Origin of the sequence: Herbiconiux gentiana, assembly GCF_024978135.1 — a bacterium.
GTDB lineage: Bacteria > Actinomycetota > Actinomycetes > Actinomycetales > Microbacteriaceae > Herbiconiux > Herbiconiux gentiana.
Map to the genome: position 1 here is coordinate 456,309 of NZ_JANTEZ010000001.1, position 113,606 is coordinate 569,914.

The window sequence follows — 113,606 nt, forward strand, 5'->3', positions numbered from 1 at the left end:
CGCGCTCACCCTCGGGCTCCGTGACGAGGCACGCGAGCTGGCGGAGGAGTGCAGCGCCCTCGCGGCGGCCGAGCGCAACCCGGGGGTGCTGGCGCGGCTGTCGACCTTCCTCGGCACCGACGCCCTGCTGCACCGCGAGGTCGACGAGGCGGTGCGCCTGCTCGCCCTGGCCGAGGCCGGTTCGACGCAGATCGAGAACCCCGCCCTGGTGCGCCATTCGGCCAATCTCGTCGAGGCCTACGTGCTCGCCGACCGGCGCGCTGAGGCCCGGTCGGTGCTGCAGCGGATGCTCGCCCAGCAGCAGGAGCGACCGAGCGAGTGGCTCGAACTCGCGGTCTGCCGCTCCGCCGCCGTGCTCGCGCCCGACGACGAGGCGCCCGCGCAGCTGGCCGCCGCCGTCGCCCTGCACGAGGAGCGCGCGTGCGACTACGAGCTCGGCCGCACGCTCCTCCTGCAGGGCGAGCGGCTTTCGCGGCTCGGCCTCGGGAGCGAGTCGCAGTCGGCCCTCGCGATGGCCGCCGCCACCTTCGAGCGGGCGGGCGCGACCCTCTGGGCCCGGCGCGCCTCGGCCGGTGAGCCCGTCGAGGTGCGCGACGCCGACAGCATCCTGGCACTGCTGAAGACGGAGGAGCGCGTGATCGCCGAGCTCGTCCGCCGCGGTCTGCGCAACCGCGAGATCGCCGGTGAGCTGTTCATCTCGCTGCGCACGGTCGAGCTCCGGCTGACCCACATCTATCGCAAGGTGGGCGCGCGGTCGCGCTCGCACCTGGCGTCGCTGCTGAACTGACCGATCAGGCGCTCAGCCCGGGGTCGGGCTGAGCGGTCTCCGTGACGGGCTCGTCCACTGCCCCGTCGAGCGCCGGGACCCGGCCTTGTACAGCGCCACCAGGCAGAGCAGCGCGTCCACCACCCGCAGCACCGGGAAGACGAGACCGTAGACGAGATAGGAGACCCGGCGGGACACGACGGCGGCGAGCAGGGTGAGGAGGTAGTCGGGCACGATCACACCGAGCACCAGCGCGAGCGGGGGCAGGGCATCCGGCACCGCGTCGAGGGGCGCACCGGCAGGCAGGCCGAGCTCGCCCGCCAACGCGAGCGACGTCGACACCGCGACGGCCGGCAGCACGAGCACGAGCACCACGCTCGAGACGAGCAGCTCCACGATGAAGAGGGACAGCGCGAGCCAGAACGTGCTGAACCGGAAGCGGTGCCTGAGCACCGTCTGCCAGAAGCCGAGGTTCCAGCGCTCGACCTGCTTGACGTAGTCGACGAGCTCGTCCGGGTCCTGCGTGTGCGCGATCGCGCTGTGCGGGTGGAAGGCGATGCGGCCGAGGCGCTTGGCGTGCACCTCGAAGGTCATGTTGTAGTCCTCGATCTTGAGCCCCGGCGCCGCGATGTCGATGTCGGCGAGGATGCGCGTGCGGTACATGCTGGCGAAGCCCGGCACGATCGGCACCGCGTTCGCGAACCGCCCGGCCTGACCGAACTTGAACAGGTACTGCATCGCGACGTACACCCGCTCCCGGTAGGCCACGAGGACGCGCCCGGTGACGGTGGGCGAGCGCGGTGTGAGGAGCGTCGTGGCGCGGCCGGCCACGGCCACCACTCCGGGGTCGTCGAAGGCGCGCAGCCCCGTCTCGAAGTAGTCGGGGGCGAGCCGGGTGTCGGCGTCGAGCAGCATCACCACGTCGAACCGCTCGGCGAGCTCGAAGTGACGGATGGCCTCCACCAGCGCACCGGCCTTGCCCCGGTTCGGCGTGAGCTCGAGCACGGATGCGCCGTGCTCGCGGGCGATCCGCGCGGTGGCGTCGGTCGAGCCGTCGCTGACCAGGAACAGCTGCACGCCCGCCTCGAGCTCCTGGAGCGCGGCCAGGGTGGCGCCGATCACCGGCTCCTCGTCGTGCGCCGCCATCAGCACCGCCACGCGGTCGCGCTCGGGCCGGCCTCCGGCGAGCGCCGATGCCCTGGGCGCCGATCCCCTGGGCGCCGATGCCCTGGGCGCCGATGCCCTGGGCGCCGAACCCCTCAGCGCCGATCCTGGACGCGGGGCGAGCCGGGCGGCGACGAGACGGATGAGGCCGGCCGACGTCCAGATGAGGGTGCTCAGGCCGAACACGAGCAGCAGGGTGATCAGGAACGTCGTCATCGAGGGCTCCCTCCCGCCTCGCGCGGGGAACGGCCTCCTCGCGTCCTTCCACGGTAGGGGCGTGCCGGCCGCCGGGGCGGGTCGATGCCCCGCCGTCCTGGTGCGGGAAGCCGCAAAGCCTGCCGCGTCGACCGCAAGGCCACGCCAACCCCGCGGGGGAATCCGCACTCCTCACCGATCGCGTTGACGACCGACGGGGCCGACGCCGATGGTGATGTCCGGGGGCCAGAGCCGGACGTTCCGCTCATCCGCCCACCGGGACGATCGCAGCCGCTGCGAGCCCGTCCGCCACCAGGGACAGCGAGGGGAATGACGATGACGACGTTCGAGAGCATCAGCCGGCCGAGTGATGAGAAGGAGTGGCTGACCACCCTGGCACCACCCCTGGCGCCGCACCTTGCGCCACCGGCGGTGTCCCCGACGGACTCGCCGACCGTGTCGCCGGCGCGCCCCGAGTTCGACTTCGACGTCGCCATCGTGGGGCTCGGCTACGTGGGGCTGCCGACGGCGCTCGCCTATCACGCGGCGCACAGCCGGGTGCTCGCGCTCGACGTCTCGTCCCGCCGGATCGACGTCATCCGGGCTCAGGCCGCCGACCTGCTCGACAGCGACCGTCTGCGCCTGGCCGAGGCGCTCGACCGTCCCGACTTCGTGCTGACCAGCGATCCGGAACAGCTCCGCCGGGCGGCCGCCGTGATCGTCTGCGTGCCCACCCCGATCGACGGGCATCTCGTGCCCGATCTGTCGATCCTGCGGGCGGCGTGCGCGACCATCCTCTCGACGGTCACCCCGGGGCAGACGCTGATGCTGACCTCGACCACCTACGTCGGCTGCACCGACGACCTCCTGGTCGCACCGCTCACCGAGCAGGGCCTCGTCGTGGGGACCGACGTGTTCGTGGCCTTCAGCGCCGAGCGCATCGACCCGGGGAACGCCGCCTTCGGTCACGACGAGGTGCCCCGCGTGGTCGGCGGCGCGACGCCGCAGTGCGAGGAGGAGGCGACGCGGCTGCTGCTGCGCTACGTCACGACGGTGCACCGGGTGCGCTCGCTCGCCGCCGCCGAGATGACCAAGCTCCTGGAGAACACGTTTCGCGCCGTCAACATCGCGCTGGCCAACGAGTTCGCCGACATCTGCAGCACCCTCGACATCGACGTCGCCGATGTGATCGACGCGGCCTCGACGAAGCCCTACGGGTTCATGCCCTTCCTGCCGGGCCCGGGCGTCGGCGGGCACTGCATCCCGTGCGACCCGCACTACCTGCTCTGGCAGCTGAAGCGCTCCCGGGTGTCGGCCCCGATGATCACCCAGGCGATGACCGAGATCTCGGCGCGACCGCACCGCGTCGTCGACCGGGTGCAGACCGTGCTCTCCGAGCGCGGCCGGGGCATGACCGGTGCCCGGGTGCTCGTGGTGGGCATCGCCTACAAGGCCGACGTGGAGGATCTGCGGGAGTCGCCGGCCCTCGAGATCCTCGACGAGCTGATGCGCCGCGGGGCCAGGGCCGGGTACCTCGATCCGCACTTCGACAGCGTCGCGCTGGCCGGGGGCGGCTCCCTGGCGGGCATCGCCGACCCGGCCGCCTTCGACGCCGACCTCGTGCTGCTGCACACCCGCCATCGCGACACCGACCTGAGCTGGATCGACGAGGACCAGATCGTGCTCGACACCACCTACCGCGGGGTCGACGTCGCCCACCGCGTGAACCTCTGACCCCGCCGCACCGGCAGAAAGAGACGTGACCTGATGCGTACCATCGTGACCGGAGGCGCCGGCTTCATCGGCAGCCACCTCGTCGACCACCTGCTGCGCGCCGGGGACGAGGTCGTCGTGCTCGACGACATGTCCACCGGCTCCCCGCGCAACCTCCTCGACTCCCTGGTCGATCCGCGGCTCACCATCGTGCACGGCTCCGTGCTCGACCGCCGGCTGCTGCTCGAGACGATCCGCGGCGCCGACCGGGTGTTCCACCTCGCGGCGGCTGTCGGCGTCAAGCTGATCGTCGACCATCCGCTGACGAGCCTCCGGGTCAACATCCACGGCACCGAGAACGTGCTCGACGCCTGCGGCGAGACCGGGGCCGCCCTGCTGCTCGTGTCGACCAGCGAGATCTACGGCAAGAACACCTCCGACCGGCTGCACGAGAACTCCGACCGGGTGCTCGGCTCCCCGCTCCGCTCCCGCTGGACCTACGCCGCCGCCAAGGGGATCGACGAGGCCTTCGCCCACGCCTACTGGAGCGAGCACGGGCTCGACGTCACCATCGTGCGGCCCTTCAACACGGTGGGCCCGCGCCAGACCGGGCGCTACGGGATGGTCGTGCCGAACCTGGTGGGGCAGGCCCTCCGGGGTGAGCCCCTCACGGTCTACGGCGACGGCGACCAGACCCGCTGCTTCTCCTACGTCGGCGACGTCGTCCCCGCGATGGTGCGGCTGCTCGAGGAGCCGAGCGCGACGGGCGACGCCTTCAACCTGGGCGGCGCCGAGGAGGTCTCGATCAACTCCCTCGCCCGTCGGGTGATCCGGGTCACCGGCAGCTCGAGCGACGTCGTGCACGTCGACTACGCCGACGCCTACGCGGCCGGGTTCGAGGACATGCGCCGTCGCGTGCCCGACTACAGCAAGGCCGCGGCCCTCGTGGGCTTCGACCCCGCGACCCACCTCGACGAGATCATCCGGCGGGTGGCCGACGATCTCCGCAGCGACCGGTCCCGCGACGGAGCCGGGCTCCCCGCCACGGTCGGACGCCCCGCCGCGGTCGGACACCCCGCGCCGGTCGGACACCCCTGATGTGCGGCATCGTGGCGGCCCGCACGGCGGAGCCGGTCGCACCCATCCTGCTCGGCGCGCTGAAGCTGCTCGAGTATCGCGGCTACGACTCGGCCGGCGTGAGCATCCGCACGAGCGGTGGGGAGTCCTCGACCACCCGTACGGTCGACCGGGTCGAGTCGCTCCGGACCCGGGTCGCCGCCTGGCCCGGGGCGGAGCTGCCCGGCTCCGGTGTCGGCCACACCCGCTGGGCGACGCACGGGGCCGTGACCGAGCAGAACGCGCATCCGCACCAGGACTGCTCAGGGAACCTCAGCGTCGTGCACAACGGCATCGTCGAGAACGCGGTCGCCCTGCGGCGCGAGCTCGAGCAGCGGGGACACGTCTTCGCCTCCGAGGTCGACAGCGAGGTCATCGGCCACCTGATCGAGGAGGGCCTCGGGACCTCCGACGACCTGGCCGGCGCCGTCACCGCCGCCGTGGCGCGGCTCGAGGGCTCGTGGGCCGTCGTGGTGCTCGACGGGCGCACCGACCGGCTCGTCGCCGCCGCACACCGCTCACCGCTGCTCGTGGCGCGCTCCCCCCGCGGGGTCTTCGCCGCCAGCGACATCACGGCGATCGGCGAGTGGGTCGAGCACTTCCAGGCCATGCGCGACGGCGACGTCGTCGAGCTCGCCGACGAGCTCCGCTGGAGCCGGGACGGACACCCGGTGCCGGAGCCGCCGATGGCCGATTCCGTGTGGACGGGTGCGTCGATCGGCGTCGACGGGCATCCTGACTTCATGAGCAAGGAGATCGCCGAGCAGCCCGACGTCGCAGCCCGCATCGTCGACCGCCTCGTGCCGCACGTCGTCGACGGCTCGCTCTGGGCCGACCTCGCCCTGCCCCGCTTCGACCGGGTGACGGTCGTGGGCTGCGGCACCTCCCTGAACGCGGGGCGGATGATCGGCGGCGCCCTCTCGTCGCTCGGCCGGCTGCCCGTGCGCACCCTGGTCGCGAGCGAGGCTGCCGACGCGGTGATGGAGCCGCGCACGCTGGTGCTCGCGCTCAGCCAGTCGGGCGAGACTGCCGACCTGCTGAACGCCATCGAGCACCTCGACCTCTCCCGCTCGTCACTCGTCGCCATCACCAACAACGAGCACTCGACCCTCGCCAGGCGGGCCGACTCCGTGCTCACCTGCGACGCCGGCCCCGAGATCGGGGTGGCGGCCACGAAGACCTTCGTCGCGCAGGTGATCACCGGCGTGGCGGCCGCCCTGTCGGCCCTGGTGGCGAGCGAGCGGATGCTCCGCTCCGACGCCGTGCGCCTGTGCGACGAACTCCGGCTGATGCCCGAACTGCTGGCCCACGCCATCGCCGAGTCGCACGCGGTGCTGCCGCCGATCGTCGCCGACGTGATCGACGAACCCGGCTTCCTCTTCCTCGGACAGGGCACGGGAGTGGTGCTGGCTGCCGAGGGGGCCCTGAAACTGAAGGAGCTGAGCTACCGGTGGGCCGAGCACCAGCCTGCCGGTGAGCTCAAGCACGGTCCGCTCGCCCTGGTCGACAGGGGCACCCCGGTGCTCGTGATCGACTCCGGCGACCCGAGGATCGACCGCAGCATCGCCGAGGTGGGCGCCCGCGGCGGGCGGATCGTGCGCATCGGCGGCTCGGGCAGCACCGTGCCGGTGGTCGGTCTCGGCCGCCCGGCCGACGCCGCCGGCGGAGCCCGGCGGTGGGGGCCCTTGGAGGCCGTCGTGCCGCTGCAGATCTTCGCCCGTGACCTCGCCCTCGCGCTCGGTCGCGACGTCGACAAGCCCCGCAACCTGGCCAAGTCGGTCACGGTCGAATGAGCGATCCGTGAGCGCCTCCCCCGAACCGCGGTGCCGGGCGGTGATCGATCGTCCCGGGCCCCCCACCGGACGACGCGTCGCCCGGTACCGCCTTCCCGTCGCCGCCGCCCTCGTGGCGGCCGTGGCCCTCCCCCTCGGCGGCTGCAGCCTGCTGCCGGGCGTCGGCTCCGTCGGCGGGTACCCGCTGCACACCGACATCGTCGCGACCACGTTCTGGGTGGGCGAGGTGTTCGACCCGACGGCCTCCGACGGGAGCCAGGTGTACTCCACCTACGACTCGCTCTGGATGGAGAGCTACGGCGGCTGCGACGGCACCGAGGTCGATGGCGTCTGCCAGACCGAGGCCCGCAGCGCAGCCGACGACTGGTTCCCCACCGAGACCGTGCCGCTCGAGAACCCGTTCTACCTCGACCTGCCGTTCGACGACGTGAACGACCCCGGAGCCTTCGCCCGTCGCGACGAGGTCGTGCCGTGGGCCGACCAGGAGCCGTACCGATCGCACCGGGGGGACCCGCTGTTCAGCTACCTCAAGAACCGGTGGGTGGAGCTCTCCTACGCCGGCGCGACCTGCTACGCCCAGATCGAGGACGCCGGGCCCGGCGAGTACGACGACGCGGAGTACGTGTTCGGCGACGACGACCGCAGACCGCTGAACGACCGCTACGGGGGCGCAGGGATGGACGTCTCGCCGGCGGTGGTCGGCTGTCTCGGCTTCGACGAGCTGAACGGCGAGCAGGGGGGCGTCTCGTGGCGCTTCGTCGACGACGCCGACGTTCCGGACGGCCCGTGGCTGAGGATCGTCACCACCAGTCAGGTGCGCTGAGGCGCCGACCGCACGGCCCCCAGGAACGACGAAAACCCCCGGTCTCTCGACCGGGGGTTTCTCGTTTCGGTGGACCCGAGGGGATTCGAACCCCTGACCCCCTGCATGCCATGCAGGTGCGCTACCAGCTGCGCCACGGGCCCATTCTCATGGGCGCTGTTCCCGCCTTCCGGCTGAAACAACTTGTCTAGGTTACTACATGTTCAGAGCCGCTGTGACCACATCACGCCTCGGGGGCGGTGACCGCCAGCGGCACGACCGGGCAGTCCTTCCACAGGCGCTCGAGCGAGTAGTACATGCGGTCCTCCTCGTGGAAGACGTGCACGACGAGGTCGCCGAAGTCGAGCAGGATCCAGCGACCCTCCGCCATGCCCTCGCGACGCAGCACCTTGCTGCCGCTCGCGCCCAGCCTGTCCTGGATCTCCTCGGCGATGGCGACGACGTTGCGCTCGTTGCGGCCGGAGGCCAGCAGGAAGACGTCGGCGAGGGGCAGGGGGCCTGAGACGTCGAGCGCGACGAGGTTCTCGGCCTGCTTGGAGTCGGCGGCCTCGGCGGCCAGCTGAGCGAGTTCGATGGATGCGGTGGAGGCGGTCACGAAGACTTTCTGATGAGGGGTGGAGCGGCGGGTCTAGAAGACCTGGAAGACGAACACGGCGAGCAGCAGCCCGACCACGCCGACGGCGAGCACACCCGCCGTGATGGCGAGCACCACGGGCGCGTTCGCCCGGGCCCGCTTGGGAGGGGCGATCAGCGACGTCGAGGAGGTGTTCGTGCTGATGGCACGGCTCGCGCTGACCGGAGCGACGTCGGAGCCGCTCTGCTCGATCTCGGAGCGCTCGAGGAGCGAGTCGAGGTCGGTGGACTCGAGGCCCGACGCGGGCGCGCCGAGCGAGCCGAAGCTCTTGGGAAGGTCGATCGACCCGGTGATGATGACCTCGCCGGTCTCGTCGAGCGCGGTGCCGACGTCGCCCGAGCCGGGCACGGTGGGCAGCACCAGGGCGCTCGTGGTGGAGATCGAGTTGGTCGCCGCCGTGTTGCGCAGCGAGATGAGGTCGTCGAACGAGGAGGGCAGCTCGTCGCTCGTGGGGTGCGTGCGATCGGTCGGGCTCTGGAACACGGGGGCCAGCTCGGCCTCCTCGTCGGAGCCCGGACCCGCGGCGGGCACCGGGGCGGGCTCGTCGATCACCATCTCCTCGACGACCGTGTCGTCGTCGGAGTCGTCGACCTCGGAGCTCGGCACGATCTCGGCGTGCTCGGCGGTGTCGTCGGGCTGCGCCTCGTCGGGCGGTGACTGCACGAGCACCGGGTCGGAGATGGGCACGACCTCGATGATGGGCTCGGCGGAGCCGGCGGGCTCGGCGTCGTCGACGGCCTCGTCGGGCGAGACGACCTCGGGCACGATGGTGTCTTCGTCGACACCCTCGGGCGCGGCGTCGGCCGGACCCTGCTCGCGCACCACGCGGCGGGAGCCGCCCGACGACGAGGTCGCGGGCGCAGCCGCAGCGGCGTCGCCCTCCTCGGGCAGGGGCGCCTGGCCCTGGCGCTCCAGTTCACGCAGCTGACGCCGCGTGAGCGGCTGACCATCGTGTGACAAGCTCATTCAACACTCCGATATAGATGGTGCTTGGTGATGTACTGAACGACACCGTCGGGTACCAAGTACCACACCGGAAAACCCCGGCCGACCCGGCTTCGACAGTCAGTGGACGATATCGCAAGCGCAGGAACTTCCAGATAGCTTACGTCGTGCCGTGGCAAAGAGGAAACCGCGAAGGTGTGACCCGGCCGGGAGACCGCCACGAAATGGGCGAGATCCCAGAGCGCGTCGACGTCCTTCCAGTTCAGGATCTGCGCGATCGCGTCGGCTCCCGAGATGAAGAAGAGGTCGGCGTCGGGGTGCGCCGCCTGCAGGTCGCGCAGCGTGTCGATCGTGTAGGTGACCCCGCCGCGGTCGATGTCGACGCGACTGACGGTGAACCTCGGGTTGGAAGCGGTGGCGATCACCGTCATGAGGTAGCGGTGCTCGGCCGGCGTCACCGGCTCCTTGTGCCAGGGCCGCCCCGTGGGCACGAAGACGACCTCGTCGAGGTCGAAGGAGGTCGCCACCTCGCTGGCGGCCACGAGGTGGCCGTGGTGCACGGGGTCGAAGGTTCCACCCATCACGCCGATGCGGCGGCGGCCGGAGCCACCGGCGATCCGCTCGCCCTCGGGCTGCGTGGTCGGCTCGCCCTCAGGCGTCGAAGACGTCATCTACCGGGACTAGTGATCGGCACCCGTGCGGTCGGCGTGGCCGTGGACGTCGTGCGACGAGGCGAACTTCGCCGACTTCTGCGGGTGACGGTTCGCCACGTCGCGGTAGCTCCAGGTGACGAAGCCGAGCGCGATGAAGATGACGGCGGCGATCAGGCCGAAGACGATCGGGGGCATCGGAAGAGCGACGGGCTCGTTGACGGCGGCGAGCGTGCTCACGAGTACGGACATTGCTTCTCCCGGTGTTTCGGACGGAACGACCCTTCTACGATACCGCTAACCGCGGGACTGGCCCGACCCCCGCACCGTCCACTTCGTGCTGGTGAGCTCGGGCAGCCCCATCGGGCCCCTGGCGTGCAGCTTCTGGGTCGAGATGCCGACCTCCGCGCCGAAGCCGAACTCGCCGCCGTCGGTGAAGCGGGTCGAGGCGTTCACCATCACGACGGCGCTGTCGACCTCGTTCAGGAACCGCTCCGCGTTGGCGAGGTCGTTCGTGATGATCGACTCGGTGTGGTGGGTGGAGTAGCGGCGGATGTGCTCCATCGCCTCGTCGAGCGACGCCACCACGCGCACCGACAGGTCGAGGCTCATGTACTCGGTCGACCAGTCCTCCTCGGTCGCCGGCACCCCGTCGGCGACGATCGCGAGGGTCGCCTCGTCGCCGTGCACAGTGACCCCGGATGCTCGCAGTCGACCCAGCACCGCCGGCAGCAGTCGCTCGGCCGCCGCTTCGTGCACGAGGAGGGTCTCGACCGCGTTGCAGACACTCGGGCGCTGCACCTTCGCGTCGTGCACGATGTCGACCGCCCAGTCCTCGTTCGCCGAGGCGTCGAGGAAGATGTGCACCACACCGTCGCCGGTCTCGATCACGGGCACCTGCGACTCGGTCACCACCGCCTGGATCAGCCCGGCGCTGCCGCGCGGGATGAGCACGTCGACGGCGCCGCGGGCGCGCATCAGGCGGGTGCCGCCCTCGCGCCCGAACTCGTCGACCGTCTGCACGGCGGCGGGCGGGAGCCCCGCCGAGGCCAGCGCATCCTGGATCAGCGACGCCAGCACGCGGTTCGTGCTCTCGGCGGCCGAGCCGCCGCGCAGCACCGCCGCATTGCCGCTCTTCAGCGCGAGGGCCGCGATGTCGACCGTCACGTTCGGTCGCGCCTCGTAGATGACGCCGACGACGCCGAAGGGCACCCGCACCTGGTCGATGCGCACCCCGTTCGGCAGCTTGCTGCCCCGGATGCTCTGGCCCACCGGGTCGGCGAGCACGACGATCTCGCGCACCGCCCCCGCCAGCGCGACGATGCGCTCGGGGGTGAGGCGCAGCCGGTCGCGGAGCGCCTCGGACAGACCGTTCTGCCGACCGTTCTCGAGGTCGACCTCGTTCGCGGCGATGATCTCGTTCGACCCCGCCTCGAGAGCGGCGGCGATGGCCTCGAGGGCGGTGTTCTTGAGGTCGGTGGTGGCGGTGGCGAGCGCGAGGGAGGCCGCCCGGGCGGCGGTCAGCTTGTCGTCGAAGGCGTCGGGCATGCCCGAGAGTCTACGGTGCGGGTGCGAAGAAGGTGCCGATGTCGGCACCCGAGAGCGCCTCGGCCACACGCCCGGTCGAGGTGACGAGCACGGCCGTTCCGGCGGCCGCCGCGAGACGGGCCGCGCTGACCTTGGTGGCCGCTCCCCCGGTGCCGACACCGGCCGCGCCGATGTCGCCGAACGTCACACCGGCCAGGTCGTCACCGACCGGCACCTCGGTGATCATCACGGCACCCGGCTCCTGCGGGGGGCGCGTGTACAGGGCGTCGACGTCGGAGAGCAGCACGAGGGCGTCGGCCCCGACGAGCTGCGACACGAGCGCGGCGAGCCGGTCGTTGTCGCCGAATCGGATCTCGTGGGTCGCCACCGTGTCGTTCTCGTTGACGATCGGCAGGATGCGCAGGCCCAGCAGCCTGTCCATCGCCCGCTGGGCGTTCGAGCGGTGCGTGGGGTTCTCGAGGTCTCCCGCGGTGAGCAGCACCTGCCCGGCGGTGATGCCGAAGCGCCGCAGGCTGTTCTGGTAGCGGTAGATCAGCACGTTCTGGCCGACCGCCGCGGCGGCCTGCTGGGTGGCCAGGTCGTTCGGGCGTGCATCCAGCTTCAGGAAGGGCATGCCGGTCGCGATGGCGCCGGAGGAGACCAGGATGATCTCGGTGCCGCGCGCGTGCGCGGCCGCGAGGGCGTCGACGAGGGGCTCGATCTGGCCGGCGTTGTCGCCGCTGATCGACGAGGAGCCGACCTTGACGACCACCCGGCGGGCCGACGGGATGGCGCTGCGGTCGGTGACCCGGGGCCGGTCGTCGATTCGGTCGTGACCGTCGGTCACGACTCGTCCTCGTCGTTCCAGAGCCCCGCTTCCTTCTCGCGCATGAGCTCGGCGCGGGCCTCCGCCTTGGCGTCCATCAGGTCGTAGTAGTCGTCGCGGCGCTCGACGTTGGTGCGGCGTCGGCCGCCGTCGAGGCGCGGGTCGGAGCCGCGCGGGGCGACCACGAGCTCGGCCGTGGAGGTGAGGGTGGGCTCCCAGTCGAAGACGATGGCGTTGCCGCGGCCGATGACGACCGTCGAGCCCGACACGGCGCCCTTCTTGAACAGCTCGTCCTCGACACCGAGCTTGGCGAGCCGGTCGGCGAGGAAGCCGACGGCCTCGTCGTTGGCGAAGTCGGTCTGCTGCACCCAGCGCTCGGGCTTCGTGCCGATGATGCGGAACACGTCGCCGTAGCTGCCGCCCTCGACCTCGATGTGGAAGCCGGACTCGTTGACGGCCTTCGGGCGCAGCACGATCTTCGCAGGAGCCGGGTTCTCGGCGGCCTCGCGGCGGGCGCGGTCGACGAGCTCGGCGAGGGCGAACGAGAGCTGGCGGAGCCCCTCGTGGCTGGCGGTCGAGATCTCGAAGACCTTATAGCCGCGCTCCTCGAGCTCGGGACGCACGAACTCGGCGAGCTCGCGCGCCTCGGGCACGTCGATCTTGTTCAGCGCGATCAGCTGGGGGCGCTCGAGCAGGGGCACCTGCCCCTCGGGCACCGGGTAGGCGCCGAGCTCGCCGAGGATGACGTCGAGGTCGCTGACCGGGTCGCGGCCGGGCTCGAGGGTGGCGCAGTCGAGCACGTGCAGCAGGGCGCTGCAGCGCTCGACGTGGCGGAGGAACTCCAGACCCAGCCCCTTGCCCTCGCTCGCGCCCTCGATCAGGCCGGGGACGTCGGCGATGGTGTATCGGGTGCCGCCCGACTCGACGACGCCGAGGTTGGGGTGCAGCGTGGTGAAGGGGTAGTCGGCGATCTTCGGCTTCGCGGCCGACATGGCGGCGACGAGACTCGACTTGCCGGCGGAGGGGTAGCCCACGAGCGCGACGTCGGCCACGGTCTTGAGCTCGAGCAGCACGTCGCCCGCCCAGCCGTCGGTGCCGAGGAGCGCGAAGCCGGGCGCCTTGCGCTTGGTGGTCGCGAGCGAGGCGTTGCCGAGGCCGCCCTGGCCGCCCTCGGCGATGACGTAGCGCATGCCGGGTTCGCTCAGGTCGATGATCTCGACCCCGTCGGCGTCTTTGACGACGGTGCCGACGGGCACGGGGAGCTCGAGCTCCTCGCCGTTCGCGCCGGCGCGGTGGTCGCCCATGCCCGGGCCGCCGTTCTGCGACGAGCGGTGCGGGGCGCGGTGGAAACCGAGCAGGGTCGTGGTCTGCGGGTCGCTGACGAGCACGATGTCACCGCCGTGGCCGCCGTTGCCGCCGTCGGGGCCGGCCAGCGGCTTGAACTTCTCGCGGCGAACGGACACGCAGCCGTTGCCTCCGTTGCCCGCCTTGAGATGGAGGGTCACATGGTCGACGAAAGTCACCATTTGCGGTTACCTCACGCTCTTTCTGGGGAACGAAACGACGATGGGCGGGCCGAAGCCCGCCCATCGCACGAAGATGATGCCGTTGCGGCGGAGGTTACTCCGCGACCGCCGCGACGATGTTGACGACCTTGCGGCCACCCTTGCGGCCGAACTCGACCGAACCGGCCGAGAGGGCGAACAGCGTGTCGTCGCCGCCACGGCCGACGTTCACGCCGGGGTGGAAGTGAGTGCCGCGCTGGCGGACGATGATCTCGCCGGCGCCGACGACCTGGCCGCCGAAGCGCTTGACACCCAGACGCTGAGCGTTGGAGTCACGACCGTTGCGAGTGGAGCTCGCACCCTTTTTGTGTGCCATGTTTCCTGATCCCTACTTGATTCCGGTGACCTTGACGCGGGTGAGCTCCTGGCGGTGGCCCTGGCGCTTCTTGTAGCCGGTCTTGTTCTTGAACTTCTGGATGACGATCTTCGGGCCGCGGAGGTCGTTCAGGACCTCGGCGGTGACCTTCACCTTGGACAGCGACGACGCGTCGGAGGTGATGGTGTCACCGTCGACGAGCAGCACGGCCGCCAGCTCGATGTTGCCGTTCTCGTCGGCCTTGATGCGATCGAGGGTGACGATCGTGCCGACCTCGACCTTTTCCTGCCGACCACCGGCGCGCACAACTGCGTAAACCAATTTACGTACCTAACTCTTCTTCGGGGCCCTCACGAGCGCACTCTGCAGCTCATGGAAGTCTTGGCAAACGGCGGAGCGACGCTCCACGCACACCAGCGGTCAAGCTTACTCGACGGAGTGATTTCGGTCAAACCGGGGCGAGTGGGATACTCGCACCATGACCGTGCTGATCGACGAGCCGATGTGGCCAGCCCACGGTACCATCTGGGGCCACCTCGTCAGCGACGACTCGCTGGAGGAGCTGCACCGCTTCGCCGAGGCGGCCGGGCTGCCGCCTCGGAGCTTCGATCTCGACCACTACGACGTGCCGGTCGACCGCCACGACGAGCTGGTGGCGGCCGGCGCGGTGCCGGTGAGCTACCGCGAGCTCGTGGTGCGGCTGCGCTCGAGCGGGCTGCGGGTGCGCGGCCGGGACCGCGACACGGAGCGCGCCCACCGGCGGGCGCACTCCGCGCGCTGAGCCTCAGCCGCGTCGGCGGGTCAGGAGTCGCTCGGCTGCGCCGGGGCCGAGACCACGGCCGTCGTCGAGACACGACGGCTGCGCGAGCGACCCTGCCCGGGCTGCTTCGGCGCCGGGAGGGCGTCGAGCACCGAGTCGAGCAGGTGGGAGGCCTCCTCGGGCTTCACGCGCGGGGCGCGGGCCGCCTTCTTGACCGGGATGTCGAGGATCTCGATGGCGGGCTCGGCGGTGACGGGCTCGGGCTCGGCTGGCGCGGACTCGGCCGGTGCGGGCTCGGACGGGGCGTCGGTGGCCGCCGGTGCCGCGATCTCGTCGAAGGACGGGGTCGAGACCGGCTGCGCCGGCTCGGCGGCGTCTGCGGCGACGGGCGCCTCGACCACCGGCTGCTCGGCTGCCGGCTGCTCGGCTGCCGGCTCCTGGGCGGCGGGCTCTGCGGCTGCCGACTCATGGGCGGCGGACTCCTCGGCGGCCGTCTCCTCGGCGACCGACGCCTGGGCGGCGTCACCGCGGGAGTGGCGCGACTTGCGGCGCCGGCCGGAACGCTCGGCCGCGACCGCCGCGTCAGGGCCACGGGCGGGCTCGGCGGCGGGTGCCTCGGCGGTGGCCGCCGGAGCCGCGGACGCCGCGGCGGCGGGCTCCGCCACGGGGGCGGGACTCGCATCCGGAGCCTGACCGTCGACGTGCTTGGCCGCGGCGATCGTCGAGGCCGCGATCTGGGCGAGCGCGTTCTTGGCGTTCTCGGTGATGGCGTGGGTGCCGCCGGTGGGCGCTGAACCCGACCCGGAGCCGTTCGATGTGGAGCCGGCGGAGCCGTTGCCGCCGTTCGAGCCCGATCCGTTGGATCCGGCGGAGCCGCCTCGGCCGTTCCGCCGGCCGGCGCCGTTCGAACCGTTGCCATTGCCGCCGTTCGAGCCGCCCGCGGGCTGCTGGCTGGAGCGGTGCTTCACGACCGGGTCGTGGTGCACGATGATGCCGCGGCCCGCGCACTGCTCGCAGGGCTCGCTGAACGACTCCAGGAGGCCCAGGCCGAGCTTCTTGCGGGTCATCTGCACGAGGCCGAGCGAGGTCACCTCGGCGACCTGGTGCTTCGTGCGGTCGCGGCTGAGGCACTCGATCAGGCGGCGCAGCACGAGGTCGCGGTTGGACTCGAGCACCATGTCGATGAAGTCGACCACGATGATGCCGCCGATGTCGCGCAGCCGCAGCTGGCGCACGATCTCCTCGGCCGCCTCGAGGTTGTTCTTCGTGACGGTCTCTTCCAGGTTGCCGCCCGAGCCGACGAACTTGCCGGTGTTCACGTCGACGACGGTCATCGCCTCGGTGCGGTCGATCACGAGCGAACCGCCCGAGGGCAGCCAGACCTTGCGGTCGAGCGCCTTCTCGATCTGCTCCGAGACGCGGTACTCGTCGAACGCGTCCTTCTCCCCCTCGTAGCGCTCGACGCGGTCGAGCAGGTCGGGGGCGACGGCCGCGAGGTAGTTCTCGATGGTCGCCTGGGCGTCGTCGCCCGAGATCACGAGCTTGTGGAAGTCCTCGTTGAAGACGTCGCGCACGATCTTGATCAGCAGGTCGGGCTCGGAGTGCAGCAGGTGCGGCGCCTGCTGCTTCTGCACCTGCTCGCTGATGTGGGCCCACTGCGAGGTGAGGCGGTTGACGTCGAGCGTCAGCTGCTCCTCGGTCGCCCCCTCGGAGGCGGTGCGCACGATGACGCCCACGTTCTCGGGCAGCACCTCCTTGAGGATGCGCTTGAGCCGCGCCCGCTCGGTGTCGGGGAGCTTGCGCGAGATGCCGTTCATCGAGCCGTTGGGCACGTAGACGAGGTAGCGGCCCGGGAGGCTGACCTGGCTGGTGAGGCGGGCGCCCTTGTGGCCCACGGGGTCTTTGGTGACCTGCACGAGCACGGTGTCGCCCGACTTCAGCGCGAGCTCGATGCGGCGGGGCTGCGGGCCCTTGCCCTCGTTGTTCTCGGCGGCGGCGTCCCAGTCGACCTCGCCCGAGTAGAGCACGGCGTTGCGGCCGCGGCCGATGTCGACGAAGGCGGCCTCCATGCTCGGCAGCACGTTCTGCACCTTGCCGAGGTAGACGTTGCCGATCAGCGAGGCGTCCTGCGCCTTGGCCACGTAGTGCTCGACCAGCACGCCGTCCTCGAGCACGGCGATCTGGATCTTGTCGTTTTTCGCGCGCACGACCATCTGGCGGTCGACGGCCTCGCGGCGGGCGAGGAACTCGGCCTCGGTGACCACGGGGCGGCGGCGGCCGGCGTCGCGGCCGTCGCGGCGGCGCTGCTTCTTGGCCTCGAGACGGGTGGAGCCCTTGATGCGCTGCGGCTCGGTGATGAGCTCCGGCTGGCGCTCCTCGCGCTCGCGCGGGGTGCGCACCTTGACGACGGTGTTCTCGGGGTCGTCCTGGCCGCCGCGGGGCTCTTCGCCCGAGCGACGGCGCGAGCGGCGGCGCACCGACGACTCGGTGGCCTGGTCGTCGCGGTCGCGGGGGTCGCGATCGCGCGGGTCGCGGTCGCGGTCACGGTCGCGCGGGTCGCGGTCACGGGGCGGCAGCGGCGGCAGATCGGGCAGATCGGGCGCCTGGAAGATCAGCGAGGTGGTGCTCAGCGCCCGCGGGCGCTCGGGCGCCTGGAAGGCCGTGCCCGCCGCACTGAACGGGGCGAGGCCCGGCTCGTCGTCGTGCGGTGCGACGTCGGCGGTGGGCTCCTCGACGGCGGGCGCCCCGGGAGCCGTCGCCTCGACGGCCGGCGCCTCGGGTGCCTCGCGCGCTCCGGCGTCGGCAGCCGGCACCGAGACGGGCAGCTCGGGCTCGGCCGGCGCCGCGGCCTGCGGCTCGGGCGGCGTCGGGGCGTCGCGGTAGGACGTCACCGGAGCATCCGTCTTCTTCACCGCCCGGCGCCCGCCGAACAGCCGCGTCTTGCGCCGGCCCGTTCCCTCCTGGTTGTTCGCGTCGTTGTCATTGTGTGAATTGTTCTCCACCATCTCTGGTGCACTCCTTGCCAGCCAGGGGCTCTCACCCACCGGCAGGTACTCTCACGAGCGAAGGTCCGCCTGCGCGTCTCCCCCGCTGATCTCGCTCATGCGCCGGCCCGCCCGCTGGCGGACCCGGTCGCTCTGTCTGTCTTCGTGTCGGGGTCTGACGTCTCGTGGGGCAGCGCACGTGCGGAGCCCGGGGACGATGAGCCCGGAAAGCCTTCGTTGGCGGTTTCGCTGACGATCACCGAAACCTCCGTCGATTATCGCACGCATTCCCAGAATGCTCGCGAACGCGCTCTGCGATACTGACCTGGTGCCTGCCGAAACAGCTGAATACCGCCGCCCGATCGGCCTCGCCGTTCTGCTCATCGTGGCGGGAGCGCTGGGCTGGTACTCCTCGTTCGATCTCACGCTCGAGAAGATCCAGACGCTGATCAACCCCGACTACGTGCCGAGCTGCAACATCTCCCCGCTCGTCACCTGCGGCCCCAACATGGCGAGCTCGCAGGGCTCCGTGTTCGGCTTCCCGAACCCCATCATCGGGGTCGCGGCGTTCGTCGCCCCGATCGTGGTGGGCATGGCCATCCTGGCCGGGGCACGCTTCGCGAAGTGGTTCTGGGTGATCTTCAACCTCGGCTTCGTCGCCGCGGTGGCCTTCATCATCTGGCTGATGGGCGTGAGCATCTTCGTGCTCGGCACCCTCTGCCCCTACTGCATGCTCGTCTGGGCCTCGGTCATCCCGATGTTCTGGTACGTGACGGCCTACAACGTCAAACAGGGCCACTTCGGCAACGGGCGGGGCAGCCGCGAGGTGGGCGCGCTCGTCTACCCGTGGATGTGGACGCTCGTGCTGCTGAGCTTCCTGGTGATCGTGGTGCTGGCGCAGCTGAGGCTGGACGCCGTCACCACGATCCTCCGGACGCTCTAGCCGAGCCGGCCGCCGGCCGACCGGCGACCGGACGGGCCCGGGTCAGCCGAACCAGAGCGCGAGCTCGCGCTGCGCCGATTCGGGCGAGTCGCTGCCGTGCACCAGGTTCTGCTGCACCGCGAGGCCCCAGTCGCGGGCGAGGTCGCCGCGGATGGTGCCCGGGGCGGCCGTGGTGGGGTCGGTGGTGCCGGCCAGCGAGCGGAAGCCCTCGATCACGCGGTTGCCCGCGATGCGGAGCGCGACGATCGGGCCCGACTCCATGAACTCCACGAGGGGCTCGTAGAACGGCTTGCCCTGGTGCTCCTCGTAGTGCGACGCCAGCAGCTCCCGGTCGGGCTCGATCAGCTTGATGTCGACGAGCTGGTAGCCCTTCGCCTCGATGCGGCGGAGGATCTCTCCGGTCAGGTTGCGGGCGACGCCGTCGGGCTTGACGAGGACGAGGGTTTCTTCGACGTAGGTGGTCATGCCGTAAACCCTAGCGAATGAAGCTAGACGGTCTCGGCGGGTGGACCGTCGGCGCCCTGGCCCTCCTCGGCCTCCTGCGCCGCCCGCCAGGCCGCTCGCTGGCGGTCGATCTGCGCACCCTTGATCATGCAGTAGATCCACAGCCCGATGAAGATCGCGGCGACGATCGCGAGCGAGGGCACGAGGAAGCACGCCGCCACGATCACCGCCTGCAGCACCCAGCCCAGCGCGTAACCCCAACGGAACCGCAGCAGCGCCACGTTCGCGATCAGCAGCAGGCAGAGCACCGCCCCGCCGATCAGGGCGGCGGGCGCCGGCAGCGCCTTCAGCCCGAAGATCACCAGCGCCGCGAAGAACATCACGATCGACTCGAAGCCGAGCACGATCGAGGCGAGGCTCTGGCGAACGGATGCTCCCCTCACTTGGTATCGCCCTTCCAGCCCTCGGCGGCGGCCAGCGTGATGACCTCGCCGACGAGGGTGATCGAGCCCGTGACGAGCACCGCGCCCTTCTCGGTCTCACCGGCGAGCTCGCGGGCCTGGTCGAGCGCCTCGGTGAGGTCGGGCTCGACGAGCACGCGGTCGGCGCCGGCGATGCCGACCACCACCGAGGCGAGCTCGTCGGGGTCGATCGCCCGGTCGGACGAGCTCGTGGTGATCACGAACTCCGAGACCACGGGGTCGAGGGCGCGGATGATCCCCGCCACGTCCTTGTCGGCCAGGATGCCGACGACCGCGACCACTTTGTCGAAGGTGAAGTACTCCCCCACCGCCTGCGCCAGCGCTTCGGCGCCGCCCGGGTTGTGGGCCGCGTCGACGAGCACGGTGGGCTCGGTGCCCACGAGCTGCAGGCGGCCGGGCGAGGTGGCGGTGGCGAAACCCTCGGTCACGACGTCGTCGGCGAGGGCCTGGGTGCCTCCGCCGAGGAACGACTCGACCGCCGCGATCGCGACGGCGGCGTTGTGGCCCTGATGGGTTCCGTACAGCGGCAGGAAGACGTCGCGGTAGGTGCCGGCGAGCCCCTGGATCGTGACGAGCTGCCCGCCGACCGCGACCGTGGAGTCGAGCATCCGGAACGCCGTGCCCTCGACGGCGAAGGTGGCCTCGGAGAGCTCGGCGGCGCGCTCGAGCTCGGCCAGCGCCTCGGGCGGCTGCGCGGCCGTGACGACCTGCGCCGACGGTTTGATGATGCCCGCCTTGGTGCGGGCGATCTCGGCGACGGTCGAACCCAGCCGGTTCGTGTGGTCGAGCGAGATGGGGGTGATCACGGCCACCTGGCCGTCGCCAACGTTCGTGGAGTCCCACTCGCCGCCCATGCCGACCTCGATCACGGCGACGTCGACGGGGGCCTCGGCGAACGAGGCGAAGGCGAGCACCGACAGCGCCTCGAAGAAGGTCAGGTGCGGCTCGCCGGCGGCCTCGAGCTCGCTGTCGACGAGGTCGAGGAACGGCTCGATGTCGCCCCAGTTCGACGCCAGCGCCTCGTTCGAGATCGGCACGCCGTCGATCATGATGCGCTCATTGAGCCGCTCGAGATGGGGGCTCGTGAACAGGCCGGTGCGAAGGCCGAGGGCCCGCAGCAGGCTCTCGGTCATCCGGCTGGTCGAGGTCTTGCCGTTGGTTCCGGTGATGTGGATGATCGGGTACGCGTGGTGCGGGTCGCCGAGCAGCTCGACCACCCGCCGCGTGGCCGAGAGCCGGGGCTGGGGCTGCGCCTCGCCGAGCCTCGACAGCAGCGCCTCGTAGACCGCGTCGCCCTGCTCGACGAACTCGTCGGGGGCGTCGAGGCCGACGCGGTCGAAGTCGTCACCGGGCGAGACCGCGCCGGTCTCGTTCTCGTCGGGGTCGTCGGCGGGCGGGCCGAAGTCGCCGCCGAAGAAGTTGTCAGACAAGGGCGTTCTCCACTTCGATCAGGGCCTGTCCCGACGAGCCGACGGCGACGGACCTCCCCGGCTCCTCGGTCTCGAGCTCGGCCAGCACGGGCACGCCGGCCGCCAGGGTCTCCCGGCCGACCAGCTCGACCAGCTCGGGGTACGCGCCGAAGGCCGTCAGCGAGTCGCCGTCGAGCCTCAGCGTGAGCCGGATGCGGTCGGACACGTTCAGGTTCTGCAGCTTGCGCTGGTTCTGCACGGCGCGGATGAGGTCGCGGGCCAGGCCCTCGGCCTCGAGCGCGGGCGTGAGCGTGGTGTCGAGCAGCACGAAGCCGCCGGCGGGCAGCAGCGCGAGCGCGGTGCTCTGCCCCGACTCGCCCTCGGCGGAGTCGGCCGCGGCCTCGAGCACGAGCTCGTACTCGCCCTCGAGCAGGTCGATGCCACCGGCGTTCACCACGCCGTTGGCCTCGTTCCAGTCGCCCGAGCGGGCGCCCTTGATGGCCTGCTGCACGCTCTTGCCGAGGCGCGGGCCGGCCACCCGGGCGTTCACGGTGAGCCGCGAGGTGATGCCGAACTCGGCGGCGCTGGTGGCGTGCTGGTCGACGAAGGTCACGCTCTTGACGTTGAGCTCGTCGCGCAGGATCGACTCGAACTGCGCCAGGTTCGACGCGTCGTCGGTGACGACCGTGAGCCCCGCGAGCGGCAGCCGTACGCGCAGCCCGTTGTTCTTCCGCAGCGACAGAGCGGTGGACGAGATGGCGCGCACCGTGTCCATGGTGTGCACGAGCCCGGCGTCGGCCGGGAAGTCGTTCTCGTCGGGCCAGTCGGTCAGGTGCACGCTGCGCCCGCCGGTGAGGCCCTTCCACATCGCCTCGGAGACGAGCGGGATGAGCGGTGCGGCGACGCGGGTGACGGTCTCGAGCACCGTGTAGAGGGTGTCGAAGGCGGCGTGGTCGTCGCCCGACCAGAAGCGGTCGCGCGAGCGTCGCACGTACCAGTTCGTCAGCACGTCGGCGAAGTCGCGCAGCTTCGCGGAGGCGACGGTGGCGTCGAGCTCCTCGAGGTCGGCGGTCATCGACTGCACGAGCTCGCGGGTCTTGGCCAGCAGGTACCGGTCGAGCACGTCGGTCGAGTCGGTGCGCCACTGCGCCTCGTAGCCGCCCTCGGCGGCGCTGTTGGCGTACAGCGTGAAGAAGTAGTACGTGCTCCACAGCGGCAGCAGCAGCTCGCGCACGCCCTGGCGGATGCCCTCCTCCGTGACGACGAGGTTGCCGCCGCGCAGCACCGAGCTCGACATCAGGAACCACCGCATCGCATCCGAGCCGTCGCGGTCGAAGACCTCGGAGACGTCGGGGTAGTTGCGCAGCGACTTCGACATCTTCTGCCCATCGGAGCCCAGCACGATGCCGTGGCTGATCACGTTGCGGAAGGCCGGCCGGTCGAACAGCGCGGTCGAGAGCACGTGCATCACGTAGAACCAGCCGCGGGTCTGCCCGATGTACTCGACGATGAAGTCGGCGGGGCTGTGGGTGCGGAACCAGTCCTGGTTCTCGAACGGGTAGTGCACCTGGGCGAACGGCATCGACCCCGAGTCGAACCAGACGTCGAAGACGTCGGGGATGCGGCGCATCGTCGAGCGCCCGGTGGGGTCGTCGGGGTTCGGCCGGGTGAGGTCGTCGATGAACGGGCGGTGCAGGTCGGGCTCGCCGTCGCGGTTCAGCGGCAGCGTGCCGAAGTCGGCCTCGAGCTCGGCCAGCGAGCCGTAGACGTCGACCCGCGGGTACTCGGGGTCGTCGCTCTTCCACACCGGGATGGGCGAGCCCCAGTAGCGGTTGCGCGAGATCGACCAGTCGCGGGCCCCGGCGAGCCACTTGCCGAACTGCCCGTCCTTGACGTTCTCGGGCACCCACTCGATCTGCTGGTTGAGCTCCTCCATGCGGTCGCGGATGCTCGTGACCCGCACGAACCAGCTCGACACCGCTTTGTAGATGAGCGGGTTGCGGCAGCGCCAGCAGTGCGGGTAGCTGTGCTCGTAGCTCGCCTGGCGCATCAGCCGCCCCTCGGCCTTCAGCAGCTGCGTCAGCGGCTTGTTCGCCTCGAACACGTGCTGGCCCGCCACGTCGGAGACGGTGGACAGGAAGCGCCCGCCGTCGTCGACCGAGATAATCACGGGGATGCCCGCGGCCTCGCAGACCTTCTGGTCCTCCTCGCCGTAGGCGGGGGCCTGGTGCACGATGCCCGTGCCGTCGGTGGTGGACACGTAGTCGGCGACGAGGATCTGCCAGGCGTTCTGGGTGCCCCACTTCTCGGTGTCGGCGTAGTAGTCCCAGAGCCGCGCGTAGGCCACGCCCTCGAGCTCGCGGCCCTTCAGGGTGCGGGTGACGGCTGCGCGGGCCTCGTCGGCCGAGTCGTAGCCGAGCTCCTTGGCGTAGTTGCCGACCAGGTCGCTCGCCAGCAGGTAGTCGGCGACGAGCACACGCTGACCGGGCTCGCCCTCACGGGCCACTTCAGCGTCGGCGGTGCCGTTGGGGCCGGCCGGCACGACCGCGTAGTCGATGTCGGGGCCGACCGCGAGCGCCATGTTGGTGGGCAGCGTCCAGGGCGTCGTCGTCCAGGCGAGGGCGCGCACAGCGGTGAGGCCGAGCGCCTCGGCGCGCGACCCGACGAGCGGGAAGGTGACCGTGACCGTCTGGTCCTGGCGCATCTGGTAGACGTCGTCGTCCATCCGCAGCTCGTGGTTGGACAGCGGCGTCTCGTCCTTCCAGCAGTACGGCAGCACACGGTAGCCCTCGTAGGCGAGGCCCTTCGTGTGCAGCTGCTTGAAGGCCCAGAGCACGCTCTCCATGAAGGTCGTGTCGAGCGTCTTGTAGTCGTTGTCGAAGTCGACCCAGCGGGCCTGGCGGGTGACGTAGGCACGCCACTCGTCGGTGTACTTCAGCACCGATTTGCGGGAGGCGGCGTTGAAGACCTCGACGCCCATCTCCTCGATCTGGCTCTTCTCGGTGATGCCGAGCTGCTTCATCGCCTCGAGCTCGGCGGGCAGGCCGTGGGTGTCCCAGCCGAAGCGGCGGTCGACCTTCTTGCCGCGCATGGTCTGAAAACGCGGGAAGACGTCCTTGGCGTAGCCGGTCAGCAGGTGCCCGTAATGGGGCAGGCCGTTGGCGAAGGGCGGGCCGTCGTAGAAGACCCACTCCGGGCCGCCCTTGCGGTTCGCGATCGAGTCGCGGAAGGTGTCGTCGCCCTTCCAGAAGGCGAGCACGCCTTCCTCCACCTGCGGGAAGCTCGGCGACGGGACGACGGAGCTGAACTCGTCGGAGTCTTTGGGGTACGTCATGGTTCTCCTGGACGGCCTGGTCGATGCTGCCTGTTCCACGAGGACGGTGGGCTCTCACCCGCCGTGGTACCACCTCGCTTGCCGCCCGGTGCGTTCGCTCCGGATGGCCGCTCGTTCGTAGGCTGTGACGGGCCCGACCCGTTCGGTTCTACTGGGCCACCGGTCTCCCGGTCGCCGTTCTTCCGAAGACTCCCCGGTGATGGCCGGTTCACAGTCGTTCAGTAGGCGATTCTAACCGATCCCGAAGCCCTCGAGCACAGGATGCACGACCTTCTGCAGATACGTGCCGAGAGGCCTGCGCTCCGGCCCGTCGGCCGCCCACCGCCCCACGGCCGCCGAGGCCGCGCCGATCACCGCGAGTCCGATCGCCCGCGCCACCAGGGCGTCGAGGCCACGGCCCACGAGGAAGGCCTCGACGACGTCGGCGTGGGCCAGGGCGCGGGCGAGACCGGCCGCCTTCAGCTCCTCGTCGATGCCCATCACGCGCCACTGGGTGAGCACGAGCGGCGCTCGGCCGGGGGTGAGGGCGGCGGCCGTGGTGGCGAGGGCCGCCTCGACGGCGGCCAGGGGGTCGGTGTCGGCGGGGGCGGCGGCGAGAGCATCCGTCAGCACCGTGCGGCTCGCGTCGAGCTCGACCCAGAGGAGGTCGGCCTTGCCGGGGAAGTAGTTGAAGAAGGTGTTGCGGCTGACCCCGGCGCGGCGGGTGATCTGCTCGATCGTGGTCTTCGCGTAGCCCTGCTCGAGGAAGAGCTCGGAGGCGGCCTCCTCGAGCATCCGCTGCGACGACGCCCTGGGCCGACCGGCCATCATCGCTCCTCGGGGGAATAAATAGATCGCGTACAAGAATTAGACTGGTGACGATCACAGCAGATCGCCCTCCCACCATCCCATACAGAACGGCTCCGTCGTGCCCCTGCGTCACCGCTCCCTCGCCCTCTCCCTCGCCGGGCTGGCCACCGCCTCCGCCCTGCTGCTGGCCGGATGCTCGGCCGACGCCGGCCCGGCCGACACCCCCTCGACCCCCGTCGCCGGCGGCACCCTCACCTACGCGACCGGCTTCGGCGAGCCGACCTGCCTCGACCCGCACGTGGGCGGCAACATGCCGCAGGCCCTCGTGGGCACCAACGTGCTCGAGTCGCTGTTCTCGCAGGACGAGACCGGGGCGATCGTGCCGTGGCTCGCCGAATCGGGTGTCGCCGCCGACGACGGCCTCAGCTGGGACGTCACCCTCCGCGACGGGATCACCTTCACCGACGGCACACCGCTCGACGCCGCTGCGGTCGCCGCGAACGTGGCCCACATGAAGGACCCGGAGACCGCCTCCTCCACCGCGATCCTCGCCCTCGGCAAGGTCTCCTCGGTCGAGGTCGTCTCCCCCACCGTCGCCCGCTTCGTGCTGAGCGAGCCCGACAGCGCGCTGCTGGAGTCGCTCGCCCAGACCTGGCTCGCGATGGAGTCGCCGGCAGGCCTCGAGCGCGGCATGGAGGCGAACTGCGAGGCGCCCATCGGCACCGGCCCGTTCGTCTTCTCGGAGTGGGTCAAGCAGGACCACGTGACCCTCACCCGCAACGACGACTGGACCTCGGCGCCCGAGGGTTCGGCGCACGAGGGCCCGGCGTACCTCGACACGATCCAGTGGCGCTTCATCCCCGACCCGGCGACGCGCTTCGCCGCGCTGCAGTCGGGCGAGGTCGACGTGATCGACGAGATGCAGCCCGACAACGTCGTGGCCGCGGGCGCCGACGGGAGCGGGCTCGGAGTGCTGACGGGGGCGCTGCCCGGCGCGTCGATCCGGCTCGAGCTGAACTCGGGTTACGCGCCGTTCGACGACGAGTCGGTGCGCAAGGCGTTCATCGCCGCGGCCGACGTGAACCCGGGCATCCAGAGCCTGTTCTTCGGCACCGTCGAGCGCTCGTACTCGGTGCTGTCGTCGTCGACCCCGTTCGGCGCCTCGTTCGAGGACGACTACACGATCGACGCCGACAAGGCGAACCAGCTGCTCGACGAGGCCGGCTGGACGACCCGAGACTCGGATGGCTACCGCACCAAGGACGGCCAGCGGCTGACGGTCGACTTCCCGGTCTCGACGAACCAGTCGATCCCGGCCGAGGTCTCGCTGTTCGAGCAGATCCAGGCCACCACCAAGGCGGTCGGCTTCGACGTCGAGCTGCACCCGATGGACCTGTCGAGCTGGTACGCCGCGCTCGGCTCCTGGGACTTCGACCTGACCAGCGCGATCTACACGAAGAACTCGCCCGACGTGCTGCGCATCTTGTACGACTCGGCGAACATCATCCCCGCGCCGAGCGGGTACCACCCGAACAACGCGCACGTCTCGATCCCCGAGCTCGACGACGCGGTGACCGCCGCCGGGCGCACCACCGACCCCGACGAACGCGCCGCTCTGTACGAGACGGCGCAGAAGCTGCTCGCCGACGGTGCCTACGTGCTGCCGCTCTACGACCACCTGCAGAAGATCGGCCACGGCGACCGGGTGCAGGGGCTGTCGCTCCTGCCGACGCTGCAGATCCCGTACTTCGGCGACACCTGGGTGAAGGGGTAGCGGGCGGATGCGCGGCCGGGGTCCGGGCGTGAGCCGGGCCCTCCGGGTGGCGGCTGCTCTCGGCGGTGCGGTGTTCGTGCTCTGGGCGGCGGCCACGCTGACGTTCTTCGGGCTGCGGCTGATCCCGGGCGACCCGGCGCAGGCCGTGCTCGGCGGGCCGGGATCGCAGGCGAGCGCCGAGGCGCTGGCCGCCGTGCGGGCCGAGTACGGGTTCGACCAGCCGATCTGGGTGCAGTACCTGCGCTACCTCGGCCGTCTCGTCACGGGTGACCTCGGCACCTCGTACTCGCAGCGGCAGTCGGTCGCCTCGATCATCGGCAGCCAGATCGGCGGCACGCTGCTGCTCGCGGTGCTCGCGCTCGCGCTCGCCTGGCTGCTCGCCCTCGGGCTCGCCGTCTGGTCGACCCGCGGCGGACGGCTCGCCGCCGCGGTGGGGTCGGGCCTCGAGATCGTGGCGGCCGCCGTGCCGCACTTCTGGCTCGCGACCGTGCTGGTGCTGGTGTTCAGCACGACGCTGCGCTGGTTCCCGGCGGTGAGCACGGCCGGGCCGGCCGGGCTGGTGCTGCCGGTGCTCACCCTCGCCCTGCCGCTAGCCGGGTTCCTCGGGCAGGTGATGCGCGAGTCGGTGCTCGACGCCCTCGAGGCGCCGTTCGTGCTCTCGGCCCGCGCCCGCGGCGAGAGCGAGCCGGGCGTTCGGTGGCGGCACGTGCTGCGGCACGGTGCACTGCCCGGCATCGCGCTCTCGGGCTGGGCCTTCGGCTGGCTGATCTCGGGGGCCGTGGTGGTCGAGACGATCTTCGCCCGGCCCGGGCTCGGACGCACGCTACTGAACGCGGTGCAGCTGCGGGACGTGCCGCTCGTGATCGGGGTCGTGCTCGTCGTGGCGGTGGGGTACGTGGTGATGACGCTGCTGACCGACGTGGTGTCCCGCATCGCGGACCCGCGGCTGGCGGGTACAGGGCGGGGCTCCGGGCGGGGTCGCACTCGCGATCTGGCGCAGGTTCCGGCGGTGCGCGCATGAGCCTGCCTGCGGTGTCGACGGTGGCCGCCGTGGCCCCCGACGGGCGCGGCGCATCCACCGTGCGGCGCGGGCGACGGATGCTCGGCCCTGCCCAGTGGGTGGCCGTCGCCGTGCTGGCGCTGCTGCTTCTCGCGGCCGTCGCCCCCGCGGTGCTCGCGCCGGGCGACCCGTTCGCGATCGCCCCCACGGACGCCTTCCTGTCGCCGCGGTGGGGGCATCCGCTCGGCACCGACGAGTCGGGCCGGGACATCTACACCCGCGTGGTGCACGGAGCCGGCACCTCGCTCGTGATCGGGGTCGCCGCAACGGCGATCGGCATCGTGCTCGCGCTCGTGCTGGGGCTCGCAGCCGCGCTCGGCGGGCGGGTCGTCGACTTCGGCGTGAACCGGCTCCTCGAGGTGCTCTTCGCCTTCCCGGGGCTGCTGCTGGCACTGCTCGTCATCACGGTCTACGGGCCGGGCATCGTCACCTCGACCATCGCGGTGGGGCTGGCGACGGCGCCGGGGTACGCACGGATCATCCGCGCGCAGGCCCGCTCGGTCGCCACCGCCCCCTACGTCGAGGCGGCGGTGGTGCTCGGGCGGTCGCCGGGGCGCATCCTCGCGCGGCACATCCTGCCGAACGCCGTGCTGCCCGTGATCGTGCTCGTGACCCTCGGCGTGGGGCAGGCGATCGTCTGGGCGGCGGCGCTCAGCTACCTCGGCCTCGGGGCCGAGCCGCCCGCCGCGGAGTGGGGCGCGATGCTCTACGCGGGCAAGAACTACCTGGCGACGGCGTGGTGGATGACGTTCTTCCCGGGCCTCGCGATCGTGCTGGCGGCCGCGGCGACGACGGTGCTCGGGCGGGCGCTGCAGAAGCGGGGGCCGCGATGAGCGCCGAGCCGCGGCCCGGCGTCCCGGCGCCTGAGGTGCTCGTGCGGGTCGAGGGCCTGCGGGTGGGGTTCGGCAGGCGCGGGGCGCGACGGGGGCCGGCCGTCGTCGACGGGGTGTCCTTCACGGTCGAGGCCGGGCGGGCGCTCGCGATCGTGGGCGAGTCGGGATCGGGCAAGTCGGTCACCGCCCGATCGCTGGTGGGGCTCGCGGGCCCCGGGGCGTGGACGTCGGCCAGGGCGCTGGAGGTGGGCGGAGCATCCGTTCTCGGACCCGTCGGCGCGGACGGCGCCGGCCGGGGCCTGTCGGCCGCCGCGTGGCGACGGATCCGCGGCGGCGAGGTGGGGCTGGTCGTGCAGGACGCGCTGGTGTCGCTCGACCCGCTGCGCCCGATCGGGCGGGAGATCGGCGACGCGCTGCGGCTGCACACGCGACTGTCGGCGTCCGAGCGGCGGGCGCGGGTGCTGTCGCTGCTCGACTCGGGCGGGATGCCCGAACCCGCCTCACGCCTCCACCAGCGCTCGGGCGAGCTCTCGGGCGGGCTGCGCCAGCGCGCGCTGATCGCGTCGGCGCTGGCTGCGTCACCGCGCCTGCTGATCGCCGACGAGCCGACGACGGCGCTGGACAGCACCGTGCAGGCGCAGATCCTCGCGCTGCTGGAGAGCGTGCGCGAGGCCGGCACCGGGCTGCTGTTCATCAGCCACGACCTCGCCGTGGTGTCGCGCATCGCCGACGACGTGCTCGTCATGCGGGCCGGCCGCGTCGTGGAGTCGGGGCCGGTGGCGCAGGTGCTCGGCGACCCGCAGCACGACTACACGAAGGCGCTGCTGCGCGCGGTGCCGACGGGGGTGCCGCGCGGGGTGCCGCTCGCCTGGCCCGGTGCGGGGTCGGGCGCCAGAACGGCTCCGGCGTCGGCTCCAGCCGTCGCGGCGGCGAGGGGCGCGTCGACGGCACCCCGCCCGGAGACGGCGCCCGTGCTCGAGCTCGACGGGGTGTCGAAGACGTTCGGGGGCCGGCTTGCGGTCGTCGACGTCACCCTGTCGCTCGCCGGCGGCAGCACGCTCGGGCTGGTCGGCGAGTCGGGCTCGGGCAAGACGACCCTCGCCCGCATCGCCCTCGGCCTCACCCCACCCGACACCGGCTCGGTGCGGCTCGACGGGCGGCACTGGGCGCCCGGTTCCGAGCGCGACCGCCGCTCCCGCCGCCCGCTGCTCGGCGCCGTCTACCAGGACGCCCTCTCGTCGTTCGACCCGCGGCTGACCGTGCGGCAGATCCTCGCGGACGCCCTCCGCGGAGCATCCGCCCCCCGCCCCCTCGCCGAGCTGCTCGACGACGTCGGTCTCGCCCCCTCGATCGCCGAGGCTCGCCCCCTCGAGCTCTCGGGCGGACAGCGCCAGCGTGTGTCGATCGCCCGTGCGCTCGCGCCCTCGCCCCGCGTGATCGTGCTCGACGAGCCGGTGTCGGCGCTGGACGTGTCGATCCAGGCGCAGATCCTCGACCTGCTCGACCGCCTGCAGCGCGAGCACGGTCTCGCGTACCTGTTCATCTCGCACGATCTCGGGGTGGTGCAGCACATGAGCGACACGCTCGCCGTCATGAAGGACGGCCGGATCGTCGAGCACGGGCGGTCGTCGGCCGTCTTCGACCGCCCGGCCCACCCGTACACCCAGGCGCTGCTCGCCGCTGCCCCCCGGCTTCACCCCTGAGGGCTCAGGCGCCGGCCTCGAGGTTCTTGGTGGACGGCCGGAAGCCCGGGTGCGGGCCGGGGAAGCCGAGCCGCTCCCGCAGGGTGAGCGATCGGTCCGGCTGCGTCCACGCGCCCCGGGCCTCCAGCTCGGGCAGCACCAGGGCGATGAAGTCCTCGTAGGCGCCGGAGTCGCCGAAGGTGGGCTCCAGCAGGAAGCCGTCGAGGTCGGCGGTCTCCGCCGTCTCGATCAGCTCCTCGGCGACCTCGGCCGGCGAGCCGGTGATGACGAAGCCCCGCTCCTGCACCCGGAAGGCGTCGAGCACGTCCTGCACCGTGCGGACGCCGGGCATCGACCGGTAGCGGTCGAGCGGCGTGTGGCCCTGGCCGGTGCCGGCGATGTCCTCGATGGGCATCGAGCGATCGAGCGCCCGGAGGTCGATCCCCGTGAAGCCCGCGAAGAGCACCGCGGCGTCGTCCATCGAGAACTGCTCCTCGAGTTCCCGGCGCCGCTCGAGCGCCTCCTGTCGCGTGGGTGCCACGGTGACGGTGACCCCGCTGATGATCTTGAGGTCGTGCGGGTCGCGGCCGGCGGCGGCCACGCGCGAGCGGATGTCCGTGGCGGCGATCCGCGCCTGCTCGACGGTCTGGCCCTGGATGAACATGGCTTCGGCGTTGCGCGCCCCGAAGTCGCGGCCGCGGCCGGACATGCCCGCCTGGAACAGCACCGGCGTGCGCTGCCGACCCGGCGGCACCTTGAACAGGCCGTGGCTCGAGAAGTGCTCGCTTCGGTAGGCGAGCGGCCGGATGCGCGAGGGGTCGACGAGCGTGTTCGACTCGCGGTCGAACACGACGGCGTCGTCGTCCCAGACGTCCTCGAGCAGGCTCCGCGCGAGGTCGACGAACTCGTCCGCGACGTCGTAGCGGGCGTCGTGGTCGAAATGGGTGATGCCGAAGAGCTCTTCGGTCACCTGGGCGGTGCTGCCCGTCACCACGTTCCAGCCGATGTGACCGTTCGTGAAGGCGTCGAGGGTCGCGAAGCGACGGGCCGTGGGGAAGGGCTGCTCGAGCGACGTCGACGAGGTCACGACGATGCCGAGCGACGGCGCCGCCTGGGAGAGGGCGCTGACGAGCAGCAGCGGGTCGTAGCCCGGGAACAGGATCCCGTGGGTCAGCACCTCCTCGGGCACCTCGCCGTCGATCTGCGGGTAGCCGTAGCTGTCGGCGAACAGGATGAAGTCGAACCCCGCCGCGTCCAGCGTCTTCGCGAGGCCGATCCAGTACTCCGGGCTCCCGTAGCGGTCACCGCGACCGTTCGGGTGTCGCCAGGTCGGCACCCCGTTGGAGGGTGTGAGGATCTCGAACACGCCGAGGGAGAGAGGCTTGACCATCCCCCCAGCATCGTCGAGCGCGAGGCGGCGCCGGAAGGAGCGCTAAAACGTTTTACACAGTTGTAACGCGGCGCGTCGAGCCCCGACGCACGAGGTTCACGGGGAAGACCTCGACCCGGGGTGCTCCTCCGTTCGCGACGCGGTCGACGAGCTGCTCGAAGGCGCTCCGCGCCATGGCTGCGGCGTCCTGGCGCAGCGTGGTGAGCCCGGGGGTGATGCGCGAGGCCCAGCTGATGTCGTCGAATCCGCAGATGAGCAGGTCGTCGGGGACGACCCGGCCGAGGTCGTGGCACTCGAAGAGGGCGCCGATGGCCTGGTTGTCGGTGCAGGCGAAGAGCGCGTCGATCTCGGGGTGCTGCGCGAGCATCCGTCGCACGCCCTCGCGGCCGCCCTCGAAGGAGTAGGGGGCGGTCACCCGGTGCAGCCGGGACGGGTCGATCCCCCGGTCGGACAGGCCCGCCGAGAAGCCGGCGCCGCGCTGCGTGGCGGTGGTCAGGGTGCCCGGGCCCGCGAGCAGACCGAAGACGGTGCCACCCGCCTCCACCAGGTGCTCGGCGGCGGCGCGCCCGCCCCCGACGTTGTCGGAGTGGACTCCGCCGATGCCCGGCAGGTCGAAGCCCTCGTCGACCGCGACGATCGGCAGCCCGTGCGGGAACGCCGGATCGGACGCCGTGGCTCTCGGGTTGGTGGAGAACAGCAGCACGCCGTCGACCGAGCCGGCGAGCCTCGTCAGCGAGGCGGCCTCGCGGCCGGCATCGAACGCCGTGTTGACGAGCGAGAGCTGGAAGCCGGACTCGTCGGCCAGGCCCTCGATGACGCCGACCATGCCCGCCCAGAACGGATTGGTCACGTCGGGGATGACGAGACCGATGCTCTGGTGCAGCCCGGTTCGGAGCGACCGGGCGACGCCGTTCGGGCGGTAGCCGAGCTCGGCGGCCGACCGCCGCACCCGCTCGATCGCGCCGGGGCCCACCCGGCGTGCCCCGGTCAACGCGTTGCTCGCGGTGGCGATGCTCACCTGCGCCCGTTCGGCGACGTCGCGGAGCGTGACCGGGCCGCTGCCGGCCGGTTCGATCTTCATACGCCGAACGCTACCAGCGCACGATCAGCCGTTCGAGGAGGCCGACGAGACCGAGCAGCGCGAGGGTCGTCAGCGCCGAGAAGAAGATCGCCGCCCACATCTGCGGGAGGTTCAGATAGGTGGTCGCCATCACGATCACCGCACCGATGCCCTTGCTCGACCCGGTGAACTCGGACACCACGGCACCGATGACGGCCGCGGTCACCGAGAGCCGCGCGCCGGCGAACAGGTACGGGAGGCTCGACGGCACGCGCAACCGGAAGAAGATCTCCGTCTTCGACGCCGACATCGCGTCGAAGACCTCGAGGGCCTGCGGATCGACGGCGCGGAGCCCCGTGATCGAGTTGATCAGGGTGGGGAAGAACGCGCTGAGCGCCGCGACGATGACGTGCGGGATCTGGTTGAACCCGAACGCCACCACGAGAGCCGGGGCGATCGCGACGATGGGCGTGACGTTCAGCAGCAGGGCGACGGGCATGATCGCGGCCCGGAGGAAGCGGAAGTGCACGATCGCCGACGCCAGTAGGAGCGCCACCGCGACCCCGATGACGAAGCCGAGGAGCGCCGCCTGCAGCGTCACGGCCAGGTTCTCGAGGTAGAACTCCGGCCGCCCCGCGATGTCGGCGATCACGTCCTGCATCGGCGGGAGCACGCTCTTGAAGGTCGCCGCCGCCCACTGCCAGGCGATGGCGAGCAGCACGAACAGCAGCAGCGGCGCACCGACCGTGAGCAGCGCCCCACCGGTGCGGGGCGACAGGCGGCGTCGGCTGCGGGCGAGGGGCACCGCGCTCACCGCGGGGTTCAGCGGATCGATTCCGACGGTCATTCGTCACCCTCCCAGGCGCTCCAGAGGATCTGCTTGACCTGCGCGACCTTCGCCGTGAACTCCGGCGTCTCGGTCAGTTCCCACGTGCGCGGTCGCGGCAGGTCGATGTCGACCACCTGCCGGATGCGCCCCGGCCGCGGACTCATCACCACCACCCGGTCGGACAGCAGCACCGCCTCCATCGCCGAGTGGGTCACGAAGACGATCGTCTTGCGGTGGTGCTCCCAGAGCTCCAGCAACCGGATGCGCAGGGTGTCGCGGGTGAGTTCGTCGAGTGCGGAGAAGGGCTCGTCCATCAGCATCAACGGGGCACCTTGGGCGAAGCCCCGGGCGATCGAGGCCCGCTGGCGCATGCCTCCCGAGAGCTGGTCGGGGCGGGAGGACCGGAAGTCGCCGAGACCGACCTCCTCGAGGATGCCGACGGCCGCCTCGGGTCGCCGTGTGGTGGCGCCGCTCCGGTCGGCCCGGGTGTTGATCACCGACGACAGCGAGGCGTTCGCCTCGATGTCGAGCCACGGCAGGAGTGCCGACGACTGCGGGATCCAGGCGATGTCCTTCCGCGCCGAGGCCTCGCGGGGTGTGCTGCCGAAGATCGAGATCTCGCCCGTGGTCTGGGTGTCGAGCCCGGCGATCAGGCGCAGCAGGGTGGACTTGCCACAGCCCGATGGCCCGAAGAGGGTGATGAACTCCCCCTCCTGGATGGTGAGATCGACGCCGGTCAGCGCCTCGACCGTCTTCTTCCCCCTGGTGTAGGTGCGGCCGACCCGGCTCAGTTCGATCCCGGCCGAGCTCGTCGCGCCAGAGCTGACACTCATGCGGCGTCCTTCCGATGGGTGGTGGTCGAGAACGAGGGGCCGAGCACGACGATCTTGCCGAAGAACGCGTCGGACTCCAGCCGCGCCTCGGCCGCGGGCAGCTGCTCGAACGGCCAGACGCTGTCGAGCACCACGTCGAAGCGGCCCGACCCGAAGCCGGCGACGGCCGAGGCCATGTCCGCCCGGCTGTAGCTGCCGTGGCCGATGATGCTGCGGCCGCGCTGATAGAGATCGGGCAGATGAAGTTCGGTGTCGAGGCCGTCGGTGGTGCCGGAGAGCACGACGCGGCCACCCGCCCGGGTGGCCCGCAGGGCCTGCCCGAGGAAGCGCCCGCCCACATGGTCCCAGACGAGGTCGGCACCCCGGCCACCGGTGAGCGACAGCACCTCGGCGACCCAGTCGTCGGTGGCCGAGCGGTCGATCACCCGCACCCGGCCATCGCGTCCGGCCCGCTCCTTCTTGGCGGCACCCGAGACGAGGGCGATCACCTCGGCCCCGTGGGCGAGCGCGATCTGGATGCCCGCCGCGCCGAGGCCCGACCCGGCGCCCGGGATGACCACGGTCTCCCCCGAACGCAGGCGTCCGGCCCCTAGGAGCCCACGCCAGGCGGACGCCCCCGCCACCGGCACGGCGGCGAAGCGGGCGAGGGAATCCTGGTCGTCGAGGGCGACGTCGACCACGGTGCAGTTGCGCTCGGGCACCGTGACGAGCTCCGCCATGCCGCCGTCCCGCGTCGAGCCGATCGTCTGGAACGCGTCGCAGTAGGTGGGGGTCTCGGCCAGGCACAGGGCGCACTCGCCGCAGCTGACCACGGGGTCCACCAGCACGACCGCGCCGAGCAGGTCGCCCGGGGTGCCGGCTCCGACGGCCACCACCTCGCCGATCAGGTCCATGCCCGCCACGTGCGGCACGGACATGCCCGGGATGACGGGTTCGCGCCGCTGGAGGACGTCGAGGCGGTTGAGCGCCACCGCGAGCATCCGCACCACCACCTCGTCGTCGGCCGGCTCGGGTGGGGCGACCTCGGTCAGCCTCCGCACCTCCGGCCCGCCGAAACCGGTCTGGAGCCACGCTCTCACGGAGCGGGCCAGATCAACTCGGTGCCGTCGTGGATCGCCTCGATGAAGCTCGGGTCGATCGCCGCCGCCACGTCGGGCTTCGCCTTCACGAGATCGAACTGCACCAGCATGTCGGCCTCCGCTGTCCACTGCTCGACCGTCTCGCCGCCAATGGGCAGACCGTCGGGCTGGCTCTCGTCGATCAGCCCCACCTCGGTGGCCCAGCGGGCGCGGCTGGACTCGAGGTCGTAGCCGGCGTCGGAGAGCGCCTCGGCGTAGGACAGCGCTTCGTCGAGGTTCGCGTCCGACTCGTTGATCCAGTCGTACGAGTAGAGGCTGGCCCGCAGGAAGTCCTCGACCGCGGTCGGGTGCTCCTCCTTGAACGTGTTGTTGACGATCTGCGTGTTGAAGGCCGACTCGATGCCGTACTCGGCCGGGTCCCACTCCGTGATGTCGAAGCCCTGCGCCTTCAGCGCCAGCGGCTCGTTCGACTTGTAGCCGGTGAGCGCCTGCACCTGGTCGTTCGGGAGGATCGTCGGGTCGTAGCCGACCGAGACCCAGTTGATCGTCGTCGGGTCGACGCCCTCCTCGAGGAACATGGCCTGGATCTGGGGCGGGATGGCGCCCTTGTAGCCGGCGGTCAGGCCGCTGAAGTCGGCCAGCGAGGCCGGCCCGCCGTCGGTCATCGTCATGAGCGTGATCGCCACGGTGTTGCCGTAGGTGGCGACACCCGAGATGTCCGCACCGTTGTCGATCGCGACCAGCACGTCGGAGGGGCTGCCCACGCCGGCGAACTGGGCGGTGCCCGCGCTGACGAGTTGGGCGTTGTTCGAACCGGGCTGCAGCGTGACGTCGAGGCAGAGGTCCTCGAAGACCCCGCGTTCCTTCGCCGTGATCACGTCGAGCAGCCCGGCGGAGGCGACGTAGCCGAACGACGTGAGGAACGTGATGGGGCCGGCCGCCCGGTTCTCGGCGCAGCGCTCGGCGCTGATCAGGTCGCTGCCGGCGGACGCCGAGGCGGTCGATTCCGACGCGGTGCTCGATCCCGAGCATCCGGCCAGCAACAGGACCGAGGCGGCGGAGAGCGCGGCGAGTGCCGTGACGGGTGCGGTCTTCGTGAGCGGTGCAGGTGACATACGAGGCCTTCCGGAGGGCGCCGGGGAGATCCCGGCTGACTGAGGGGGGAATTTCGTGGAGCCGGCGTGCCCGTGATGGAGCTGCAGGAGCGATCGCGTGTTCGGCACACTAACAACACCCCGGGCCCGGATGTAAATCGTTTTATTTCGAGCGTGTAAAAGGTAGATCACGGGCACTTTGCGCCGCCCGCCCCACGGGCGTCGTGGCGCAGGGTGGGGTGATGGACGAGACCGAGAGCACCCGATACGGAGCAGCGAGCCCGGAGGCCGCCGCCTCGGCCGCCCTCGCCGAGCACCTCGGCACGCCGCTCCGGCCGCGACGGCTGACCCTTCCCGACGGAACCTCGGTCGAGGTCGAGGCGATGGACTCGGAGGGCACGGTGATCGCTCAGTACGTGCTGAACGGCGGCGCCGTGAAGTCGAGCCTCCGCAACAAGGTCGCGGCCGATCTGTTCAAGCTCGTCTGGGTGCGTCACGCCCTGGCACCGGATGCGCGCGCGGTGCTCTGTGTCAGCCCGACGGTCGCCGCCGTGCTCGGTCGGCGCGGCTGGCTCAGCGCCGCGGCACGCGACCTCCGCATCACGGTGGTCGTGCTGCTCGAATCCGGCCGGATCGAGGAGCTGTCCTCTCCCCCGGGGCCGTAATCCGCCCGTAACGATCGGTTCCTATACTCGGTCCCAGGCTGGACTCCGCGACGCAACCCCGGTTCGCATCGCACGCTTCCCACCGTGTCCTGGTTCGTCGGCGTCCGCCGGCGCACTCGAACTGGAGGAGCATCATGTCCGCATCACCCCGGGAGTACGGCGTCTTCCTGCCGAACGCCGCCGGCGGCTGGCTGGTCTCGACGACCGCGCCGTACCCGCCCGCCGACTACGACCACAACAAGCAGATCGCCCGGGTGGCCGAGGAGATCGGCCTTGACTTCGTGATGGCCATGGCCAAGTGGCGCGGCTTCGGCGGCGCGACCGACCACTGGGGCGAGACCATCGAGTCGATGACCATGATGGCCGGCATCGCCGAGGCCACCGAGCGGGTGAAGATCTGGGCGACCGTGCACGCGAACATGCAGAACCCCGCCTTCGCCGCCAAGGTCTTCACCACGCTGCAGCAGATCAGTCACGGCCGGGCCGGGATGAACATCGTGAACGGCTCCTACGCCGACGAGTTCGAGCAGATGGGCATCTGGGACGCGGGGATGACCAAGGAGGAGCGCTACCGGATGACGTCGGAGTGGGCCGAGCTCGTCACGCGGCTCTGGAGCGAGGACTCCGTGACGCACGCCGGCGAGTTCTACACGCTCACCGACTGCCAGTCCCGGCCGCATCCGGAGACGAGGCCCGAGATCATCAACGCCGCGACCTCGCCGGCCGGGCGGGTCTTCCAGGCGCAGTACGCCGACGGGGCGTTCCTCGGCGCCGACACGCTCGAGGACATGAGGATCTCGTCGCTGGACGTGCACGACCGTGCCGCCGCGCTCGGCCGATCGGTCAAGACCTACGCGATGCTCACCGTCGTGCTCGGTGACACGGATGCGGAGGCCGCCGCCCGGGCCACGGAGTACGGCCGCGGGATCGACCGGGTCGCACTGGCGAACATGCGCAGGTCGTGGGGCATGCCCGAGGAGCGGGCGCTCGCCTGGGCGGAGGGAGCCGACGGGGAGCAGGCGTTCCAGACCGTGTACGTGGCGGGGGGTCCGTCCCGGGTGGTCGAGCACATCAGCACCGTCATGGACACGGCCGAGCTCGACGGGTTGATGCTGATCTTCCCCGACTATCTGGCCGATCTGCCCGCGTTCGGCGAGGCCGTGCTGCCGGCGCTGCGCGATCTCGAGGCGGTGCGGGCGTGAGCGGCGTGGGCTCGGCGGGCACGGGCGAGGCGGGCACGGGCGGCGTGGGCTCGCCGGTGTGGGCGGGGCGGGCATGAGCGGCGTGGGCGGGGCGGATGCTCGGGACGCCGTGCTGCGGGTGGAGGACGTGCGCGCTGCGGCACTGCGCGCGGCCGGGCATCCGGTGCTCGTGGTCGTCGACGTGCAGCGCGACTTCGCCGACCCGGAGCTGCTGGCCGGCTGGGGTGTCGACGACGCGGGACTGGCCGCCGTCGACGCCGCCATCACGCGCTGCGACGAGCTGGTCTCGGCCGCACGGCGACTCGACGTGCCCGTGGTCTGGGTCGAACTCGCCTACGACCCCGCCCGGCCGTGGCGGGCCAGCGCCTGGCTGCAGACGGGTGACCCCGACTCCCCCACCGACTCCTTCCCGTGCGTGGCGGGCAGCGCGGGGGCCGACTGGTGGCGCCTGGATCCGGCACCGGGAGAGGCCCGGGTGCGCAAGCGCTTCTACAGCGGGTTCGCCGACACCTCGCTCGCCGCTGTGCTCGAGGAGCTGCAGGCCGGCTGGCTGGTGGTCGCCGGGCTGACGACCGAGTGCTGCGTGCAGGCGACGGCGACGGACGCGGTGCAGCACGACCTGCCCGTCGTCGTCGCCCGGGACGCGACCGCCGCCTACAGCGTCGCGCTGCACGACGCGGCGCTCGCGAGTCTTGCGCTGAACGTCGCCGACGTGCGGGGCAGCTCGGAGATCGAAGCGCTCTGGAGCCCCGCATGACCGGCATGCACACCGCTTTCGACCTGTCGTTCGCCCACACCGAGGGGCGCTGGGCACGGCCCGGCTCCTGGATCGGCGCCGGCTTCCCCGACGTGCAGGTGTACCAGGAGATCGCGCGCACGGCCGAACGAGCCGGAGTAGACCTGCTCTTCTTCGGCGACGGAAGCGGCATACCCGACACCTGGCGCGGGTCGATGGACGCGGCCTTGGAGTGGGGCATCCAGTGGCCCCGCCACGACATGAGCCCGGTCGTCACCTCGATGGCGGCGGTGACGGAGCACATCGGGTTCGGGCTGACCTACTCCTCGACCTTCCTGCACCCGTTCACCGTCGCGCGGCTGCTCAACTCGCTCGACCACGTCACGGCCGGGCGCATCGCGTTCAACGTCGTCGCGTCGGCGCGGAGTGCCGACGCCGCCAACTACGGCTTCGACGAGCGGATGGACCATGACGAGCGCTACGACCGGATGAGCGAGTTCATGACCGTGTGCCGCGAGCTCTGGGCGTCGGTGCCGGCCTCGGCCATCATCGCCGACCGGGTCACAGGGCGGTTCGCCGACCCCGCGCAGATCAGCGCGATCGACCACGTCGGGCGGTACTTCCGGGTGAAGGGGCCCCTCGCCAGCGTGCCGAGCCCCCAGGGCTCACCCGTGCTCGTGCAGGCGGGGAACTCCCCCAAGGGCATCGCCACTTCGGCGTCGTTCGTCGAGCTGGTCTTCGGCTTCGGCGCGAGCGTCGCCGGCCAGCAGCGCCATCGGGCGGCGCTGGATGCGGCGCTCACGAGCGAGGGCCGGGACCCGGCCTCGGTCGGCATCCTCTGGGCGACGCAGGCGATCGTCGGGCGGAGCGCCCTGGAAGCCGCGTCGCGCCGGGACGAGGTGGCGGCGTTCTGGAACGAGGAGGCGGTGGGGGCGTTCCTGTCGCACAACGTCGGCTTCGACTTCTCGACGCTGCCCGCGAGCTTCACCCTCGACGAGCTGGTGGACGAGGTCAAGCGGGTGCAGGGCGCCCAGGGCGGGTTCGTCGGGGCACTCGTCGCCGAGCTCGGAGCGGAGACGACGCTCACCCGCACCGAGCTCTTCGAGCACGGCTGGCGTCACGCGACCGGGCTCGACCACACTCTCTGCGGCACCGCGGCCTCGATCGCGGACCAGCTCGAGGAGAACTTCGCCGCCACGGGTGGGCACGGCGGCTACATGTTCTCGAGCCCGCTCGCCGCGCCGTCGGGGGCGGCCGATCTCGCCGAGCTGCTCGTGCCGGAGCTGCGGCGGCGGGGCGCCCTGGCGCCTCGGTATCCGGGGGCGACGCTGAGGGAGAACCTCAGGGGCTGACTCGGCATCAGGCCGTGACGACCTCGGGGGTGCCGATCTCGCCCGGGGGCATCTCGGCGGCGAGACGGTTGGCCTCCTCGATCAGGGTCGCGACGATCTCCGATTCGGGGACGGTCTTGATGACCTCGCCCTTGACGAAGATCTGGCCCTTGCCGTTGCCCGAGGCGACACCGAGGTCGGCCTCGCGAGCCTCGCCCGGGCCGTTCACGACGCAGCCCATCACGGCGACGCGCAGCGGCACGGTCATGCCCTCGAGCCCGTCGGTGACGTCGTTCGCGAGCTTGTACACGTCGACCTGCGCGCGGCCGCACGAGGGGCACGACACGATCTCGAGCTTGCGCTCGCGGAGGTTCAGCGACTGCAGGATCTGCAGCCCGACCTTGACCTCCTCGGCCGGCGGGGCCGACAGCGAGACGCGGATGGTGTCGCCGATGCCCTCGGAGAGCAGGATGCCGAACGCCGTGGCGCTCTTGATCGTGCCCTGGAACGACGGCCCGGCCTCGGTCACACCGAGGTGCAGCGGCCAGTCGCCCCGCTCGGCGAGCAGGCGGTAGGCCTTGACCATGACGATCGGGTCGTTGTGCTTGACCGAGATCTTGAAGTCGTGGAAGTCGTGCTCCTCGAACAGCGAGGCCTCCCAGACGGCGCTCTCGACGAGGGCCTCGGGGGTCGCCTTGCCGTACTTCTCGAGCAGGCGCGGGTCGAGCGAGCCGGCGTTCACGCCGATGCGGATCGAGACCTCGGCAGCCTTGGCCGCCGCGGCGATCTCGCCCACCTTGTCGTCGAACTTGCGGATGTTGCCCGGATTCACGCGCACGGCCGCACAGCCGGCGTCGATCGCGGCGAAGACGTAGTTCGGCTGGAAGTGGATGTCGGCGATCACCGGGATCTGCGACTTCTTCGCGATGATCGGCAGGGCTTCGGCGTCGTCGCGGGACGGCACGGCCACACGGACGATGTCGCAGCCCGAGGCGGTGAGCTCGGCGATCTGCTGCAGGGTGGCGTTGATGTTCGGCGTGGGAGTCGTGGTCATCGACTGCACGCTCACCGGGGCGTCGCCGCCCACGAGCACCTTGCCGACCTTGATCTGGCGCGACTTACGACGGGGAGCGAGGGTTTCGGGCGGGGGTTTGGGCATCCCCAAGTTGACTGCAGGCACGGGTTCAGTCTAGATCCGCAGTCTGGATGCACGGTCAGGGCGGGCCGGATCCTGAACGTTCTGTGAGCCCGCGCCGGCGCGCTGCGCGCCCGACCGGCGAGGGTGACGGTGACGGGCGGATGCGCATCCGCTCGTCACGTGGCCGGAGCGGATGCGCATCCGCTCGCCGCTCAGCCGAAGAGGTCGATCGGCTTCACGATGTCGGCGTAGACGAGCAGCGCCGTCATGCCGCCGAACAGGATGACGACCGCGAACGTCAGCGGCATGAGCTTCGCCGCGTCGACCGGCCCCGGGTCGGGCCGCTTGAAGACCTTGGCGACGAAGCGGCGGATGCCCTCCCACAGCGCCGACACGACGTGGCCGCCGTCGAGCGGGGTGAGCGGCACGAGGTTGATCACGAAGAGCGCGATGTTGAGCGAGCCGAGGAGACCGAGGAGGCTCGCCGCCTTCGAAGCGAGCGGGATGGTGTCGATCGAGGCGATCTCGCCGGCGACGCGGCCGACGCCGACGACGCTGATCGGGCCGTTCGGGTCGCGTTCGCCCGAGCCGAACGCAGCCTGCGCGACGTCGTAGAGGCGCTGCGGCAGGTTCGCCACGAGCGCGACGGTGTGGCCGATGTTCTCGCCGATGAACGCGGGCACCGCGGTGATGGGCTGCGGCACGAGCTCGCTGGCGGCGCCGATGCCGACGAAGCCGACCTCCTCAGTGAGGTTCTGGCCGTCAGCGTCGGTGACGATCTTGCCGTCGTCGCCGTAGACGTAGCGCTCGGTGAGCAGCGGGGTGAGGCTCAGGGTCTGCTCGCTGCCGTCGCGCTCGACGACCACCGGCAGGGTCTCGCCGGCGGCGTCGCGGATGATGCCCGTCGACTGCTCCCAGCTGTCGATCGGCGTGCCCCCGATGCTGACGAGGGTGTCGCCCGGCTTCAGCCCGGCCGCGGCGCCCGGCGACGGCTGGTCACCGGTCTCGCAGCTCTGCCGTTCGCTCGTCGCCGGCAGCACGCAGGCCGAGACGCTGCCGATCGTGGTCGAGGACTGCGCCGTGCCGAAGCCGACGAGAGTGATCGAGAAGAACACGACGGCGAGCACCAGGTTCATGAACGGCCCGCCGAGCATCACGATGATGCGCTGCCAGACCGGCTTGCGGTAGAAGGCGCGGTCGTCCTCGTCGACACCGATGGTGAGCTGGGACTGCTCGCGGGCGTCCTGCGCCATCGACTGGAAGAAGCCGGTGCTGTTCGCCACCGCCTTCTGGCCCTCGCGGCGCGGCGGGAACATGCCGATCATCGAGATGTAGCCGCCGAGCGGGATCGCCTTCACGCCGTACTCGGTCTCGCCGCGCCGGCGGGAGAGCACGGTCGGACCGAAGCCGATCATGTACTGGGTGACCTTGATGCCGAAGAGCTTCGCCGGCACCAGGTGGCCGACCTCGTGCAGGCCGATGGAGACGGCGAGCCCGACGGCGATGATGAGCACGCCGAGAATGAACTGCAGGACCGTTTCCACACGAGGACCCTACCCGCCGCCCCGATGGCGCCGCTGACCGTTGGCTGAACGGATGCTCGACGCACGGGCCCCGCCCCGGGCCCTTCCTGCACAAGGGTGGAGTCGCGGGGCTTGCCGTCAGGCGGTGGCGATGAGCTGCTCGGCGGTCGCCCGCGCCCACAGCTCGGCCTCGGCGAGGGACTCGCGGGTGACGGTCTCGCCCGGCATCTCGTGCGCGTCGACCACCCGCTGCACCGTGTCGACGATGTCGAGGAAGCCGATGCGCCCCGCGTGGAACGCCGCGACCGCCTGCTCGTTCGCCGCGTTGAACACCGCGGGGAAGCTGCCGCCCGCGCGCCCGACCTGCTTCGCCAGAGCGACCGCCGGGAAGGCGACCTCATCCAGCGGCGCGAAGGTCCACTCGTGCGACGCCGTCCAGTCGATCGGGGTGCCGACCCCGGCGACGCGGTTCGGCCAGTCGAGCCCGAGCGAGATCGGCAGCCGCATGTCGGGCGGCGAGGCCTGGGCGATGGTCGAGCCGTCGACGAACTCGACCATCGAGTGCACGACCGACTGCGGATGCACGGTCACCTCGATGTCGGCGTAGGCGACGTCGAACAGCAGATGCGCCTCGATCACCTCCAGCCCCTTGTTGACGAGGGTGGCGGAGTTCGTGGTGACGACGAGACCCATGTCCCAGGTGGGGTGGGCGAGGGCCTCCCGCGGGGTGACGTCGGCCATCTGCTCGCGCGTGCGGCCTCGGAACGGGCCGCCCGACGCCGTGAGCACGAGCCGGGACACCTCGGCCGCCGTGCCCGAGCGGAGCGCCTGCGCGATGGCGGAGTGCTCGGAGTCGACGGGGACGATCTGCCCAGGGGCCGCGGCGCTCCGCACGAGGTCGCCGCCGACGATGAGGCTCTCCTTGTTGGCGAGGGCGAGGGTGCGGCCGGCCTCGAGCGCGGCGAGCGTCGGCCCGAGACCGACGCTTCCGGTGATGCCGTTCAGTACGACGTCGGCCTCGACGTCGCGCACGAGCTGCTCGGCCTCCAGTTCGCCGAGGCCGGTGTCGGCCACCCTGAACTCGGCCGCCTGCGTGTCGAGCACCGTGCGGTTCGTGCCGGCCACCAGGCCGACCACCTCGAAGCGCTCGGGATCGGCCCGGATGACGTCGAGCGCCTGGACGCCGATGGAGCCGGTGGAACCGAGGATGATGACGCGTCTCATGTCGCCATCATCGCGCATCCGCCGGGGAACGGCAGAACGTGACCGGGGCTGGGGAGGAACACGACGGGGCCGCCCTCTGTGGAGGACGGCCCCGTCGGGAAGCAGTGCTGCAGGCTACGCCGAGGCGCTCGCGAGGATGTCGACCACGAACACCAGGGTGTCGGTGCCCGAGATGCCGGCGGCGCTGTTGCCCTCGGAGCCGTAGCCGAGCTCCGGCGGGATGACGACGAGGACCTGCGAGCCGACGGTCTGGCCGACGAGGGCCGCGGAGAAGCCCTTCACGACGCCCGTGGTCTGGAAGGTGGTCGGGCCGCCGGTGCCCCAGCTCTGGTCGAAGACCTTGCCGGTGCCCCAGATGACGCCCTGGTACTGCACGGTCACGTTGTCGCCGTCACCGACGACGACGCCGTCACCCTTCTTCAGGGTCTCCATCTTCAGCTCGGTCGGCGGGTCGGCGTCGGGGATCGTGACGGTGGGCGCGCCGTCGTCGGCGAGCTCGACGGTGGGGAAGCCGTCCTGGGCGGGCTGGTCGACGCCGTCCGCGCGGTCGGGGATGATCGCCTCGATGTCGGCGACCATGACGAGCGAGTCGGTGGCCGCGACGCCGAGGGATTCGTTGCCCTGGTCGCCGAAGGCCTCGGCCGGCGGGATGACCGCGACGACGCGCGAGCCGACGGTGTTGCAGAGCACGGCCTTCAGGAGGCCCGGGATGTACTGGCTGTCGTCGGTGCTGAGCTGCAGCGCGGTGCCGCCCTCGTCGAGGGTGGAGAAGACCTTGGTGCCGCTGGTGCCGTTGTAGACGGTGAAGTCGACCGTCGCGGTCATGCCCGACTCGATCGTCTCGCCGTCACCCTCGATGGCGACGGTGCGCTCGGTGGTGTCGACGTTCAGCGGGCCGGTGAAGCTCGTGGTGGGCGCGGCGCCGAAGTCGCCGGTGACCGTGACGGACTTCGAGGCGCTGCCGTCGGTCGCGCACTGCACGGCGTCGGCGGCCGGCGACGAGGTCGCGTCGTCGGTCGAGGGGGTCGAGGCCGAGCAGCCGGCCAGCAGGAGCGTGGCGGCGACGGCTGCGGCGGCGAAGGCCGGGAGTGAGCGCATGAGTCCTCTTCGTGACAATGGGGGGAAGCGCCCAGTCTCGCCCAGCCTCCTTGCCGCAAGCTGGTGACGCGCTGGGAGCGACCCACCCCGCCCCGAACCTCCACCCGCCGCCGACTCACGAAGAAGCCGCCGGTCCGCGTCAGGCGCTGCCGGATGCGGGCGGCGCGGCGGGGGTGGCGGGGGCGGCGGGGGTGGCGGGCGCGGCGGGGGCGGCGCGGCGGGGGTTCTGGATGCCCACGAGGGAGACGAGCCCGCCCGCCACGAAGAAGATCGCCGCGACGAGCACCACCCGGTGGAACCCCGCGAGGTCGAGCACCGCGGTGCCGGCGATGAGGCTCGCGAGCGCCACGGCGATCAGCCCCGCCACTCGCGAGACCGCGTTGTTCACCGCCGAGGCGATGCCCGAGCGCGCCGGGTCGATTGCACCGAGGATGGCCGCCGTGAGCGGGGCGACCGTGATGGACATGCCGAGGCCGAAGACGAGGATGGCCGGCAGCACCTGCGTGACGTAGTCGGCACTCTCGTCGACCCGCAGCATCAGCAGGAACCCGGCGCCGGCGAGAAGTGGCCCCACCGTCATGAACAGCCGCGGCCCGATGCGCCCCGAGAGGCGCCCGAACAGCGACGACAGCCCGATCAGCAGCAGGCTCGTGGGGATCATGGCGAACCCCGCCTCGGTAGCGCTGTAGCCCGCCACCTGCTGCAGGAACACCGCGATGCTGAAGAAGCCGAGCGACAGCGCCCCGTAGATGAGGAACGTCGCGACGTTGCCGACCGAGAAGTTGCGAACCCGGAACAGCGCCAGCGGCAGCATCGGCTGCTTCGCCAGCCGCTCGTTCACGAGGAACCCGGCGAACGCCAGCACCCCGACCACGAGCGGCACCAGCACCACGGGCGAACCCCAGCCGAAGTTGGCCTGCTCGATCAGCGCGAACACCGGAAGCCCGAGCCCCACGATGCCGAGCAGCGCCCCCAGCACGTCGATGCGCGCCCCCGTGGCGTGGTGCGCGTCACGCGGCAGCCGCACGACGAGCACGACGGCGACCACGATCGGCAGCACGTTGATGCCGAACACGAGCCGCCACGAGAGCTGGTCGACGAGCACCCCGCCGAGGATGGGGCCGGCGATGTTGGCGACACTGGTGAACGCCGTCCACGTGCCGATCGCACGGCTCTGCGCCGGCCCGCTGAAGTTCGCCAGGATCAACGCGAGCGAGGAGGGCACGAGCAGCGCCCCTGCGACCCCCTGCAACCCCCGCGACACGATCAGGAATTCGATGGTGGGCGCGAAGGCGCACGCGAGCGACGTCACTCCGAAGCCCACCAGCCCGACGAGCAGCACCCGTTTGCGGCCGAACACGTCGCTCAGCGACCCGGCGAGCAGGATGACCGCACCGAGGGTGATGAGGTACGCGTCGACCACCCATTGCTGCGACGACAGCTCGCCGCCGAGCTCACGGCTGATGGCCGGCAGCGCGACGTTGATGACCGTGGCGTCGAGGAACGAGATGAACGCGCTCAGGATCGCCACGACCAGCACGAGGCGCTGGGGGGAGGACATCTTCTCGGCCATCTGCACAGTCTCGTGCATCCGGAACCCGGGGGCGACCGCCGTCTGTCGAATGGGGAAGGAACCGCCGTAGGGTGTGGCTGTGCAGGACGAGACGGCGACCCGAGCCGCCCGAGCGCGTGCCCACGACGCCGCCGAGCGGGCCCAGCGCACGCTCGACGACCGCTTCTCGGTGCCGTGGCTGCCGGGTGCGGCGCTGAATGTCGCGCCGCCGAGCATCCGTCGCCTGCCCCAGCTCGTGCCGCTCAACCACTGGTGGCTCTCGCATCTGATCGAGGCCCGCCTCGACGCCTTCCACCGAACGGGCGACACGCGCCGGCTGCGGCAGGCCCGAGACGTGCTGCGGCTGCTGCGCCTGCGCAATCGTGGCCTCGCGAACGACTACTTCGACGACATGGGTTGGCTCACCCTGGCCCTGATCGGACTCTTCGACGCCACCGCCGATGCGCGCCACCTCCGTGACGCCGAGGGGCTGTGGCGGCGCATCCGCAACCGCGGCTGGAACGACCACGAGGGCCCGAGCGTGGCGTGGCGCGAGCAGCAGCCCGCCTACAAGAACGCCCCGAGCAACGGCGCCTTCGCGCTCGCCTCGGCCCGCCTGCACGCCCGCACCGGCGAGCCGCGCTACCGCGACGCCGCCGACGAGACCGTCGCCTGGCTCACCGAGCACCTGATCGCCCCCGACGGCACCGTGCTCGACGGCGTCAACCGCGAGGGCGACCACCGCGTCGACGCCGACTGGGTGTTCAGCTACAACCAGGGTGTGGTCGCGGCGGCGCTGCTCGAGCGGGCCTGGGTTCCGGATGCTCCGGCCGAGGCCTCCCGCGTCGCCCGGGCCGCGCTCCCCCGCCTCGCACCGCACGGTCTCGTCGAGGGCGAGACGGCCCGCGCCGACCACCCGGGCGGAGGCGACGCCGGCCTGTTCAAGGGCATCCACATCCGCTACCTCGTCGAGGTCGCGCAGGCCCTGCCGCCCGGCGACGACCGCCACGCTCTTGCGAGGTTCGTCGAGACGGCGACGGATGCCTTGATCCGCACCCAGTCGGCCACGCCCGACGGCCGCGTGGGCGACGACTGGGGCCGCCCGGCCCCGCCGGTCACGTTCCTCTCGACGCAGCTCGCGGTCACCCTCGCGCTCGAAGCGCGCTGGCGCCTGGAGCGCGGCGCCGCCCGGCCCATGCCCCCTCGGGCCTAGGCGCGCTGCACGACGTGCACCGCGAGGCGCGGTCGTGCGTCGACCGGGGCCTCGACGTCCACCGTCACGGTGCGGGCCAGGTCGACTCCCGGGGGCCCTGTGAGAGGCCGGATGCCCGGCACCTCGTCCACGGCGACGACGAACCGGTGCCGGCCGTCCGTGACAGGCGCGGCACCCGTGCCGGCGGTCCCGCTCCCGTGCGCGCCCGCGCCCGCGCTCGCGCCCGCATCAGCACCCGCACCCGCACCCGCGCTAGCGACCGCGCCTGTACCAGCGAACGTCGGATCGGCGATCGACGCCGCAACCCGCACCGCTCTCGCCTCGCCGACCGCCACCGCGGTGAGCTCCACCGTGCGCCCGAGAGCGGTCCGCGCATCCGCCCCCGCCCCCACCAGCGCGACCGCCTCGGCCCGGAACGCCTCGCCGAGGGTGCCCCGCAGCGTGCGACCGATCAGCACGAGGTGCACGACCTCGCCCGCGCTCACGGCTACCCGCCCGAACCGATCAGCCGACGACGAGCCGCGGCTCGTGGTGCACCGGGAAGTTCACCGAGCTCGCGATGAAGCAGACCTCGTACGCCTCGCGGTGCATCGTGCGGAACAGCTCGTCGTCGACGGGTGCGGTGACGGTGACCACGGGGTGCAGCGTGACCGAGGTGAACCGGCCGCCGTCGCCCTGCTGCTCCATCGTGCCCCGGGCGGCATCCGTGTAGCCGGTGACGACCACGCCGTGCTTCACCGCGACGTGCAGGAAGGAGAGCATGTGGCACTCGGCGAGGGCCGCGAGCAGCAGCTCCTCGGGGTTCCAGCGGTCGGCGTCGCCATGGAAGGTGCGGTCGGCCGACGCCTCGAGCTCGTGCTTGCCCGACGCGGTGACGACGCTCTGCCGGCCGTACTCGCGGTAGCCGCTCGTGCCGGTGCCGCGATTGCCAAGCCAGGCGACATCGACGCTGTAGTGATGCTCACGATTCACCCGGCCATGCTAGCGCGGGGGTGTCGGAGGGCTGGCCTAAACTCGGAGGACTATGACTGACATCCTCGACACCCCGGTCGCCACCCCCGTCTACACGGTCCCCCAGGAGCGGAAGATCGTCACCGCCGTTCCCGGCCCGAAGTCACAGGAGCTGCACCGGCGACGCCTCGAGGTCGTGCCGCCCGGGGTCTCCAGCGCGCTGCCGGTCTACATCGCCAAGGCGAACGGCGCCATCCTGGTCGACGTCGACGGCAACCAGTTCATCGACCTGGGCGCCGGCATCGGCGTCACGACGATCGGTCACACCGAGGCGTCGGTCGTCGCGGCCGCCGCGGCCCAGCTGCACGACGTGACGCACACGCTGTTCACCATCACGCCCTATGAGGAGTACGTGCGGGTGGCCGAGCTGCTCGCCCAGCACACCCCCGGCGACTTCGCCAAGCGCACCGTGCTCGTCAACTCCGGCGCGGAGGCAGTCGAGAACGGCGTGAAGATCGCCCGCAAGCACACCGGCCGCAACGGCGTCGCGGTGCTCGAGCACGCCTACCACGGCCGCACCAACCTCACGATGGCCATGAACTACAAGGCCTCCCCCTACGCCACCGGCTTCGGCCCGTTCGCCGGCGACGTCTACCGCGCGCCGAACTCGTACCCCTACCACGACGGCCTCTCGGGCGCCGAGGCGGCGGCCCGCACCATCGCCTACCTCGAGAAGACCGTCGGCGCGGCCGATCTCGCCTGCCTCGTGGTCGAGCCCATCCAGGGCGAGGGCGGCTTCGTCGTGCCGGCACCGGGCTACCTCACCGCTCTGCAGGAGTGGTGCACCGCCGAGGGCATCGTCTTCATCGCCGACGAGATCCAGTCGGGCATGGCCCGCACGGGTGAGTACTTCGCGAGCAGCCACTTCGGCCTCGTTCCCGACATGGTGCTCTCGGCCAAGGGCATCGCGGGCGGCCTGCCGCTCGCGGGTGTCACCGGCCGCGCCGAGATCATGGACTCCGCCCAGCCCGGCGGGCTCGGCGGCACCTTCGGCGGCAACCCGGTCGCCGCCGCCGCGGCGGTGGCCGTGTTCGAGTCGATCGAGTCGAACGACCTGCTCGCCGAGGCGAAGCGCATCGAGACCGCGCTGGTCGGCGGGCTCACCGAGCTGCAGCAGAAGTACGACGTCATCGGTGAGATCCGCGGAATCGGCGCGATGATCGCGATCGAGCTCGTGCAGCCGGGCACCGCCTCCACCACGAAGGCCCCCAACTCGGATGCCGTCAACGCGATCGTGTCCTACGCCACCCAGCGGGGTGTGCTCGTGCTCACGGCGGGTACCTACGGCAACGTGCTGCGCTTCCTGCCGTCGCTCGCCACGAGCGACGCGCTGATCGCCGACGCGCTGTCGGTGATCGACGAGGCGTTCGCGCAGCTGTGAGTCTCGACCACACCGGCCGCCACGCCGGCGCGGCCCCTGAGTCGGCAGAGCCCGCGGCCGCGGTCGCCCGCACCGATCCCGGCACCGCCGGCCTCGCCGACTCGGTCGAGCTCGCGGTGCTCGAGCGCAACGGCTTCGTCGAGTCGCGCCACATCGGCTCGGCCGTCGTTCTCGACGCCGCGGGCGAGATCGCGATCGCGGTCGGCTCCCCCGAGCTGCCGGTCTACCCCCGCTCCTGCATGAAGCCCTTCCAGGCCCTCGCGGTACTCGAGTCGGGCGTCGATCTCGACCCCGTGCAGACCGTGCTCGCCACGGCGAGCCACGCGGCGACCCCCGAGCACGTGCGCGTGGTCGACTCCATCCTCGAGAAGGGCGGGCTCGACGCCGACGACCTCGGCTGCCCGCCGGACTGGCCGGGCGACTCGGCGGCCCGCGACGGCGTGATCCGGGCCCACGGGCACAAGGAGCGCATCTTGATGAACTGCTCAGGCAAGCACGCCGCGATGCTGCTCGCCTGCGTTAAGAACGGGTGGGACACCGCGAGCTACCTCGACCCGGAGCACCCGCTGCAGCAGCGCATCCTCGCCGTGGTCGAGCGCGAGACCGGCGAGCCGGTCGTGCACTCCGGTGTCGACGGCTGCGGCGCGCCCGTGCACGCGATGTCGCTCGTCGCCCTGGCGCGTGGCATCGGCCGGCTGCGCCGGGCCTCCGAAGGGCCGGCGAAGCAGCTCACCGAGAGCATCCTCGCGAACGGCTGGGCGATCGACGGGCCGGGGCGGGCGAACACGGTGGTCATCGACCGCCTCGGCGTGGTGGCGAAGCTCGGCGCCGAGGGCGTCATGGTCATGGCGACGCCGGATGGAGCATCCGTCGCCCTGAAGATGCTCGACGGCAGCCTGCGCGCGGCCACGGTCGTGGCGCTCGAGCTGCTCGCGCGGCACGGCTCGGTCACCCGCGAGCAGGTCGCCGAGCTCATCCCCGAGCTCGACCTCGCGGTCTACGGCGGTTCCTCCCTCGTCGGCGCGATCCGCATCTCCCCCACGCTCTAGCCCGTCGCGCGACGAATCGAGACGTCGGAAACCGCCCTCTGAATGTTCCGGAAGGGCGGTTTTCGACGGGTCGATCGGCGCCTCAGCCCAGCTGGCGCGCGAGACGCTTCGCCCGCGCGGCCCGCGAGACCTGCGTCACCACCACGATCACGATCGCCAAGAGGAACACCGCCGACGCGATCACGTTGACCTGCGCCGGGATGCCGCGAGCGGCCGCGATGTAGATGAACTTCGGGAAGGTGTCGACCGCGCCCGAGTTGAAGTTCGTGATGATGAAGTCGTCGAACGACAGCGCGAACGACAGCAGCGCCGCCGCCGCGATGCCCGGGATGAGCAGCGGGAACGTGATGCGCCAGAACACCTGCCCGGGCGAGCCGTAGAGGTCGCGCCCCGCCTCCTCGAGCGCCGGGTCGAGCGACGCTACGCGCGCCTTCACCGTCACCACGACGAAGCTGATGCAGAACATCGTGTGGGCCAGGATGATCGTACCGAGCCCCTTCTCGGCCCCCACCGTGAGGAACTGCGCGGCGAGGCCGGCGCCCAGCACCACCTCGGGGGTCGCCATCGGCAGGAACAGCAGCAGACTGATCGCCGACCGCGCCTTGAAACGGTAGCGCACCAGCGCGATCGCGATCAGGGTGCCGAGCGCGGTGGCGAGCACCGTCGCGACGACACCCACGAGGATGCTGTTGCCGAACGCCTCGCACAGCCCCTGCGTGTTGCAGACCGTGAGCCACTTGTCGAGCGTGAAGCCCTGCCAGGCGATGTTGAGCTTGCCCGAGTCGTTGAACGAGAAGACGAAGGTGTACGCGATCGGGATCAGCAGGAAGACCAGCGCGATGATCGTGTAGATCCAGAGCCCGAGGCCCTTGGTGCGGCGGGTCATACGAGGTCCTCCGTTCCCGAGCGGCGCACGTAGACGCCGACGATCACCAGGATGACCGCCATCAGCACGATCGACAGCGACGCCGCGGCCGGGTAGTTCTGCAGCACGAGGAAGTTCGCCTCGATCGCGTTGCCCACCATGGCCGTCGACGACGAGCCGAGGAAGTCGCGGCTCGCGTTGATGTAGTCACCGGCCGCCGGGATGAACGTCAGGAGCGTGCCCGAGACGATGCCCGGCATCGACAGCGGGATGGTCACCTTGCGGAAGACCGTGAACGGGCTGGCGTAGAGGTCGGCCCCCGCCTCGATGTAGCGCAGGTCGAGTCGCTCGAGCGTGGCGTACAGCGGCAGGGTCATGAAGGGGATGAAGTTGTAGGTCAGACCGAAGATCACCGAGAAGGTCGTGCCGGTGAGGTGCCCGTCGGACGGCAGGATCGCCACCGCCTTGAGCGCCTGCACGATCGGCCCCTCGTCGGACATGATCTGCTTCCACGCGAGCGTGCGCAGCAGGAAGCTGATGAAGAACGGCGCGATCACGAGCGTCAGCAGCAGGCTCTGCAGCAGCGGCCAGCGCCGGGCCTTCACCCCGATCACGTAGGCGATCGGGTAGCTGATCACGAGCGCGAGCACGGTCGCCACGAGCGCGAAGCCGAAGGCCCGCAGGATGAGCGGCCAGTACTCCCCCACCGAGTCGACGTAGTTCTGCCAGTTGAAGCCGGCCTGGTACTCGCCGATGTCGCCGTCGAGCACGGGCTGCTGGAATGAGGTGATGACCAGCGAGATCAGCGGCGTCAGAAAGAACAGAACGAGGTACAGGATGCCCGGCAGCAGCAGCACGAGCGCGATGAAGCTGCGCTTCTTCGGCGCCTGCTCGACGGCCGGGGTGGACGCGAACGCGGTGAAGGCCATGCCCGCGCCCTACGCCTGCTCGAGCTCTTCTTCGAGCGCGATGCGGCGCTGGATGGCGATGGACTCGGTCGAGTCGTCGGCCACGAAGCGCGGCACCGAGCCCGGCTCGTCGTCGAGGCCGAAGCCGTGCTCGACGTTCCACGACAGCCACACCTCGGCGCCGACGTTCACCACCGGGCCGAACACCATGTTCTGCGCGAACACGACGAGTTCGCCCACGTGCGGGATCTCGACGAGGTACTGCGTGCTCACGCCCGAGAACGACACGTCGGTCACGCGGCCGGGGCCCAGCACGTTGCGACCCGTCTCGGCGGCGGGAGCCGAGGTGAGCAGCGACACCTTCTCGGGTCGCACCCCGATCGCGACCTCGCCGGCGTGACGACGGCTCCGGATGCGCGGCACCACGATCGGCACCCCGGCGACGTCGACCGTGATGTGGTCGGGCCCGCTCGCGACCACGTCGCCCGTGAACAGGTTCGACTGCCCGAGGAAGTTCGCCACGAAGGCCGTGCGCGGCAGCTCGTAGAGCTCCTCGGGGGCGCCGAGCTGCTCGATGCGTCCCTTGTTCATCACGGCGACGGTGTCGGCCATGGTCATGGCCTCCTCCTGGTCGTGCGTGACGTGCAGGAAGGTGAGGCCGACCTCGGTCTGGATGGTCTTCAGCTCGAGCTGCATCTGGCGCCTGAGCTTCAGGTCGAGCGCGCCGAGCGGCTCGTCGAGCAGCAGCAGGGCCGGCCGGTTGACGATGGCGCGGGCCAGTGCGACTCGCTGCTGCTGACCGCCCGAGAGCTGCGCCGGGCGACGGGTCGCGAGGTGGTCGAGCTCGACGAGCTTCAGCGCCTCGTGCGCCTTCGCGACCGCGTCGCCGATCTTGCGGCGTTTGAGCCCGAAGGCGACGTTCTCGAGGATCGACATGTGCGGGAACAGCGCGTACGACTGGAAGACCGTGTTGACCGGGCGCTGATACGGCTTCGTCGCGGTGACGTCCTTGCCGCCGATCAGGATCGAGCCCTCGGTGGGCTCCTCGAGCCCGGCGACCAGCCGGAGGGTGGTCGTCTTGCCGCAGCCCGACGGGCCGAGCAGGGCGAAGAACGACCCCGCCGGGATGGACAGGTCGAGGTCTTCGATGGCGGTGAAGCCGGGGAACCGCTTGGTGATACCCGACAGCTGGAGGTCGGCGCCGCTCTCGGCGAAGGATGCGATGGCCATCAGCTGCCCAGCAGCACCTTCTGGAACTGGGCCTGGTAGTCGTTCTCCTCCTGCGGGGTGAGGGTGCGGAACACGTGCACGGTGCTCAGCGTCTCCTCGTCGGGGAAGATCAGCTGGTTGGCCGCGAGCTCGGGGTCGATGGCGTCCATCGCCTCTTTCGCTCCATTGACCGGGGTCACGTAGTTGACCCAGGCGGCGAGCTCGGCCGCCACCTCGGGCTCGTAGTAGTAGTTCATGACGGCCTCGGCGTTGGCCTTGTGGGTCGCGCCCATGGGCACGACGAAGGTGTCGTTCCAGAGCGTGCCGCCCGCATCCGGAATCGCGAACTCCCACTTGTCGCCCGCCTGCGCGTTCAGCGAGGTGATGTCTCCCGACCAGCAGATGGCGGCGTAGGTGTCTTCGGACTGCAGGTCGTTGAGGTAGGCGTTGCCCTTGATGTTGCGGATCTGGCCGTTCTCGACCTGCTCGGTGAAGGCATCCATCGCATTGGCGAACTCGTCGTCGCCCCACTCGCCCGTAATGTCGGTGCCCTGGTTCAGCATGATCAGGCCCATGGTGTCGCGCATCTCGCTCAGCACGCCCACACGGCCCTTGAGGTCGGCGGCCCAGAGATCGTCGACCGACTTGAGGCCTCCCGGCACCTTCTCCTTGTTCCAGCAGATGCCGGCGAAGCCGCCCTGCCAGGGCAGCGAGAGGTTGCGGCCCTTGTCGAAGTCGGGGTTCGCGAAGCTGTCGCTGAGGTTCGCGATGTTCGGGATGTTGGCGTGGTCGAGCTCCTGGAGGTAGCCGTTGCGCACGAGGCGGGCGACCATCCAGTCGGTGAGGCAGACGGTGTCGGCGCCGATCGACTGCCCGAGGGCCAGCTGATCCTTGACCTTGGCGTAGTAGCTGTTGTTGTCGTCGACCGCCACGTTGTAGGTGACGGTGATGCCCGACTCGTTCTCGAAGCCCATCAGGGTCGGGTAGTCGCCGGCGTCGTCCTCGTCCATGTAGGCGGGCCAGTTGTCCCAGGTGAGGGTCTTCTCGGAGGCGCTGACGTCTTTCGCGGGCGTCAACTCCTTCTTCTCGGCGGGGGCGCAGGCGGCCAGGGCGAGGGCGGTGGCGCCGACGCCCGTGGCACCGAGGAAGCCACGGCGCGTGAGCTGCACGGCCCGGGCGCGCTGCATCGCCTGGGAGTATCGGATCGCCTGCAGGATCTGGGGGTCTCGCGGTGTGCGCACGGAATATTCCTCCCTGAAATGAGTGACTCGATACTGGCACACGGGCACTGCCGAGGGTTAGCGCGAACGACGAAAAACACGCCCGCGAAACATACTCGTTACGAAATCAGTGCCGGATGACGCGATCGACGACTCTTTTCGCCAGTGGGGGCGTTCAGGGGTTCGCGGCGTCAGCGCACGTCGAACCACTCGTCGCCGATGCCGACGCGGCTGCCGCGGGCCACCCGGATGCGCACGCCCGGCTCGAGCTCCGTGCTGCGGGAGCGGGTCGCGTGTTCGGTCGAGGCCACGCCCAGGTCGGGCGGGCCGACGACGCGGGTGCCGTTGGAGGAGTGGCGGTCGGTGATCCAGAGCGTGTCGCCGTCGACGTCGAAGGCGAGGTGGGTCTTCGAGACGCTGCGCTGCGGGTCGATGAGCTGCACGAGGTAGTCGACGTGCTCGCCCTCCGCGGGCCGGGGGTTGCGGCCGACGAGGCCGGGGCCGTGTACGCGGATGCTCTCGCCGGTGCTGAAGGTGAGGGTGAACGCGGGGCGTGGTGTGGGGTCGGTGGGTGGCGCGGCGGCCGGTGCCGGTGCGGGTGGTGTCGGGTCGGCGGGCGCGGCCGGCGGTGTCGGTTCGGCGGATGGCGGCGCGGCCGGCGCCGGGTCGGTCGACGTCGGCTCGTGTGGCGCAGCCGTTGGCGGCGCGGGGGGTGTCGCCTGGGTCGGCGCAGGGGCGGGTGCCGCCGCGCGGGCCGCGGCTTCGGACACGAGGGCGCCGAGGAGGGCGCGCCGGTCGTAGCGGGCCGTGTCGCCGAGGGTGGGGCGGGGCGCGATCGCCGAGGCTCCGCACTCACCGCAGAGCAGGGCACCCGCACTCAGGGTCGTGCCGCAGGTTCTGCACGTCACCGCTTCGACCGCCCGTTCATGTCCTTGCCATGATAAGCGCGCAGCGACCGGAGCGAGAGCCGGGCCCGCAGGCGCGCGAGCCCGCCCGCCCGGGCGAGGAGCCGGCGACGCTCGGCATCCGACGCGGCCCAGAGGGCGTCGAGCTCGGCCGCCGTCGGGTCGCCCGGGCCGTAGAGCGCCTCGTCGACCCGCTCGGCCAGCGCGAGGCCCCCGGCGGAGTCGAGTGTGACGGCGGTCTCCCGCCGGGTGGACCGCGGCGGAGGTGCCGCACCGCTGTCCCGGGCGGTGTCGACGAGCTCGGCCCAGCTCCCGGCCGCCTGCGTGCGCACGGTGCCGGTGCTGCGGCGCCGGGCACGGCGCCGCGCCTTGAGCGCCAGCACGGTGGCGAACGGTGCGAGCAGCACGGCGAGCACCACGAGCGCGATCCCCGCGCCCAGAACTATCGCGAGGATCGGGCCCGCGCTGTCGGCCGGCGGAACCGGACGGTCGTCGCTCTCCTGCGACGGGGTGCCGTTCCGGGCGTCGTCGAGCGTGTCGGAGGCCGGCGGGAGCACGTCGGGGGGCTGCACGGAGGCGGCGGCGTCCTCGAGGGCGCTCGGCGGGACCGGCCTCACCTCCGGCGTCGGGTCGATCGCGACCCAGCCCTGCCCGGCGGCGTACACCTCGAGCCACGCGGTGGCGTCGCTCCCCCGCACCGCGACGGCCTCGCCCGCCTGGGACGCGACGGCCGCCTGGCCCGCCCCGGCCGCCTGGCCCGACTCGGCCACCCCGCCCGCCGGTGCGTCGGCGGCCCCGGACGGGACCACGAAGCCGACGGCGACGCGGGACGGGAAGCCCGCCGCCCGCGCGAGCAGGGCGGCGGCCGCGGCGTACTGCTCGGCGTCGCCGAGCATGGGCGACGCGGTCAGGAGCTCCTCGAGGCGATCGGCGCCATGGCCCGAGCGGCTGAAGACCTCGTCGCCCGTGGCGCCCGACCGGTAGCCGCTGCGGAGCCCCGCCACGATGCCCGCCAGGCGCTCGCCCGGTGGTCGGGAATCGGGGGCCCACTCGGCGAGGCGTCCGGACAGGGCATCCGGAGCCGTGGCCGCCGGGGTCACCGCGCCGCCCGGTTCGAGAACGGCGAGGGATGCGGCATCGACGAACGGCGCGGAGGCCGCCCCCGTAACCGTGTACCCGTCGCCCGCCTCGAGCGGCACGAGGTCGGCGACGGTCGACAACCGGCGGCTGGCGAACAGCTCGTTCTGCAGCGCCTCCGCCTCGGGGCCCGAGAACTCCACGGCCGCGGCGCCGTCGGGCACGGGGACCCACACGCCCGAGTAGCCCTCGACCGTCACGGTCACGACCGCCGCGGCGTCGCCTCCGCCACCGGTCGCGGCGTCGCCTGCGCCGCCGAGCCGCCCCGTGACCCGCTGAAAGAGATCGTCCCGCGAGACGGCGACATCGCCGACCCCGGCAGATGACAGCGCCGCCGGCGGGGTGTCGGTGCCGGCGGCGGAGAAGACGACGCCGTCGTAGGCGTCGAGCCGGGCGAGGGTGAGCCGGGATCCGGGCTCGGCGCCCGTCACGGTGAGCAGCGTCGCATCGGCGGCCGGCTGCTTCAGCAGAGCTCGCAGGCCCGACAGCGGGCTGGCGTAGTCTCGGGCGTCGAACGACGGCTCGACCGCCTCGCGGGCCACCGACCGGTCGGGCGCGGGGAGCCCGCCCACCGCGAGGCCGGCGGCCACCGCCGACACCCCCACGAGCGCCACGGCCGCGACCGCCGAGCGCGGCCGCCGAGGCCCGGCACCAGCCCCTCCGGCGCCGCCGACCGTCGAGGAACCCTGCGACCGCACCGGCGCCGAAGACCCCCACGGGGGACGCCCGGCCTCCGGCTCGGCACGCGCGAGTACCAACCAGAGCAGTGAGCCGACGGCGAACGCCCCACCGAGCAGCACCGGAGCGAAGCCGCGCGAGCCGCCGACCGCGATGCCGGCGGCGAGCACCGCCGTCGGGAGCAGCAGTGCGATAGAGGGTCGCGGCGTGCGCGTCGCGACGGTGGTGCCCACGACCGCCGCCGCGAGCGTGAGCGAGAACACCGGGACGAGCAGCGCCTGATAGTCCCCGACCGGGAGCTCGATGCTGATCAGCTGCCGCCACCCGGTCGCCGTGGTGACGATCAGGTCGACGAGACCCTGTCCCGTCGGCAGCACCCCGCCGAGCGCCTCACCCGGCACCGCGACCGGAACACCGAGCACGAGCCACGCGAGAACGGTCGCTCCGAGGACGACGGGGCCGCTCCACCGGAACGCCGCCCCCAGGGCGCCGATCGCGACCCCGGCGACGATGGCGATCCCCGCAGCGAGCACGAACGACACCGACTCGTGCACCGGCCACCACGACACAGCGGCCACGCCGAGCAGCAGCGCCAGCCCTATCGCCCGGTTCCGGATGCTCCGAGCGCGGGCGCGACCGCCCCCATCCCGACGCGGCCGGGTCGCGGGCGCGGGCGCGGACGCGGACGCGGACGCGGACGATGCCCCCATCACGCACCCCCCGCCCGAGCCAGCGCCCGCACGAGATCGTCGAGGTAGCCGATCCGCAGGATCCGCAGCGCCTCGATGCGCACGAGGCTGACCGGCGCCTCGGGCGCGACGACCACCGCCACCACCTCCACCCCCGGCGCGAAGTGCGAGGCCGCCGCCCGCAGGCGACGGGCGGGCACGGTCGAGCCGCAGACGAGGAAGACGAGCGACGCGTCGGGCGCCTGCTCCCCCACCGTCCGGGCCAGAGCGGTGACCGACGTCGCACCGGGCGCCGGATCGATCCCACTCAGGTCGTCGAGCAGCTCCCGGCGACCCCGGGTGCGCAGTCGGCCCGCCTCGCCACGGGTGCGCGGGGCCCCGGCGTACACCGACAGGCTCGTCCCGTCGGCGATCGCGCGGGCACCGATCGACCCCACCGCGCTCACCGCCAGCTCGAACTCCTCGTCGCTGCCGTAGTCGTCGGCCGCGAGCGACTGCAGCACGATCAGGTGACTGCGCCGCGTCTGCTCGAACTGCCGCACGAGGAAGCTCCCCGTCTTCGCGGTGCTCTTCCAGTGGATGTGCCGCCGGTCGTCACCCGAGACGTAGGGCCGCAGCGCGTGGAACGCGATGTCGCTGTCGGTCAGGTCGGGGGTGGCGATACCCTCCAGGTCGCGCAGCAGCCCGCTCGTGGCGACGGCGATGGCGGCGATCGGCGGATGCACGAACAGCAGCGCCTCCCCGCTCCGCGCCGACTCCCGACGGGCGAACCCGAACGGGTCCCGGCGCACGAGCGTCACCGGCCCGAGCTGCACGACCCCGCGCCGCCCCGCCGGCACGGGCAGCAGCACCTCGCGGGTCTCCCCCGCGTCGACGGCGGGCAGACGGATGCTCTGCAGCACGTCGCCGACGGGCAGCTCGGCGTCCTGAGCCCGCTGCGCCCGGCCGCCGTCGCCCGTGACGCACACCACGACCGTCGCCGTGCCGCCCGCCACCACCTGTCGCTCGAGCACCGAGATGGCGACGGCACCGGGGCGCCGCCCCACGAGGAAGAGGGCGGCGACCACCACGACGAGGGCGCCGCTCAGTCCCACGACGAGGAACTCCGCCCAGCCGAGGCCGACCCCGAGCCCGAGCCCGACCACGGCGACCACCAGTGCCGCCCACCCGGCCGCCGAGACCGACACGGCGCGCGGCGGAGTGCGGATCGGCCGCACGACCGATTCACCGGCGGCGGGACTGCCGCTCATGCGCCCGGTGCGTCCTCGGGCGGTGCGACGTCGAGCAGCACGCGCGAGACGACGCCGAGGGCGGTGACCCCGTCGAACTCCGCCTCGGGATCGAGCACCAGACGATGCGCCAGCACCGGGCCCGCGAGCGCCTTGACGTCGTCGGGGATGACGTAGTGGCGGCCATCCGATGCCGCGTAGGTCTTGGCGGCACGCACCAGAGCGAGGGCGGCCCGCACGCTGCCGCCGAGGCGGGTCTCCTCGGCGTCGCGAGTGGCCTGCACGAGGCGGGAGACGTAGTCGTTGATCGCGGCGTCGACGTGCACCGAGCGGGCCTCCGACGCGAGCAGGGTGACGCCTTCCGCGGTAATGACGGCCGGCTTCGACTCGCCGTGGGCGCGCTCGGTGGCACCGGCGAGGATGCGCAGCGTCGTCGCGTGGTCGGGGTAGCCGATCGAGGTCTTGATCAGGAAGCGGTCGAGCTGGGCCTCGGGCAACCGATAGGTGCCCGCCTGCTCGATGGGGTTCTGGGTGGCGATCACCATGAACGGCTCGCCGACCGGATGGGACACGCCGTCGACCGTGACCCGCCCCTCCTCCATCACCTCGAGCAGCGCCGCCTGCGTCTTCGGGCTCGCGCGGTTGATCTCGTCGGCGAGCACCACATGGGCGAAGACCGGCCCGGGGTGGAAGTCGAAGGCGCCGCTGCGCTGGTCGTAGACACTCACGCCGGTGATGTCGCCGGGCAGCAGATCGGGGGTGAACTGGATGCGGCTCGACGAGCCCCGCACGCTGTCGGCGATCGCCCGGGCGAGGGAGGTCTTCCCGGTTCCCGGAGCGTCTTCGAGCAGCAGGTGCCCCTCGCTGAAGAGAGCCACGAGAGCGAGGCGGATGACGTGCGCCTTGCCGTGCAGCGTCTGCTCGATCGTCGCCGTGAGGCGGTCGAAGACGTCGGCGAACCGCACCGCCTGCTCGCTCGTCATCGTCATCGTGCTGCTGCCTCTCCCTTAGCCACGGTACACATAGTGGTGATCGCCGATCTGCACCGCGAGCCCGGCGTCACCGGACGGCGCGGGGGTGCCGGGTGTGCAGGAACCGGGCAGCACCACCTGGCCGCCGGGCTCGCCCGCCGGGGTGATCGCCGCCGAGCCGCAGGCGTAGTCGGGCGTCAGCGCGCCGTTCGCCGGCTCGCCCGACCAGGTCCAGCGGGTGCCGTCGTAGCTCGGGCCGCGCCCGAAGGCGAAGGTCAGCGACGGCTCGGGCGCGGTGACCGTGTCGGAGAACGACCCGCACACCTCGGCGGCCGCCCAGCGGTTGCACGCCTGGAGCTGGAACCGGTAGGCGGTGCCGAACGCGCCGCCCGTGAGAGACCGCGGGAAGCCGCCCAGCGTGAACGACTGCGTCTCTCCCGCCGGCGACCCGTCCGCGTCGACCTGGCGCACGCGGTACCGCAGCTCACCCGACACCGTGCCGGACGTGGGCGCGGCGAGCACCTGCGCGTCGTAGTCGGTGCCCGTCTGCACCATGGCCACCGACACCTCGGCGGCCTGCACCTGGCCGGGGCTCGGGTAGGCGACCGCCGCCGCGACCGCAGAGGCGACGCAACCGGCCGCGTTGTAGCCCCACACCACGAAGCCGTACGCGGCGTCGACGTCGGTCAGGCCGGTGAACGTCGCGGATCCCACGCCGGCTCCGACCGCCTGCTGCGCGATGACGTCGCCTCCCGCCACGGGTGCCGTGGGCCGCCCGGGTGCCGGGGTCGAGACCGTGCACGCCTGCGCTCCGCCCGGCTGCCCGGTGCCGGGGCGGAGGGCCTGGACGTAGTAGCCCGCGACCGCGCTGCCGTTGCCCTCGAACTCCGGCCAGCCGACGACGACGGTTCCCGGTCCCGCCTCCGGCGTGGCGACGGCCGTGACGGCGGATGCGGCCGGCGCCCCGAAGGGCGTACCCGACGCCACCGACGACGGCCACACCGCGAGGGGTGGGTAGGCGCCGTTCCGCGCCGTGACGACCACGTCGACCGAGGAGCCGTTCTGCAGGCCGGTGAGGGTGGCCGAGCATCCGTCGCTCGCGCAGCTCGCGGCGTCGACCGTCGCCGCGGCCACACCGGTCGCCGTGACGTCGTACTGCCTCACGGCCGACCCGCCGGCGGGAACCGTGGCCGGCGCCCAGCGCACGGCGAGCCCGCCGTCGAGCGGCGCGAGCTCGGGGGTGCCGGGAGCGGACGGCACGAGGTCGGACCACACCGGGACCGAGTAGCTCCGAGCATCCGACACCCCGATGGCGTTGACGGCGGCGACACTCAGCGTGACGGCGGCAGCGGAGCCGTTGCCCGGGGTGGCCACGTCACAGCTCGTGCTCGCGCACCGGCTCGTCGTCACGTCGCCGCCGGCCGTGCGGGCCTCGATCTCGAAACCGGAGATGGGCGCGTTGTTGGCGGGGCCCGGGGAGAAGGAGAGTGTGACGCTGCGGTCGCCGAACCCGGTCACCGAGAGGCCGGTCACGGGCGAGGGGCGGTCGGCGACCGAGATGCGCACGGTGCCCCACGCGGCGCGCGACGGATCACCAGTGGCGTCGAGCACCTGGTACTGCACGGCGATGTCGGCGGCCGGGGCATCGGGGGCGACGGCGACCTCGAGCACGCCCTCGGAGTCGCCGGTCGTGATGCCCACGCCGGCGGGGAGACTGGTGCGGTCGATGCCGCGCACGGCGACCACGCGCAGAGGCGTCGCCGGGAACGGGTTCGTCGCGGCGTCGTTCGCGATCACGTCGACCGTCGTGGTGCGGCCTCGGGGCGCCACGACCGCATCGGCAGCGGGCGCGGCGAGAGGACGGGTCGACGGCACCACCGACACGGCGATGCGACCGGTGGTGGCGGCTCCGCCTTCGCCGCGAACGTCGACTGTCAGCTCCCCGGCGGCCCCGAGCGCGGCCCCGGGCTGGGCGGTCACGGTGAGCGTGGCCCCCAGCAGCACCGCCTGGAAGCCGCTCGGCGGCGCCCCCTCGAGGGAGAAGGCGAGCGGCCCGGGGCTCGCCGAAGTGGTGAGCCGGGACAGGTCGATCGCCTTCTGCTGGCCGGGTTCGAACTCCACCGTGGCTCCGTTGAAGACCGGCGGCTGGTCCTCGCGGGGTGTCACGGTGATGGGCAGCACCAGCGTGGCGCGCCGGGCCGACGGCCCCTCCCCGTCCGCCACCTCGAACGACAGCGACGCGGGCCCGAAGTAGCGGTCGGCGCTGCGGAACGCGAGCGTGCTGTCTCCGACGACGAGGTCGGTGCCGTCGGCATGCGTCGCCCGCACGGTGTTCGGGTCGGTGATGCGCACCGGCCGACCCCCGACCGCGACGACCACGTCGTTCAGGTCGACCTCGAGCAGCGCACCCGAGACGACCTGGAGCACCGGCAGCCCCTGCCGCAGCTGCGGCAACGCGTCGTCGCTGCCCGGGATCTTGACGAAACCCGAGGAGCGCACCGCGGGATCGTCGGGATGCGCCACCGTGAACGGGATCACCTGCGCGGCCTCGCCGACCCGCACGCGGAGCCTCCCGTCGACGACCCGGGCGGTCGCGCCGTACCCCTGCTCCACCGAGAGATCGAGAGCGCTCGGCGAGCCCTCGGCGAAGAACACGTTCCGCAGCACGTCGACGTCGACCTCTGACCGGTCGAGGATGTCGCCGAGCGTCAGCACCGTGTCCTCGACGACCGGGCGGGCGAGCGGCGCGTCGGGGTCGACGTCGATGGTGGCGAAGCCCGACGCCGTCCCGCCGCGGTCGTCGGCGATCGTGTAGATCACGCTGTACCGCCCGGCGGCTTCAGGGGCCCGGATGCTCAGCAGCGGCCCCTCGATCGCCACCCCGTCGCCAGCGGAGCCCGACGCCGCTCCGCCGGCCGTCGTCGTCCCGACACCCGTCAGCGGCTCGACCGCCACGATGCTCAGCGTTCCGCCGCCGGGCGACACGTCGTTGTCGAGCACCCGCAGCAGCACCGTACGGCCCGGACGCACTTGCGCCTCGTCGGGGCTCGCGACCGGGTTTCGCGCGCCGTCGGGCCGCGGTCCGATCCCCACGCGCACGGTGCCCGACGCCTTCGCACCGAGGCGGTCGACGACCGAGTAGCCGAAGGTGTCGGTACCCGAGGAGTAGTCGCCGGCGGCGAACTCGATCCAGTCCGGCCCGGTCGACACCACCTGGCCCTTCGCGGGGACGGAGTCGATGCCGAGGAACTGCACCGAGTCTCCGTCGGGGTCGATGCCCTCGAGGGGGACGTCGATGCGCACCGTCTCGCCCGCGAACACCCGGGCGGTGACGAGGGCGGGCACCGGTGCGGCGTTCACCGTGGCGTCGACCTCGCGCACGCTGATGGTGACCGCTGCCGTCGCCCACTGCCCGTCGGGGGCGTCGACGCGGTACACCGCGGTGACGTCCCCCGGAGTCGACGGGGCGAGGAAGCGCAGCCGGTCACCCGAGGCGAAGAGCAGGCCGGCGCCGTCGGCAGGAGCGGTGACTAGCTCGGGATCGAGGCTCAGCCGGTCGCCGTCGGGATGCCGGTCGTTGGCGAGCACGGGGATGTCGACGACGTCACCGACCCGCACCGATGCCCGGTCGGGCACCGCGATGGGAGGCTGCCGCACGGCGGGCTCGGGGATCTCGAGAACCGTGACCGAGCCCTGCGCGCCCGTGAAGCCATTGCTCACGGTGTAGTGGGCGGTGGAGCGCCCGCCGGTGAGGGGGCCCGTGAGGGTGATGCGGAGCATCCGCTGATCGATCACCTCGACCCGGAGCGCCGGGGCGACGAGGCCTTCTGCGCCTGCACCTGCACCTGCACCTGCACCTGCGCCCGCGCCTTCCGTTGTGCCTGTACCCGCGCCTGCGCTTGCGCCCGTCACGATCAGCACGCCGCCCGCCGGATCGAAGTCGCCGGCGAGCACGTCGACCGACACCTCGGAGCCCTGTCGCACGAAGGCCGCGTGGGGCACGGTCACCGGTCGCGCGTTGGCGTCGGGCGGCAGGGTCGCGACGACCCGGATGACGCCGGTCGCACTGCGGCTGCCGTCACCGACCGCGTAGTCGAGCAGGGTGCTGCCCGGCGATTCGGGGGTGATCCGTACCGTTCCGCCGGCGAAGTCGGGGACGATCCCGAACCCCTCCCGAGCCGGCACCCCCGCGAGCCGAAGACCGGGGCCTCCCCCGGTGACATGAGCGAGCGGAGCGACCTCGACGGCCTGACCGACGCGGGCCAGCACGACGAAGCCGCCCGCCTCGAGCGGCACCTGGTCGGGCGGATGCACCTCGACCGTGAACGATCCGGTCGTGGATGCGACACCGTCGCCCATCGTGACTGTCACCTGCTTCGTGCCGGACGTGGCGCCGGCGTCGATGACGGTGACGACGCCCTCCGGGGTCCAGCTGACGGTGTCGGGAGCGTCGATCGACGCCGACTGCAGGTAGAAGGCGTCGCCGTCGGGGTCGTACCAGTCGCCACGCAGATCGAGTTCGGCCCGGCCACCCAGGCCCACGTCGAGGGTGGTCGTCGTGCTCTGCACCGGCGGCGCGTTCTCGTCGTCGGAACGGATGGTCACCCGCACCAGGGCGTCGTCGGTGCCGCCGTGGCCGTCGGAGATGGTGTAGCCGAACTCGAGCACGCCGCTCGCCCCGGCGGGCGTGCTGAGCTGCAACTGCTGGCCGTCCGAGACGAGGTCGACCGTGAAGGCTGCACCCTCCGGAACCGTGACCGCGTCGATGACGATCACGTCGTCGTTCGGATCGAAGTCGTTCTGCAGCACCGGCAGCACCACGGAGCGTCCGAGACGGGCGCCCAGCTCGTCGTCGCCCGCGACCGGGGGCTGCTGCTCGGGGTCGGGTGCCTCGTCGTCGGCGGCCGTGGTCTCGGCACTGGTCGGCCGCGTGGGCGCGTCGGGGAGCAGAGCGTCCCAGTCGTCGATGGGGGCGTTGCCGCGGGTGACGTCCCAGGAGCGTCCGCTGACCGCGTCGCTCAGGAGCACGCCACCGGTGCCGTTCGTGCGGAAGACGAGACGGTCTCCGGATGCTGCCCCCGGCAGCACTCCGTCCGCCCCTCCCGAGGCGGCCGAGGGGCGACCCCCGGGGGCGGTGGTGTCGGCCGCCGTGGTGACGGACATGCCGTCGGTGAGGCGCGACCCGGCGATTGACCCGCGTTCGGAACCGTCCCGTCCGGAATCGCCGCCCGGGCCGTCGCAGCCCGTCCAGGTGCGGCCGTCGGTCCAAGCCGCGAACCAGCAGCCGTCGATCTGCACGGGTTCGGTCGAGGTTCCGGAATGGCCGTCGGAGAGCACGTCGCCGGCGCCGGTCGACAGTTCGACAGAGAGAAGGGCGGACGGGGTCGCCACGATGACGTGGTCGGAGGAGCCGGACGGGGTCTGGAGCCAGACGGCCGGGCGGGTGGAGGGGTCGTCATCCGTTGGAGTGGTGCCCTGGTCGCTGAGGTCACCGTCACCTGAAGCTCCGTCGCTCGGGCCGCCGCCGGTGGCGCTGTCGCCCGGGTCGCGGGCGGTCGAGTCGAGGTCGGTCGGGTCAGTCGGCAGATCCCCCGGCTGCGGCGACCCGCCGGCGTCGCCCGCACCCTGCCCAGCAGTGAGATCGACCGACACGCTGCCATCGCCGGTGAGAAGGCGGCCCGTCGAGCGGTCGAGGACCACCCAGCGGTCACCGACCGCGCTGATCGCCAGCTCGGCGTCGGCTGCGACGTCGAGGGGTCGAGCATCCGCCCTCTCGCCGCGTGCCAGCGCCACGGCATCGGCGGTATAGACGGAGCCGCTCGCCGGGGAGACCGCGACCACCAGGCCCGCGGTGGTGACGGCCGTCGCCCCGCCGACGCCCAGTGTGAGGTCGGGTGGGCTAGACGGGTCGAAGGTTGCGAGGGCCGCGATGGGCACGCTCCAGACGTCGCCCGACGCCCGCGCCGTGATGACGGCGGTGTCGTCAGCGAGCGCCACCTGCACCTCGCCCGACGGCAGCGGGAACGTGTCGGACACCTCGGCCGTCGCGGTGTCGACGAGGCGCCCCTCGCCACCGCCTTCGTCGAGGACGATCACCTGCTGCCCGGCCTGTGCGAGGGAGAGCGAGCCCGACTCCATGCGGATCGCCGTGTTGAGCTCACCCACCTGCGGATTCGCCCGGCCGGCGGCCTGGTGGAGATCGCTCGTGACCCAGACGGCTGCGTCGTCGAGGTCGACCTTCTGGGCGCTGTAGCCCGTCGAGACCACGGCGGTCACCGCGATGACCGCCGTGATCAGCGCTCCCACCCCGATGCTCGCTCCGAGGGAGCGACGTCGTCGGGCCACTGGGTCGTGCCGTGCCGCTGTCACGGGAGGCTCGCGCACTTCTCGGCGCTCGCGTCGCCGGTGCGGCCCGCGTGCACCACGGAGACGGTGATGCAGACCGGCGTCGAGCCCGTGGGGAAGACGGCGAACTCGGTGCTGCGCTGCACCGAGTTCTCTCCCGTGGAGGTCTCGACCTGGAAGCTGTCTCCGTCGGCGAGACCCGCGTCGCTCCAGCTGAACAGGATGCGGCCGTCGGCCACCTCGGCGCTGATCTCGCCGACCGAGGGCAGCTCGGTGGTGCCGGGCAGCAGAGTGGTCGCGGCGGCGACGGCTCCTCCGACGACGGCGAGCGTGGCGACGAGGGCGATGATCAGGGTGCGCCGTCGGCCGGTGCGGGGTGAGGTGCTTGTTCGTGGTCTCGGTGACGCGAGGCTGCCGCCAGCGCCTGGTGCGCGCGATCTGCCTGCTGTACTCGTGCCTACGGCTGCGCCTGGGCCGGCTGGACCCGTGTCGGGTGCACCTGATGACGCGCGGCTGCCGTTGCGACGTCGCCGGGGCGCGTCGGCGGGAGCTGCCGGTGGCGCCACCGATCGGGCGCGCTCCGGCTCGACCGCCCACTCGGCGCGCGTGATCTCGACACCGGTCTGCGCGAGACCGAACTCGGTCTCGACGGTCTGCAGCTCCTGCAGCAGCTCGAGGGCCGAGCCGGGCCGATCGCCCGGTCTCTTCGACAGCCCGCGAAGAAGGGCGCGCTCGAGCGAGGCGGGCACGTCGGAGCGACCGATCGGCGAGGGCTTGGCCTTGACGATCCGGGCCGAGAGTTCGGAGGAGCTCGGCGACGTCACCCCGGGCACCTCGAACGGCGACCGGCCGGCGAGGAGTGAGTAGAGGGTCGCCGAGAGGCCCCAGACCTCCGACGCGATCGTTCCCCGCGTCTCCTCGGTGACGACCTCGGGGGCCGACCACGGCACCGACAACCCGACGGCGTCGACGGCCGCCGATCGCCCCCGCGTCGACTGCGCGATACCGAAGTCGGAGAGCACCGGCGCACCGTAAGCCGTGACGAGGATGTTCGACGGCTTCACGTCGCGGTGCAGGACGCCCTGCTGGTGCGCGGTGTGCAGCGCCCCGGCGATCTTCACCCCGATGCGCAGCACCTGGGCGACGGGCAGCGGCTCCTGTCGGTAGCGCCGTCCGAGAGACGACGAGCAGAGCTCCATGACGAGGTACGGCCGACCGTCGCTGGACACCCCTGCCTCATAGATCGTGAGGATCGACGGATGCGCACTCAGCCCGGCCATCAGGTCGGCCTCGACCTGGAACATGCGACGCACCTGCTCGTCGACCACTTCGGGCAGCATGACCTTGACCGCCACCTGACGGCGCGGCATGTTCTGCTCGAAAAGGAACACGTCGGCGAAGCCACCCGAGCCGAGCACGCGCACGGGCGTGAACCCGGGCAGCGTGGGGGGCGGGGAGGGGAGGCGGCGCGGCACGGTGCGGCCTAGGGCTGCGCGGCGCCCCGGTCGCCCGGGCGCTCAGGGACGTCGCCCGCAGGCGCGCCGTCGTTCTCGTCGGACTCCACGTCGACCACGACCACCGTGACGTTGTCGCGCCCTCCGTTCGCGAGCGACGCGGCGACGAGTTCGTTCGCCGCCCGCTCGGCCGTCGGCGAGATGGACAGGTAGTGCCGGATGCCGACGTCGGTCAGTTCCTTGGTGAGTCCGTCGGAGCAGATCAGCACGCGCTGGCCGGCGATCACCGAGATGGTGGAGTAGTCGGGGACGGGCTTCTCGTGGAACCCGACCGCACGCGTGATGACGTTGCTGTCGGGGTGGCGCTCGGCCTGCTCCGGTGTGATCAGCCCGGCGTCGAGGAGCTCCTGCACGACGGAGTGGTCGACGGTCAGCTGGTGGAGCTGACCGTCCTGCAGCAGGTACACCCGCGAGTCCCCGATGTTGAAGACCATCCAGGCGAGGTCGTCGTCGACTTCGGCGAGCGCCACGCCCGTGACCGTGGTGCCCGTGCCGAGGACGGACTCGTCCCCGACCCGGTCGATGTCGGTGAGCGCTTCGGCGAGCGCCTCCTCGATGCGGTCGGCGGTGGTGACGGCGTCGCCGATCTCCCCGAGCCGGTCGACGACCGCGGCGCTGGCGACGTCGCCGGCCGAATGGCCGCCCATACCGTCGGCCACGGCGAAGATCGGGATGTCGGAGATCGAGCTGTCCTCGTTGCCGGCCCGCTTGTTGCCCTTGTCGCTGATGGCGGCCCAGGACAGGGTGACCTGCCGGGGCACGGCACCCTTGCGCGTGACGCTGACCCGCGCACTCGTTCGACCGATCTGGGTCACGGTGACAACTCCTGACGACGTTCCGGAACCCTACGGTGTGATTCCGGTATCTATTCGGCCTGGGGGCGGGATTCGGATGGCGTTCCCGCCGCCGAATCCGACGATAGCCGACCCGCTCCCGGCCGCCGAATCAGCGGGCTCGGCCCGGCTGGGCCATGACGACGAAATCCGCGCTCGATACGCTCTGCAGCTACGGAATCGCTTGCCTGAGTGCCCGATACCTGACAGGATCGAAGCATGAGCACGAAGCCCAAGCACTCCGCTCTCGATGACACGTCCAAGGCGATCATCGAGCAGTTGCAAGACGACGGGCGCCGTTCCTACGCCGAGATCGGCAAGGCCGTCGGCCTCTCCGAGGCCGCGGTGCGGCAACGGGTGCAGAAGCTCACCGAGTCGGGGGTGATGCAGATCGTGGCCGTGACCGACCCGCTGCAGCTCGGCTTCTACCGTCAGGCCATGATCGGCCTCAAGGTCTCGGGCGATACCCGCGAGGTCGCCGACGCTCTCGCCGCCATGCCGGCGGTCGACTACGTGGTGCTCACGGCGGGAACGTTCGACATCCTGGCCGAAGTCGTCTGCGAGGACGACGACGACCTCATCGCTCTGCTGAACTCCGAGATCCGGAAGCTCGACGGCGTGCAGTCCACAGAAACATTCGTCTATTTGAAGCTGCACAAGCAGCTCTACAACTGGGGTACACGATGACCACCACCGAACAGCCCATCACCGCCACCGGCTCAGGAACACCTCTCGGCGGGCGGGCCGCGCGCTCCGACGCCGAGCTCCAGCAGATGGCGAAAGATCATTTGTGGATGCACTTCGCCCGTCAGTCCGTGATGGAGTCGGGCGGTGGCGTGCCGATCATCACCAAGGGTGAGGGCCACCACATCTGGGACTCCACCGGCAAGAAGTACATCGACGGCCTCTCCGGACTGTTCGTGGTGAACGCGGGGCACGGGCGGCGCCGGCTCGCCGAGGTCGCGGCGAAGCAGGCCGAGGAGCTCGCCTTCTTCCCGATCTGGTCGTACGCGCATCCGTCGGCCATCGAGCTGGCCGACCGACTGGCCGACCTGGCGCCCGGCGACCTGAACCGGGTGTTCTTCTCGACCGGTGGCGGCGAGGCGGTCGAAACGGCGTTCAAGCTGGCCAAGCATTACTGGAAGCTGCAGGGCCGGCCCACCAAGCACAAGGTCATCTCGCGCTCGATCGCTTACCACGGCACCCCGCAGGGTGCTCTCGCCATCACCGGCATCCCCGCGATGAAGGAGATGTTCGAGCCGGTCACCCCGGGGGGCTTCCGTGTGCCGAACACGAACTACTACCGGGCGCACGAGATGGGCTTCGAGGGCACCGAGGAAGCCTTCGGGCTCTGGGCCGCGAACCGCATCGAGGAGATGATCCAGTTCGAGGGGCCCGAGACGGTCGCCGCGATCTTCCTCGAGCCGGTTCAGAACTCCGGCGGGTGCTTCCCCCCGCCCCCCGGCTACTTCCAGCGGGTCCGGGAGATCTGCGACAAGTACGACGTGCTGCTCGTAAGCGACGAGGTGATCTGCGCGTTCGGCCGCATCGGCAACTACTTCGCCTGCGACACCTACGGCTACCAGCCCGACATGATCACCTGCGCCAAGGCGATGACGAGCGGCTACTCCCCCATCGGCGCGACCATCGTGAACGAGCGGGTGTACGAGCCGTTCAAGCACGGCCAGACGGCGTTCTACCACGGGTACACCTTCGCCGGACATCCGGTCTCGGCGGCCGTCGCGCTCGAGAACCTCGACATCTTCGAGGAGGAGAAGCTGAACGAGCACGTCCGCGACAACTCGCCGCTGTTCCGCCAGACGCTGCAGAAGCTCACCGACCTGCCGATCGTCGGCGACGTGCGCGGCGACGGCTACTTCTTCGGCATCGAACTGGTGAAGGACAAGGCGACGAAGGAGACGTTCGACGACGACGAGTCGGAGCGGCTGCTGCGCGGCTTCCTGTCGAAGGCACTGTTCGACGCGGGGCTGTACTGCCGGGCCGACGACCGGGGCGACCCCGTCATTCAGCTGGCGCCGCCTCTCACCATCGGGCAGAGCGAGTTCGACGAGATCGAGCAGATCTTGCGCGGGGTGCTCTCGGAAGCCTGGACCAGGCTCTAGGCCTCGGCCTCGCCTGCGCCCCCGCCCATGGCAGCGACCGACTACCGCGATCTCTCGTTCTGGTTCGACTCGCTCGCCGGGTCGGGCCGGGATGCACTCATGCCTCGCCCGGGTCTCACCGGCGATCAGCGCACCGATGTGTGCATCATCGGCGGTGGACTCACCGGGCTGTGGACCGCCTACTACCTGAAGCGGGCGAACCCGGAGCTCGCGATCACCGTGGTCGAGAAGCACATCGCCGGTTTCGGCGCGTCGGGGCGCAACGGCGGTTGGTGCTCGGCGCTCTTCCCGACGTCGACCTCCGGACTGCGTCGCGCCTACGGCGACGAGGCGGCGATCGCCATGCGCCGGACGATGATCGACACGGTCGACGAGGTCGGCCGTGTCGTCGCAGCGGAGGGCATCGACTGCGACTACGTCAAGGGAGGAACCGTCACGTTCGCCCGCGGAGACGTGCAGCTCGCGTCGGCCCGGGCCGAGGTCGAAGCGGCGAAGGCCTTCGGCCCCGACGAACCCGAGCTCGTCACCGCGGGCGAGGCGTCGGAGCCCTCGTCCGATCGTCGCGCGGCTCTCGGGCGCGCCCTCCGCGCTACGCGCGCGGCGGCCGCCTCGTTCGACCCGTCGTGCGCCCGGCTGCAGCCCGCGAAGCTCGTGCGGGGCCTCGCCGACGTCGTGGAGCGGATGGGGGTGGTGATCGCCGAGCAGACCGAGGTGGTCGAATGGGCGCCCCGGCGCGTGCTCTGCGAGGGGCCGTCGGGCCAGGTGCTGGTGCACTGCGACACCGTCGTGATCGCCACCGAGGGGTACGGTGCTCAGCTGCCCGGTGTGAAGCGGCGCATCCTGCCGCTGTATTCGCTGATGATCGCGACCGAGCCGCTGCCGGCCGAGCTGTGGGACGAGCTCGGCATCGAGCACGGCACGACCTTCTCGGACTACCGGCACCTGCTCGTGTACGGCCAGCGCACCGCGGACGACCGCTTCGCCTTCGGCGGGCGGGGCGCTCGGTATCACTGGGGCAGCAGCATCACTCCCGGCCACGACCGGTCGGCTGCTGTGTTCGCCCACCTGGAGCGGGCACTCGTCGACCTCTTCCCGGCCGCCGCCGGCGCCGAGGTCACCCATCGCTGGGGCGGGCCGCTCGGTGTCCCCCGCGACTGGCACGCCTCGGCGAGCTACAACCCGCGAACCGGTGTGGCGTTCGCCGGCGGGTACGTGGGCGATGGCCTCAGCACCACGAACCTCGCCGGTCGTACCCTCGCCGACCTCATCGGTGGTCACGACAGCGAGCTCACCGGCCTGCCCTGGGTCAACCACCTCTCGCCCCGCTGGGAGCCGGAGCCGCTGCGCTTCATCGGCGCTAACCTCGGCCTCCTCGGCACGACTGCCGCCGACGCGGAGGAAGCCCTCACCGGCCGCCCCTCCCTCGCGGCGCGCGTGCTCGGCCCGCTCACGGGCCACTGACCCCGGGCCGGCCCGCCGCGCCGCGACGGCACCCGCAATCGCGGCGCATTTGTGGACACCGGCGGCGCGCGTGAGGACACCATATGAAGCGCGAGCAGTGAGTGCTGGCGCAGGTCGCGTCACAGCACGACCAGAGACCGCACCCCGGGTCCGGCCAAGGGCAGCTCCGGACACGGCACTCACGGCGACGGCACTCATCGCGACAGCACGCGGCGTCGGAGCGCGGCGGGCCGGGGCGGTCAGTCGAGCCATTGCGGGACCAGGCCCTGATTGAGGATCTGGCGGAACAGGTGTGCCAGGGAGCAGGTGGGGTCGGCGGCGAGGCACTCGTCGAGGTAGGCCGCGGCGACGGTTCCCCGGCCTCGACACCACTCGAGCCACGCCAGCATGACGAGCGGTGAGGCGGCGAGCGACGGCGGCACGCACTCGGCGACACGGCGAAGGACCTCTACCGATCGGCGGAGCGTCGGCTCGCGGGGAGCTTCGGGGGCGGATCCGAGGAAGGTCGAGAAGACCGACCCGGCGCGGGCATCACTGCCATCGAGGGACTCGGCCAGTGCCGTAACCGAGCCGTCGAGGCCCCAGGCGCACTGCATGAGGACCAGGTCGCGCAGCATGCGGCGCCGGAGCGGCCAGGCAAGGCGGATGGCTCCGATCTCGCTGGGCAGTCCTTTGGAGGGGTCGAGCGCGTTGCACCACAGCTGGAGGGCTCGCATGGGGTCGAACTCGGTGCGGTCTCCGTCCTCGGCGGGCAGACCCAGGGCAGCCAGGGCGGCGACGGCCAGTTCCTCGGGGACGCGGTCGAGCGGGACGAAGGCGCCTCGATGCGGATCGACCGGTGTGCCGGGGAGCGGCTGCCGACGCTTCGAGGCCGCATCGTCGGAGGTGGGCGCGGCTGGATCGAGCAGCGAGGGCGGCATCGGGATCGCTGCGCCCGGGCGGGGTGGGCGGTGCGCGTCGCCGGACGGCGAAGTCGTCACCGCGCCTGGCTCGAACCGGCGGACGATGTCGCCCGAGACGTCGATCAGCTCGCCGATGGTGAAGCCGGCCGCGTCGAGCCCGACGGCCAGGGCGACCAACAATTCTCCCCTCGCGTCGGTGGGAGCCGGGCGCCGTTGGGCACCGTGTCTCGCCGGCGGTCCCGAGATAGCCGTGTCGGGCGTACACGGCGCGTCGAGCGCCACCGACGATCCGGCCGTGGGCGGTGCGGCCGGCGGTGCGGGTGGGGTCGGCGGGGCGAACGCGGCCGGTGATCCGGAGGCGGGCGACTCGGCGGGCGGGGTGGGCGCGGCCGCTGATCCGGAGGCGGGCGATGCGGTCGGCCGGGCGGAGCGGCAGGTCGAGGTCGGTGGGGCGAATGTCACCAGGTCCAGGCGCGCTACCCCGGTCAGGCGCGACAGAAGGCCGGTCAGAGTGTTCGCCAGCCTCGATACGGCCTCGGGGTCGGCCCACACGTCGGAACCGCCGCCCGCGACCACACTGGTCATCGAATCGGAACCGGCAGTCGAGTCGGGACCGGCCGTGGGCGGGAGGTCGACTCGAAGGACCGCAAAGGGTCGGCGACGGCGGCGGATGCGGAGGGCGAGACTTCCGCGAGGGACGAAGCCGAGTGTGCGGACGATGTCGGTGACGACAGCGACCGCAACATCGGTTTCGAGCGGCGCATCACCCTCTGACGATCGCTCGGGCGGGGAGGGCCGCCGCGGATCGGATCGGTCGGCCGCACGAGGGCGCGTCGGCCGGGAGCGGGAGGTCTGGTGCGGCGGCTCGCCCGGCACCTGGTCGACGGACACCGCACAGGGCGGCGACTCGACGGGAGGCGGGATCGCGGGGAGCGTGGTGGGGGCGGTCGGCGTTGTCATGGCCACAGTGTGCGCGGGGCGGACAGGGGCGAGACGCTGGCGGGGGTGATCTGTGGAGGGCGCTGGCGCATCCGCCAGCTGTGGAGAAGGCAGGGACCGGGAACGCCCGCCCGGACGCACGACGGCCCGGCGCGCACGAGGCGCAGCCGGGCCGGCGAGACGGAGTGGATCAGGCGGAGAGAACGGCCTGCACGTCGAGGGTGATGGTGACCTTGTCGCCGACGAGGACGCCGCCGGTCTCGAGCGCGGCGTTCCAGTTGACACCGAAGTCGTTGCGGTCGATCTCGGTCTTGGCCTCGAAGCCGGCCTTGTAGTTGCCGTAGGCGTCGGTGCCGAAGCCGCCGAACTCGAAGTCGAAGGTGACCGGCTTGGTGACGCCCTTGATGGTGAGGTCGCCGTCGATCTTGTAGTCGCCGTCGACGACGCGCACGCCGGTCGAGACGAACGTCAGCTCGGGGTGGGTGGGGGCGTCGAAGAAGTCGTTGGTGGCGAGGTGGCCGTCGCGGTTCTTGTCGTTGGTGTTGACCGAGGCGACGTCGGCGGTTGCGGTGACCTTGGTCTCGAGCGGGTTCTCGGTGGTGACGAAGGTGGCGTCGAACTTCTCGAACTTGCCCTTGACCTTGCTGATCAGCATGTGGCGGACGGAGAAGGCGACCTCGGAGTGCGAGGGGTCGACGGTCCAGGTGCCGGCTTTGTACCCGGGGATCTCGATGGTGTCGGTCATGTGTTCCTCTTTCGTGAGTGTGAGCAATGGCGGGGAGCGATCACCCGTCCCCACGGTCTATACAAATGCATGCAAGCACATGTTTATTCCGGTCTGGTGACATCGACCTCCGAATCGGCGGGGAACCGAGCGGACGCGCCCGCGGAGACATCCCGTCTTTTTCGTCCGTCACATACTCTGGAGGCCATGTGGAAGCCGTCCGCCCGCAGCTGGGGCACCGTCGCCGTCGTGACCGCGCTCGTCGCGGGCGCGGGAATCGCGACCGGCGGCACGGCGACGGCGAGCCCGGCGCCAGCACAGGGGCAGGCACAGGCACAGGCGCAGGCCCAGGCCCAGGCCCAGGCGCAAGCTGTCCAGCTCGGGTCCACCCCCCGCATCGACTACCCCACCTGGGACGAGGTCAACGCGGCGAAGCAGAACGAGCAGTCCACCGCAAACGAGATCACGCGGGTCACGGCGGCCCTCGACGAGCTCTCCGCGATCTCCGCCCAGCGCGCCGACGCGGCACTGCAGGCCGGCCAGGAGTACCTCCAGGCCAAGGCCGCCGCCGAAGCCGCGACCTCGTACGCCACCACCCTGCAGACCCAGGCCGACGACGCGAACGCGAAGGCCGACACCGCCATCACCCAGGCCGGCCTCCTGGCGGCCCAGCTGTACCGCTCCGGCGGCGACACCACGATGAACCTCGTGCTGAACCAGAACACCTCCGACTCCCTGCTCTACCAGCTCGGCACGATGACGAAGCTGACCGAGCGCACGGGCCAGATCCGCGAGGCCGCCGAGGCGGCGAAGAACACGGCGAAAGCCCTTGAAGATCAGGCTCAGGTCGCGAAGACCCAGCGCGACCAGCTCGAGCAGGCCGCCGACGAGCGCCTGCGGGCGGCCGAGGACGCCCAGGCCGCCGCCGATGCGCAGCTCGCCGAGGAGCAGAACCGCAGCAACTCGCTCGTCGCGCAACTCGCATCACTGAAGAACGTGACCGCCGACGTCGAGTCGCGGTACCGCGAGGGCGAGGAGCTGAAGCGGCAGGAGGAGGAGCGCCAGCGTCAGGCGCAGGCCGATCAGGATGCTCCGGGCAGCGCCTGGGTGCCCGGTGAGGTCGCCTCCCCCGCGGTGGCGCAGGCCTACGCGCAGAGCATCCTCGGTAACTACGGCTGGGGCGGCGACCAGTTCGGCTGCCTCGTGCGGCTCTGGATCGGCGAGTCGGGCTGGCGCGCGAACGCCTACAACCCGTCGAGCGGGGCCTACGGCATCCCGCAGTCACTCCCCGCGTCGAAGATGGCCTCGGTCGGCACCGACTACGTCACCAACCACGAGACGCAGATCATCTGGGGGATGAACTACATCTCTGACCGCTACGGCACGCCCTGCAACGCCCTCTCCGACTGGACCGCCCGCGACCCGCACTGGTACTGACGCTCAGTACCCCCGATGATCCTGAATCGTCATCCGCGGCCCGTGCCGAGGCGGCCTGAACCCGCTCGCGAGCACCAGCCGCACGACACGCTGCCGCTGACCACGCCACGGTTCGAGGAGCTCGGCGAGCGCATCGTCGTCGATCGGCTCGCCCACGAGGGCCCAGCCGATGGTCGCGGCGAGGTGGTAATCGCCGAAGCTCACCGCGTCGGGGTCGCCGTGGGCGCGCTGCGCCGTCTCCGCCGCCGTCCAGACCCCGACCCCGTTCACCGTGCGCAGCCGGCGCCACACCTCGTCGCCGCCACGACCGAGCGCGAGGGTGCGCTCGAGACCCGACGCGACCTGAGCGGCCAGCAGCACGGTGCGCGAGCGACCCGGATCGACCCCGGCCCGATGCCACTCCCACGACGGGATGCGCCGCCACTGCTCGGGCGTGAGGGGCAGCCGGAGCGGCACGTGCCCGAAGGCCGGCCGGGCACGACCCTCCGAGACGTGAGTTCCGAGCGGCCCCGGGGCGACCTCGCCGTAGCGGGTGAGCAGGATGCGCCACGCCCGGAACGCCTCCACCGACGTGACCCGCTGCTCGATCACGGCAGGCGCGAGAGCGTCGAGCACCCGCCCCGAGCGCGTCAGCCGCAGCCCCTGGTTGCGCCGGGCCGAGTCGGCGAGCAGCGGGTGACCCGAGGTGTCGAGCTCGGCCCAGTCGTCGCCCTCACCGAGCAGCTCGGGCACCATCGACACGGCGACGGATGCTCCGCTTCCCCAGGCCCGCACCCTCACCTCGCCCGACACCGGCGTGAGTAGCAGCGTCGCGACGCCGGGGCTCTCACCGGCGGTGCGCAGTGCGATCCACACCCCGCCGCCCTCGTCGAGGCGGATGCACGGATCCCCTGACCCGCGTCGGTGCGGCGACAGCGTGCCCCGCAGATCGAGCGGCCCCCGAGGCCGGTAGACCGTCTCGATCTCGGGCCCGTGGACCTGAGGGGAGACGGTCGGAGTGCTCATCGTGGCAGAAGACTACGTCATGCCCCGGACACCGGCGCTCAGTCGGACGGATCGAGCATCCCCCGCAGCCAGCCGGGCCCGCGCACCTCGGCACCGAGCGCCTGCACCCGCTCGGTCAGACCCCGGTCGGCGGTCACCACGACGATCCTTTCCCGCAGAGGCTGTGACGCGGCCCGCGCGACCTCGTCGACGATCGCGTCGTCGCCCGAGCCCGCCGCGCGCAGCACGGAGATCCGCTCCGAATCGACGGCGTCCGCCTCCTTCGCCTGGCCCTCGAGGACGACGACGAGGTGGGGCCACGTCCTCCCCGGCCCGGCCTCCGGCGAGAGCGGAGTCGACTGCGAGACCGGATCCGACAGCGACGAGGTCTCGATGCCGGCGGCTCCGAGCCTCTCGAGCTGGGCGAGAAGCCGCGTCGCGGCCCCCGCCCGGTCCTTCCACCAGCCGTCGGGCACCGACCCGACCACGTTCGCCGCGTCGACCACCACCCGGACGCGCTCCTCGAGCCGCTCCCGGAGGGCCGGCCACGACGAGCCGAACCCCGGGTGCAGCGGCAGCGCCTCGACCTCGTCGACGGGTACCCAGCGCAGCTCCAGGCTCTCGGCGTCGCCGATGCGGGGCGCGAACGGGCGCGACGTGCGGGTGACGACGGTGACGTACGACCAGAAGCCGAGGTCGAGCACCGAGGTGAAGGCGAGCCTGAGGGCATCGGCCGGAACTCCGGCCTCCTCCTCCGACTCGCGGATCGCGCCGTCGACCGCCGACTCGCCCTCGTGCCTGGCACCGCCGGGCAGGCCCCAGGTTCCGCCGAAGTGGCTCCACTCCGCGCGGTGCTGCAGCAGGATGCCCGCCGCCTCGTCGTGCACCAGCAGCCCCGCGGCGCCGTAGCGGCCCCAGAACCGGCGGCCGTCCGGCCCCTCGACCCAGGCGTCGCCGCTGTCCCGCGGGTGCGTCGGGGGAAGTGCCGTCATGAGTCCACCTTCTCACGATGTACCCAGGGCGCCCCGCCCCGACGACGGCCGACCAGAACGAACCACCGAGCGACCATGATGGAGACATGATCGTCACCCCCGCGCTCCGCCACCCGCTCCGGCGCTTCGCGACCCGCTCCGGAGAGCGCGTGATCGACTTCGACCGGCGCATCGCGGTGATGGCGATCGTCAACCGCACGCCCGACTCGTTCTTCGACCGCGGCGCGACCTTCGCGCTCGACAAGGCGGTGGCGAGCGCGGTCGCCGCGGCCGACGCGGGGGCCGACTGGGTCGACATCGGTGGGGCGAAGTTCGCTCCGGGCCCCGAGATCGAGGCGGCCGAGGAGCTCGACCGCGTGCTGCCCGTGGTGACCGCGCTGGCGGGGGCGAGCGACGTCGTCATCTCGGTCGACACCTTCCGGGCATCCGTCGCCGCCGCCTGCCTCGCCGCCGGAGCGCACGTCGTGAACGACACCACAGGGCTGAGCGACCCCGAGATGGCCGTCGCCGTCGCCGTCGGCGGCGGATCGCTCGTGGTCACCCACTCGCTCGCCGAGCCCCGCACGCCCTACCCGCGGCCGCACTACGACGACGTGGTCGATGAGGTGCGCGCCTTCCTCGTCGAGCGGGTCGAACGCGCAGTCGACGCCGGTGTCGCCGAGAGCGCGCTCTACATCGACCCCGGGCACGACCTGAACAAGAACACGCTGCACAGCCTCGAGCTCACGCGACGGTTCGACGAGATCGCCTCGATCGGCCTGCCCGCCCTGGCCGCCGTGTCGAACAAGGACTTCGTGGGTGAGTCGCTCGACGCCGCCAAGCCCGACCGCCTCGAGGGCTCGCTCGTGGCCGCGACCGTCTGCGCGATGCTCGGCGCCCGCATCGTGCGCATGCACGACGTGGCCGCGTCGGTCGCGTCGATGCGCATGCTCGAGACCGTGCTCGGCTTCCGTCAGCCCTCCTTCCTGTCGCACAACGTCTGATCGCCCACCCGAGAGAAGGCTTCCGGATGACCGTCCCACCAACCCCCGACATCGTCGAGCTCTTCCCCCTGCCCTCGCCCCCGCTCGCGCCCGAGGAGCTGCTCGCGCTCTACGCCCCCGACCGGGAGACCCCGCACCTCCGGGTGAACTTCGTGCAGAGCCTCGACGGCTCGGCGTCGATCGACGGGCTCTCCGGCGGCCTCGGCGGCCCCGCCGACAAGGTGGTCTTCGACATCCTGCGCGGGGTCTCCGACGTGGTGCTGGTCGGCGCCGGCACCGCGCGCTCCGAAGGCTACGGCGCCCTCACCGTCGACCCGCGCTTCCACGCCTGGCGTGAGGCGCTCCGGATGCCCGTGCACCCCGCCCTGGCGCTGGTGAGCGGCCGGCTCGACCTCGACCCGGCGTCCGACCTCTTCGCGAAGGCGCCCCGCCGACCTCTCGTGTTCACCTCGAAGGCAGCGCCGCCGGACGCCCGGCGGCGGCTCGCCCCCGTCGCCGACGTCGTCGACGCCGGTGACGAGCGCGTCGACCCCTCCCTCATCGTGCGGGAGCTGCACGAGCGGGGCCTCACCCAGATCCTCTGCGAGGGCGGGCCGACGTTCTTCGGCGACCTGATCGCGGCCGACCTGGTCGACGAGCTCTGCCTCACGATCAGCCCGGTGCTCGAGGGCGGCGTCGGCCCGCGGATCGCCCGGGCGGGCGGCGACATCGTCGTGCCGCGGGATCTCGAGCTCGCGCACCTCCTCCGCAGCGGCGACCTGCTGCTCTCGCGCTGGACCCGCCAGGCTCGATGACGAGCACCACGTCCGTGGGGATCGACGCCTGGGATCCCGATTCCACCGGCGATCGGGCCGCCGTCGCGGCGATGCTGTTGGCCTACCACCGGCAGACCGAGCAGGAGAAGGGCGCGTCACCCGACGAGCTGACGGCCCGCTACCGCGCCGAGATCGACGACCCGCTCGACGCCTTCACGGGTTCGACGGTCCTCGTCGCGCGGGATCGTACGGAGACGACACCCGCCGACGCTCTCGGGATGCTGGTGCTGGCCCCGGCCGGTGACGGCTGGTTCGAGGTGAAGCGGCTCTGGGTCGAGCCGTCCGCCCGGGGCCGGGGCACTGCGCGGGCGTTGCTGCGGGCGGCCGCGGAGCGGGCCGAAGGGCAGGGCGCCGGCCTCCGGCTCTCGGTGTGGGAGTGGCGGGGCGCCGCGCTCGCGCTCTACGAGACGATGGGGTTCAGGCGGGTGCCGTCGTGGGACCCGCGGCCCGGCCTCGTCTGCCTCGAACGCGCCGGCACGTCGTGAGCGCGGGCGCGCGGGACGGGCATCCGCTCGACACCGCTTGGAGCTGGTCGGCCCAGAGCCGGTCTACCGAGAGCCGGTCTGCCCCGAGCCGATCGGCCTAGAGCTGGTCGACCGCCGTCACCCGCACGACCGCCTGCCCCGCCTCGTTCGAGGCGGCGAGGTCGATCTCGGCCGTGATGCCCCAGTCGTGGTCGCCGGCCGGGTCGTCGAAGATCTGCCGTGCCCGCCACACCGTGGGCTGCTCCTCGAGGATGAGCAGGGCGGCGCTGCGGGCGTGCGGCCCGATGCCGACCGAGTCGTGCACGTCGTAGTAGTCGTCCATCGCGGTGGCCCAGCGATCGGCCGAGAAGCCCGAGGAGGCGTCGAGCTCGCCGAGCTCGTCCCAGGCCTCCCGGGCGGCGAGCGTGACGCGACGGAACAGCTCGTTGCGCACCAGGATGCGGAACGCCCGCGGGTTCGAGGTGAGCAGTTTCGGGGCGGGCGGCACCACGGCCTCCTCCGACTCCTCGCGCCGGGCGGCGGCCTCGACGGCGGCCGGGTCGATCAGCGCCTCCCACTCGTCGAGCACGCTCGAGTCGGTCTGGCGCACGAGCTCGCCGAGCCACTCGATCAGGTCGAGCAGGTCGTCGTTCTTCAGCTCGTCGGGCACCGTGGAGCGCAGCGTGCGGTAGGCGTCGGAGAGGTAGCGCAGCACCAGGCCCTCGGAGCGGGGCAGCCGGTAGAACGCGATGTACTCGCCGAACGACATCGCGCGCTCGTACATGTCGCGGATGACCGACTTCGGCGAGATGTCGAAGTCGCCGATCCAGGGCTGCGAGGCGCGGTAGGTGTCGAACGCCTCGGTGAGGAGGCCCAGCAGGGGCTTCGGGTAGGTGACCTCCTCGAGCAGCTCCATGCGCTGCTCGTACTCGATGCCCTCGGCCTTCATCGCCTGCACGGCCTCGCCGCGCGCGACGAACTGCTGCGCCGAGAGCACCGGCCGCGGGTCGTCGAGGATGGCCTCGGTGACCGAGACGACGTCGAGCGCGAACGACGGGGAGTCTTCGTCGAGCAGCTCGTAGACGGCCAGCGCGAACGGCGACAGCGGCTGGTTGAGCGCGAAGTTCGGCTGCAGGTCGACGGTGGGGCGGATGATCGTGACACCCGTGACCGCGTCGGTGACCTGCTCGACCACGCCGGCTGTGCGGAGCGTGCGGTAGATGGCGAGGGCCTGCCGGATGAGCTCGCGCTGCTTCGCACGGGGTTCGTGGTTGTCCTCCAGCAGGGCGCGCATGTTCGCCACGACGTCACCGCCGCGGGCGATCGTGTTGAGCACCATGGCGTGCGTGACGGTGAGCTGCGAGGTGAGCTTCTCGGGCTCGGCCGCGATCAGCTTCTCGAAGCTCGGCTCGCCCCACGAGACGAAGCCCTCGGGCGCCTTCTTGCGGATGAACTTGCGGCGCTTCTTCGGGTCGTCGCCGATCTTCGCCAGCGCCTTGAGGTTCTCGGTCTCATGCTCGGGCGCCTGCACGACGACCGTGCCCGCGGTGTCGTAGCCGGCGCGGCCCGCGCGACCCGCGATCTGGTGGAACTCGCGCGCGCTGAGCTGCCGCATGCGGGTGCCGTCGAATTTGGTCAGGGCCGAGAGCAGCACCGTGCGGATGGGCACATTGATGCCGACCCCGAGCGTGTCGGTGCCGCAGATCACCTTGAGCAGGCCTCGCTGGGCGAGCCGCTCGACCAGGCGCCGGTACTTCGGAAGCATGCCCGCATGGTGCACGCCGATGCCCATGCGGATGAGGCGGGCGAGCGTCTTGCCGAAGGCGGTGGTGAACCGGAACGGGCCGATCAGCTCGGCGATCTCGTCGCGCACCTCGCGGCTGGCGACCTTGATGCTCGACAGCGCCTGCGCCCGCTCGATGGCGGCGAGCTGCGAGAAGTGCACGATGTAGACGGGGGCGCGGGAGGTCTGCAGCAACTCCTCGACCGTCTCCTGGATGGGCGTGGTGGCGTAGCTGAAGGTGAGCGGCACCGGGCGCTCGACACCCGTGACCACGGTGGTCTCGCGGCCGGTGCGGCGGGACAGGTCTTCGGCCAGCCAGTCGACCTCGCCGAGCGTGGCCGACATGAGCACGAACTGCGCGTTCGGCAGCGAGAGGATGGGCACCTGCCAGGCCCAGCCGCGGTCGGGGTCGGCGTAGAAGTGGAACTCGTCCATCACGACCTGACCGGCTTCGGTGTCGGCGCCGTGCCGGAGCGCGAGGTTGGCGAGGATCTCGGCGGTCGCGCAGATGATCGGAGCATCCGGATTCACCGAGGAGTCACCCGTGACCATGCCCACGTTCGTGGCGCCGAAGATCTCGACCAGGTCGAAGAACTTTTCGCTCACCAGGGCCTTGATCGGGGCGGTGTAGTAGCTGCGGATGCCCTGGGCCAGCGCCGTGGCGTGGGCACCGACCGCGACGAGTGACTTGCCGGTGCCCGTGGGGGTGCTGAGGATGACGTTCTCCCCCGAGACGATGGCGAGCACCGACTCGTCTTGCGCGGGGTAGAGCGGTGTGCCGCGCTCGGCCGCCCACTCGGCGAAGGCGTCGTAGGCCGCATCGGGGTCGAAGGGCTCGGGCATCGCCGGGCGGGAGGGGGTGGAGGTCACGCGCCCAGCCTACGGTGGGCCACCGACCCTCCCGGCTGTGCGTCGACGACCCTCCCGCCTGGCGGTGGGCTGTGCAAGGCTGGGCGGATGAGCGAGGGCGTGCGCATCGACAGCTGGCTGTGGGCTGCGCGCGTGTACAAGACGCGCTCGCTCGCCACCGCGGCGTGCCGCGCCGGTCACGTGAAGCTCAACGGCGATCGGGTGAAGGCCGCTCAGCCGGTGCGCCCGGGCGACGAGGTGCGGGCGCGCATCAGCGGCTTCGACCGCATCCTGACGGTGCAGAAGCTCGGCGCCAAGCGCGGCTCGGCCTCGGTCGCGGCCGAGCTCTTCGTCGACCTCACGCCTCCCCCGCCGCCCCGGGAGGAGGTCGCCTTCGTGCCGGTGCGCGACCGGGGAACGGGGCGGCCCACGAAGCGCGACCGGCGGGAGCTGGAGCGACTCCGCGGCGTCGGGCCGGCCGGCGCGACGGATGACGACGACGGAGACCTCGGACTCAGGCACGGCCAGTACCCTTGATCACGACGAGCCGCGATGACGAGCGGCAGCCCTCACCACCACCCCGCGAGGCCAGTAGGAGCATCATGTCCGACGCCACCCCCACCGACCCCGACGCCACCCGGCCCCACACGACGCACCCCGAGGCCACGGCCCCGCAGAGCGACGAGCCCGAGACCGCCACCGGTCTGTTCGCGAGCCTGTACGACGACCGTGACGGCCACGACGGCCACGACGGCGCTGCGGCCGATGCCTCCGCGTCGGAGCCGGCACCCGGTGCCGCTCCCGCACCGACGCCCTCGTCGTCGTCGTCGTCTTCATCCGAGCCCGACGCGGGCTACGAGCTGACCGGCCGCGACCGCACCGCCCTCAGCTTCGTCGGCGCCTCGCTCAAGATCGGCACCCCCGAGTTCCGGGCGCGCTACGCCGCGGTCATCGACGACCTCTACCGTCAGCACTTCATCGACCCGAAGGCGCACCCGGCCTACGAGCCGCCGCCCGTGCCGCCGATCGAGGAGGTCGAGGAGACCGACCCGCTGGAGATCATCCGCTCGCAGCTCGGCCTCGTCTTCGACGACCGGCGCCTGCGCGACGACGCCCGAGCCGGTGCCGAGCAGCGTCTCGCCGAGACGAGCGAGCGCCTCGCCGAGATGACCGCCCGCTACGAGCGCACCCAGGCCACCCTTGATTCGACCGCCGCCGACCTCGCCCAGCGGGAGGACCAGCTGCTCGCCCTGCAGCAGCGCCTCGCATCGGAGACCACGGCGCTGCAGCAGCGCCTCGCCTCCGAGACCGCGGCGCTCCAGGCCCAGCTGGCCGACGAGACCGCGCGCCTCGAGGCGCAGCGTGCCGACGAGACCGGCCGCCTGCAGAGCGAGCTGACCGCGACCACCGGCCGCCTGACCGACGAGCACCAGGCCATGGCCTCGGGCTACGAGGTGCAGATCGCCGGGCTGCACACGGCCCACGCCGCCCAGCTCGAGGAGGTGCGCGGCTCGCACGTCGCCCAGCTCGAGCAGCTGAGCTCGTCGCACTCCGCCCAGATCGAGCAGCTCACCGCCGCGCACGCCGCCCAGGTCGACGACCTCCGCAAGGCCCACGCGGCCGAGACCGATCAGCTGCGGGCGGGCCACGCCTCCGAGAGCGACCAGCTGCGGATGCACGACGAGCAGCTGCGCGCCGCGCACGTCGCGGAGATCGAGCGGCTCACCGCGACGCACCAGGCCGAGCTCGAGCAGCTCCGCGGCCAGCACGAGGCCGAGCTGGAGCAGCAGCGCACCGCGTCGGCCGCCGAGCTCGACGGCCTGCGCGCCGAGAACACGACTCTCACCGAGCGTTTCACCGCCGAGATCGAGCAGCTCCGCACCGACCACGCCACCACCGTCGCCGCCCTGTCGGCCGACGGCGAGGGGGCGGCCGCGGCCATCGCCCAGACCGCCGACGAGCTGGAGCAGAGCCGCGCACGGGTCACGCAGCTCGAGAGCGAGCTCGCGGCCGCCCGCGCCGAGAGCGACGCCGCGACGGCGGCCTCCTCCGCCGACGAGACGCCGTCCTCCGAGTCGGGCGCCGTGCACGAGGCGGCCCTCGCCGAGGCGCGGGGCCGGGTCGACGCCCTCGAGCGCGAGCTGGCCGAGGCGCAGGCCGAGGCCGCACAGGCCCGCCGTGACGCGGACGCCGCAGCGAGCACCGCGGCCGCAGCCGCCGCGGCGGCGACCTCCGGCCGTGACGGCGAGCGGGAGCCCGAGGGCTTCGAGGCTCTCGGCCTCGGCGGGAACGACGGCGACGACCTCCACGACGCCCGCGACCGCGTCGCCCGCCTCGAGAGCGAGCTGCGTGCGGCACGAACCGAGATCGGCATCCTGGCCGACGAGCGCGACCGCGCCCTCTCCGACGCCGCCATCTCGCTGGAGGACCGCGAGAAGCTGAGCGACGCACTGATGGCCGCCCAGGCCAACCGCTCCGTGCAGGCCTCGACGCTGGAGGTCGAACTGCGGCGGGCCCGAGCGCTCGTGACCGAGATCGAGGAGATCGCCACCGGCCAGCTCTGCGACGAGGACGAGACGAGCGAGTACGCCATCGGTGCGAACGACTCGGCCGTGCTCGTGCTCAACGCCATCGCCGGCGCCGACGACTGATCCGCGCGCACTCGACGACGCCGCTCCGCCCCGGAAGTGGGAGGAGCGGCGTCGCCATGTGTACGCTGTCCACAACGGCATCCGGCCCTCCGGACGCCTCCCTACCCCCGAGAGCCCAGCATGAGCGATGAGGAGCAGCCGCCTCCGCGGTCGACCTACCGGCACGGCGGGCTGCGCGACGCCCTGCTCGAGGCGGGCGTCGAGATGGCCCGCGAGGGCGGCCCCGACGCCGTCGTTCTGCGCGAGGCCACCCGCCGTGCGGGCGTCTCGCCGAACGCCGCCTACCGGCACTTCGCCGACCGAGAGGCGCTGCTGAAAGCCGTGAGCGACGCCTGCCTCGGCTTCTCGGCCGACCGCATCGAGCAGGAGCTGGCCGCGCATCCGCCGACCGGCCACGACGGAGCGTTCACCGAGGCCGACGCGCGCGCGATGCTGCGGGCCGTGGGTCTCGGTTACCTGGCGTTCGCCCGCGAGGAGCCCGGCCTCTTCCGCACCGCCTACTCGGTGCCCGATGACCTCAGCCACGCCTTCGACGCGGGCAAGGCCGGCCGAGGCGGCCGCACCCCGTTCCAGCTCGTGGGCATCGCGCTCGACGCGATGGTCGAGACCGGCGCCATGCCCGCGGCCCGACGCCAGAACGCGGAATTCCTCGCCTGGGCCACCGTGCACGGCCTCGGCATGCTGATCATCGACGGCCCCCTCCGCGGCCTCGACGACCGCATGGTCGACTTCGCGACCTCCCGCCTCCTCGACATGGTCGACCGCGGCCTCTGACCGGTGCGGGCGGCGCCCTAGGGCGTCGGCGTTCCGGGGTCAAGGCTCAGGGGTGAGCGAGCCGCGGCTGGCATGATGGCAGCATGAGCGGCTCCGAGGCCCCCGTGGGGCGGCACGACGGCGCGCACCACGACGGCGCCCGCGGCGGGGCAGCCGACGAGCGCATCGTCGCGGCGACGCTGCAGCTGCTGCGCGACCGCGGGCCGGCCGGGGTGACCGTCGAGTCGGTGGCCGCCGCGTCCGGCGTCGCCAAGACCACGATCTACCGCCGCTACGAAGACCGCGAGGCCCTGCTCACCGCCGCCATCGACGTCGCGACCACCGAGGTGACGCTGCCGAGCGGCATGAGCACCTACGACACCCTGCACTGGCTGCTCGGGGCCGCCCGCGTGCGGGTGCAGGACATCGTGGGGCGCGGCACGGTCGCGGCCATCCTCGTCGACGACGGCGACGCGCCGTTCACCGAGCAGCTGCGCGACATGATCCGTATGCGCAGCCACCAGCTGGTGTCGTTCCTCGACGAGGCGGTGGCGCGCGGCGACCTGCGGGCCGGCCTCGACGTGAAGCTCGTGGTGAGCGTGCTGCTCGGATCGGCGGTCGGCCACGTCATCCGCGGCGGCGAGCCCGACGAGGAGTGGGCCGACCGGCTGCTGACGCTGCTCTGGCCGGCCCTGACTCCCCCGAACTGAACCCGGGCCGGTCAGGGCCGAGCCCGAGCCGAGCCCGGGCGGGCGACGCCGCTAGTGAGCGGCGGGGGCCGCCGGCGCGTCAGCTCTCGGAGCGTGCGCGACGCGGGCCGCGACCTCCTCGGGCGTGATCGGCGTGCCGAGCACCTTGCCGGGGTTGAACTGCTGCCCCGGGTCGGCCGCGTCGAACAGCCCCTGCATGAGGGCGACGCCGCCGGCCGAGATGTCCTGCTCCATCCACGGCGAGTGCTCGACCCCCACCGCGTGGTGGTGCGACAGCGTTCCGCCGGCGTCGATGAAGGCCTGCTGGATGCTCGACTTCACGACCTCATACTGGGCGATCGGGTCGTCGCCGTGCACGAACGCGAAGGTGAAGTAGAGGCAGGCGCCGGAGTGGTACGAGTGCGAGAGGTGGCACATGATCCAGCCATGCACGCCGAGCGCGTCGTAGGCCTTGCTCGCGGCCGCGACGGTGTCGTCGTAGACCTTCTGCAGCTTCGACCACGGGGCCGCGGTCTCGGAGACGTCGGCGGCCGCACCCCGGTCGAGCAGGAAGTCGCGGAGGTAGGGCGTGTCGAACTTCTTCTGGTCGTAGAGCGCGCCCGGGCCTTTGCCCACGCCGAGCCCGCCGTGCTTGCGCACGATCTTCGACACGAGCTTCTTCTCGTAGGCGACGTGCGACGAGCTGCCCTCGAAGCCCATGAACGACAGGCACATGTCGTCCAGCACCCAGCCGCGGCGCTGCAGCACCGACATGAGCGTCTTGGTCACGAATGACGAGACACCCTTGGACTCCTTGCGGGTGGCCAGCGAGAAGCCGCTCTCCCGCGCATCCGACACCCGGGTGATCGACGGCGAGGCGTCGGACTCGGAGATCTCGTGCATGGCCGCGAGGCCGGCCTTCCAGTTGGGGAAGAAGTACGCCTGCACCTCGCGCACGGCGGGCTGGCGGTGCACCTGCACCGTGACCTCGGTGATCACGCCCAGGCGACCCTCGGAGCCGACGATCATCTCGCGCACCGACGGGCCCGTGGAGGTCGAAGGCAGCGGGCGCAGCACGACGACCGTGCCGGGGCGCACCATGCGGAGGCCGCGGGCGATGTCGGCGATGTCGCCGTACTTGTCGCTCTGCATGCCCGAGGACCGGGTGGCGACCCAGCCGCCGAGCGTCGAGTGCGTGAAGCTGTCGGGGAAGTGCCCGAGCGTCCACCCGCGGGCGTTCAGTTGCGCCTCGAGGTCGGGGCCCTGGGCGCCGGCCTGGATGCGGGCGAGGCCCGAGCCCTCGTCGATGTCGAGCACGCGACGCAGGCGTCCGAGGTCGAGCGACACGATGGTGCGTTTCTCGCCGGCGAGCGGCTCGAGGCTGCCGGCGATGTTGCTGCCGCCACCGAAGGGGATGAGCACGGCGCCCTCGGTGACCACCGCGTCGACGATGCGCTGCACCTCGGCCTCGTCGGCCGGGTAGACCACGACATCGGGCACGCGGGCGATCTCGTTGCGACGCACGCGCAGCAGGTCGCGGATGCTCTTGCCGTAGGTGTGCACGACCCGCGCCATGTCGTCGGTGGTCGCGTTCGCCTCGCCGACGATCGAGACCAGCTCGGCCTCGAAGGACGGGGTCAGGCGCGACGGCTCGACGGTGAGCTCGTCGAACGCCAGGGGCGGTACGGGTGGAACGCTGATGTCGAGAGCCACGGCCTTCTTCACGAAGGGGGCGAAGTCCGGCTTGTCCTCGAAGTGGAATCCGACGCCCTCGAGGCCCCAGCCCCACCACTTCATGTGCTTAACGTCGGTCATGCTGTTCCTTTCGGGGTGGCTCCGGTCGTGTGCAGACGTCGCACCTCGGCCCTGATGCGCTTCGAGAACTCGTCAGGGGTCTCGCCGGGCAGTCCGATCATAGGCTCCCCGTAGACGACCGTGACCGGGGGGCGCCCGGGAATCGGCCAGTTGCGACCGCGGGGCATCGCCGCGTTGGCGCCGACGAGTGCGACCGGCACGAGCGGCACGTCGCAGGACAGCGACAGCGCGGCCGCCCCCGCCTTGAACTCCGCCATCTCGCCCGTCTTCGACCGCGTGCCCTCGGGGAACACCAGCAGCGGCACTCCGCGGCTCAGCAGCTTCTTCGACACCCCCTGCTTCTGGGCGGTGCCGGTGCGGTCGATCGGGAAGGCGTTGAAGAACAGGGCGGTCAGGATGCGCCGCCACCAGATGTCGTGGAAGTAGTCCGCAGCGGCCCCTGCCGCCAGGTACCGCCCCATGCGCCGCGGCAGCGAGCACATCACGAGCGGCGCGTCGAGGTGGCTCGAGTGGTTCGCCACCACGATGAAGGCGCCTCGCACGCCCTTCAGGGCGTCGCGCCCCTGCACGCTGACCCTCGTGATCGACCAGACCACCGACTTCAGCAGCATCCGCTGGGCCACGAAGCGCATGTTCGCCATCACACCGCTGGTGAAGCGGTCCTTCGGTGCTCGGATGAGGTGCGGGTGGTTGTGGGTCATCATGAGGTCTTCGCCTCCGACGGCACGATCGGTTTGCTGCGGCTGGACGAGATCTTCCCCGAGATCCAGCGGATGGTGCGGCGGGGCAGGTGGCGGGTGAAGAGCATGAGGAACCGGAACCGCTTCGAGGGCACGGAGAGCACCTTGCCGCGGGCGACGTCGTGCAGGCACTCCTCGACCAGCGCATCCGCGTCGAGCCAGAGGAACTCGGGGATCGACTTGGTGCGGATGCCCGCCCGCTCGTGGAACTCGGTGCGCACCCAGCCCGGCAGCACCGCCGTGACCTGGACACCGGAGGTCTTCAGCTCTACCGCGAGGGCCTCGGTGTACGCCGTGGTCCACGCCTTGACCGCCGAGTAGTTGCCGGTCGCGATGGTGCCGGCGACGCTGGAGACGTTGAGGATGGTGCCCCGGCGCCTGGCCTTCATGGCCCGTCCGGCGGCGCCGCCGAGCACGAGCACCGCGAGGCACATCACCGAGAGGGCGCGCTCGTGGATCGAGACGTCGCGCTCGAGCAGCGAACCGTGGATGCCGAAGCCGGCGTTGTTCACCAGGAAGTCGATCGGCGAGTCGGTCGACTCCAGCCGCTCCGCGATGCGGTCGACGTCGGCACGCACCGAGAGGTCGGCCGAGATGGTCTCGACCTTCGTCGCGCCGTCGCGGGAGAGCTCGGCGGCCGTCTCGCGCAGCCGTTCCTCGTCGCGTGCGACGAGCACGAGGTCGTAGCCTCGAAGAGAGAGGGCCCGGGCGAATGCTGCACCGATCCCCGAGGTTCCACCGGTCACCAGAGCCGTCGCCATGGTGCTTAGGATACGCTACGGAGTGCGTAGCGTTAGACGAGCGCATCCCTTCATCCCTCCTCGCCGACCACGTCGGGGACAGTCCGCCTCGGAGAGACCAGATGTCCGTCGAAGAACGAGTTCCCGGGCGTTTCGACGTGCGCGACTTCGCCCGCACCGCGGTCGGCAGCCACCGCGGCGAGATCGACCTCGAGGCGTTCGCCGAGCATCCGCTCACCGACCGCACGGTGCGCCTGCTCGCCTACCTGCGCGAGCTCGAGCGCTCGACCATGACCTACCTGCGCAACGTGCTGGTCACCCCCACGCACAAAGACGCTCGGGTCACCGCCTTCCTCACCACCTGGGCGTTCGAGAAGTACTGGATCGCCGACGCCCTCGAGGTGATCGTGCGCGCCCACGGCGTCGACCCCACCGCGATCGAGGAGCTGCCCCGCTTCAAGGCCTTCGCGCTCGAGCTCTCCGAGCGGGCGACCCCCATCGTCGAGTCGTTCCGGGCGAACGCGATCGGCCCCGACGTCATCGGCGTGCACCTCACCACGGTGGCGGTCGACGAGTGGATGACCGAGGCCGCCTACGAGCGCCTCAAGACGCTCGACCCGAACCCCGAGCTGGTCTCCCTGCTCGAGCGCATCCTCGACGTGAAGAAGCGGCACCGCGCCTTCGTCGAGCCCGACGCCCGCGCTCGCCTGACCGCCTCACGGCGAGCCCAGAACCTCGCCCGTCGCGCCCTGCCGCGCACGCCGTGGCCGATCGGTGCCGCCAGCGTGCAGCAATCCGCCTCGACGTTCTTCTACGAAGAGCTCCTCGACGCCGAACTCACCGCCGGCGTCGACGCGAAGGTGCGGGAGCTGCCCGGGCTCGGTGCGCTGCACGTCGTGCGCGCCGCCCGTGAGCGCGCGCTCGCTCCCTCGCGGGGCGCCGGGCACGCCCTCGGGCGCACGCTGGCCGGCCTGCGGTACCGTCTTGCCGGTACGAAAGCCGATGACACCTCGACCTCGACCACCTCGACCTCCACGAAAGGCGGAGCGACCGGATGACCGACGCCACCCCCACCACCGAACCGACGACGACCCCCGCCGACCCCGCGTTCTCGCTGGGCAGCTCGCACGTGCTGCTCACGGGCGCCACCGGCTTCGTCGGCCAGGCGGTGCTGGAGCGGCTGCTCTCGTCGCATCCCGACACCCGGGTGTCGCTGCTGATCCGCCCGAAGTCGCGCACGACCGGCGAGACACGTCTGCAGACGCTGCTGAAGAAGCCGGTGTTCCGCACCTGGCGCGAGGCCGTCGGCGAGGCCGAGGTGGAGCGCACCATCCGCGAGCGGCTGTCGGTCATCCAGGGCGACCTCGCGAACCCGGGCGAGCTGCCCGGTGACATCGACGTGGTACTGCACGGCGCCTCGACCGTCTCGTTCGACCCGCCGATCGACGAGGCCTTCCAGACCAACGTCGACGGGGCCACCGGGCTCTACGGCGCCCTACTCGCCTCGGGCAGCGACCCGCACGTCGTGCACGTCTCGACCGCCTACGTCGGCGGCATGCGCAAGGGCGTCTCCCCCGAGGCCTCGCTCGAGCACGAGATCGACTGGCGCGCCGAGAACGCCGCCGCGAAGTCGGCCCGTCGCCGGGTCGAAATGGCCTCGCGCCAGCCCGAGGTGCTGCGGAGCCTGCTCGCGAAGAGCCGCGCCAAGCTCGGCAAGGTCGGCCCGCAGGCCGTCGCCGCCGACGCCGAGGCCGCCCGCATCGAGTGGGTCACCAGGCGCCTGGTCGACCACGGCCGCATCCGCGCCGAGTCCCTCGGCTGGACCGACGTCTACACGCTCACCAAGGCCTTCGCCGAGCGCGCCGCCGAAGAGCTCTGGGGCACCGCCGGGCACCGCCTGTCGATCGTGCGCCCGTCGATCATCGAGAGCGCCCTGCGTCACCCGTTCCCCGGCTGGCTCGACGGCTTCAAGGTCGCCGACCCGCTCATCATGGCCTACGGCCGCGGCCAGCTGCCCGAGTTCCCCGGTGTCCCCGACTCGGTCCTCGACGTCATCCCCGTCGACTTCGTGGTCAACGCGATCCTCGCGGCCGCCGTCACCCCGGCGCCCGTCGACGAGCCGCGGTACTACCAGGTCGTCTCGGGCGCCCGGAACCCGCTGCCGTTCCACACGATGTACGAGAACGTCAAGGAGTTCTTCACCGAGAACCCCATGCCGGGCGACGACGGCGGCATCGCCGTGCCGTCGTGGCGCTTCCCCGGCGGCCGCTCGGTCGAGCGCACGCTGCGCCTGCAGGAGCGCATCGCGTCGGTGGCCGACCAGGCCGTCGTGCGCCTGCCCTCCAACCCCCGCACCCGGCAGTGGACCGAGACGCTCCGTCGCCGCCAGCAGGGCCTCGACCAGCTGCGCTACTTCGCCGAGCTCTACCGCGCCTACGTGCAGACCGAGCTCATCTTCGACGACCGCAACACCAGGACGCTGCACGCCTCGATCCCCGACGCGCTGAAGGCCGATCGCGGCTTCGACGTGGCCGAGATCGACTGGCACGAGTACTTCCAGAGCATCCACTTCCCCTCGATCACCGGGCTCACGAAGGCCTTCGCCAAGCGCCCTGCCGGCCGCGCCCGCGCCAAGCGTGCCCTGCCCGTGCGCAGCGACGTGCTGGCCGTGTTCGACTTCGAGGGCACCGTCGTCGAATCGAACCTCGTCGAGCAGTACCTCTGGATGCGCCTCGGCATGACCCCGAAGGCCCAGTGGCCGCAGGAGTTCGCGAGCCTGTTGGTGTCGGTGCCCGCCTACCTCCGGGCCGAGCGTCGCGACCGCGGTGAGTTCATCCGCACCCTCGTGCGCCGCTACAAGGGCATCCGCGTCGAGGAGCTGCAGGAGCTCGTTCAGGGCCGCTTCGGTGCCGCCATGCTGAGCCGGGCGATTTCGGATGCTCTCGACCGCGTCGCCCAGCACCGCGCCGCCGGGCACCGCACGGTGCTGGTCACCGGTGCGATGAGCTCGGCCGCCGAGCCCTTCTCGGCGTTCTTCGACGAGGTCGTCGCGGGTGAGATGCACGCCTCGAAGGGGGTGCTCACGGGCTACCTCGCCGCTCCCCCGCTGGTCGACGAGGCGCGGGCCGCGTGGCTCCGCGAGTACGCGACCGCCCACGGCGCGAACCTCACCCAGTCGTACGGCTACGGCGACAGCCTCGCCGACGTCGCCTGGCTGAAGCTGCTGGGAAACGCCACAGTCGTCAACCCCGACACCGATCTGTATCGGCACGCGCAACGAATGAAGTGGACGGTGGAGGACTGGACGCGACGGTCGTCCGACAGCCCCGTCGCACCGGCTACTCTGGCTCTGCTGCCCGAGGCACCGGCATCCGCACCCGAGGAAGGAGACCGGTCGAGCGCCACCTGACGCTCCCCCGACACACCCATGGCATTCGACATCGACAAGTACACGGAGACCTCCACCAAGGTCGCGTGGCAGGACCTCGACTTCTCCGACTTCCGTGAGCACCCCCTCCCCGAGGGCACGCTGCGCTCGCTCCGCTACATGTGCGACATCGAGTACCACACGGTCTGCTACCTGCGGGACATGCTCGTCACCCCCTCCCACAAGGACGAGGACGTCACGGCGTTCATGACCATGTGGAACCGCGAGGAGTTCTGGCACGGCGAGGCCCTGGCCGCCGTGCTCGCCGAGCACGACATCATCGTCGACTTCGACGAGCTGAAGGCCACCCGCCTGAAGCTCGGCTGGAAGGACCGCCTCGACCCCGTCAAGCAGTCGCTGCTCGGCAACATCGTCGGCTCGGGCTTCATCGCCGTGCACATGGTCTGGGGCGCCGCCAACGAGTGGTCGGCCGTCGCCGCGTACAACCGGCTCGCCGACCTCGAGGCGCATCCGGTGCTCGCCGAGCTGCTGCGCCGCATCGCGAAGCAGGAGGCCCGCCATGTCGCCTTCTACGCCACCCAGGCGCGTGAGCGTCTCGGCAAGAGCAAGAAGGCCCAGGTGCTGGCGCGCTTCGCGTTGAAGAACTTCTGGGGCCCGGTCGGCTCGGGGGTGATGAGCGACGACGAGGTGAAGCACGTCATGGGTCACCTGATGGGCGGCCCCGAGGGTCGTCGCGAGGCGGCCAAGATCGACGCCCACATCGCGCGCATGCCCGGGCTCGACGGCCTCACCATCGTGCAGGACGCTCTCGACGCGCGGGGCGTCGCCGCCTGAGCCATACTGCTGGCATGGAGTTCACCACCACGATCCTCGCCAGCGGCAAGAACAACACGGGCATCCCGGTGCCCGAGAGCGTGGTCACGGCGCTCGACCGCGGGAAGCGCATACCCGTGGTCGTGACGATCGGCGGGCACAGCTACCGCAGCTCGATCGTGTTCTACACGGGGCAGTTCCTGATCTCGCTGAGCGCCGAGAACCGCGCGGCGGCGGGCGTCGCGGCCGGTGACACCGTGGTGGTCGACGTCGAGCTCGACGAGGCGCCGCGCGAGGTCGAAGTTCCGGATGCCCTCGCCGCCGCGCTGGCGGTCGACGCCGATGCCGCGGCCGCGTTCGCTGCGCTGTCGTACTCGAACAAGAAGCGCATCGCACTCTCGATCAGCGACGCGAAGACCGATGCGACGCGCGAGCGGCGGGTGGCGAAGGCGCTGGAGGAGCTCGTCTCCTGAGGCGGCGCGGCGTCTCTTGCGGCGCGGCCCTCGTGGCGGCGCTGGCGGCGCTGCGCTAGTGGCGGCGCTGCGCTAGTGGCGGCGCTGGGTCGACAGGATCGACGTGGCCAAGAAGACCGAGCCCGAGACGCACAGGATACCGGCGAAGAACACCCACGCGTTGGCGAGGGTGCCGAACAGGAACATGCCGAGCAGGAACAGCAGAATGGCTCCGATGGCAGCGAGCACGTTCATCCGGGTGTTCCTCCTCGATAGTGGCTTCGTTCAATACTAGACGGGTGCCGCCTTCCGACGAGACCGCCCCCGCCGCCCCGACCGCCGCCACTCCGACAGCCGCCGCCCCGACAGCCGTCGACGTCGTGGTCGGGCCCGACGGGCTGACGCGCCCGGCCTGGGCGGCGGTCGACCCGCTGCTGCGGGAGTACTACGACACCGAGTGGGGTGTGCCCGTGCGCGACGAGCGCGGGCTGTTCGAGCGGCTGAGCCTCGAGGGCTTCCAGTCCGGGCTGTCCTGGGCGACGATCCTGCGGAAGCGTCCGGCGTTCCGGGCGGCCTTCGGCGGTTTCGACCCGGAGGTGGTGGCCCGGTTCGGTGACGAAGACATCGCGCGGCTGCTGAGCGACCCCGGCATCGTGCGCAACCGGGCCAAGATCCTCGCGACGATCGGCAACGCCCGGGCCACCCTGGCGCTCCGGCACGACCCCGACGTCCCCGACGGGCTGCCCCGGCTGATCTGGTCGTTCCGCCCTGCGCGCACTCCCCGGCCCCGCACGATGGCGGAGGTGCCGACGGTCAGCCCGGAGTCGACCGCGCTGGCGGCGGCGCTGCGAGCGAAGGGCTTCCGCTTCGTCGGTCCGACCACCATGCACGCCCTGATGGAGGCGGTCGGCATCGTCGACACCCATCTGGTGGGCAGCCACCGCCGCGGCAGCTCGGGGGTGTGGGCGCCCGACGGCTCGCCGAGGTGACCCCGGCGGGGCCAACTCTGCCGCTCGCGCATCCGCTCGGAATCTGCTTCGCTTGGGGCATGAGCGAGAACGTGGAGAACGTCAGCGACAACCCCGAGGCGACCGTCGAGGTCGTGCCCCAGCCCGAGCAGAACCGGTACGCGCTGCTCGTCGACGGCGCTGAGGTGGGATTCACCGTGTACACGGATCGCGGTATCGACCGCGTCTTCCTGCACACGGAGATCGATCCGGCCCAGGAGGGCCACGGCTACGGCAGCACCCTGATCCGGGGCACCCTCGAGCAGGTGCGCGACGCCGGCCTCCGCGCGGTGGCGGTGTGCCCTTTCGTGGAACGCTACGTGCAGAAGCACCACGACTTCGACGACATCATCGACCCGGTGTCGATCGATCTGCGCGCGTCGCTGTAGGCGGTACGGCGCGCGGGCTCTGGTCGCGTTCTAGTCGCTGAGCACCGAGAGCACGTTGCCCGACGGGTCGAGGAACCAGGCGATGTCGGGCCCGCGGTCGGCCGCCTTGCCGCGCATGACTCCGCGCTCGTCCTGCGGCATGCCCTGGTAGCGCTCCAGGGTGACGCCCGCCGCGGTGAGTTCGTCGACCGCCACGTCGATGTCGTCGACCGCGAAGTTGAGGATGGTGAACACCGCCGGCACGTGGTCGTCTTTCGGGTAGGCGATCGCGTGGGCGCCGCCGGGCAGTTCGATGTCGAGGATGCCCATCTCGTTCCGGGTCACCTCGAGCCCGAGCACGTCGCGGTAGAACCGCTCGGCCTCGTCGATGTCCGTGACGCTGAATCCGCTGAAGCCGTGGCTGGTCGTGAGCATGCGCACCTCCTGTGTACAGTGTCCACAATGCCACCCGTGGGGCGGCGCGTAAAGGCCCGACCGTGACGGGCTACCCGAGCACCTCGTCGAGGAAGCCGCGGAACGCCCGCCAGCTGCGCGCATCGCCGAGCGGCCGCCAGCTCGGCGCCTCGGGCAGCGTGAAGGCGTGCGGCGCCCCGCTGTAGAGCACCACCTGCCAGTCGATCGACGGGTTCTGCCGCAGCTCGTTCTCGAAGGCCACCACGGCCTCGTCGGGCACGACCGGGTCGTCGGCGCCGGTGAGCACCAGCAGCGGTGCGGCGATCGCCGACACGTCGGCGGGATCGTGTGTGACGAGCCCCCCGTGGAAGCTGACCGCGCCGGCCAGCGCGGCGCCGGTGCGTGCGAACTCGATCGCCGCCGATCCTCCGAAGCAGTAGCCGATCACCACGATGCGCGACGCGTCGACCCGCGGGTCGGCGGCCAGCAGGTCGTACGCCGCCTGCACCCGGCGACGCAGCAGCGGCAGGTCACCGTAGTACTTCCCGGCCTCCGCGGCCGCATCGTCGCCCGTGGGGCGCACCCCGGCTCCGTAGAGGTCGGCGGCGAACGCCACGAGCCCGAGGCGGGCGATCATCTCGGCGCGCACGCGGGTGTACTCCTGCTCCCCCGTCCAGTCGTGCAGCACCAGCACGGCCGGGCGACGGCCCTCCGCCGCACGATCGGCGACGAGGAAGCCGTCGAGCGCCGTATCGCCGTCGGCGTAGCGCACCCGCTCGCCCTCGATGCGGGCCCCGGGAGGGAGCGGGACGGTGTCGAGGGCTGCCTGGTGCGCAGAACTGAAGTCGGTCATCCGTTCGGTCTATCACCCCCGACCGACAGGCGGGTGCACGACGACCGAACATCAAGCGGAAGTCAGGTCAGCGCGTGCCGCCCCACCCGCGACCGCAGGTCCTTCCGCAGGATCTTCCCCGACGTCGACTTCGGGATGGCGTCGATGAACTCGACCAGCCGCACCTTCTCGTGCGGCGCCACCCGCTCGGCCACCCACGCGATCACGGCCTCCTCGTCGAGCTCGGAAGAGGCGTCGGACGGGGAGCCGTCGGCGCCGGCGCCGGCTCGGCGCACCACGAACGCCTTCGGCACCTCCTGCGCATCGTCGTCGGGCACCCCCACGACGGCCGCGTCGACCACGTCGGGGTGCGACAGCAGCACCGCCTCGAGCACCGCCGGGGCAACCTGGTAGCCCTTGTACTTGATCAGCTCCTTGAGCCGGTCGACGATCGCGTAGACCCCCTCCGCGGTGACCGTCGCGATGTCCCCGGTGTGCAGCCAGCCGTCGGGCTCGATCGTGCGCGCCGTCGCCTCCTCGTCGTCGAGATACCCGCTCATCACCTGCGGGCCCCGGATCAGGAGTTCGCCCGGGGCGCTCGTGCCCGTGGAAGGCACCTCGATATCGGCCCCGCTCTCCGGGTCGACGAGCCGGCACTCGGTGTTCGGGATGGCGAGCCCGATCGACGACAGGTCGATGTCGCCCTTGATCGGGATCGCGTGGGTGACGGGGCTCGTCTCGGTCATGCCGTAGCCCTGGCGCACCTCGCAGCCGATGCGGGTGGCGACCGCCTTGGCGAGCTCCCGGTCGAGCGGGGCGGCTCCCGAGAAGATCACCTCGACGCCCGAGAGGTCGTAGTCGTCGACGAGCGGATGCTTGGCCAGCGCGACCGCGATGGGAGGCGCGATGAACACCCACGTGCAGCGCTGCTCGCTCACGGTGCGGAGGAACTCGGCCAGCTCGAACTTCGGCATCGTCACCAGCGCGGCCCGCTGCAGGAGCGCGTAGTCGAGCAGCACCGACATGCCGTAGATGTGGAAGAACGGGAGCACGGCGAGCGCCCGGTCGTCGCGCTGCAGCGGGATGACGTCACGGCACTGGTGGATGTTCGCCACCAGGTTGCGGTGGGTCAGCATGACGCCCTTCGGCCGCCCGGTCGTGCCGGAGGAGTAGGGCAGCACGGCGAGATGCGTCGCCGGGTCGAACGAGACCTCGGGGGGTGCGGCGCGCTCGAAGAGCAGGTCGCGCAGCGACGGATGCCCGGCCGCTCCGTCGATGACGACGAGGTGGTCGGCGTCGATGCCGACGCGCCCGGCGGCCTCTGCGGCCTGGTCGTAGAGCGGCGAGACGGTGAACAGCCAGCTCGCGCCGGCGCCCCTCAGCTGGTTCTCGATCTCGTCGGCCGTGTAGAGGGAGTTGATCGTGGTGGCCGTGCCGCCCGCCCGCAGCACGCCGTGGAAGACCGTCGCGAAGGCGGGTACGTTCGGGCACAGGATGCCGACGCGGTCGCCCACCGCGAGACCTCGGGCCGCGAGGGATCCGGCGAGCGCGTCGATCTGCGCGATCAGGGCTCGGTAGCTCGTCTCGTCGCCGCTCGGCCCGTCGACGAGCGCGACGCGGTCGAGGTCGGCCTCCGCGATGCCGGAGAACAGGGCGTCGTAGACGCTGAGCTCCGGGATGTCGACGTCGGGGTAGGACGAACGGGTCATCAGCTATCTCCTTCGATAGGCGTTGGCCTATTCGACACCGAACCGAGGAGTTCTCGCAAGTTCCCCGGCGTTCTCGCACCCAGGGCGCCTCCAGGTGGCCAGGGCGTAGCGTGGCCGTCATGCAGGCTGTCCTCATCACGCGTCCCGGCGACGCCTCCGTGCTCGAGCTCTCCGACGTCGAGGATCCGCGCCCCGGTCCCGGTCAGCTGCTGATCGACGTCGCCGCCGCCGGGATCAACCGCGCCGACGTCGCCCAGCGGCAGGGGCACTATCCCCCGCCTCCCGGGGCGCCGGAGTGGCCGGGGCTCGAAGTGTCCGGCACGGTGGCCGAGGTGGGCGAGGGCGCCGAGGGGGCGGGCTTCGGCGTGGGCGACCGGGTCTGCGCGCTGCTCGGCGGCGGGGGCTACGCCACCCGCGTGGTGGTCGACGCCGGCCACGTGCTGCCCGTGCCCGCCTCGGTCGGCCTGGTCGACGCCGCCGGGCTGCCGGAGGTCGTGGCGACCGTGTGGTCGAACGTCTTCCAGCTCGCCGGGCTGCGCTCGGGCGAGACCCTGCTCGTGCACGGCGGATCGAGCGGCATCGGCACCATGGCGGTGCAGCTCGGGCGGGCCTTCGGCGCGCGGGTCGCGGTCACCGCGCGCTCGGCCGAGAAGCTCGAGGCGTGCCGGGAGCTCGGCGCGAGCATCCTGATCGACTACACGCAGGACGACTTCGTGGAGCGGGTGCAGAGCGAGGCCGGGGGCGCCGACGTCGTGCTCGACGTGGTGGGCGGCGACTACCTCGACCGCAACGTCGCCGCCTTGGCCGTGAACGGGCGGATCGCGAACATCTCCTCGAGCGGCGGGCCCGCCGCGCTCGACCTCGGCGCGCTGATGCGGAAACGCGGCGCGATCCACTCGACGAGTCTGCGGGCGCGGCCGGCCGAGGAGAAGAGCGAGATCATCCGGAGCGTGCTCGAGACCGTGTGGCCGCTCGTGGCCGACGGGCGGGTGCGGCCCGTGATCGGCGCGCGCTTCCCGCTGGCCGAGGCGGCGGAGGCGCACCGGCTGATGGAGTCGTCGGCGCACATCGGGAAGATCCTGCTCGTCGTGTGAGCCGGGCGGGCGGCCCAGCCGGGCGGCCCGTCAGCCGGTCAGCCGCGTAGGCGGCCAGGCGAGCCGCTCAGGCGAGCCGGATGCCGTTCTGCAGGCGGGTGCGCAGCTCGAACACCCGGTCGATGCTCGTGCGCTCACCGCCGCCCCAGCCGCCGCGCCCGCCCGCGGCTCCGTCGACGCCGTTCCGCAGCAGCTGCGGCAGCAGCGAGCGCCGCACGACGACCGAGCCCGACAGCCGGCCGCGATCGACGACCTCGGCGGGTTCGGCGAGTGCCGCATCCGGAACCACCACGACCAGCCCGGTGAACTTCACACCGAGCGCACGGCCGAGCGTCTTGGCGGCCCGGTGCAGCTCGTGCAGTGGCTCGTCGTCGGGGTGGACGGTCTCGCCGATCAGCTCGTCCTTCTTCAGGCGCACCTCGCCGCCCCAGTCCTCGGACTGGATGGCGTAGAGCCCCGAGGGCCCGAGCACCACGTGGTCGATGGTCTCCGGCACACCGTCGGCCGAGCGGCCCGAGAGCACGTTGTTCCAGATCGTGTAGCCGATGCCGAGCGTCGAGACGAGGCCCGCGGTCGACTCCTCGGCGATGGCCTTCGCGAGCCAGCCGCGGATCTCGCGCGGTGCGCTCCGCACCAACGCCGGGTCGTACGGGTCGGCGATCTCCACACCGCGGCCCACCCATTCGCGCAGCAGCGTGAGGTAGACCTCGCGCTCCTGGCCGCCGGGGTGGCCATAGGTGCGGGCCTTCACGGTCGAGCTGGCGGGGCGACCGGATGCGCGGCCTCCCGTCGCGGGCCCGAAACCCGAGCCCGGGGTCGACGCCGAGCCCGAGGCGCCGGCGGTGTGCGCGGTCGAGCTGCTCCCCCGCGACCCGCGGTCGTACGCCGCGCGGTCGTCGGGGGCGCCGACGAGCTCCCAGGCCCGCTGCACCGCGACGAAGCGCACGGAGTCGCCCCCGGTGTCGGGGTGGGTCTCGCGGAGCAGTCGGCGATAGGCCTTCTTCAGCTCGTCCTGCGACGCGGACGGACCGACCCCGAGAACCTCGTACGGGCTCTGGGCGAGAGGGCTGTCGGACACGCGTTCACGATACCGGGCGTTTCCGGGGTGTTCGCCGAATGCGCGCAGAGCGGAATCGGCGACCGGGGCCGCCGCGCGCCTGGCGTCGGGCCGCCGCGACGACCGGTCAGGACGCCTTGTCGGTCACCCGGAGCACGAGCACCGGGCACTGCGCCCCGAGGATCACGTCGTGGCTCACCGACCCGAGCAGGAACCGCCCGATGCCGTGCCGGCCGTGGCTGCCCACGACGAGCAGCGCCGCCTCCTTGCCGGCCGTCACCAGCGCGGCGGAGGGGGCGGCGAGCACGACCTGCGTCTCGACCGGCGTCTCGGTTCCGCCCTCGTTGCGGGCCTCGGCGGCCGTCTCGTCGGCCACCTCCCTGGCGCGCTGCTCGAGCGCCTCGTAGAGCTCGGAGCCGTCGGTGAACTCGGGCTGCATCAGGGGCGGCAGCGTCCAGGCGGTGAGGATGCGCAGCGGCTCGTCCAGCAGTCGCGCCTCGGCGAGCGCGGTGCGCACGAGCCGAGCCGACGACGGACCGCCGTCGATCCCCACCACGACGCCGTGACGCGTCGTCGCCGGCAGGTCGGGGATCACCGCGACCGGCACCGTCGCCGACGCCGCGACCCGGAGGCTCACGGCGCTCGTGGTCAGACGCTCGTAGAGGTCTTTGCGGTAGCTGCCGACCACGAGCAGGCTCGCGCCGATCGCCTCGGCCTCGGCGACCAGCTCGGTGACCGGATTGCCGCGCCGCACCCGCGAGGTGACCGTGACGTGCGGCGCCTTGCTGTCGGCGTGGAAGGCGGCATCGGCGGCCACCACCTCGCCCTTCTGTTGCAGCAGCGGGGCGGCCGTGAAGGCCTCCGAGTCCCAGGAGGTGTCGGCGACGTAGAGCACCTCGAGGTCGCAGCCGGTGGCCTCGGCGCGGCGGAGGGCCCAGTCGAGGGCGGTCTGGGCGGCGGCGGATCCGTCGAAACCGACGAGGATGGGGGCGGACATGGAGGCTCCTCACGACGGGTGACGGGCTCCAGTCTGGCAGGCGGGGGCCGCGCGGAATACTGCGGGCGGGCATCCGGTTGTCTGATTACATACGCACGCATGGATAATGGCGTGACGCGCTCACGACGGACAGGACTTCACACCATGGCAGAGCAGCTGCAGCTCGGACTCGACACCTTCGGCGACGTGACCGCCGCCCCCGACGGAACCCTGCTGCCCGCGGCCCAGGTGCTGCGCAACCTCGTCGACCAGGCGGTGCTCGCCGACGAGGTGGGCGTCGACTTCATCGGCTTCGGCGAGCACCACCGCGACGACTTCGCGGTCTCGGCCCCCGAGGTCGTGCTGGCGGCGGTGGCGGCGCGCACCTCGCGCATCCACCTCGGCTCGGCCGTCACGGTGCTCTCGAGCGACGACCCGGTGCGGGTGTTCCAACGGTTCTCGACCCTGGATGCGCTGTCGAACGGGCGCGCGGAAGTCATCCTCGGGCGCGGGTCGTTCACCGAGTCGTTCCCGCTGTTCGGCTTCGAGCTCGGCGACTACGAGCGCCTGTTCGAGGAGAAGCTGAACCTGTTCGCCGCCGTGCGCTCGGGCGAGCCCGTCACCTGGGAGGGTTCGACGCGCTCGCCGCTGAACGACCAGCAGGTCTTCCCGCAGCTCGAGACCGGCCTGCTGAAGACGTGGGTCGGCGTCGGCGGCAGCCCCGAGTCGGTGGTGCGCGCCGCGCGGTACGGCTTCTCGCTGATGCTCGCCGTGATCGGCGGCGACCCCGTGCGCTTCGCGCCCTTCGCCGACCTGTACCACCGTGCGCTCGACCAGTTCGGCTTCGACCGCCAGCCGGTCGGCGTGCACTCCCCCGGGCACGTGGCCGCCACCGACGAGGAGGCCCGCGAGCAGCTCTGGCCGCACTACCAGTCGCAGATGAATCGCATCGGCCGCGAGCGCGGCTGGTCGCCGATGGGGCGGGCGCATTTCGACCAAGAGGCCGGTCCGCACGGGTCGCTCTACGTGGGGTCGCCGGAGACGGTGGCGCAGAAGATCGCGAACGCCGTGCGGGTGCTCGGGGTCGACCGCTTCGACCTGAAGTACGGGAACGGGCCGCTGTCGCACGAGAACCTCATGACGAGCATCGAGCTGTACGGCACGCAGGTGATCCCGCGGGTGCGGGAGCTGCTGGCGGAGACGCCGGGGCGGTGAAGTGGGCTGTTCCAGGCCGAGGCCGCGCAGCTTTACGCGGCGCCGGGCTCGGCCGTGGCCTCGCGTGCCAGGAGTGAGCGCTTGACGGGGGTGCCCCAGGCGAAGCCGCCGAGGGATCCGTCGGTGCGCAGCACCCGGTGGCACGGCACGAACAGCGCGACCGCGTTGCGGGCGCAGGCGCTGGCCGCCGCCCGCACGGCGGTGGGGCGTCCGAGGTGCGCGGCGAACTGCTGGTAGCTGAGCGGATGCCCGGGCTCGATCGTTCGCAGGGCCGCCCAGCCGGCGCGGTGGAAGTCGCCTCCCGTCTGGGCGACCTCGACCGTGTCGATCGCGCGGACGTCGCCTCCGTAGTACGCGGTGACCGCCTCCCCCGCCCTGGTCTCGCCGGGCGTGGTGCCGATCTGGCGGTGAGCTGGCGCGAGGCGGGCGAGCAGGGCCTCGGGGTCTGCCGTCCAGCCCGAGGCGATGACCCGGCCGTCGGCGTCGGCGATCAGGCCGAAGGGGCCGTCGGGGGTGTCGACGAACTCGATCACGGCGGTCATGGGGTCTCCTCGGGGGTGGGGCTGGTCGGGGTTGGGGTGGGCTGCGTGGCGGCGGCATCGGCGGCCGCCGGGTGCGCTGCGGCGGCGGGGTGCGCGGGGGCGGGATGCGCGGTGCGGGTGGCGCGCGGGGGCGAGGGCGGGCGGGGCGGTGGGGCCGACGCCGACCAGAGGTGGAGGGAGAGGTAGGTGCGCCACGGTGCGAAGTCGGCGGCCCAGGATGCGAGGTCCCGCGGAGCATCCGGGAACCCGAGCCTGCGCGCACCGGTTCTGAGCGCCACGTCGCCCGTGGGCAGGATGTCGGGGTTCTTCAGCACGCGCATGGCGAGGTAGCCGGCGGTCCAGTCGCCGATGCCCGGGAGGGCGATCAGGCGCTGACGCTGCTCGGCGGCCCCGTCGCCGAACGAGAGGTCGAGCGCGCCTGAGGCGAGCAGCTCCGCCGTGTTCACGACGGTCGCGATCTTGGCGCGGGGGCCGGTGAGCACCGATCCCGCGTGCTCGGCGATCTGCGCCGGGGTGGGGAAGAGCAGGGTGGGGGCGGACGGATCCGGGGCGGTGCCCGGCGGCGGAGCGGGGAACGCGGAGCCGGCCGCGAGCGTGAGCCGGTGCAGCAGGGTGCGTGCCGCGACGACGGTGATCTGCTGACCGACGATGGCGCGGAACAGCATCTCGGCGGGGTCGACCGCACCGGGCATCCGGATGCCCGGGGTCGCCGCGACCCGTGCCACCAGCGCCTGGCCTGCCGCCGTGGCCGCACCGCCCCGCCGGGCGAACGCCTCGCCCCCGGCCACCAGCGCCTCGTCGATCGCGACGGGGTCGGCGTCGAGGTCGAACAGCCGGCGGATGCGCGAGACCAGCACGGGCAGGTCGCCGAGCGCGGTCAGGTGCGCGTCGAGGATGAGACGCGGTGCTCCGGTTGCCGCCGGGCGCCGCACCGTGAACCAGGCCGCGCCTCCGGGGAGGGCGAGCGACCGCGAGTAGGAGTCGAATCCACCCTCGGTGTCGACGCCCAGGTGCTCGACACCGGGGATCGCGCGGACGGCGAGCCAGGTGAACACGCCGGACAGATCGAACGGTTCGCGGTAGGGCAGGGCGAGGGTGATCGAACCCGGCGTCTGGCTGTCGTGGCGGGACTGGCGCTCGCGGATCGCGGTGGGGGTGAGCTGGAAGACCTCGGCGATCGTGTCGTTGAACTGGCGGATGCTCGAGAAGCCGGCGGCGAACGCGATGTCGGCCATCGGCAGGCTCGTCGAGGTGAGCAGCGTGCGGGCGGTCTGCGCGCGATGCGCCCGCGAGAGGGCCAGCGGGCCCGCGCCGAGCTCGTCGGTGAGCACCCGGGTGAGGTGGCGTGGGCTGTAGCCGAGGCGGCGGGCCAGGCCGTCGACGCCCTCGCGTTCGATGACGCCGTCGGAGATGAGGCGCATGGAACGGCCGGCGAGGTCGTCGCGGAGGTTCCAGGCGGGGGTGCCCGGGACGGCCTCGGGCAGGCAGCGCTTGCAGGCGCGGTAGCCCGCCTCGTGCGCGGCGGCGCTGGTCTCGTAGAAGGTGACGTTCTGCTCCTTCGGCGTGCGGGCGGGGCAGCTGGGGCGGCAGTAGATGCCGGTGGAGCGCACGGCGGTGATGAACTGACCGTCGAAGCGGGGGTCGCGCGAGGAGATGATGCGGTAGCGCTCGGCGAAGTCCATGGAGGGAGTCTCGCACGGGCATCCGCTCGGCTCTAGCGGGAATCGGACACGGCAGTGGGGGGCGGGTGGCGCGCGGGCGGCGCTCGGCGGCCGCGATCGGTGCGGGTGTCGGAGGGTGGCCGTAGGGTCGGCACATGGCGCACTCGATCGTTCCCCCGTACCTGCTGGCCCGCATCGCCGAGACCGATGCCGACGGTATGCAGCGGGCTGCCGAGGCGGCCCGTCGGTCACTGCTGGCTGATCCGCCACTGCGCGAGGAGCGTCGGCGCGAGGCCTTCGTGCCCCCCGTGCCCGGGCAGCCGGTCGCGCCCGACGACGCGGCACCGCAGCGCACCATCTCCGACGCCGGTGGCACCGAGACACTGCCCGGGCGGGCGGTGCGGCGGGAGGGCGACCCCGTGTCGGGCGACCCGGCGGTGAACGAGGCCTACGAAGGGCTCGGCGCGACCTACGCCTTGCTCGCCGACGCCTTCGGCCGCGACTCGATCGACGGGCGCGGGCTGCCGCTCGACGCCACGGTGCACTACGGCGTCGACTACGACAACGCCTTCTGGGACGGGCAGCGCATGGTCTTCGGCGACGGCGACGGCGAGGTGTTCGGCCGCTTCACGGCGTCGTTGTCGGTGATCGGGCACGAGCTGGCGCACGGCGTCACGCAGTACACGGCCGCGCTGGAGTACCAAGGGCAGGCGGGCGCGCTGAACGAGTCGTTCAGCGACGTCGTCGGCGCCCTCGTCGAGCAGCACCGGCTGGGGCAGACGGCCGACGAGGCGAGCTGGCTGATCGGCGAGGGGCTGTTCACCGAGGCGGTGCAGGGGCGAGCGCTGCGCTCGATGCTGTCGCCCGGCACCGCCTACGACGACGATGTGCTCGGCAAAGACCCACAGCCGGCGTCGATGGACGACTACGTCGACACCGCCGACGACAACGGCGGGGTGCACCTGAACTCGGGCATCGCCAACCGGGCGTTCGCGCTCGCGGCGATCGAGCTCGGCGGCTTCGCCTGGGAGCGGGCGGGGCAGGTCTGGTACGACGCGATCACCGGGTCGCTCTCGCCCACGGCCGATTTCGCGGCCTTCGCCGACGCGACCGTGCTGGCGGCCTCGTCGCGGTTCGGCGACGACTCCGCCGAGGCTGCCGCGATCGCGTCGGCATGGGCTACCGTGGGCGTGAGGAGCGATGACCGAGCCGAATCCCCCTGAGCCTTACCCTGACCCCAACGCCCCGCGGCCGCAGCAGCCCGCGGGCGGTGAACCGGGCGAGCCCGCTCCGGCCTCGTCCCATCCGGCCGCACCCGCTCCGGCCGAGCCCGCTCCGGCCGCTATCGATCCGGCCGAGCCCGCTCCGGCCGCTATCGATCCGGCCGAGCCCGCTCCGGCCGCTGTCGATCCGGCCGAGCCCGCTCCGGCACCGTCCGACGCGCTTGGGCGCGAGCTTCGGATCACGGTGACCCGGTCGGGTGGCGTCGCCGGCATGTCTCCGCGCTGGGGCATCGAGGTCTCGGAGCAGAACGACGTCGACTCGTGGCTGTCGCTCGTGGAGTCGTGCCCGTGGGACGCCCCCGACCCGGCGCCCGGAGGCGAGGACCGCTTCGTCTACACGATCCGGGTGCTCGTCGACGCGCCCGACGAGCCTGAGGTCTCGCACGGCGCGCGCGTGCCCGAGCAGCACCTCGACGGCCCGTGGCGCGACCTCGTCGACCGGGTGAAGGACGCCTCCCGGCGCTGAATCCCGTCGCCGCCCGCCCATCCGGCGGCGGGCGGACGGTGTGTGCGCCCGGCGACGGGCGGACGGGTGCGCGCGGGCGAGAATGGACGGATGAGCTCGGTCCCGTCGTCCCCCGTCCCATCCGCGTGGCGTCGCCCACGGGAGGCCGGAGCCGACGGCCAGGCCGGCTCGGCGGGCGCGACGGTGCTCGAGTTCCGCGGGGTGCGGTTCGTGCGGCAGGGGCGGGTGCTGCTCGACGACGTGTCGTTCGGCGTGCGCGCCGGCGAGCACTGGGCACTGATCGGGCCGAACGGAGCCGGGAAGAGCACGATCCTCAGCCTCGCGGGGGCGGTGCAGCATCCGTCGGGCGGAGAGGTGCACGTGCTCGGTCAGCGGATCGGGCGCGTCGAGCTGCAGGCGCTCAGGCGGTCGATCGGGCACGTGACTCCGCGGCATCCGCTCGGGTCGGGGTTGAGCATCCGCGAGGTGGTGCTCACCGGGCTGACCGGCTCGGTCGAGATCGTGCCGCGGTGGCAGCCGGCCGCCGACGACCTCGAGCGCGCCGACGCCTTCGTCGAGCTGCTCGGCCTGGCCGATCGCGCCCACGAGCCCTGGACCACCCTCTCGCAGGGCGAACGCGGCCGCACCCTCATCGCCCGCGCCCTGATGACCGACCCGCAGCTGCTGCTGCTCGACGAACCGTCGACCGGCCTCGACGTCGCCGCCCGCGAGCAGCTGCTCGACACCCTCGACCGCGTGCGCGAGACGCACCCCGGCCTCGCCTCGGTGCTCGTCACGCACCACCTCGAGGAGCTGCCGACGTCCACTTCGCACGCCTTGCTGCTCGCCCACGGACGCATCACGGCGATCGGCCCCGCCACCGAGGTGCTCACCACCGCGAACGTCACCGCCTGCTTCGACCACCCCATCGACATCGAGCACCGACGCGGCCGCTGGCACGCGCGCTCGGGCGCCCTCCGCGACTGACGCCCGTCATCCGGGGCGGCCGGGCGACGGATGCTCGGCAACCCTCGACGGCGCGGTCGACGGTGACCCATCCCGTGCCCCGCCCGAGGCCCGGATGCGCGGCGACGCCCAGCCCGTGGTGCGGGGTCAGGGGTACCGGCGCGCCAGGGTGCCGAGGTAGTGGCGCTGCGGGAGGTGCCGCACGGCGCGGGGCAGCCGCCGGTACACCGGGCCGACGACGCGGAACAGGCGGTCGAGCCGGCGCTGCTGCGCGGACGTCCAGCGGAAGCCGAAGAGGCCGCGCACCCGCGGCGGCAGAAGGCCGATCGTCGCGAAGCGGGCGAGCGGCATCGCCACCCGGATCGGCAGCGCCGCCTTCTCGGCCTTCAACAGCTCGCGCGCGACCGCGCGGATCGGCGGATCGGCCGACAGCCTCGGGAGCATCCCGTTCCAGTACTCGGCGAAGGCCGCGCGATCGACCGGCCACAGCTCGGCCGGCATCTGGAGGGCTGTGCCGAGCACGGCGTACTCGCGGTAGACCCGCTCGGCCTCGTCGGGCGCCAGCGGTCCGAACACCCGCTCGTACACGGTGATCGCGGTGTCGTAGAGCGTCGCGGCCACCCACAACTGCAGCTCGGGGTCGCGCGCGTCGTACCGCGGCTCGCCCTCGGCGCCCACGCCGTCGCTCCCCGGCGACGCGTCGGCGCCCGCACCGGGCTGGGTGGTCGGCGGGGCGTCGTCATCCGCGGGCACGCCGGGGCGGGCCGTCGGTGAGACGGACGCACCGCGGGGCGGGTTCGCGACCGGGGCGTGCGCACGGTTGACCGCCTTGCGCATGCGGCGGATGTCGTCGGCGTCGCCGTTCGACAGGGCGTAGATGTAGCTCAGAGTGGCGTTCAGGCGGCTCATCGGCCGCGACGCGAAGTCGCTGTGCCGCGCGACCCCGTAACCCACCCCGGGCAGCGCGATCTGCAGCAGGATCGCCCGTCCGGCCCCGGTGAGGAGGATGCCCTCGGGCGCGATGTCCGCGAGCCTGACCATGCGGCCGACGCTACCACCGGCGGCTGAGCGCCCGGCGGAGCCGGCGGATGCGCCGACGGTCGCCCGCCCGCCGCTCGCCTGACCACCCGGAAGCCCGGCCACCACCCGGCCACCCCGTCGCCCGGTCGCCCGTCGGCCCGACGCGCCGGCGGGCGGCCGCGGAGGCGGGCGAGTCGTAGGCTCGGCATCATGCCCGAGAACGCAGCCCCCGAGTGGTCGGCCGACCGCACCGTCTGGGACGTGATCGTCATCGGCGCGGGCCCCGCCGGTGCGAGTGCGGCGCGGGCCGCGGCGGAGGGCGGAGCATCCGTTCTGCTCCTCGACCGCGCGCCCTTCCCGCGCTACAAGACCTGCGGCGGCGGGCTCCTCGGCGAGTCGCTGCGCTACGTGCCCGAGGCCGCCCGGCACACCGTCGAGTCGCGGGTGCGCGAGTCGCTCGTCACCGACCGCTTCGCCCGCCCGTTCCTGCTGCGGCGCCCGTCCCCGTACCTCGCGATGGTGCGGCGGGCCGAGTTCGACCAGGCGCTGGTCGAGGCCGCGACGGATGCGGGGGCCGTCTTCGTCGACGGCGTGGCCGTGCGCGAGCTCCAGGCCCCCGACGACCCGGCCGAACCGGTCCTCGTACGCACCGCCACCGCCACCGGCAGCACCACCGCAGCCGCCCGCATCGTGATCGGCGCCGACGGCACCGGAGGGCGAACCGCCCGCCACGTCGGCGTCGAGATCGGCGGCGTCGACCTCGGCCTCGAGGACGAGGTCGCGATGCCCGACGACGCTGCCGACTGGCGCGACCGCGTGCGCCTCGACTGGGGCGCTCCGGCCGGCAGCTACGCGTGGGTGTTCCCGAAGCGCGACTCGCTGACGGTAGGCGTGATCCAGCAGAAGGGCAGCCCCGACGAGACCCGCCAGTACCTCGCCGCCTGGCGCCGCCACCTCGGCCTCGAGCACGCCGAGACGCTGCACTCCTCCGGGCACCTCACGCAGTGGCGCACGCCCGGCTCCCCCGTGCGCCGCGGGCGCGTGCTCGTCGCGGGCGACGCCGCAGGCCTCCTCGAACCGTGGACCCGCGAGGGCATCTCGTTCGCCCTCCGCTCCGGCACCTGGGCGGGCCAGTCGGCGGCCGCCGCGGTGACCTCGTCAGACGAGCGGATGCCCGACCTCGACGTCTACTCCGACCGCATCCGCCGCGCGCTCGAACCCGAGCAGGTGCGGGGTGCCGAGCTGCTGCGTGTCTTCGAGCGGCGCCGCGGCCTGGTGCACGGCCTGCTGCGCACCCGCTGGGGCGCGCGCTGGTTCGCGCGCTTCTGCCGTGGCGAGACGTCGCTCGCGCGCCTCGGACGGCACCCGATCGCGCTGGCCGTGGCCCGCCGCCTCGCCTGACCGAGGGCGAGAAGCCGAGACGCGAGCGCCGAGACCGAGCGCCGAGACCCGAGCGCCGAGACCGAGTGCCGAGACCCGAACGCGGGATCCGAGCGCTACTTCGCCGTCAGCGTGACCGCCGGCGCACTGGGCGTCGACGTCGACTGCACCTGCGCCCCGACCGTGATGGTCTGCCCCGGCGCGATGTACGTCCCCCAGTCGGCCCCGGTGCAGGTGATCACCCCGCCCGCGAGCTCGCAGCGCATCCCCCACGAGTTCACGACGGCGGTGGCTCCGGGGTCGGCCCACGACGCCGTCCAGCCGGCGGAACCGCCCGTGTTGCTCACCTTGAGCTCGGCGACGTAACCCTCGTCCCAGGTGCTCTGCAGCGACCAGGCCGCCGAGAGGTCGTCGGCCGACGACGACCCGGGAGTGGTGGGGGTCGGGGTCGGGGTGCCGGTGGTTCCGCCCGTCGGTCCGGGTGCGCCGTCGCGGGCCGTGCCGCCGATGCGGGCACCGGGGGTCGCCGGGCGCGTCGGGACGGGAGTCGTCGTGGGGGCGAGAGTGCCGGGCCGAGCATCCGGAACCGGTGTCGGAGTGCCGGACGGGACGGGAGTGCCGGACGGGACGGGCGTACCCGCCGCCGGCGCCGGCGCATGCGGCGCCACGACCGTGCCCGGCCCGAGCAGGGGCCCGAGTGCA

Annotated in this window: 99 protein-coding genes and 1 tRNA gene (2 of these 100 cut by a window edge); 41 read left to right on the forward strand and 59 right to left on the reverse strand. The window is 72.0% G+C overall.

Annotated elements, in window-relative coordinates; genetic code table 11:
- A protein-coding gene (locus NVV95_RS02110) for a helix-turn-helix transcriptional regulator (protein WP_259484883.1) crosses the window boundary here: on the forward strand, positions 1-787 show its end. 1,859 nt of this gene lie to the left of the window's left edge; 787 of the gene's 2,646 nt are visible here — the last part of the coding sequence; its start codon lies beyond the left edge, outside the window; the stop codon is at positions 785-787.
- 12 nt (positions 788-799) lie between these two features.
- On the opposite strand, the gene NVV95_RS02115 is transcribed toward NVV95_RS02110, so the two are convergent.
- Positions 800-2,146, reverse strand: a complete 1,347-nt coding sequence (locus NVV95_RS02115) for a glycosyltransferase family 2 protein (RefSeq protein ID WP_259484884.1) — start codon at positions 2,144-2,146, stop codon at positions 800-802.
- Positions 2,147-2,461: 315 nt separating this feature from the next.
- On the opposite strand from NVV95_RS02115, the gene NVV95_RS02120 reads away from it, so the two are divergent.
- Genes NVV95_RS02120 through NVV95_RS02135 form a run of 4 tightly spaced genes read left to right on the forward strand, consistent with a single transcriptional unit; the run spans position 2,462 to position 7,570 of the window.
- Entirely contained in the window at positions 2,462-3,859 is a 1,398-nt protein-coding gene (locus NVV95_RS02120; RefSeq protein ID WP_259484885.1) for a nucleotide sugar dehydrogenase, read from the forward strand.
- Positions 3,860-3,892: 33 nt separating this feature from the next.
- Positions 3,893-4,936 (forward strand): NAD-dependent epimerase/dehydratase family protein, encoded by a 1,044-nt coding sequence (locus NVV95_RS02125; RefSeq protein ID WP_259484886.1) that lies wholly within the window; start codon positions 3,893-3,895, stop codon positions 4,934-4,936.
- Positions 4,936-6,747: a glutamine--fructose-6-phosphate transaminase (isomerizing) gene (glmS, locus tag NVV95_RS02130; protein WP_259484887.1), complete on the forward strand. Its 1,812-nt coding sequence runs from the start codon at positions 4,936-4,938 to the stop codon at positions 6,745-6,747. The genes NVV95_RS02125 and glmS overlap by 1 nt, the downstream gene beginning before the upstream one ends.
- Before the next feature lie 7 nt (positions 6,748-6,754).
- A complete protein-coding gene (locus tag NVV95_RS02135) occupies positions 6,755-7,570 on the forward strand; it encodes a hypothetical protein (protein WP_259484888.1) in 816 nt (271 codons plus the stop codon).
- A 70-nt stretch (positions 7,571-7,640) separates the two neighbouring features.
- Here the strand turns inward: NVV95_RS02135 and NVV95_RS02140 are convergent.
- The 10 genes from NVV95_RS02140 to rplU all read right to left on the reverse strand — a co-directional run bounded on the left by NVV95_RS02140 (position 7,641) and on the right by rplU (position 14,354).
- Positions 7,641-7,713 (reverse strand) — tRNA-Ala (locus tag NVV95_RS02140).
- Positions 7,714-7,793: 80 nt separating this feature from the next.
- A complete protein-coding gene (gene rsfS / locus NVV95_RS02145; protein ID WP_259484889.1) occupies positions 7,794-8,165 on the reverse strand; it encodes a ribosome silencing factor in 372 nt (123 codons plus the stop codon).
- 33 nt (positions 8,166-8,198) lie between these two features.
- On the reverse strand, positions 8,199-9,170 hold the full coding sequence (locus tag NVV95_RS02150; RefSeq protein WP_259484890.1) for a hypothetical protein: 972 nt from the start codon (positions 9,168-9,170) through the stop codon (positions 8,199-8,201).
- A complete protein-coding gene (gene nadD / locus NVV95_RS02155; RefSeq protein WP_259484891.1) occupies positions 9,167-9,820 on the reverse strand; it encodes a nicotinate-nucleotide adenylyltransferase in 654 nt (217 codons plus the stop codon). Before nadD ends, NVV95_RS02150 begins: the two co-directional genes overlap by 4 nt.
- Before the next feature lie 9 nt (positions 9,821-9,829).
- Complete coding sequence (locus NVV95_RS02160) at positions 9,830-10,051, reverse strand: hypothetical protein (protein ID WP_194681128.1); 222 nt, start codon at positions 10,049-10,051, stop codon at positions 9,830-9,832.
- A gap of 45 nt (positions 10,052-10,096) precedes the next feature.
- Complete coding sequence (locus NVV95_RS02165) at positions 10,097-11,347, reverse strand: glutamate-5-semialdehyde dehydrogenase (protein WP_259484892.1); 1,251 nt, start codon at positions 11,345-11,347, stop codon at positions 10,097-10,099.
- A 10-nt stretch (positions 11,348-11,357) separates the two neighbouring features.
- Positions 11,358-12,152 (reverse strand): glutamate 5-kinase, encoded by a 795-nt coding sequence (gene proB, locus NVV95_RS02170; protein ID WP_259485198.1) that lies wholly within the window; start codon positions 12,150-12,152, stop codon positions 11,358-11,360.
- A gap of 17 nt (positions 12,153-12,169) precedes the next feature.
- A complete protein-coding gene (gene obgE, locus NVV95_RS02175; RefSeq protein ID WP_259484893.1) occupies positions 12,170-13,678 on the reverse strand; it encodes a GTPase ObgE in 1,509 nt (502 codons plus the stop codon).
- Positions 13,679-13,772: 94 nt separating this feature from the next.
- Positions 13,773-14,033: a 50S ribosomal protein L27 gene (rpmA, locus tag NVV95_RS02180; RefSeq protein WP_173180754.1), complete on the reverse strand. Its 261-nt coding sequence runs from the start codon at positions 14,031-14,033 to the stop codon at positions 13,773-13,775.
- Between the two features lie 12 nt (positions 14,034-14,045).
- Positions 14,046-14,354 (reverse strand): 50S ribosomal protein L21, encoded by a 309-nt coding sequence (rplU, locus tag NVV95_RS02185; RefSeq protein WP_173180753.1) that lies wholly within the window; start codon positions 14,352-14,354, stop codon positions 14,046-14,048.
- A gap of 157 nt (positions 14,355-14,511) precedes the next feature.
- On the opposite strand from rplU, the gene NVV95_RS02190 reads away from it, so the two are divergent.
- Positions 14,512-14,814, forward strand: coding sequence for a DUF4031 domain-containing protein (locus tag NVV95_RS02190; RefSeq protein WP_259484894.1), 303 nt, complete (start codon positions 14,512-14,514; stop codon positions 14,812-14,814).
- Positions 14,815-14,834: 20 nt separating this feature from the next.
- Here the strand turns inward: NVV95_RS02190 and NVV95_RS02195 are convergent, their stop codons facing one another.
- Positions 14,835-17,798 carry an Rne/Rng family ribonuclease gene (locus NVV95_RS02195; RefSeq protein WP_259484895.1) on the reverse strand — a complete coding sequence of 988 codons (2,964 nt, stop codon included), beginning with the start codon at positions 17,796-17,798 and terminating at the stop codon, positions 14,835-14,837.
- Positions 17,799-18,105: 307 nt separating this feature from the next.
- Here NVV95_RS02195 and NVV95_RS02200 point away from each other — a divergent pair, with 307 nt between their 5' ends.
- Positions 18,106-18,720, forward strand: a complete 615-nt coding sequence (locus NVV95_RS02200) for a vitamin K epoxide reductase family protein (protein ID WP_259484896.1) — start codon at positions 18,106-18,108, stop codon at positions 18,718-18,720.
- A 42-nt stretch (positions 18,721-18,762) separates the two neighbouring features.
- Here the strand turns inward: NVV95_RS02200 and ndk are convergent, their stop codons facing one another.
- From ndk to NVV95_RS02225, 5 genes are all read right to left on the reverse strand, one after another.
- Entirely contained in the window at positions 18,763-19,185 is a 423-nt protein-coding gene (gene ndk / locus NVV95_RS02205; protein WP_194681121.1) for a nucleoside-diphosphate kinase, read from the reverse strand.
- A 23-nt stretch (positions 19,186-19,208) separates the two neighbouring features.
- Positions 19,209-19,607: a DUF4233 domain-containing protein gene (locus NVV95_RS02210; protein ID WP_259484897.1), complete on the reverse strand. Its 399-nt coding sequence runs from the start codon at positions 19,605-19,607 to the stop codon at positions 19,209-19,211.
- The gene (locus NVV95_RS02215; RefSeq protein WP_259485199.1) at positions 19,604-20,920 is read right to left on the reverse strand and encodes a bifunctional folylpolyglutamate synthase/dihydrofolate synthase; all 1,317 of its coding nucleotides are present in this window, start codon (positions 20,918-20,920) and stop codon (positions 19,604-19,606) included. Before NVV95_RS02215 ends, NVV95_RS02210 begins: the two co-directional genes overlap by 4 nt.
- 148 nt (positions 20,921-21,068) lie before the next feature.
- Positions 21,069-24,389, reverse strand: a complete 3,321-nt coding sequence (ileS, locus tag NVV95_RS02220; RefSeq protein WP_259484898.1) for an isoleucine--tRNA ligase — start codon at positions 24,387-24,389, stop codon at positions 21,069-21,071.
- 231 nt (positions 24,390-24,620) lie between these two features.
- A complete protein-coding gene (locus NVV95_RS02225; RefSeq protein WP_259484899.1) occupies positions 24,621-25,196 on the reverse strand; it encodes a TetR family transcriptional regulator in 576 nt (191 codons plus the stop codon).
- A gap of 100 nt (positions 25,197-25,296) precedes the next feature.
- On the opposite strand from NVV95_RS02225, the gene NVV95_RS02230 reads away from it, so the two are divergent.
- Genes NVV95_RS02230 through NVV95_RS02245 form a run of 4 tightly spaced genes read left to right on the forward strand, consistent with a single transcriptional unit; the run spans position 25,297 to position 30,548 of the window.
- A complete protein-coding gene (locus NVV95_RS02230) occupies positions 25,297-26,952 on the forward strand; it encodes an ABC transporter substrate-binding protein (RefSeq protein ID WP_259484900.1) in 1,656 nt (551 codons plus the stop codon).
- Between the two features lie 7 nt (positions 26,953-26,959).
- Entirely contained in the window at positions 26,960-27,973 is a 1,014-nt protein-coding gene (locus NVV95_RS02235; RefSeq protein WP_259484901.1) for an ABC transporter permease, read from the forward strand.
- On the forward strand, positions 27,970-28,845 hold the full coding sequence (locus NVV95_RS02240; protein ID WP_259484902.1) for an ABC transporter permease: 876 nt from the start codon (positions 27,970-27,972) through the stop codon (positions 28,843-28,845). Before NVV95_RS02235 ends, NVV95_RS02240 begins: the two co-directional genes overlap by 4 nt.
- The gene (locus NVV95_RS02245) at positions 28,842-30,548 is read left to right on the forward strand and encodes a dipeptide ABC transporter ATP-binding protein (protein WP_259484903.1); all 1,707 of its coding nucleotides are present in this window, start codon (positions 28,842-28,844) and stop codon (positions 30,546-30,548) included. Before NVV95_RS02240 ends, NVV95_RS02245 begins: the two co-directional genes overlap by 4 nt.
- Positions 30,549-30,552: 4 nt before the next feature.
- Here the strand turns inward: NVV95_RS02245 and NVV95_RS02250 are convergent, their stop codons facing one another.
- Genes NVV95_RS02250 through NVV95_RS02275 form a run of 6 tightly spaced genes read right to left on the reverse strand, consistent with a single transcriptional unit; the run spans position 30,553 to position 36,833 of the window.
- Positions 30,553-31,917, reverse strand: a complete 1,365-nt coding sequence (locus tag NVV95_RS02250; RefSeq protein WP_259484904.1) for an NtaA/DmoA family FMN-dependent monooxygenase — start codon at positions 31,915-31,917, stop codon at positions 30,553-30,555.
- Positions 31,918-31,969: 52 nt separating this feature from the next.
- On the reverse strand, positions 31,970-32,998 hold the full coding sequence (locus NVV95_RS02255) for a LacI family DNA-binding transcriptional regulator (protein WP_259484905.1): 1,029 nt from the start codon (positions 32,996-32,998) through the stop codon (positions 31,970-31,972).
- A 10-nt stretch (positions 32,999-33,008) separates the two neighbouring features.
- Positions 33,009-33,824, reverse strand: a complete 816-nt coding sequence (locus NVV95_RS02260) for an ABC transporter permease (protein WP_259484906.1) — start codon at positions 33,822-33,824, stop codon at positions 33,009-33,011.
- Positions 33,821-34,639 carry an ABC transporter ATP-binding protein gene (locus tag NVV95_RS02265; RefSeq protein WP_259484907.1) on the reverse strand — a complete coding sequence of 273 codons (819 nt, stop codon included), beginning with the start codon at positions 34,637-34,639 and terminating at the stop codon, positions 33,821-33,823. Before NVV95_RS02265 ends, NVV95_RS02260 begins: the two co-directional genes overlap by 4 nt.
- Positions 34,636-35,718 carry a zinc-binding dehydrogenase gene (locus NVV95_RS02270; protein WP_259484908.1) on the reverse strand — a complete coding sequence of 361 codons (1,083 nt, stop codon included), beginning with the start codon at positions 35,716-35,718 and terminating at the stop codon, positions 34,636-34,638. The genes NVV95_RS02265 and NVV95_RS02270 overlap by 4 nt, the downstream gene beginning before the upstream one ends.
- Entirely contained in the window at positions 35,715-36,833 is a 1,119-nt protein-coding gene (locus NVV95_RS02275) for an ABC transporter substrate-binding protein (protein WP_259484909.1), read from the reverse strand. Before NVV95_RS02275 ends, NVV95_RS02270 begins: the two co-directional genes overlap by 4 nt.
- A 221-nt stretch (positions 36,834-37,054) precedes the next feature.
- Between NVV95_RS02275 and NVV95_RS02280 the strand changes: the two genes are divergently transcribed.
- The 4 genes from NVV95_RS02280 (at position 37,055) to NVV95_RS02295 (ending at position 40,767) form a co-directional block, all read left to right on the forward strand.
- On the forward strand, positions 37,055-37,477 hold the full coding sequence (locus NVV95_RS02280) for a hypothetical protein (protein WP_259484910.1): 423 nt from the start codon (positions 37,055-37,057) through the stop codon (positions 37,475-37,477).
- 134 nt (positions 37,478-37,611) lie between these two features.
- Positions 37,612-38,679 (forward strand): LLM class flavin-dependent oxidoreductase, encoded by a 1,068-nt coding sequence (locus NVV95_RS02285; protein ID WP_259484911.1) that lies wholly within the window; start codon positions 37,612-37,614, stop codon positions 38,677-38,679.
- A gap of 73 nt (positions 38,680-38,752) precedes the next feature.
- Positions 38,753-39,436, forward strand: coding sequence for a cysteine hydrolase family protein (locus tag NVV95_RS02290; RefSeq protein ID WP_259484912.1), 684 nt, complete (start codon positions 38,753-38,755; stop codon positions 39,434-39,436).
- Entirely contained in the window at positions 39,433-40,767 is a 1,335-nt protein-coding gene (locus NVV95_RS02295) for an NtaA/DmoA family FMN-dependent monooxygenase (protein WP_259484913.1), read from the forward strand. Before NVV95_RS02290 ends, NVV95_RS02295 begins: the two co-directional genes overlap by 4 nt.
- A gap of 7 nt (positions 40,768-40,774) precedes the next feature.
- Here the strand turns inward: NVV95_RS02295 and ispG are convergent, their stop codons facing one another.
- From ispG to NVV95_RS02320, 5 genes are all read right to left on the reverse strand, one after another.
- Positions 40,775-41,905, reverse strand: coding sequence for a flavodoxin-dependent (E)-4-hydroxy-3-methylbut-2-enyl-diphosphate synthase (gene ispG / locus NVV95_RS02300; RefSeq protein WP_259485200.1), 1,131 nt, complete (start codon positions 41,903-41,905; stop codon positions 40,775-40,777).
- A 191-nt stretch (positions 41,906-42,096) separates the two neighbouring features.
- Positions 42,097-43,428 (reverse strand): M50 family metallopeptidase, encoded by a 1,332-nt coding sequence (locus tag NVV95_RS02305; protein ID WP_259484914.1) that lies wholly within the window; start codon positions 43,426-43,428, stop codon positions 42,097-42,099.
- 117 nt (positions 43,429-43,545) lie between these two features.
- Positions 43,546-44,631: a 1-deoxy-D-xylulose-5-phosphate reductoisomerase gene (dxr, locus tag NVV95_RS02310; RefSeq protein ID WP_259484915.1), complete on the reverse strand. Its 1,086-nt coding sequence runs from the start codon at positions 44,629-44,631 to the stop codon at positions 43,546-43,548.
- 114 nt (positions 44,632-44,745) lie between these two features.
- Positions 44,746-45,729, reverse strand: a complete 984-nt coding sequence (locus NVV95_RS02315) for an FKBP-type peptidyl-prolyl cis-trans isomerase (protein WP_259484916.1) — start codon at positions 45,727-45,729, stop codon at positions 44,746-44,748.
- A 139-nt stretch (positions 45,730-45,868) separates the two neighbouring features.
- Positions 45,869-47,302 carry an MFS transporter gene (locus NVV95_RS02320; RefSeq protein ID WP_259484917.1) on the reverse strand — a complete coding sequence of 478 codons (1,434 nt, stop codon included), beginning with the start codon at positions 47,300-47,302 and terminating at the stop codon, positions 45,869-45,871.
- 79 nt (positions 47,303-47,381) lie between these two features.
- Here NVV95_RS02320 and NVV95_RS02325 point away from each other — a divergent pair, with 79 nt between their 5' ends.
- Positions 47,382-48,494, forward strand: a complete 1,113-nt coding sequence (locus tag NVV95_RS02325) for a glycoside hydrolase family 76 protein (protein WP_259484918.1) — start codon at positions 47,382-47,384, stop codon at positions 48,492-48,494.
- Here NVV95_RS02325 and NVV95_RS02330 read toward each other — a convergent pair.
- On the reverse strand, positions 48,491-48,979 hold the full coding sequence (locus tag NVV95_RS02330) for a hypothetical protein (protein WP_259484919.1): 489 nt from the start codon (positions 48,977-48,979) through the stop codon (positions 48,491-48,493). The two genes, NVV95_RS02325 and NVV95_RS02330, sit on opposite strands and share 4 nt — an antisense overlap.
- Before the next feature lie 19 nt (positions 48,980-48,998).
- Complete coding sequence (locus tag NVV95_RS02335; protein WP_259484920.1) at positions 48,999-49,466, reverse strand: OsmC family protein; 468 nt, start codon at positions 49,464-49,466, stop codon at positions 48,999-49,001.
- Between the two features lie 52 nt (positions 49,467-49,518).
- Between NVV95_RS02335 and gabT the strand changes: the two genes are divergently transcribed.
- Both gabT and NVV95_RS02345 read left to right on the forward strand, forming a co-directional pair.
- Positions 49,519-50,886 carry a 4-aminobutyrate--2-oxoglutarate transaminase gene (gene gabT / locus NVV95_RS02340; RefSeq protein ID WP_259484921.1) on the forward strand — a complete coding sequence of 456 codons (1,368 nt, stop codon included), beginning with the start codon at positions 49,519-49,521 and terminating at the stop codon, positions 50,884-50,886.
- A complete protein-coding gene (locus NVV95_RS02345) occupies positions 50,883-51,935 on the forward strand; it encodes an asparaginase (protein WP_375163772.1) in 1,053 nt (350 codons plus the stop codon). Before gabT ends, NVV95_RS02345 begins: the two co-directional genes overlap by 4 nt.
- Before the next feature lie 82 nt (positions 51,936-52,017).
- On the opposite strand, the gene NVV95_RS02350 is transcribed toward NVV95_RS02345, so the two are convergent.
- From NVV95_RS02350 to NVV95_RS02400, 11 genes are all read right to left on the reverse strand, one after another.
- Positions 52,018-52,821: an ABC transporter permease gene (locus NVV95_RS02350; protein WP_259484922.1), complete on the reverse strand. Its 804-nt coding sequence runs from the start codon at positions 52,819-52,821 to the stop codon at positions 52,018-52,020.
- Positions 52,818-53,729: an ABC transporter permease gene (locus tag NVV95_RS02355; protein ID WP_259484923.1), complete on the reverse strand. Its 912-nt coding sequence runs from the start codon at positions 53,727-53,729 to the stop codon at positions 52,818-52,820. Before NVV95_RS02355 ends, NVV95_RS02350 begins: the two co-directional genes overlap by 4 nt.
- A 9-nt stretch (positions 53,730-53,738) precedes the next feature.
- Positions 53,739-54,938, reverse strand: coding sequence for an ABC transporter ATP-binding protein (locus NVV95_RS02360; RefSeq protein ID WP_259484924.1), 1,200 nt, complete (start codon positions 54,936-54,938; stop codon positions 53,739-53,741).
- Positions 54,938-56,158: an ABC transporter substrate-binding protein gene (locus NVV95_RS02365; RefSeq protein ID WP_259484925.1), complete on the reverse strand. Its 1,221-nt coding sequence runs from the start codon at positions 56,156-56,158 to the stop codon at positions 54,938-54,940. The genes NVV95_RS02360 and NVV95_RS02365 overlap by 1 nt, the downstream gene beginning before the upstream one ends.
- 170 nt (positions 56,159-56,328) lie before the next feature.
- Entirely contained in the window at positions 56,329-57,045 is a 717-nt protein-coding gene (locus NVV95_RS02370; RefSeq protein WP_259484926.1) for an FHA domain-containing protein, read from the reverse strand.
- On the reverse strand, positions 57,042-59,435 hold the full coding sequence (locus NVV95_RS02375; protein WP_259484927.1) for a transglutaminaseTgpA domain-containing protein: 2,394 nt from the start codon (positions 59,433-59,435) through the stop codon (positions 57,042-57,044). The genes NVV95_RS02370 and NVV95_RS02375 overlap by 4 nt, the downstream gene beginning before the upstream one ends.
- A gap of 131 nt (positions 59,436-59,566) precedes the next feature.
- On the reverse strand, positions 59,567-60,796 hold the full coding sequence (locus NVV95_RS02380) for a DUF58 domain-containing protein (RefSeq protein WP_259484928.1): 1,230 nt from the start codon (positions 60,794-60,796) through the stop codon (positions 59,567-59,569).
- Complete coding sequence (locus NVV95_RS02385; RefSeq protein ID WP_259484929.1) at positions 60,793-61,764, reverse strand: AAA family ATPase; 972 nt, start codon at positions 61,762-61,764, stop codon at positions 60,793-60,795. Before NVV95_RS02385 ends, NVV95_RS02380 begins: the two co-directional genes overlap by 4 nt.
- A gap of 18 nt (positions 61,765-61,782) precedes the next feature.
- A complete protein-coding gene (locus NVV95_RS02390; protein ID WP_259484930.1) occupies positions 61,783-68,052 on the reverse strand; it encodes an Ig-like domain-containing protein in 6,270 nt (2,089 codons plus the stop codon).
- Between the two features lie 59 nt (positions 68,053-68,111).
- Positions 68,112-69,566 carry a serine/threonine-protein kinase gene (locus tag NVV95_RS02395; RefSeq protein ID WP_259484931.1) on the reverse strand — a complete coding sequence of 485 codons (1,455 nt, stop codon included), beginning with the start codon at positions 69,564-69,566 and terminating at the stop codon, positions 68,112-68,114.
- A gap of 8 nt (positions 69,567-69,574) precedes the next feature.
- Positions 69,575-70,420, reverse strand: a complete 846-nt coding sequence (locus NVV95_RS02400) for a PP2C family protein-serine/threonine phosphatase (RefSeq protein ID WP_259484932.1) — start codon at positions 70,418-70,420, stop codon at positions 69,575-69,577.
- A gap of 237 nt (positions 70,421-70,657) precedes the next feature.
- On the opposite strand from NVV95_RS02400, the gene NVV95_RS02405 reads away from it, so the two are divergent.
- From NVV95_RS02405 to NVV95_RS02415, 3 genes are read left to right on the forward strand one after another with little or no spacing between them, the layout of a single operon-like run.
- Positions 70,658-71,125, forward strand: a complete 468-nt coding sequence (locus tag NVV95_RS02405; RefSeq protein WP_259484933.1) for an Lrp/AsnC family transcriptional regulator — start codon at positions 70,658-70,660, stop codon at positions 71,123-71,125.
- Positions 71,122-72,561, forward strand: a complete 1,440-nt coding sequence (locus tag NVV95_RS02410) for an aspartate aminotransferase family protein (RefSeq protein WP_259484934.1) — start codon at positions 71,122-71,124, stop codon at positions 72,559-72,561. The genes NVV95_RS02405 and NVV95_RS02410 overlap by 4 nt, the downstream gene beginning before the upstream one ends.
- A gap of 27 nt (positions 72,562-72,588) precedes the next feature.
- Positions 72,589-74,022 (forward strand): NAD(P)/FAD-dependent oxidoreductase, encoded by a 1,434-nt coding sequence (locus NVV95_RS02415; protein ID WP_259484935.1) that lies wholly within the window; start codon positions 72,589-72,591, stop codon positions 74,020-74,022.
- Between the two features lie 239 nt (positions 74,023-74,261).
- Here NVV95_RS02415 and NVV95_RS02420 read toward each other — a convergent pair whose 3' ends face one another.
- Both NVV95_RS02420 and NVV95_RS02425 read right to left on the reverse strand, forming a co-directional pair.
- Positions 74,262-75,206 carry a DUF4192 family protein gene (locus NVV95_RS02420; protein ID WP_259484936.1) on the reverse strand — a complete coding sequence of 315 codons (945 nt, stop codon included), beginning with the start codon at positions 75,204-75,206 and terminating at the stop codon, positions 74,262-74,264.
- An 847-nt stretch (positions 75,207-76,053) separates the two neighbouring features.
- Complete coding sequence (locus NVV95_RS02425; RefSeq protein WP_259484937.1) at positions 76,054-76,608, reverse strand: YceI family protein; 555 nt, start codon at positions 76,606-76,608, stop codon at positions 76,054-76,056.
- Between the two features lie 186 nt (positions 76,609-76,794).
- Between NVV95_RS02425 and NVV95_RS02430 the strand changes: the two genes are divergently transcribed.
- Complete coding sequence (locus NVV95_RS02430; protein ID WP_259484938.1) at positions 76,795-78,024, forward strand: aggregation-promoting factor C-terminal-like domain-containing protein; 1,230 nt, start codon at positions 76,795-76,797, stop codon at positions 78,022-78,024.
- 3 nt (positions 78,025-78,027) lie between these two features.
- On the opposite strand, the gene NVV95_RS02435 is transcribed toward NVV95_RS02430, so the two are convergent.
- A complete protein-coding gene (locus NVV95_RS02435; protein ID WP_259484939.1) occupies positions 78,028-79,029 on the reverse strand; it encodes a DNA-3-methyladenine glycosylase family protein in 1,002 nt (333 codons plus the stop codon).
- A gap of 38 nt (positions 79,030-79,067) precedes the next feature.
- A complete protein-coding gene (locus tag NVV95_RS02440; RefSeq protein ID WP_259484940.1) occupies positions 79,068-80,000 on the reverse strand; it encodes an NUDIX hydrolase in 933 nt (310 codons plus the stop codon).
- 86 nt (positions 80,001-80,086) lie between these two features.
- On the opposite strand from NVV95_RS02440, the gene folP reads away from it, so the two are divergent.
- The 3 genes from folP to NVV95_RS02455 are packed head-to-tail and all read left to right on the forward strand — an operon-like array spanning position 80,087 to position 82,283.
- Positions 80,087-80,983: a dihydropteroate synthase gene (gene folP, locus NVV95_RS02445; RefSeq protein ID WP_259484941.1), complete on the forward strand. Its 897-nt coding sequence runs from the start codon at positions 80,087-80,089 to the stop codon at positions 80,981-80,983.
- Between the two features lie 26 nt (positions 80,984-81,009).
- The gene (locus NVV95_RS02450; protein WP_259484942.1) at positions 81,010-81,777 is read left to right on the forward strand and encodes a pyrimidine reductase family protein; all 768 of its coding nucleotides are present in this window, start codon (positions 81,010-81,012) and stop codon (positions 81,775-81,777) included.
- The gene (locus tag NVV95_RS02455) at positions 81,774-82,283 is read left to right on the forward strand and encodes a GNAT family N-acetyltransferase (RefSeq protein ID WP_259484943.1); all 510 of its coding nucleotides are present in this window, start codon (positions 81,774-81,776) and stop codon (positions 82,281-82,283) included. The genes NVV95_RS02450 and NVV95_RS02455 overlap by 4 nt, the downstream gene beginning before the upstream one ends.
- Positions 82,284-82,380: 97 nt before the next feature.
- Here the strand turns inward: NVV95_RS02455 and NVV95_RS02460 are convergent, their stop codons facing one another.
- Entirely contained in the window at positions 82,381-84,888 is a 2,508-nt protein-coding gene (locus NVV95_RS02460; protein ID WP_259485202.1) for a DEAD/DEAH box helicase, read from the reverse strand.
- Between the two features lie 114 nt (positions 84,889-85,002).
- Here NVV95_RS02460 and NVV95_RS02465 point away from each other — a divergent pair, with 114 nt between their 5' ends.
- From NVV95_RS02465 to NVV95_RS02480, 4 genes are all read left to right on the forward strand, one after another.
- A complete protein-coding gene (locus NVV95_RS02465) occupies positions 85,003-85,431 on the forward strand; it encodes an Hsp15 family ribosome-associated heat shock protein (RefSeq protein ID WP_259484944.1) in 429 nt (142 codons plus the stop codon).
- Positions 85,432-85,496: 65 nt separating this feature from the next.
- Positions 85,497-87,545, forward strand: a complete 2,049-nt coding sequence (locus NVV95_RS02470; protein ID WP_259484945.1) for a coiled-coil domain-containing protein — start codon at positions 85,497-85,499, stop codon at positions 87,543-87,545.
- Between the two features lie 120 nt (positions 87,546-87,665).
- Complete coding sequence (locus tag NVV95_RS02475) at positions 87,666-88,319, forward strand: TetR/AcrR family transcriptional regulator (RefSeq protein WP_259484946.1); 654 nt, start codon at positions 87,666-87,668, stop codon at positions 88,317-88,319.
- Between the two features lie 83 nt (positions 88,320-88,402).
- Complete coding sequence (locus NVV95_RS02480) at positions 88,403-89,008, forward strand: TetR/AcrR family transcriptional regulator (RefSeq protein WP_259484947.1); 606 nt, start codon at positions 88,403-88,405, stop codon at positions 89,006-89,008.
- A gap of 51 nt (positions 89,009-89,059) precedes the next feature.
- On the opposite strand, the gene NVV95_RS02485 is transcribed toward NVV95_RS02480, so the two are convergent.
- Genes NVV95_RS02485 through NVV95_RS02495 form a run of 3 tightly spaced genes read right to left on the reverse strand, consistent with a single transcriptional unit; the run spans position 89,060 to position 92,303 of the window.
- Positions 89,060-90,802, reverse strand: coding sequence for an FAD-binding oxidoreductase (locus NVV95_RS02485; protein WP_259484948.1), 1,743 nt, complete (start codon positions 90,800-90,802; stop codon positions 89,060-89,062).
- Positions 90,799-91,506 carry a lysophospholipid acyltransferase family protein gene (locus NVV95_RS02490; protein ID WP_259484949.1) on the reverse strand — a complete coding sequence of 236 codons (708 nt, stop codon included), beginning with the start codon at positions 91,504-91,506 and terminating at the stop codon, positions 90,799-90,801. The genes NVV95_RS02485 and NVV95_RS02490 overlap by 4 nt, the downstream gene beginning before the upstream one ends.
- Positions 91,503-92,303, reverse strand: coding sequence for an SDR family NAD(P)-dependent oxidoreductase (locus NVV95_RS02495; protein ID WP_259484950.1), 801 nt, complete (start codon positions 92,301-92,303; stop codon positions 91,503-91,505). The genes NVV95_RS02490 and NVV95_RS02495 overlap by 4 nt, the downstream gene beginning before the upstream one ends.
- Before the next feature lie 101 nt (positions 92,304-92,404).
- Here NVV95_RS02495 and NVV95_RS02500 point away from each other — a divergent pair, with 101 nt between their 5' ends.
- From NVV95_RS02500 to NVV95_RS02515, 4 genes are read left to right on the forward strand one after another with little or no spacing between them, the layout of a single operon-like run.
- Entirely contained in the window at positions 92,405-93,340 is a 936-nt protein-coding gene (locus NVV95_RS02500) for a hypothetical protein (RefSeq protein WP_259484951.1), read from the forward strand.
- Positions 93,337-95,691: an SDR family oxidoreductase gene (locus NVV95_RS02505; protein ID WP_259484952.1), complete on the forward strand. Its 2,355-nt coding sequence runs from the start codon at positions 93,337-93,339 to the stop codon at positions 95,689-95,691. The genes NVV95_RS02500 and NVV95_RS02505 overlap by 4 nt, the downstream gene beginning before the upstream one ends.
- An 18-nt stretch (positions 95,692-95,709) precedes the next feature.
- Positions 95,710-96,504, forward strand: a complete 795-nt coding sequence (locus tag NVV95_RS02510; protein WP_259484953.1) for a ferritin-like domain-containing protein — start codon at positions 95,710-95,712, stop codon at positions 96,502-96,504.
- A gap of 14 nt (positions 96,505-96,518) precedes the next feature.
- A complete protein-coding gene (locus tag NVV95_RS02515; RefSeq protein ID WP_259484954.1) occupies positions 96,519-96,956 on the forward strand; it encodes a YdeI/OmpD-associated family protein in 438 nt (145 codons plus the stop codon).
- Between the two features lie 72 nt (positions 96,957-97,028).
- Here NVV95_RS02515 and NVV95_RS02520 read toward each other — a convergent pair whose 3' ends face one another.
- Positions 97,029-97,190, reverse strand: a complete 162-nt coding sequence (locus NVV95_RS02520; RefSeq protein ID WP_179548131.1) for a hypothetical protein — start codon at positions 97,188-97,190, stop codon at positions 97,029-97,031.
- A gap of 125 nt (positions 97,191-97,315) precedes the next feature.
- Here NVV95_RS02520 and NVV95_RS02525 point away from each other — a divergent pair, with 125 nt between their 5' ends.
- Together NVV95_RS02525 and NVV95_RS02530 are read left to right on the forward strand one after the other, a co-directional pair.
- Positions 97,316-97,924: a DNA-3-methyladenine glycosylase I gene (locus NVV95_RS02525; RefSeq protein ID WP_259485203.1), complete on the forward strand. Its 609-nt coding sequence runs from the start codon at positions 97,316-97,318 to the stop codon at positions 97,922-97,924.
- Positions 97,925-97,983: 59 nt separating this feature from the next.
- Positions 97,984-98,331, forward strand: a complete 348-nt coding sequence (locus NVV95_RS02530) for a GNAT family N-acetyltransferase (RefSeq protein WP_259484955.1) — start codon at positions 97,984-97,986, stop codon at positions 98,329-98,331.
- A gap of 30 nt (positions 98,332-98,361) precedes the next feature.
- On the opposite strand, the gene NVV95_RS02535 is transcribed toward NVV95_RS02530, so the two are convergent.
- The 3 genes from NVV95_RS02535 to NVV95_RS02545 all read right to left on the reverse strand — a co-directional run bounded on the left by NVV95_RS02535 (position 98,362) and on the right by NVV95_RS02545 (position 101,265).
- Positions 98,362-98,745, reverse strand: a complete 384-nt coding sequence (locus NVV95_RS02535) for a VOC family protein (RefSeq protein ID WP_259484956.1) — start codon at positions 98,743-98,745, stop codon at positions 98,362-98,364.
- Between the two features lie 70 nt (positions 98,746-98,815).
- On the reverse strand, positions 98,816-99,577 hold the full coding sequence (locus NVV95_RS02540; RefSeq protein WP_259484957.1) for a dienelactone hydrolase family protein: 762 nt from the start codon (positions 99,575-99,577) through the stop codon (positions 98,816-98,818).
- Positions 99,578-99,639: 62 nt separating this feature from the next.
- The gene (locus NVV95_RS02545) at positions 99,640-101,265 is read right to left on the reverse strand and encodes an AMP-binding protein (protein WP_259484958.1); all 1,626 of its coding nucleotides are present in this window, start codon (positions 101,263-101,265) and stop codon (positions 99,640-99,642) included.
- A gap of 119 nt (positions 101,266-101,384) precedes the next feature.
- Between NVV95_RS02545 and NVV95_RS02550 the strand changes: the two genes are divergently transcribed.
- Positions 101,385-102,359 carry an NAD(P)H-quinone oxidoreductase gene (locus NVV95_RS02550; RefSeq protein ID WP_259484959.1) on the forward strand — a complete coding sequence of 325 codons (975 nt, stop codon included), beginning with the start codon at positions 101,385-101,387 and terminating at the stop codon, positions 102,357-102,359.
- Between the two features lie 67 nt (positions 102,360-102,426).
- On the opposite strand, the gene NVV95_RS02555 is transcribed toward NVV95_RS02550, so the two are convergent.
- Positions 102,427-103,437: a DnaJ domain-containing protein gene (locus tag NVV95_RS02555; protein ID WP_259484960.1), complete on the reverse strand. Its 1,011-nt coding sequence runs from the start codon at positions 103,435-103,437 to the stop codon at positions 102,427-102,429.
- 106 nt (positions 103,438-103,543) lie between these two features.
- A complete protein-coding gene (locus NVV95_RS02560) occupies positions 103,544-104,413 on the reverse strand; it encodes a universal stress protein (protein WP_259484961.1) in 870 nt (289 codons plus the stop codon).
- A 144-nt stretch (positions 104,414-104,557) separates the two neighbouring features.
- Here NVV95_RS02560 and NVV95_RS02565 point away from each other — a divergent pair, with 144 nt between their 5' ends.
- Entirely contained in the window at positions 104,558-105,607 is a 1,050-nt protein-coding gene (locus NVV95_RS02565) for an LLM class flavin-dependent oxidoreductase (protein WP_259484962.1), read from the forward strand.
- A 32-nt stretch (positions 105,608-105,639) separates the two neighbouring features.
- On the opposite strand, the gene NVV95_RS02570 is transcribed toward NVV95_RS02565, so the two are convergent.
- Together NVV95_RS02570 and NVV95_RS02575 are read right to left on the reverse strand one after the other, a co-directional pair.
- Entirely contained in the window at positions 105,640-106,149 is a 510-nt protein-coding gene (locus NVV95_RS02570; protein ID WP_259484963.1) for a methylated-DNA--[protein]-cysteine S-methyltransferase, read from the reverse strand.
- The gene (locus NVV95_RS02575) at positions 106,146-107,831 is read right to left on the reverse strand and encodes an Ada metal-binding domain-containing protein (protein ID WP_259484964.1); all 1,686 of its coding nucleotides are present in this window, start codon (positions 107,829-107,831) and stop codon (positions 106,146-106,148) included. The genes NVV95_RS02570 and NVV95_RS02575 overlap by 4 nt, the downstream gene beginning before the upstream one ends.
- Positions 107,832-107,965: 134 nt before the next feature.
- Between NVV95_RS02575 and NVV95_RS02580 the strand changes: the two genes are divergently transcribed.
- From NVV95_RS02580 to NVV95_RS02590, 3 genes are all read left to right on the forward strand, one after another.
- Entirely contained in the window at positions 107,966-109,033 is a 1,068-nt protein-coding gene (locus NVV95_RS02580) for a M4 family metallopeptidase (protein WP_259484965.1), read from the forward strand.
- Positions 109,011-109,559: a protealysin inhibitor emfourin gene (locus NVV95_RS02585; RefSeq protein WP_259484966.1), complete on the forward strand. Its 549-nt coding sequence runs from the start codon at positions 109,011-109,013 to the stop codon at positions 109,557-109,559. The genes NVV95_RS02580 and NVV95_RS02585 overlap by 23 nt, the downstream gene beginning before the upstream one ends.
- Positions 109,560-109,649: 90 nt before the next feature.
- Positions 109,650-110,525 (forward strand): ABC transporter ATP-binding protein, encoded by an 876-nt coding sequence (locus NVV95_RS02590; RefSeq protein ID WP_259484967.1) that lies wholly within the window; start codon positions 109,650-109,652, stop codon positions 110,523-110,525.
- A 126-nt stretch (positions 110,526-110,651) separates the two neighbouring features.
- On the opposite strand, the gene NVV95_RS02595 is transcribed toward NVV95_RS02590, so the two are convergent.
- Positions 110,652-111,545, reverse strand: a complete 894-nt coding sequence (locus NVV95_RS02595) for an oxygenase MpaB family protein (RefSeq protein WP_259484968.1) — start codon at positions 111,543-111,545, stop codon at positions 110,652-110,654.
- 189 nt (positions 111,546-111,734) lie between these two features.
- Between NVV95_RS02595 and NVV95_RS02600 the strand changes: the two genes are divergently transcribed.
- Positions 111,735-112,925 (forward strand): geranylgeranyl reductase family protein, encoded by a 1,191-nt coding sequence (locus NVV95_RS02600; protein WP_259484969.1) that lies wholly within the window; start codon positions 111,735-111,737, stop codon positions 112,923-112,925.
- 95 nt (positions 112,926-113,020) lie between these two features.
- On the opposite strand, the gene NVV95_RS02605 is transcribed toward NVV95_RS02600, so the two are convergent.
- Positions 113,021-113,606, reverse strand: partial view of a cellulase family glycosylhydrolase gene (locus NVV95_RS02605; RefSeq protein ID WP_259484970.1) — the end only. It continues 1,286 nt past the right edge of the window; the window shows 586 of its 1,872 coding nt (coding positions 1,287-1,872); its start codon lies off the right edge, out of view; the stop codon is at positions 113,021-113,023.

Bases quoted from the DNA above. Each gene is read 5' to 3' on its own strand.
- glmS (WP_259484887.1), top strand. From the start codon at position 4,936: ATGTGCGGCATCGTGGCGGCCCGCACGGCGGAGCCGGTCGCACCCATC.
- NVV95_RS02585 (WP_259484966.1), top strand. From the start codon at position 109,011: ATGACCGAGCCGAATCCCCCTGAGCCTTACCCTGACCCCAACGCCCCG.
- NVV95_RS02125 (WP_259484886.1), top strand. From the start codon at position 3,893: ATGCGTACCATCGTGACCGGAGGCGCCGGCTTCATCGGCAGCCACCTC.
- NVV95_RS02410 (WP_259484934.1), top strand. From the start codon at position 71,122: ATGACCACCACCGAACAGCCCATCACCGCCACCGGCTCAGGAACACCT.
- NVV95_RS02505 (WP_259484952.1), top strand. From the start codon at position 93,337: ATGACCGACGCCACCCCCACCACCGAACCGACGACGACCCCCGCCGAC.
- NVV95_RS02285 (WP_259484911.1), top strand. From the start codon at position 37,612: ATGTCCGCATCACCCCGGGAGTACGGCGTCTTCCTGCCGAACGCCGCC.
- NVV95_RS02565 (WP_259484962.1), top strand. From the start codon at position 104,558: ATGGCAGAGCAGCTGCAGCTCGGACTCGACACCTTCGGCGACGTGACC.
- ispG (WP_259485200.1), bottom strand. From the start codon at position 41,905: ATGCCCAAACCCCCGCCCGAAACCCTCGCTCCCCGTCGTAAGTCGCGC.
- NVV95_RS02510 (WP_259484953.1), top strand. From the start codon at position 95,710: ATGGCATTCGACATCGACAAGTACACGGAGACCTCCACCAAGGTCGCG.
- NVV95_RS02275 (WP_259484909.1), bottom strand. From the start codon at position 36,833: ATGTCACCTGCACCGCTCACGAAGACCGCACCCGTCACGGCACTCGCC.
- NVV95_RS02530 (WP_259484955.1), top strand. From the start codon at position 97,984: ATGAGCGAGAACGTGGAGAACGTCAGCGACAACCCCGAGGCGACCGTC.
- NVV95_RS02470 (WP_259484945.1), top strand. From the start codon at position 85,497: ATGTCCGACGCCACCCCCACCGACCCCGACGCCACCCGGCCCCACACG.
- NVV95_RS02515 (WP_259484954.1), top strand. From the start codon at position 96,519: ATGGAGTTCACCACCACGATCCTCGCCAGCGGCAAGAACAACACGGGC.
- NVV95_RS02315 (WP_259484916.1), bottom strand. From the start codon at position 45,729: ATGCGCTCACTCCCGGCCTTCGCCGCCGCAGCCGTCGCCGCCACGCTC.
- NVV95_RS02235 (WP_259484901.1), top strand. From the start codon at position 26,960: ATGCGCGGCCGGGGTCCGGGCGTGAGCCGGGCCCTCCGGGTGGCGGCT.
- NVV95_RS02480 (WP_259484947.1), top strand. From the start codon at position 88,403: ATGAGCGGCTCCGAGGCCCCCGTGGGGCGGCACGACGGCGCGCACCAC.
- NVV95_RS02350 (WP_259484922.1), bottom strand. From the start codon at position 52,821: ATGACCCGCCGCACCAAGGGCCTCGGGCTCTGGATCTACACGATCATC.
- NVV95_RS02425 (WP_259484937.1), bottom strand. From the start codon at position 76,608: ATGACCGACACCATCGAGATCCCCGGGTACAAAGCCGGCACCTGGACC.
- NVV95_RS02535 (WP_259484956.1), bottom strand. From the start codon at position 98,745: ATGCTCACGACCAGCCACGGCTTCAGCGGATTCAGCGTCACGGACATC.
- NVV95_RS02385 (WP_259484929.1), bottom strand. From the start codon at position 61,764: ATGACGATGACGAGCGAGCAGGCGGTGCGGTTCGCCGACGTCTTCGAC.
- NVV95_RS02460 (WP_259485202.1), bottom strand. From the start codon at position 84,888: ATGCCCGAGCCCTTCGACCCCGATGCGGCCTACGACGCCTTCGCCGAG.
- NVV95_RS02360 (WP_259484924.1), bottom strand. From the start codon at position 54,938: ATGGCCATCGCATCCTTCGCCGAGAGCGGCGCCGACCTCCAGCTGTCG.
- NVV95_RS02545 (WP_259484958.1), bottom strand. From the start codon at position 101,265: ATGACCCGTTCGTCCTACCCCGACGTCGACATCCCGGAGCTCAGCGTC.
- NVV95_RS02570 (WP_259484963.1), bottom strand. From the start codon at position 106,149: ATGACCGCCGTGATCGAGTTCGTCGACACCCCCGACGGCCCCTTCGGC.
- NVV95_RS02455 (WP_259484943.1), top strand. From the start codon at position 81,774: ATGACGAGCACCACGTCCGTGGGGATCGACGCCTGGGATCCCGATTCC.
- NVV95_RS02165 (WP_259484892.1), bottom strand. From the start codon at position 11,347: ATGCCCGACGCCTTCGACGACAAGCTGACCGCCGCCCGGGCGGCCTCC.
- NVV95_RS02435 (WP_259484939.1), bottom strand. From the start codon at position 79,029: ATGAGCACTCCGACCGTCTCCCCTCAGGTCCACGGGCCCGAGATCGAG.
- NVV95_RS02405 (WP_259484933.1), top strand. From the start codon at position 70,658: ATGAGCACGAAGCCCAAGCACTCCGCTCTCGATGACACGTCCAAGGCG.
- gabT (WP_259484921.1), top strand. From the start codon at position 49,519: ATGACTGACATCCTCGACACCCCGGTCGCCACCCCCGTCTACACGGTC.
- NVV95_RS02380 (WP_259484928.1), bottom strand. From the start codon at position 60,796: ATGAGCGGCAGTCCCGCCGCCGGTGAATCGGTCGTGCGGCCGATCCGC.
- NVV95_RS02160 (WP_194681128.1), bottom strand. From the start codon at position 10,051: ATGTCCGTACTCGTGAGCACGCTCGCCGCCGTCAACGAGCCCGTCGCT.
- NVV95_RS02590 (WP_259484967.1), top strand. From the start codon at position 109,650: ATGAGCTCGGTCCCGTCGTCCCCCGTCCCATCCGCGTGGCGTCGCCCA.
- NVV95_RS02450 (WP_259484942.1), top strand. From the start codon at position 81,010: ATGACCGTCCCACCAACCCCCGACATCGTCGAGCTCTTCCCCCTGCCC.
- NVV95_RS02495 (WP_259484950.1), bottom strand. From the start codon at position 92,303: ATGGCGACGGCTCTGGTGACCGGTGGAACCTCGGGGATCGGTGCAGCA.
- NVV95_RS02245 (WP_259484903.1), top strand. From the start codon at position 28,842: ATGAGCGCCGAGCCGCGGCCCGGCGTCCCGGCGCCTGAGGTGCTCGTG.
- NVV95_RS02355 (WP_259484923.1), bottom strand. From the start codon at position 53,729: ATGGCCTTCACCGCGTTCGCGTCCACCCCGGCCGTCGAGCAGGCGCCG.
- NVV95_RS02120 (WP_259484885.1), top strand. From the start codon at position 2,462: ATGACGACGTTCGAGAGCATCAGCCGGCCGAGTGATGAGAAGGAGTGG.
- ileS (WP_259484898.1), bottom strand. From the start codon at position 24,389: ATGACGTACCCCAAAGACTCCGACGAGTTCAGCTCCGTCGTCCCGTCG.
- NVV95_RS02520 (WP_179548131.1), bottom strand. From the start codon at position 97,190: ATGAACGTGCTCGCTGCCATCGGAGCCATTCTGCTGTTCCTGCTCGGC.
- NVV95_RS02560 (WP_259484961.1), bottom strand. From the start codon at position 104,413: ATGTCCGCCCCCATCCTCGTCGGTTTCGACGGATCCGCCGCCGCCCAG.
- NVV95_RS02440 (WP_259484940.1), bottom strand. From the start codon at position 80,000: ATGACGGCACTTCCCCCGACGCACCCGCGGGACAGCGGCGACGCCTGG.
- NVV95_RS02280 (WP_259484910.1), top strand. From the start codon at position 37,055: ATGGACGAGACCGAGAGCACCCGATACGGAGCAGCGAGCCCGGAGGCC.
- NVV95_RS02195 (WP_259484895.1), bottom strand. From the start codon at position 17,798: ATGGTGGAGAACAATTCACACAATGACAACGACGCGAACAACCAGGAG.
- NVV95_RS02255 (WP_259484905.1), bottom strand. From the start codon at position 32,998: ATGAAGATCGAACCGGCCGGCAGCGGCCCGGTCACGCTCCGCGACGTC.
- NVV95_RS02295 (WP_259484913.1), top strand. From the start codon at position 39,433: ATGACCGGCATGCACACCGCTTTCGACCTGTCGTTCGCCCACACCGAG.
- NVV95_RS02260 (WP_259484906.1), bottom strand. From the start codon at position 33,824: ATGACCGTCGGAATCGATCCGCTGAACCCCGCGGTGAGCGCGGTGCCC.
- NVV95_RS02575 (WP_259484964.1), bottom strand. From the start codon at position 107,831: ATGGACTTCGCCGAGCGCTACCGCATCATCTCCTCGCGCGACCCCCGC.
- NVV95_RS02115 (WP_259484884.1), bottom strand. From the start codon at position 2,146: ATGACGACGTTCCTGATCACCCTGCTGCTCGTGTTCGGCCTGAGCACC.
- NVV95_RS02465 (WP_259484944.1), top strand. From the start codon at position 85,003: ATGAGCGAGGGCGTGCGCATCGACAGCTGGCTGTGGGCTGCGCGCGTG.
- NVV95_RS02225 (WP_259484899.1), bottom strand. From the start codon at position 25,196: ATGGCCGGTCGGCCCAGGGCGTCGTCGCAGCGGATGCTCGAGGAGGCC.
- NVV95_RS02415 (WP_259484935.1), top strand. From the start codon at position 72,589: ATGGCAGCGACCGACTACCGCGATCTCTCGTTCTGGTTCGACTCGCTC.
- NVV95_RS02320 (WP_259484917.1), bottom strand. From the start codon at position 47,302: ATGGCCGAGAAGATGTCCTCCCCCCAGCGCCTCGTGCTGGTCGTGGCG.
- obgE (WP_259484893.1), bottom strand. From the start codon at position 13,678: ATGGTGACTTTCGTCGACCATGTGACCCTCCATCTCAAGGCGGGCAAC.
- dxr (WP_259484915.1), bottom strand. From the start codon at position 44,631: ATGAGACGCGTCATCATCCTCGGTTCCACCGGCTCCATCGGCGTCCAG.
- NVV95_RS02595 (WP_259484968.1), bottom strand. From the start codon at position 111,545: ATGGTCAGGCTCGCGGACATCGCGCCCGAGGGCATCCTCCTCACCGGG.
- NVV95_RS02550 (WP_259484959.1), top strand. From the start codon at position 101,385: ATGCAGGCTGTCCTCATCACGCGTCCCGGCGACGCCTCCGTGCTCGAG.
- NVV95_RS02490 (WP_259484949.1), bottom strand. From the start codon at position 91,506: ATGATGACCCACAACCACCCGCACCTCATCCGAGCACCGAAGGACCGC.
- NVV95_RS02485 (WP_259484948.1), bottom strand. From the start codon at position 90,802: ATGACCGACGTTAAGCACATGAAGTGGTGGGGCTGGGGCCTCGAGGGC.
- rpmA (WP_173180754.1), bottom strand. From the start codon at position 14,033: ATGGCACACAAAAAGGGTGCGAGCTCCACTCGCAACGGTCGTGACTCC.
- NVV95_RS02240 (WP_259484902.1), top strand. From the start codon at position 27,970: ATGAGCCTGCCTGCGGTGTCGACGGTGGCCGCCGTGGCCCCCGACGGG.
- NVV95_RS02580 (WP_259484965.1), top strand. From the start codon at position 107,966: ATGGCGCACTCGATCGTTCCCCCGTACCTGCTGGCCCGCATCGCCGAG.
- NVV95_RS02500 (WP_259484951.1), top strand. From the start codon at position 92,405: ATGTCCGTCGAAGAACGAGTTCCCGGGCGTTTCGACGTGCGCGACTTC.
- nadD (WP_259484891.1), bottom strand. From the start codon at position 9,820: ATGACGTCTTCGACGCCTGAGGGCGAGCCGACCACGCAGCCCGAGGGC.
- NVV95_RS02475 (WP_259484946.1), top strand. From the start codon at position 87,666: ATGAGCGATGAGGAGCAGCCGCCTCCGCGGTCGACCTACCGGCACGGC.
- NVV95_RS02290 (WP_259484912.1), top strand. From the start codon at position 38,753: ATGAGCGGCGTGGGCGGGGCGGATGCTCGGGACGCCGTGCTGCGGGTG.
- NVV95_RS02600 (WP_259484969.1), top strand. From the start codon at position 111,735: ATGCCCGAGAACGCAGCCCCCGAGTGGTCGGCCGACCGCACCGTCTGG.
- folP (WP_259484941.1), top strand. From the start codon at position 80,087: ATGATCGTCACCCCCGCGCTCCGCCACCCGCTCCGGCGCTTCGCGACC.
- NVV95_RS02250 (WP_259484904.1), bottom strand. From the start codon at position 31,917: ATGGTCAAGCCTCTCTCCCTCGGCGTGTTCGAGATCCTCACACCCTCC.
- NVV95_RS02430 (WP_259484938.1), top strand. From the start codon at position 76,795: ATGTGGAAGCCGTCCGCCCGCAGCTGGGGCACCGTCGCCGTCGTGACC.
- NVV95_RS02190 (WP_259484894.1), top strand. From the start codon at position 14,512: ATGACCGTGCTGATCGACGAGCCGATGTGGCCAGCCCACGGTACCATC.
- NVV95_RS02265 (WP_259484907.1), bottom strand. From the start codon at position 34,639: ATGAGTGTCAGCTCTGGCGCGACGAGCTCGGCCGGGATCGAACTGAGC.
- NVV95_RS02150 (WP_259484890.1), bottom strand. From the start codon at position 9,170: ATGAGCTTGTCACACGATGGTCAGCCGCTCACGCGGCGTCAGCTGCGT.
- NVV95_RS02540 (WP_259484957.1), bottom strand. From the start codon at position 99,577: ATGACCGACTTCAGTTCTGCGCACCAGGCAGCCCTCGACACCGTCCCG.
- ndk (WP_194681121.1), bottom strand. From the start codon at position 19,185: ATGACCACCTACGTCGAAGAAACCCTCGTCCTCGTCAAGCCCGACGGC.